Origin of the sequence: Thiosulfatihalobacter marinus, assembly GCF_016019955.1 — a bacterium.
GTDB classification, from domain to species: Bacteria; Pseudomonadota; Alphaproteobacteria; order Rhodobacterales; family Rhodobacteraceae; genus Shimia; species Shimia marinus_A.
This window is the reverse complement of the sequence record NZ_JAECRZ010000013.1, coordinates 1-101,741: the sequence shown is the minus strand read 5'-3', so window position 1 is coordinate 101,741 and position 101,741 is coordinate 1. Positions and strand designations below refer to the sequence as shown.

Sequence of the window (101,741 nt, the reverse complement as noted above, 5' to 3'; positions counted from 1 at the left end):
AAATTGGCGGCATGAAAACCAACCCGGATACACCTTAGATCAGCCGCTGAGCTGTCCGAAAAACCGGGACCACTTCATTGGGCTTGGTCGGTTGCGGATCAGGTGGATGGCGAACACCAAACGGTGATCGGGCATCGCGTTGGCAATTCGCGAGGAGAGGGCTATCGTTTCGGAAAGCTTTCTCTGGACACATCATTGGATCGGGGGCCCGGATATGCAGGTCTTGAAAAATGTCAGCCTCACCGCATGGGCGTTCGGTGTGGGATTGTCGGGCGGGGCGGCCTATGCGGACAATCATGGCAACGCTTTTGTTCACAGCCGCCCGTTCAAGGGGCAGGTTTACGTGATGTATCAGGATCACATGGCGCTCTATACCTACGACAAGGATGAACCCGGCATTTCAAATTGCAGCGGAACATGCGCCCTGGTCTGGAAGCCGGCGATATTGGACACGGGTGTGGAACTGGGGGAAAGCTACTCTTTGATCGAACGCGACGATGGCAGAATGCAGGCTGCCTTTCGCGGGATGCCGTTGTATCTGTACGCGGGCGATCGGAAACCCGGCGACATCACGGGCGACGGCGTGGACGGTGTGTGGCGCCTGGCACGGCCCTGAGAGTGTCAGTCTGAGCCAGCAATGGGCGTGCCCCCGAGGGCCTGGGCCGGATTGTCGGGGCAGCGCGCGCCCGATCATGGCCTTGGCTCCATGGGAAATGGGGATTTTGGGCAACAACCTTCAATTTACTTCGGTGGTTCAAGTTATTGTGTGTCAAATCGCTCCGGAGGATATCGCACCCTGAGGCCAGTAGAAACAAGTGGATTGGGATTGATCATGGTAAAGGGTGCGGGCAGACGAGAGTTTCTGGCGATGGCATGTGCTGCGGCAGTGTTCCCGGCGAGTGGCGCAATTGCGCATCCTTTCACGTTGCCGGAAAAATTCCTTCCGCAACTGGTCAACACCAGGCGCAGCGATTGGCTGCCCGGCGAAGTCCACGTGACTCCCGATGATTTCTTTCTGTACTACATGTTGGAAAACGGAATGGCGATCCGATACGGCGTTGGTGTTGGGCGTGCGCGTCTGTATACGCCGGGCGTGTTTACCGTGAACCGGAAGGCCGAGTGGCCTCGGTGGCGCCCGACGAACGCGATGATCCGCCGGGAACCAGAAGTTTATGCAAAATTCGCCGATGGCGTGGCGGGCGGACCGTCCAATCCGCTTGGTGCCCGGGCGCTGTATCTGTACGACGACGAAGGCCATGATACCTATCTGCGCATCCACGGAACCAACAAGCCCAGCACGATTGGGACCGCCGTGTCGAACGGATGTGCCAGGCTGACCAACGAGCATATCAAGGATCTTTACCCAAGGGTCGAGATCGGCGCCCGCGTGTACCTGTATCCGAAATCCGGCGCGGCCTGACGGGTTCCCGCCCCTTGGGCATGCCACGCCAGTGCGAAAGTGATCCAGTAAGCGTAAAGCGCCTTGTTGTCGTGACGCTCGGGCGATCAGGTTCGCCGGAACAATTCAGCTGAGAGGTCAGGCCAGCCCGCCATAAAGGCGATTGCAATACTGTGGCCCTCGGCCTCGTCCGAATAGCCGCGAATTTTGCCCGGGCTGTCGCAAGCGTTCCGCCAAAAACCTGACTCAGTGGATTCTGGCGGAGCGTGCGAAACGCTGGTTTCTTTCGCGGCGCCCCCCTTTGTTCCTGCCTCGGGATCAAGGCCGCACGTTTTGGGCAGGTCGGGGGGGAGCGGCAAGGATGTGTGGTCAGGCTCCTTAGATTTGCGGAAATTTCCCCGACAATCCAAAGCCCGCATCCGCCATCAGGGCCGCGAAGTGAATGAACAGGTACCACAGGGACAGCCTGAAATAACCGCGCTCGACAGAGTATCTGTCTGTTTCGGCGGCGTGTTCATCGCGCCGTGCGATGCGGACCGCGCCCCGCAGGAATGCCAGGTTGAGCGACAGCGTTGCCAGCGCATAGATCGGCCCTCCGATCCCGGTAAACAGCGGCAGCGGCGCAATCAGGGCAAGCGCAAAGGTGTAGCCAAGGATATGCCGCCGGGTCACCGCGCGACCGTGGGTCACGGTCAGCATCGGCACGCCGGCACGATCGTAATCGTCGCGCATGAACAGCGCCAGCGACCAGAAATGCGGTGGTGTCCAGAACAGGATCAGCGCGAACAGAGACAGGCTCGCCAGTGTAACGTCACCGGTTGCCGCCGCCCAGCCGATCATTGGCGGAAGCGCACCGGCGGCGCCGCCGATCACGATATTTTGCGGGGTTCGGCGTTTCAGCCAGATCGTGTAGATCACTGCGTAGAAAAAGATGGTGAACGCCAGCAACGCGCCCGCAAGGACATTGGTCGCCACCGTGAGCGCAATGACGGAGAGTATCGATAGGGACAGCCCGAGAAACATCGCCGCACGGCCCGAAACCTGCCCCATCGGAACCGGACGCGCGCGGGTGCGCCGCATCCTTATGTCGATATCGGCATCCCACCACATGTTCAGGGCGCCGGCGGCACCGGCCCCCAGAGCGATCAGCGCCACGGCCAGCATGGCAAGAGCAAGCGGCGGGCGCTGTGGCGCAATCACCAGTCCCACGGCAGCGGTAAACACAACCAGCGACATCACCCGTGGTTTCAGTAGCAGCACATAAGGCTTCGTGCGCTGGCTTGCGAGCCTGCCGACACGGGCAATCAGGGCCCTATCTTGCATTTTTCGTTCTCCTCCCTCTCGTTGGATCGGCCGGGGTCATTTGGCCCCGGCCCTGGTTTGCGCACCCTTACATCTTCATCGCGGCGCCAGGTGTGGCGACCTGGCCCATCATGCCCATCTGCATGTGGTAGGGCACCATGCACATGAACATCCACGATCCTGACTTGGCGATCTGCGCGACAAAGGTAATCTCGTCATCGGGCAGCATCAGCGCCTTTTCAAACAGCGCCTCGTGCTCAAGAAGGTTCCAGTCGGCGCGTTTCGCGCGATAGTTGATGGCCTGCATCTGCGCCATTGTCATGAACATGAACTCGTGAAGCACGTTGCCGTCATTTCGCACCGTGAACTTGACGCGCTCACCCTCCTTCACGTCGACGGTGAGGTCCGAGAAGGTCCATTCGGACATCGACAGCGTGATCTCACGATCATATTCACCGTCGTCCGAGATCAGGAAGCCGGCCATTTTCTGGGCCATGGCCGCCTCGGCCTCTTCATCCCCCATTTCGCCTTGATCCGAAGCCATGTTCATGCCGGAGCCTTGGTCCGAAGCCATGTTCATGCCGGAGCCATCCGTGCTCATGTCCATTCCCGGCATACTGCCCATTTCAGCCATGGCTTCTTCAAGATACTCCTCATCCTCAGCAGGTGTTTCAAAGACATCGTGCTCAAGTTCAGGGTTTGCCACCATATTGCCTTTGGGAATGACGCCTTCCTCCCGAAGACGTGTCACTTCGGCCATTTGCGGCGTTGCCTGAACGGTGGGAGGTTGCTGGACCACGATAAACCATCCGGTGCCGCCCAGAAGAACGAGCCCGAGAAGCAGAAAGAATCTAAGTACCATTTTGGTATCTCCCTTTTATTCGGCCGGAGCCGGCGCAGCCGCGGGGCTGTCGTCCGAAATGGCCCAGGGATCGCCTGTCGCGGCCTTGCCACGGCTTGCGCTCCACATGAAATTGAACACGAACAGGATAAAGCCAAGCCCGATCAGATAGGCCCCGCCTGTCAGGATCAACTGCGGCATCGCCCATTCCTTCAACGGCAGGTAATCCACCACCCAGCGCGGGAAATACGCATAGCCCAGCCAGTACATCATCGTCACCTTCACGAAGATGCCAATCTGCCAGAACCAGAAATGGGTGTTGCCCAGACCCTGGGAATACATCCGCCCGGTCATATACGGGTACAGGTAATAGACCCCTGCCATCGCCATGTTGGCCATGAAACCCACGAACATCGCGTGGAAATGCGCCGGCACAAAGTAGGTGTTGTGCACAAAGTCCGAGTCAGTGGCGATTTGCGCGTTCACATAGGCCGTTACCCCCCCGACCATCAAAAAGAAGATCGACGCGACGATGAACTTGAACGGCACCGCGCGTTTGGCCGAGGCCGGGATTGTGTCGAACCACAATGTCGCGATCCAGTTGAACACGTGCAACGTTGACGGCACAAAGATCAACAGCGTAAGGATCTGCGTCGCACGCCCGATCAAGCCGCTGACGGATTCGGCTGGCTGGAAGTGATGTGGATAAACCACGAAAGCCAGCACCGTCAGGATCGAAAACGCCGTGACCGCCGACCAGTAGCTCCAGATCGGGCGCCCCAGATAGCGCGGCAATAGCGTGTAAAGCACCGCAATGGCCGGCATCAGGGGAAGATAAACCGCCGGGTGCCCGTAGAACCAGAAGGTAAACATGAACGTCATGACGTTGCCGCCACGGGCCGGATCATAGACGGCAGACCACTGCATCCAGTCGGTGAACATGAAGACAGCCACCAGGCCCAGCGCCGGAGTCGAGCCGATCAGAAGGATGCCTTCCGACACCGCGCCCCAGCCCATCAAGGGCAGTTTCCGCCAGCCGGTCTTCTTCGCGGCGGCCAGGCCGTTACGCAGCAGCACCATCCCGGCAAGGAACTCCGAGATCGCCACCAGCAGCACAGCCAGGAATCCCAACCCCAGAAGCGGCCCGCCTACCCGCAGCGACATCGGCGGATAGAAAGTCCAGGTGAAATCCGGACGCGAGATGATCAGGAGCACCGCCGCGACAACCAGTGTCCACCAGCTCCACTGGGCGCCCTTGGCCCACAACAGCCCGTCCATGCCCAAAACCTTGGGCATCATGAAATACATCACCGACACCACCAGTGGAATGATGAAGCCAAAGACCATGAACATCCCGTGAAGTGTCATCAGCGACATGTATGGCCGTGCGTCGAAAAACTGGATGTCGGGCATCGCCAGTTCTGTACGGAACAGTAACGCCATCAGACCGCCAAGGCCCAGCATCACGATCGATGTCAGCATCCCCTTGATTGCGATATGCCGGTAGTCGTGGGAAAACAGGAGTGTTTTCAGGCTCATCGTGCCGATGTGATCCTCGGGTTCCCAATGAGGCGTTTCGCCCATTCTTACAGTGTCATGCGGGCTGGCCATCATGCATCTCCCTTCGCACTAAAGTTGGTCGCAATCATGCCTCTTCTCCTTCAACCACAAGCCATGCCTTCATTTGCGCGTGTCCGACACCGCAGTAGTTCAGGCATTGGATGAGGTACTTTCCCGGTTCCCTGGGCGCCGTGATCCACAGGTCACGTTCCACCCCCGGATCGAACTCGGCCGTTATGCCCACGGCGGGGATATTGAAGCCGTGAATCACGTCATTGGCGAAGATGCGGAACAGCACCTTTTCGCCCGGTTTCACCACCGCGGCGTTGCGGCTGATCTCGTCCTCGTCGGTGAGAAATGCGAACCCCCACTGAAAGGCCACCACCTTGATGACCCGATCAAAATTGTCGCCTTCGCGCGCTTCCCCCTCAGCGTCAACGAACCCGGCCTTGGCGATTTCGCCCTGATACTGTTTGTACATGGCCGTGCTTTCCCGGTCGGCGTACCAGACCATCAGAACCAGAAGCCCGACGAACAGGAACTCCATCCGGTATTTGAGCTTCCATCTCGCGGGCAGGTACAACGCCGCGAAAAGCGCCGCGATCCCCAGCCCGAGTACGATAAAGACAAGGGCCATCATCGTGGCCGTGTAGCCGCTTGCCCCAAGTGCGTTTTCCATTGAATTCTCCTCCCCCCGCCCGGCGACAGAACATGCTGTGCCAAGGGCAGGTCCCTGTTTTTGGAATTGTCAGAATGCGTCAGCGAGTCCGCGCCTGCCCGAGCAGGCAATCGGGCCGCCTTTGCGAAGACAGCCTATGTGTCAGCTTCGCGGTGGTTCTGGCGGGGGAGAGAGAACCGGACCTGCCGGCGGAAGATCGGCCGGGAAATCCAGTGCCAGACCGGATGCGTCGTGGGGCAGGAGCACATCGCAACCTGCCTTGTCGGCGCAGGCACAGCAGGACCGTGTCGCGAAACTTCTGGAGATTGCGGCAATCTCCTTTTCCGGAAGCGCCATCAGAATCGTGTCTGGTGTGGTTCGGCGCATTTCGGTTCCGTTCATGGAACCGGCGGGGTGCGCGCGCCCCATTCCGACTGCCGACAAGGTCATCAGGCAGAGCAGAAAAATGTTTACAAAAGATAGTCTTCCGTTCCCCATGAGTCCTTTTATTACGCAACTTTTTGAAAAATTGCAACAAAATTGCGCGCCCACCCCAGGCCAGGCGCGTGTTGACCTGCCAAAGCCTGGCCAGAAGGGGAGAGGCGGCGGAATGCGAACCTCTCTGAGGACGCGTCACCCGTACGTGCCTCGCGCTTGGTCCAAGGCGTGTTGCAAGGGGGCGTTCAGGCGGGGGGAAGGGTGACAGGCGGGCGCGCGTCCGGCTGCCCGGGTGCTTGCAGCGGGTCGGGCAGATCGCGGGCGTCGGTGGCGATATAGTCGCGTGTGAGCGGCAGGCTGTCGATCCGATGCGCGAGCTGAATCTGGAACACCACCAGCCCGTTGTGGCGGAAGCCCGCCTCGCAGGCGGCGAGATAGAATTCCCACATGCGGCAGAACCGTTCGTCATAGAGCGCCGCCGCCGCGTCGCGCCGTGCCATGAACCGCGTCCGCCACGCCCTGAGCGTTTCCGCGTAGTGCAGCCGCAGCACCTCGAGATCGGTGATCACCAGCCCGGCGCGTTCGATCGCCGGGGCAATTTCGGAAAGCGTCGGAATATAGCCGCCGGGAAAGATATACTTGGCGATCCAGGGATGCGGCGCGGCGGGAGTGCCGGTGCTGGCGATGGTGTGGACAAGCGCCACGCCGTCTTCTTTCAGAAGGGCCGCGAGCCTGGCGAAATATTCGCGGTAGTGCCCGGCGCCCAGATGTTCGAACATGCCCACCGACACGATCCGGTCGAAAGTTTCGGTCTGGTGCCGGTAGTCGCGCAGTTCGAAACGGGCGCGCTGGTCCAGGCCCTCGCGCGTGGCAAGGGCGCTGGCGTATTTCTGTTGTTCGATGGAGAGAGTGACCCCGGTCACATCCACCTGGGCGGCGCGCGCCAGATACATTCCCAGCCCCCCCCAGCCTGATCCGATGTCGAGCACCGTTTGACCGGGCGACAATCGCAGTTTGGCTGCAATGTGGCGCATCTTCTGTGCCTGAGCGGTTTCCAGACTGTCCAGCGGCGTTTTGAAATAGGCGCAGGAATATTGCCGTTCGCGGTCAAGAAAGAGATCGTAAAGCGCGTCGCCCAGATCGTAGTGATGCGCCACGTTCTTTTGTGCGCGCCCAACCGGATTGTGCATCAGCAGCCGCCGGACGGCCATTCGCAACCTGTGATGCACCCGGCGCGGCCAGGGGCCCGGCCGCTGACCAAGGTTGGACATGCAAAGGGCGAGAAAATCATAAAGATCCCCCCGCTCCACCGTCAGCGTCCCCTCCATCCAGGCCTCGCCCAGGGCGAGGTCGGGGTTCAGTGCGATCCGCCGCAGCGTTGCCCAATCGTGAATGGCGATGGTGCTGTGCGGCGCGCCATGCCCGTAACGGCGGACAGCGCCATCCGGCAGGCGGATCGCCAGAGTGCCCTTTCGCAGCATCGAGCGTAACGCGCGGTCAAGAAGCCAAAGCGCCACCGGGGCGCGGCGACCGGGATCGGCCTGTTCGATGATCGGTTGGTGTTTCATGCCAGTTCCCCCCGTTTCCTGTTTGACTGCGACATGGCTGGCTGGCTGTGGTCGCCGTGTCGGCACCAGACACAATCGCAGCTCTCATGGTTGCAACTTGGATCGGCGAGCGGTGTTCGGTAGCGTCTGAGCGCGACGGGCAGAGCCAACCGTTTGAGCCATGACAGCCGGTAGACCCGATGCAGAAGGTCACCCGCGTCGCGCCTTTCCAGCCTGTCCGTGGCAAACCCCATTCCCGTTTCGCCCGCGAGGTTAAAGACCCAGCGGTTGACGATTCCCGCCCTGAGCGCCGGCCCCAGTTCCGCCTGCCAAAGGGTCGTGTAATCGGCGCCCGAAAGCAGGCTTTGTGCCGCCAGAACACCCGATCGGATGGCATGGCGCATCCCGAAGCCCGCGAGCGCGTCCTGAAACCCGGCATGTTCGCCAATCACCGGATGACCGCCTTGCAGGGCCGTTCTGGGCAGGCGTATGTTGCCGTAGCCGCCGAAGGCGCGCGGGTTGTGCATCCTCAGGGCGGCGTGGGCGCGAAAGAATTCTTCCGTTGCGGCGACATGTTTGGCCTGGTCGCGAAACTTGGTGAACATGCAGCTTGCGACCGTGCCGCGCCCGTTCCTGACCAGCAGATAGGCGTAACCGCCCGGCGCGAGATCCTGTCCAAGCGCCAGCCAGGCCCCATCGGCCATATCGGTCTCAAAGACATGTCCCGCCGCGATTACATCGGCCTCTCGCGGCCCCGTGGCCAGAACGCCGGCCCCGTCAAAATCCTGTACCCGGTCGCCAAATCGGATTTCGACGCCGGCGGCACGGGCCTGTGCCAGAAGCGCGCGATCCAGCGTGCCCGCGCCCGGTCCGCGGCGGACGAGATAGAACAGGGGCCGCCGCCCGCGCACCCGGTGGTGGTGGCCGGTGGGGTCGAAAACAATGCCCCGGTCAAACGCGTGATGTTCGAAATCGGCGGTGATGCCGGCAACGGCCAGTTCGTCCAGAACGTCGGTGCCGCGCGTCCAGTTTTCCAGCCCCTGGAAATCGTCGTGAAACCGGTGGCCCACAACCTCTTTCCACTCACGGACCACCACACTGGCGCCACCGCGCGCGAGCACGATCGCGCAGGCGAGGCCCGCAGGCCCGGCGCCGACAATCGTGATCTTCGCGTCTTGGGTCAAAGCGTGGTTCCTTTCGGGAAAGGCAAAGCGCAGGTCTTGGGCGGTTGCCTGGGTCGGAGATCAGGGCGCTTAGAGAGGTGGCCTTGGGGTGAATGATTTTGGAGTTCCTTGGGGGCGGTGGACACGGACCTCGGCCATGCGGCGAGTCGAAAGGGTTGCGCCATGGGCCAGGATTGCCAATCCAATAACGGCTCCGGTCAGCAAGATCGCCATTTTCATCTCCTCTTCAAACCTGGGGCGGATATGCCCGAACGTTTGGGGAGTGGACGCCGCGAAACCGGACGCATTACACCGGCCGGCAAGTTTTTGCCGCCGCGGCCCCTTTGCGGCGGCGGGCGGGATGGTGTCTCACCAATGTCTCAGGCAGGGAATGCGAGCGCGAAAAAGCGCGCGGCGCGCGACCGTTTCACCGGTCAGCAATATCGCCGGGAAGACGCGACAGGCGCCCGGAGCCTCGGGGGTGCCGACGGGGTGAGCGATGGTCCAGGCCCGCCAGGCACCCCTGAGCGCGTCAACGCCCTATCACGTGACCGGGCCGCGCGGAGGGGCGTGTCAGGCAAACAGGACCGGGCATTCGCGCGCGCATTTGTTGCGCGCGATTATGTAGATCAGGTGCAATGTGCCAAGCCCGGCAAGAATGCAGAAGAAAGAGATATATGCGTAGCGCAGGAACAGTATGTCCACGATCACCACCGCGACAATGGTCAGGGCGAACCAGCGCATGTGCAAGTAGGTCGAGATTGCGGGCGGTGCGATGATCAGGAACAGGTAGATCACGTAGGTCAGCTCGCGTGGCATCAGGTAGTCCAGGATCATCGTGCCCTCATAGGCCAGCGAATCCCGGTTTACGGAAACGTCGATCCAGTCGGGATTGATCAGATGCGGCACATACAGCGCCAGACCAAAGGCCAACCCGCCCGCCGCCATTGCCAGCATCCATGGTTTGCGGCGGCTGTGGGGCGGTTCAAGCACGTAGCTTGCCAGCGGAATCCAGAATGGCCACATGAACCAGGTGAAAAAGATGAACACCAGCGCCCCTGCCAATGTGGTCCCCGGATCGCCGGTGTTCACCCCCCACCAGACATTGCCCTCGGCGAATTGTTGAATTCCGGCGAAGACCGGCATCATTGCCACCGGAAGGTAGCGGCGATTGATCGCCCAGGCCCTGGAAACGGCATAGCCGCCGCCTGCTAGAAGTACCGCGCTCGCGGCGAAACTGACGGTCTGGGACAGGCACATGAGACGGGTCTCCGGGTCGTGTTCGTTGCTGGTACTGCCTTTGCTATCAGCAGGTTGGCGATGTGTCATCACCGTTTCCGAACTGATGTCGCGTCACCCGGCAGGGACCGCGAAGATCAGCACGAAGGCAAGGACAGTACCGATGGCGACGAATTTCATCCGTTCGCGGTTGTTGCGGCAGACAGACCAGGCCACGACACATTGCATCAGGTAATAAAAGGCGAAGGCCCGCGACGCGAGTGCAATGATGGTGAAGGTGGAGCCGGTCCAGGCCAGCGCCATGGCGGCCAGCCCCACCGCCAGATACCCCCAGCGCGGCGCGATCCGTCCTGAAGAGGCTTCGCGCAGATTGGCGGCGGCGGCGAGGGTATCTGCCACAGCGGCGGAAAATTGTGACAACGCTGCCGCGGCGATCAGCGGCACGGGCAACCAAAGCGCCACCGCGCCGGCCAGCGCGATCAGGCTGTTGTCATCATATTCACCGTTCAGGACCGGGACCACCGGCATCGCCAGGGTCACGAAAACCACATAGACCGACAGCGAGAAATACTGTGACCAGCGTGCGGCGCGGATCCGGGTTTGGGCATCGAATTGTCCGCCAAGATAGCGCGTGGTTTCGAAACCCTGCACGATAATCAGCGTGCCGGCGACAATGGTTGCCACCTGCCACGGGCTGCGGCCGGGCCACGCGATCGTGGCAAACCCGCCCGACCGGAACGCCTGATCCATATCGAACCAGGCAAACCCGGCCAAAAGTATACCCAGAATCGCCAGCGTCAGGTACAGCGCCCAGCTTTCGAGCCGCTCCAGGGGATCAAGCCCGCCGAAAAGACCGATCACTGTAATCGCGCCGATCACGGCGCTTGTCATCAAGCTCTTGTTGAACTCGGTATCCAGCCCCAGCCCGGTCAGCACGAAGGCCGACAGGATATGCACATAGAGGCAAATGGAGATGACATAGGCACCGACAAGCGCGACATCCGATACCCGCTCGAAAATCACAGTAAGCCGCTTTTCGCCGGTCTCGAGCACCGGTTCGGCACAGACAATGTTGTGGCGTACGATGGCGCCGACCCCGAACGCCACCAGGGCCACGGCAATCATCGCCAACGGTGCCCAGGAACCAACCGCGCTGGCCAGCACCGGAACCACCACAAGAAACCCGCTGCCAAAGATCGAGGCGAGCGGTGTGCTCATTGCCGACAAGTTCCGGGCGGCCCTGGCCGGTGCCAGACCGGGGAACCCGGATTTGCTGTCGTGACCTGACGCCAATGTGCTTTCTCCTGCCTGAAAGTGGCAGCGGCTGGTTTGTACCCGATTTCCGCCTGCACCAAGGCTAGCGACATGCGGAGCGGGTCGCAATGTTACCTTCCGCCCGGGTTTCCGCGACCCTTTCCCCCGGGAATCAGGGAGACGGGTGGGCATTACCTGATCCGCGCCAGGCGTTGACACAAGCGCATGGAGACGCTGGAAACCGGTGCGGAAAAAGTGCTACACGGCGGCTTTGATGATCCATACCGTGGCGCAGGACAGATCAGCGGACCCGCAGCGAGCGAAGGCAAGAGACATGTCGAATTCAGAAAACCAATTAAAAACAGGGTTTTGCGAAATTCGACACGCGTCCCGCCTGTCTGTTGCCCCGATGATGGACTGGACGGACCGGCATTGCCGATACTTGCACAGGCTGATGTCGAAGCAGGCATTGCTGTACACCGAGATGGTGACGGCTCCGGCGTTGGTGCGGGGTGGGGCGGTGCATTTGCTGGCGTATAACCCCGAGGAGCATCCGGTTGCCTTGCAGCTGGGGGGGAGCGATCCCAAGGAACTGGCGGCGGCGGCCCGGATGGGGGCGGAGGCGGGCTATGACGAGATCAACCTGAATGTGGGCTGTCCGTCGGACCGGGTGCAGTCGGGGACGTTCGGCGCGGTGCTGATGAAATCGCCCGGACTGGTGGCGGATTGCGTGGCGGAGATGGCGGCCGAATGCCCGGTGGAGGTGACGGTGAAATGCCGCATCGGGGTGGATGACCAGGAGCCGCGCGACCTGTTGCCGGCCTTTCTGGAAGCGGTGCGCGCGGCGGGGGTTCGCCGGGTCACGATCCATGCCCGCAAAGCCTGGCTTCGGGGGCTGAGCCCCAAGGAAAACAGGGATATTCCGCCCCTTGACTATCCGCTGGTGCACGCGATGAAGGCCGAATTCGCGGACATGCATATTTCGGTCAATGGCGGGATCATGTCGCTGGATGAAGCCATGGTGCATCTGGCGCAGGGGCTGGACGGAGTAATGATCGGGCGCGCGGCATATCACACGCCGGCGGACGTTCTCTTGCAGGCGGATCGGCGTGTTTTCGGGGTGGATCGCGAAACCGACCCGGTGGCGGTGGTGCGCGACATGCTGCCCTATATCGAGCGGCATCTGGTGGCGGGCGGCAAGCTTGGCCAGGTGACGCGGCATATGCTGGGGCTGTTTGCCGGGCAGCCTGGTGCGCGCGCCTGGCGGCGGCACCTGTCGGAGAATGCCACGCGGCCCGGCGCGGGGCCGGACGTGGTGCGCGCGGCGCTGGAATTCGTGCAGCCAAAGGCCGCCTGAGCGATTCGAAGGTTAACGGCCCTGTTTTGCAGGGTTTTGCGCATCGGCGGCACGTCGGTATTACGTCGGTATTGCATCGGTTTGGGCGGCTGACGGACCGGGATGAACAGGGCGCGCGTTGCATTTTTTCGCGCGGTGGCGGTGGCGCCGGGCGGGGCACGGGGATTGCGCAGCCCTGAGATTGGGGGTTAGATCGCGGCGCGCGATACGAGGACCATCCCAATGCCGGCCGAGACCACTCTTTTGATCCAGATGCTGTTTCTGCTGTTGGGAATTGGCGCCTTTGCGGGCGTGCTTGCGGGGCTTTTGGGGGTGGGCGGCGGCATTGTTCTGGTGCCGGCGTTTTTCTACACGTTCCGGGCGCTGGGCTATGGCGGGCCGCAGCTGATGCAGATCTGTCTGGCGACCTCGCTGGCGACGATCATCGTGACCTCGGTGCGTTCGGTTCTGAGCCACAACCGGAAGGGCGCGGTGGATTGGGAGATCCTGCGCGGCTGGGCACCGGGAATTGCGGTGGGCGCCATTCTTGGCGTGTTGGTGGCGGCCAATCTGCGATCGGTCACGTTGCAGTTCGTGTTCGGGGTGCTGGGGCTGGTGATCGGGGCCTATCTGGGACTGGGCCGGGCGGACTGGCGGCTGGGCCAGGCCATGCCCGGGGGGATCGTGCGGCGGGTGCTGAGCACGGTCATGGGGTTCATGTCGGTATTGATGGGGATTGGCGGGGGCAGTTTTGGCGTGCCGGTCATGAGCCTTTACAACACCCCCATTCACCGGGCGGTGGCGACGGCGGCGGGGTTTGGTGTGCTGATCGCGGTGCCGTCGGTGATCGGGTTCCTGTTTCTTGAGATCGATCCGGCCTATCGCCCGCCCTTTACGGTGGGCGCGGTCAATCTGGTGGCCTTTGGCATCGTGATCGCGATGACGCTGCTGACCGCGCCGCTGGGGGTGAAGATCGCCCATGCGATGGACCCCAAACCGCTGAAGCGGGTGTTTGCGGTGTTTCTGACGCTGGTGGCGCTGAACATGCTGCGCAAGGCGCTGGGGTGGTAGCGGACTTCTTTCGGAAAAGCTGGGCGGCGGTGCCGTTTGACGCGAAAGTGCTCAATTGGGCGCGGCGCGCGCGGGCCGAGGGCGACCAGGCGGTGCGCGACCCGGCGCTGGCGCGGTGGTGGGTGTGCCGCGATACCTGGTTCGTGGGCGTGGATGCGCTGCCCAATGACGTGCACGGGGCGTTTGTCGGCGGTGAGCCGCTTGGCGGTGCCCCGAAAAGGGCCATCGAGGCCCTGTTCGGGGCATGGGCACCGCTGCATCGTGGACAGCTTTCGGTGGTGCGGCCCGGGTATCCGCAACCGCGCGAGGGCGAAAGCGACGCGGCATTTGGCTATCGGCTGAAACGGGATGCGGCACATGTGGACGGGATCAAGGCCGCCGGGGCGGATCGGCGTCGGCGGATCGACGAGCGCCACGCGTGGATCCTGGGCCTGCCATTGACCCAAAACAGCCCCGGCGAAGCGCCGCTGGTGGTGTGGGAGGGCAGCCACGAGATCATCCGGGCGGCGCTGTTGGAAGCATTGGCGCCCCATGCGGAGGCGGATTGGGGCCGGGTGGATGTGACCGACGCCTATGTGGCGGCGCGGCGCAGGGTGTTTGACACCTGCCGCCGGGTGGCGGTGACGGCGGCACCCGGCGCGGGCTATGTGCTGCATCGCCTGGCGGTGCATGGGGTGGCCCCGTGGGTGGCTCCGTGGGGCGCGCCGGGGCCCGGGCAGCCGGGTGAGTCGGCCACGCGGATGGTGGCGTATTTCCGGCCGAATTGGGCCGGGGACATGCGCGCCTGGCTGACGGCGCCCTGAATATCGATCCTATTGTCCCGGCGCCGGAAACGGGTGGTTCGCAGGCGGGAACACTGTCCCTGCTGGGGAAACGCTGAGCGCAAATCCCTGAGAATCGGGCAAAAATGTGTTAACTTTTGGGCCGCTGCCATTTTTCGAGGTATTTTGTGATGTTGACCGCGTTGATGTTGTTGGGTCCGGCCCTGTTGGCCTGGGGGTTGTTCGAAGTTTTCGATGACGACGATGAGTCCGGGAATTCGGGTGATCCGCAGGGCGAAATGGTTGTTGGCGGTTCGGCTGACGATGACCTGATGGGAACGGGCAACGCCGATACGATCAGTGGCGATGATGGCGCCGACACGCTGTCCGGTGGCGGGGGAGATGACGCGCTGGATGGTGGTGCAGGCGATGACAGCATCGAGGGCGGCACCGGCGATGACGAGATCCTGGCCGGCGACGGCGATGATACGGTGCGGGCCGGCAATGGCGACGATTTCGTCAACGGTCAGGCGGGTGACGACGTGTTGCGCGGCGGTGATGGTGGCGACGAGTTGCGCGGCGGCACCGGGGATGACGACATCGAGGGCGGCGCCAACGAGGACAGCCTGCGCGGGGGTGTGGGGGATGACACGCTGTTGGGCCAGGAGGGTGACGACACGATCGATGGCGGCACCGGAGAAGACGTGATCAAGGGCGGGTACGGCAATGACGTGCTTTATGGGATCGAGGACGGAACCGATGACGGCATGTACGGGCCGACCGATCAGTCCGACCCGGACACGCTGAAGGGCGGGAACGGCGATGACATGCTGTATCTGGGTTCGGAGGACTGGGCCGAGGGCGGCGCGGGCGAGGATACGTTCGTGATCGGGCCGTGGGTGGCGGAATTCTCCAGCCCCTGGATTTCAGACTATTCGCCCGATGAAGACCAATTGCTGGTGATGGTGCCCACCGGGGACGACGGCGAAGTTTCGGTGGCCGAAGACCCGGACAACCCCGGCGTTGCGCTGGTGCTGTTTGCGAATGATATCATCGCGCGGGTCGAGGGAGCCTATCCGGACCTTTCGGCCGACGACATCGAAGTGATGGAGAGCGACGACGTGGTGGCGGCGACATGATGGAATTCGCGATTGTTCTTGGACTGCTGTTCTGTCTGTTCGCGATCCGGGTGAGCGCCGTGATGACAGAGGTCAGGTCGCTGGAGCGCAGAATTTACGGCGAGGCGGATCAGCCGCGCGCCTGACGGGCGGCGCGCCCGCCGCGCCGCTTTTTCAGGCGCGGGGCGCGGGAAGGCAGATCGGCCATGATCGCGTGGCGTTCGGTGGCGTCCATTTTCGACCAGCGGGTGATCTCGTCTATCGAGCGCAGGCAGCCGGTGCAGATGCGTTCCCGCGGGTGCACGACGCAGACCTGCACGCAGGGGCTTTCGATTTCGTCGCGTTTCCAGACGCTGTCCTTGTTCGTCCGATCCTTGCTCATCGCGAGTTCCTGATATGGCTGAGGCGATCCAGCACACCCTGGAGGATATAGGATGCGGCGACATGGTCGATCACCTCGGCGCGACGCTTTCGCGACGTATCCGCCTCCAGCAGCGCCCGTTCGGCGGCGACGGTGGACAGGCGCTCGTCCCAGAAACCGATGGGAATGGCGGTCAGCGGCGCCAGGTTGCGGGCGAAGGCGCGGGTGGACTGGCAGCGCGGGCCCTCGGACCCGTCCATGTTGCGGGGCAGGCCAAGGACGACGCCGCCGATCGAGCGCTGGTCGATAATCGCGATCAGGCGGGCGGCATCCACGCCGAATTTCTTGCGTTTGACGGTTTCCAGTGGTGTCGCCACCGACTGAAAGCTGTCGGACACGGCCACGCCGATGGTCTTGGTGCCAAGATCCAGTCCCATGAGCGCCTGCATCGGTGGCAGGGCAGCGGCCAGTTCATCGATGGTTTCGAAGATCGGCGCGCGGTTCATCGATCAAGCACCCCGGCGCGTTCGGCGGCATCGCGCAGGACGGCAAGCGCGTCGGGCGCCCCGGCATAGGCCGATTGCGCCCCGGCCCAGGCAGAGGCGGCGCGGTCGGTTTCGCCCAGCACGCCATGGGCGGTGATCAGGCGCGCCCATTCCTGGGGTGTGCCGCCCTGGGTGGCGAGCCGGTTGGCAAGGTTTTCGACCATGTCGCGGATCATCGCCTGCCGGTCGCCGGCCTCCATGTCGCTGGCGGCGTCCATGTCCAGGGTGGTCGGGCCGGGCAGGCCGGTATCGGCGGTGGCCGGGGGGGTGGGGGATGTGTATTCGACACCGGCAAACCAGGCGAGATCCTTGATCTGCGAGCGGATGGCGGCATTCCAGGGCGCGTCGGGCGGGCTGTCGCGCAGCACATCTTGCCAGATGCGGAAGGTCATGTCGGGGCGGTCGTTTTGCAGCATCAGCAGCCCCCAGAAATACCGCGCGAGCGGGTCTTGCGGCTTCAGCTCAAGCGCGCGCCGCAACGCTTCCTGCGCTTCGGGCGAGACCGGGCCTTGGGCGGCGGAAATCATCATGTTGGCCAGGATCGTGTAATCCAGCGCAGAGGCGTATTTGCCCTTGAGGCGGATCACCTTGACCTGGGCCTGATAGGCGGCGCGGAAATTGCCCAGAGATTCCTCGTTCTGGGCCAGCAGTTCGAGGCCCTGCACGTCTTCGGGGTTTGCGGCCACCTTGTCGCGCAGCTGGTCCATCAATTCCATGAATTCTGGCGACGGCGTGATCGGCGGCGCGGACGGCAAGCGGGCTTCGAGCTCGGCCTGGGAGGGGCGGTTGTCCAGGCGGTCCTGGGCCTGGGCAAGACGCTCTTGCAAGGGTTTGTCGCCGTAGCCGGGCGCACCCAGAAGCCAGTAGCCCAGCAGGCTGCCGCCCAGCAGAACCACGATCAGAGCCACGATCAACCAGGGGCCGGTGCGCGCGTCGTCACCACCGGATTGCGACCGGGCATTGATCTGGGCATCGGCGGCGAGGATACGGCGCGAAATTTCGGTGCGGATGCGTTCGGCATCGCCGTCGTTGATCAGGCCACGGGCCAGTTCCCGGTCCACCTCCTTTAGCTGGTCGCGATAGACCTGGAGGTCGAACGCGGCGGGGTGTTCTTCGGTATCGCGCCGCCGCAGGACGGCGCGGGCGAGGATGGCAAAGGCAACCAGGGCGAGCGCGCTTGCGGTAATCCAGAATATCATGATGCCTCCTGATCCTGCCCCTTCATTTACAGGCGGGCGCGACCGGGCAAAAGGGCAAATCGCCGTGACCCGGCCACATGTCGCAACCGGGCGGGAAACCGGCGGTTTGAACCGGGTGTGCGCGGCGCGCGCGGTTCAATAGACTGGGCAGAGCTGTCATCGAAACGGAATCACTGCCCATGCGACGTTATTCAGCCTTTGCCATCGCCCGAGAGGCGGCGCGGTTTCATACCGGATGGGAGCGCGCCTGGCGTTCGCCCGAGCCGAAGAAGAAATACGATGTGATCATCGTGGGCGCCGGGGGGCACGGGCTGGCCACCGCGTTTTATCTGGGCCGGAATTTCGGGATCACCAATGTGGCGATCATCGAGAAAGGCTGGCTGGGGGGCGGCAATACCGGGCGCAACACGACGATCATCCGGTCGAACTATCTCCAGGATCCCTCGGCGGCGATCTATGAAAAGGCGCGCTCGCTTTATGAGACCATGTCGCAGGATCTGAACTATAACGTCATGTTCTCTCCGCGCGGCGTGATCATGCTGGCGCAGACCGAAGCCGAGGTGCGCGGCTATCAGCGCACGGCCCATGCCAACGCATTGCAGGGTGTTTCGACCGAATTCATCGGGCCGGAGCGGGTGAAGGAGCTGGTGCCGATCATCAATATCGACGGGCCGCGCTATCCGGTGCTGGGCGGGCTGTGGCAGGAACGCGGTGGCACGGGGCGGCATGATGCGGTGGCCTGGGGCTATGCGCGGGCGTGTTCGGACATGGGGATGGACATCATCCAGAAATGCGAAGTGACCGGGGTGCGCCAGGCGGGCGGCAAGGTCGTTGGTGTGGACACCACCAGGGGCGCGATTGATTGCGACAAGCTGGGGCTGGTTGTTGCTGGCAACTCGGGCGATCTGGCCAATATGGCGGGGTTCCGGCTGCCGATGGAATCGGTGGCGTTGCAGGCGCTGGTCAGCGAGCCGATCAAGCCCTGCATGGATGTGGTGGTGATGGCCAACACGGTGCATGGCTATATGTCCCAGTCCGACAAGGGCGAGATGGTGATTGGCGGGGGCACGGACGGGTTCAACAACTACACCCAGCGCGGATCGTTCCATCATGTGGAAGAGACCGTGCGGGCGCTGGTCGAGACCTTTCCGATTATTTCAAGGCTGAAGATGCTGCGCCAATGGGGCGGGATCGTGGATGTGACCGGGGACCGCTCTCCTGTCATTGGCAAGACGCCTTTGGGGAACTGTTTCATTAACGCGGGCTGGGGCACGGGCGGGTTCAAGGCCATTCCGGGCGGCGGCTGGGCCACGGCGGAGCTGATCGCCAAGGGCGAGCCGGGGCCGCTGTGTGCGGAGTTCGGGATGGAACGGTTTATCGAAGGGCGGTTCATTGATGAGTCTGTGGCTGCGGGGGTGGCGCATTGATGTTTGTCTGTCTCGCACATGGCCCGGCAACGCCGGGCAGCGCCCGCCCCTCCCCACGGGAGGGCGCTTTCAGCACCCATCCAGGGTCGGGCGCTGCCCTCACTTTTTCTTGGGAGTTTGCAACATGCTGATCCTTGAATGCCCCTATTGCGGCGTCACAGCCGAGGAAACCGAGCTTCATGCCGAGGGCGAGGCGCATCTCAAACGCTTTGGCCCCGGCTCGGATGACGCCGCTTTCGAAGGCTACCTGTTCATGCGCGAGAACCCCAAGGGCGTGCATTTCGAACGCTGGCGGCATTCCAATGGCTGCGGCAAGTTCTTTCACGCGGCGCGCTGCACCATGACGTTGCAGGTGTTTGGCACCTATCCGGCGCAGACGCTGGAGCCGCCTCAGGACATCAGGGACAGGATTTCAGCCGTCTATCCCGGCTGGCGCTGGAGGGATTTCGCATGAGCACACGTCTGGCCAAGGGTGGCGCCTATCTGAACCGCCAAAAACAGGTGCGCTTTAGCTTTAACGGCAAGCAGTTCACCGGGTATGAAGGCGATACGCTGGCCTCGGCGTTGTTGGCCAACGATCAGGTGATGATGGGGCGGTCGTTCAAGTATCACCGTCCGCGCGGTGTGGTTGCCAGCGGGGCGGAAGAGCCCAACGCGCTGGTCAATCTGGGGCAGGGCGGCAAGTTCGAACCGAACCAGAGGGCGACCACGACCGAGGTTTTCGACGGTCTGGCCTGCACCAGCCAGAATCATTGGCCGTCGCTGGAGTTTGATATCGGGGTGGTCAACAACTATGCCGCGCGGTTCCTGCCGGCCGGGTTCTATTACAAGACCTTCATGGCGCCGCGCGCGGCGTGGAAGCATGTATTCGAACCGATCGTGCGCCAGTCGGCGGGGCTGGGCAAGGTGCCAAGGGACCGTGACGCGGACCGTTACGAGCATTTCTATGCGTTTTATGACGTGGTGGTGATCGGTGGCGGGAGTGCCGGGTTGCAGGCGGCGCTGGCGGCGGGATCGGCGGGTGCGAAAGTGCTGGCGATGGAGCAGACCGCGCATCTGGGCGGTCGGGCGCGCATTGATGGCGGCGAGATTGACGGGATGCCGGTGGAGGCCTGGGTGGCCGGGGCGGCCGAAAAGCTGGCGGCGATGCCCAATGTCACGCTGCGGCGGCGCATGATGGGCGCGGGGGTTTATGACCACGGCTATGTGCTGGGCTATGAGCGGGTGACGGATCACGCGCCCGAAACCGCCGGCCCGCGCCATCGGTTGTGGCGTATTCGCGCGAAACAGATCGTGACGGCGACCGGCGCGATCGAGCGGCCGCTGAGCTTTGCCGGCAATGACGTGCCCGGCGTGATGCTGGCCGGGGCGGTGCGCGATTACGTGACGGGCTGGGGCGTGTCGCCGGGCGATCGCACGGTGGTTGTGACCAACAATGACGACGCCTATCGCACGGCGATCGCGCTCAAGGGCGCCGGGCTGGACGTGCCGGTGATCCTGGATGCGCGCGGCGCGGGCGGCGGGGCGCTGGCCGAAGAGGCGCGCGCGCTGGGCATCCGCATCGAAAACGGCAAGGGCATTGCAAAGGTCAGGGGCGGCAAGCGCGTGACCGGCGTGGCGATCTGTACGCAGGCCGGGGAAGGCAGCGTGCTGGAAGAGATCGCCTGTGACGCGGTGGCGATGTCGGGGGGCTGGTCGCCGGTGGTGCATCTGTGGTCGCATTGCGGTGGCAAGCTGATCTGGGACGAAGCGCAGGCGCATTTCCGCCCTGATCCCGCACGCGCCCCGACAAGCCATGACGGCAAGCCTTTCGTGATCCCGGCGGGCAGCGCGAACGGACCGCTGGACCTGGCCGGGGTCATCGCCGACGCCCATGCGGCGGGGCTTGCGGCGGCCAGGGCGGTTGGATGCGCGCCGCTGGATTGCCCGCTGCCCGAGGTGGCACCGCAGCCCGAGGCGGCGCTGGAGCCGGTCTGGCTGATGCCGCAGGGGGCGGGGCCGAAGCTGCGCATGAAGGCGTGGCTGGATTACCAGAATGACGTGAAGGTGTCGGATGTGCGGCTGGCCGCGCAGGAGGGCTATGAAAGCGTCGAGCACACCAAGCGCTATACCACGCTGGGCATGGCGACGGATCAGGGCAAGCTGAGCAATATCAACGGTCTGGCCACGCTGGCCGGGCAGTTGAACGCGCCGATCCCGGCGGTGGGCACAACCACGTTCCGCCCGCCTTATACGCCGATCTCGTTCGGTGCGATTGCCGGGGAAGCGCGCGATGCGGTGTTCCAGCCGCTGCGGCGCACGCCCATCCATGACTGGCACGAGGCGCAGGGCGCGTTTTTCGAGCCGGTCGGCCATTGGCGCCGCCCCTATTGCTTCCCGCGCGAGGGCGAAAGCCATGCGGCCGCGGTCAAGCGGGAAATCCTGCAAACCCGGAATTCGGTGGGCCTGCTGGATGCGTCCACACTGGGCAAGATCATTGTGAAAGGCCCCGATGCGGGGCGGTTCATGGACATGCTGTACACCAACATGATGTCGACCCTGAAACCGGGCAAATGCCGCTATGGGCTGATGTGTTCGGAAAACGGGTTCCTGATTGACGACGGCGTGGTGGCGCGGATCGACGAGGAGACGTTCCTGTGTCACACCACCACCGGCGGGGCCGAGCGTATTCACGGCTGGATGGAAGACTGGCTGCAATGCGAATGGTGGGATTGGAACGTCTATACCGCCAATGTCACCGAGCAGTTTGCCCAGATCGCCATTGTCGGGCCGAATGCACGCAAGGTGCTGCAAAAGCTGGGCGGCATGGATGTGGGCAAGGAGGCGCTGGCCTTTATGGAGTGGAAAGACGGCAGGCTGGGTGAATTTGACGCGCGGGCCTACCGGATTTCGTTCTCGGGCGAGCTGTCTTACGAGATTGCCGTGCCCGCCAGCCAGGGGCGTGCGTTCTGGGACGCGCTGCTGACGGCGGGCGAAGAGTATGGCATCGCGCCCTATGGGACCGAGGCGCTGCATGTGATGCGCGCCGAGAAAGGGTTCATCATGATCGGCGACGAAACCGACGGCACGGTGATCCCGCAGGATCTGGGGCTGAACTGGGCGATTTCGAAGAAGAAGGAAGATTTCCTGGGCAAGCGCGCGCAGGAACGCCGGCATATGAGCGATCCTGACCGCTGGAAGCTGGTCGGGCTGGACACGCTGGATGGGTCTGTCATTCCCGATGGGGCCTATGCGATTGCCGCCGGGGAAAACGCCAATGGGCAGCGCAACACGCAAGGGCGCGTGACCTCGACCTATTATTCGCCGACGCTGGACCGGGGCATCGCCATGGGGCTGGTGCATCGCGGCCCCGAGCGTATGGGCGAGGTGATCGAGTTCAACAAGGTGGATGGCGGCACCGTCATGGCGCGGATCGTCGATCCGGTGTTCTTTGACAAGGACGGGGAGAAACAGAATGTCTGAGGCTGTGAGCGCCCTGCAAGGGGCTGTGTCCGAGGGGTTTGCCCGGGTCAAGGAAACCGGGCTGAGAGGCATGATCACGCTGCGTTGCGATCTGGCGTCCGGGGCGCTGGCCAAGGCCCTGAAGGCTGTGCTTGGCGCCAAGGTGCCGGGGCAGCGCCGGATCGTGGACGGCGCGGGCGGGCGCGTGGCGTGGATGTCGCCCGACGAGCTGTTGATCCTGTGCGCCCATGACAGGGCACAGGCGATGGTGGGCGAACTGGCCGCGGCGCTGGGCCGCGAGCACGCGCTGGTTGTGAATGTGTCGGATGCGCGCGCGGTGTTCGCCGTCAGCGGCACTGGCGCGCGGGAGGTTCTGGCCAAGCTGGCGCCCGTGGATCTGTCGGACGAGGCGTTTCAACCGGGAGAAATCCGGCGCACACGGCTGGCGCAGGTGCCGGCGGCGTTCTGGATCAATCAGGATGGCCGGTTCGAGATTGTCTGTTTCCGGTCCGTCGCGCAGTATGTCTTTGATATACTGAAAGTTTCGGCGGAGCCGGGGGGCGAGATAGGGGTGTTGACCTGAGCCGCACCCGGCGAACAGGGCGGTATTTATTGTCGCAACCCCACGAATTTGGGGTTGACGCTAAATAGAGACAGATTAGGGTGTGCTCAACGTAAAGGTGAGCACGCCCTTTTGTGTTTTCCAGAGCGCGATCGGGTATGCCGTGGGGCGGTTTTTTGATCGCGGCACGCGGGTGATTGAAAGTCGGGAGTGACGGGGCAATGCCGGTTTCCACCAAAGTAGTGTTGCGTCTTTTGGCGCTGGTTTTCGTATTGGGTTTTCTGATCTATGCCGCGCCCGGCGGCGAGGTTTTCCAGGGTCCGCAGGCCGGGACACTGGACGCGGGCGCGCAAGACTGAGCCAGGCTGTCCATGTCCTGACCCATTGTCGACCGGTGCGCATGTCCACATGATTGTGTCTTGATTTTCCGGGTTGTCCGCCGTTTGCTGAGTTGCGGGCAACGGTATTCATGTGCCCGATTTTGAATTGGAGTGGTTCATGAGACGTATTTTATCTGTTGGCGCAGCCTTGCTGGCCGGATCGCAGGCTTTTGCCGAAAGCTGGGTTTGTGACTTTCCCAAAGCCTCGGATGATGACTGGCTGCGCAAGCAGGTGACAATCGAGGTAAGCGGTAGCGAAGCGATGGTGTCGGATTCGCTGATCCAGCAGGTGAATGGCGGGCCGGTCAAGGCGTCGCGCGTGACCAACGACGACACGCATCTGAAAGTGTCCTGGCAGTTGTACGAAGTGACGCTGGAATATGGTTCGGCCGCCAAGCTGAACTATGCGGTTGTCTATCGCAAGAACAGCGACCGCGCGTCGTTCAGCCTGTCGGCGCCCACACTGCGCGACGTGCGCGGTGGCCGTTATGTCAGCGGCAAGGGCGGGACCGAAGGCAAGTGCCGCCAGCGGTAAAGCTATTTGCCGGATGGGATGCAGAAAGGCAGGGGTTGCCCCTTGACCTTGGCGTCTGGACGCGCACATGTGAGACACAGTGATCAACGCAAGAAAATCCGAGAAGGAGCGCGAACATGGCTTTTCAACTTCCCGATCTTCCCTATGCGCATGATGCCCTTGCCGACAAAGGCATGAGCGCCGAAACGCTGGAATATCACCACGATCTGCACCACAAGGCCTATGTCGATAACGGCAACAAGCTGATTGCCGGGACCGAGTGGGACGGCAAGTCGATGGAAGAGATCATCACCGGCACCTATGACGCCGGCGCCGTTGCCCAGAACGGCATTTTCAACAATATCAGCCAGTTGTGGAACCACAATCAGTTCTGGGAAATGATGGGCCCGGGCGCGTCGGCGATGCCGGGCGAGTTGGAGAAGGCGCTGGTGGAAAGCTTTGGGTCGGTGGACGGGTTCAAGTCGCAGTTTGCCGCCGCAGGTGCGGGGCAGTTCGGCTCGGGCTGGTGCTGGCTGGTGAAGAACGCGGACGGTTCGCTGGCCGTGACCAAGACGGAAAACGGTGTGAACCCGTTGTGTTTCGGGCAGACGGCGCTGTTGGGCTGTGATGTGTGGGAACATTCCTATTACATCGATTTCCGCAACAAGCGGCCGGCCTATCTGGACAATTTCCTGAACAACCTGGTGAACTGGGAGAATGTCGCCAGCCGGATGTAAGCGGCGCGACAATGACAATTTGGCAAGGCCCGCCGGGAGCGATCCGGGCGGGCCTTTTGCGTGGGTGACGGGCATGGGGCACTTGCCAGTTGGCCGCGCGCCGCGTCATGCTGGGCAAAACGGAGGATGGCATGGCGCAGGAAGTGCAAAGCGGGCTGGTGGAGACGCATCTGTCCGGGGGGGTGTTGACCCTGACGCTGGGGGGCGGTGTGGCGCATGTATTGTCGGGTGCGATGATCGGCGCGCTGGACGGGGCGCTGGCGCGGGCGGCGGAGGCCAACGAGGTGCGCGTCGTGGTTTTGAACGCGCCGGGGCGCATTTTCTGCGCCGGGCATGACCTGAAGGAGATCGCCCGTTTTCGCGGCGATGCCGATCAGGGCGCGGCGCGGCTGACGGCGCTGTTTAGGGCCTGTTCGGCGATGATGCTGCGCCTTGCCACCTTGCCCCGGCCGACGATTGCGCGGGTCGAGGGCATTGCCACGGCGGCGGGGCTGCAACTGGTCGCGTCCTGCGACCTGGCCTTTGCCGGGCAGGCGGCCCGGTTCTGTCTGCCGGGGGTGAAGAATGGCGGGTTCTGCACCACTCCGGCGGTGGCCGTGGGGCGGCGGATCGGGCGCAATCATCTGATGGAACTGGCGTTGAGCGGCGATCCGGTGGATGCTCTTTGGGCGCATCGCACGGGGCTGGTGAATGCGGTGCTGCCCGAGGCGGCGCTGGCCGGGTATGTGGGGGAGTATGCGCAGCGTCTGGCCGGGCATCACGGACCGGCGTTGATCAGCGGCAAGCGCGCGCTGGATGCGCAGCTGGCATTGCCGCTGGAGGCGGCCTATGCCCATGCCACCGAGGTGATGGTGGGCCATTTCATGGACCCCGCGCGTATCGAGATCGAGCGGCGGGACTGGGGCGTCGGAGACGCCACCGGCTGACCGGCGCGTGGCGGGCTTAGCCGAACGCCCGGGCCAGTACCGTCTGGGCCTGGTCCAAGTCCTCGACCACATGGATGTAGTCGCGCAGGGAGGGCTCGGCGAAGCCCTGGTCGATCACGTGATCCAGCAGATCCACCAGCGGCGACCAGAACCCGTTGATGTTCATCAGCAGGATCGGTTTGCGGTGCAGGCCCAGCTGGCGCCAGGTGAGCACCTCGAAGAATTCATCCAGCGATCCGGCGCCGCCCGGCAGCACGACGATGGCGTCGCAGTTCATGAACATGACCTTTTTGCGCTCGTGCATGTTCTCGGTCACGATAAAGCGGCTGAGATCGGTCTTGCCCACTTCCAGCCGGAGCAGGTGGGTGGGGATCACGCCGAACGTCGTGCCGCCCGCGTCCTGGCAGGCATTGGCCACCGCGCCCATCAGCCCGACATCCCCCGCGCCATAGACAAGACGCCAGCCGTTTCCGGCGATCGCGCGTCCCAGCGCCGTCGCGGTGGCCTGAAAGGCGGGGTCGCGCCCCGAACGTGAGCCGCAAAAGACACAGATGGAATGCTCGGTCATGAATTTCCCCAATATGATCAAAGCTGTTTTGACCACCGTACCCTGTATTGATAAGGTCGCTCAACCTGACGTTGGCCGAATTCGGGGGATAATCGGCAATGAGCAAACTTGCATCCAGATTGAGTGGGAATGCGGGCCTGATCGGCGGCGCTGTTGTGTTGGGTGGGGTCGTGGTGGCGGTTTTGGTCAGCGGCATCCTGAAAGCCCCCGACGCGCCGGTTGCTCCGGTGGCTCAGACGCCGGTGGCGCGCGCCCCGGAGGCTGAGGCGCCCGCGACGGCTGCGCCGGAAGCGGCTGCGCCCGCCGAGGCGGCATCCCAGGGGGCGGCGACGGATTTGGGCGGGACAACACCGGACGCGCCCAAAGCGCCAGAGGCTGAGGCCATGGCAGAGGCCGAAGCCGCGCCCGAAACGCCAGAGCAACCTTCTGAAGACGCGACGCCGGTCGCGCCCGAAGTGGCGCAAGCCACGCCAGTGCCAGAGGCCGCACCCGTGGTTATGCCCGCGCAGGTCTCCCCGGATTTCGACGTGGTGCGCATCGACGCGGATGGCAATACGGTGATCGCCGGTCGCGCCGCGCCGGGGGCCGATCTGGGCATTCTGCTGGACGGGGCCGAGATCGCCCGCGTGCTTGCGGATTCCAGTGGCAAGTTCGCGGCGTTGCTGGAAATCGTGCCGAGTTCCGATCCGCGTGTGTTGACGCTGGTACAGTATCGGGATGTGGGGGATCTTCTGTCTGATGCCAGCGTGATCATTGCCCCGTCGATCCCCGCGCCGGTTGTGGTGGCCGAGGCAGACACGGGCACGACCGGGAGTGAAGAGGCGGTGGCGGTGGCCGAGGCCCCGGTGGATACCGGGGTTCAGACGGGAACCGTGGTTGAACCTGTGGCTGAAACCGCGAGTGGTGCGCAAAGCGACACTGCGAGCGAGTCCGTCCTGTCCGCTGAAGCGGAGGTTGGCGATGCCCTGACAGATACCGTGCCAGATACCCTGCCAGGTGCCGTGCCAGAGGTGCCCGGGACCGGGCAGGTTGAACAGAACGCTGAAGCTGTGACAGCGGCGACAGGGACCGGCGGGAATGGTGCCGCCATGGCGGACGCGCCCAAGGCGCAGGCGCCTGCCGAAGTGGCCGAAGACGGCATGGCCGTGACGCAGACCGGTACGGAAGCCGCGACGGTTGTGGCCGGGGGCGCGACAACCTCTCCGGCGGAGGTGGCGGCGGAAGCAGTGACAGAGGTGCCTGCAAAGGCCCCTGCCGTGCTTCTTTCGGATGCGGACGGGGTGCGTGTGGTGCAGCCCGCCGCGCCGGCGGACACCGCGCCCGAGGTGATGTCGAGCGTGGCGATTGACGCGATCAGCTATTCCAGCAGCGGCGAGGTGCGGATCGCCGGGCGGGGCCGCTCGAACGGATTTGTGCGGGTGTATCTGGACAATCGCGCGATCACCTCGTCACGGATCTCGGACGCGGGCCTGTGGGCCGCGGACCTGCCCGATATCGATACCGGGGTATACGCGTTGCGGGTGGACGAGGTGGACGCGGCGGGCAAAGTGACATCGCGGGTGGAAACGCCGTTCAAGCGTGAGGCGCGCCAGCAGGTGGCCGAGGCACAGCAATCACAGACCGCGCAGGCACCCGAGCAGGCCGCGCGCGCGGTGCGGGTGGTGACGGTGCAGCCGGGCTTTACCCTGTGGGCGATCGCGCGGGACAGGTATGGCGAGGGGCTGATGTATGTGCGTGTCTACGAGGCCAACCGGGACAAGATCCGCGACCCGGACCTGATCTATCCGGGGCAGGTGTTTACCGTACCGGAATAGCCGGATTTTGCAGCAAGGGTGGTAGTTTGCCGGGGCAGGGCTTAAGTCATGCGGACCAGCAACCGGGATTGGCAGCATGAGACAGTGGCATACGGCGTCGGCCGAGGAGCTTGCGCGCAACGAGCAACGTTCGGGGCTGCGCACGATCCGGCGGGTGGCGCCCTATCTGTGGCCCGAGGGGCAGGGTTGGGTCAAGACCCGCGTGGTGCTGGCATTGCTGGCGTTGCTGGCGTCCAAGATGATCGCAGTTGGCACGCCGATCCTGTACAAACAGGCGGTTGACGTTCTGGCGGGCGAAGGCGTGCCGGTGCTGGCTTTGGGGGCGGTGGGGCTGACCGTGGCCTATGGCATGGCGCGGCTGATGGCCAACGGGTTTCAACAATTGCGCGACGCGATTTTCGCCAAGGTGGCGCAGCGCGCGCTGCGCCGGCTGGCGCTGGAAACCTTTGAGCATATTCATCGCCTGTCGATGCGCTATCACATCACCCGCAAGACCGGCGGGCTGAGCCGGATCATCGAGCGGGGCGTGAAGGGGGTGGAATTCCTTTTGCGCTTTTTGCTGTTTTCCATCGGGCCGCTGGTGTTGGAACTCTTGATGATCGCTGTCATCCTGTTCTGGCTGTTTGATGTCTGGTACCTGGCTATCGTCGCGGGCACGATCGCAACCTATGTCTGGTTCACGTTCCGGGTAACGGAGTGGCGGGTGAAGCTGCGCCGCGAGATGAACGACCAGGACACGGATGCCAATCAAAAGGCCATTGACAGCCTGCTGAATTTCGAAACGGTCAAGTATTTCGGCGCGGAAAAGCGCGAGGCGGCCCGCTATGACGTGGCGATGAAAGGCTATGAGCGGGCGGCGATCAAGACCTCGTATTCGCTGGCATTCCTGAATTTCGGGCAATCGTTCCTGATCACGTCGGGGCTTGTTGTGGTGATGGTTCTGGCGGCGCTGGGCGTGGAAAACGGAACATTGACGGTGGGCGATTTCGTGATGGTGAATGCCTACATGATCCAGATCACGCTGCCGCTGAATTTCCTGGGCACGGTCTATCGCGAGATCCGCCAGAGCCTGGTGGATATGGGCGAGATGTTCGACCTGCTGGAACAGCCGACCGAAGTGGCGGACAAGGCCGATGCCCGGCCCCTGAAGGTTGTCGAGGGGCGGATCGAACTGGACAACGTGCAGTTCGGCTATGAGGCGGCGCGCCCGATCCTGAAAGGCGTGAGCCTGACGGTGGAGGGCGGCAGGACGGTGGCCATCGTGGGCGCGTCCGGGGCGGGCAAATCCACCATCGGGCGGCTGTTGTTCCGGTTTTACGATGTCACCGGGGGGGCGCTGCGCATCGACGGGCAGGATGTGCGTGATGTGACGCAGGACAGCCTGCACGATGCCATTGGCGTGGTGCCGCAGGACACGGTACTGTTCAACGATACGATCCGCTACAACATCGCCTATGGCCGCGACGGGGCCAGCCACGACGAGATCGTCGAAGCGGCGCAGGCGGCGCAAATCCATGATTTCATCCTGTCGCTGCCCGAAGGCTATGACACGATGGTGGGCGAACGCGGGCTGAAGCTGTCGGGGGGCGAAAAGCAGCGGGTGGGCATCGCGCGCACCCTGCTGAAAAACCCACCCTTGTTGTTGCTGGACGAGGCCACGTCGGCGCTGGATACCGAGACCGAGCGGGAGATCAAGGGCGCGCTGGCGCGGGCGGGGCAGGGGCGCACGGTGATCACCATCGCGCACCGCCTGTCCACGATTGCCGAGGCGGACCAGATTATCGTGCTGGAAAACGGGGTGATCGTCGAACGTGGCACCCATGGCGATTTGCTGGACAAGGCGGGGCGCTATGCGCAGCTTTGGGCGCGGCAGGCCTCGGACGAGGATGCAGAGGCGGCGTGATCCGCGCGCCTAAAACCATCGTCCGGCTTCAAACCTGAGGCAGGGACAGGGCGGGCCGCGGCGCAAGATATCCGTGTTTCGCGCGCTTTGCCAAAATCCGGTAAGTCTGGTTTTGGCGGAGCGCCTTAGCTGCCGGGGCCGAAGCGGCGGGGCAGGGTGCGTTCGGGTTCGGCCGGTTCGGCCGGTTCCGGGGCGAGGCTGGCGATCATCTCTTCGGCATAGCCCGTGACCTGACCGGCATAGGGTGACTGGGACAGCGCGATGGTGCCGATCTGGGCCACCAGGATCAGGTTGAGCAGGGTCTTGAAGGGCTGTTTGCGAGTCTTGTGGTTGTAGCGCCGCTGACCGGCCTTGGCGCCAAGGCTGCCACCCGCAAGGGCAAGGCCGAGAAGCGTGGCTTCGGACACGCGGCGTTTGTCGTTCATCGCCTGATGCTTGTCGACGCCGAATGCGGCGAAGGTCATCATGTTGATCAACAGGACGTAAAGACCGGCGAGCGTGATCAGGGCGGGCGCCTGGTATTGGGCAAAAAGAATTGGCAGAAAATCGGACATGGCACGGTCTTTGGGTTGTTGGGCTCGGGCACCGTGATGCACGCAAATTCGGGCGGAAATGCGGAATGGGGCGGGTGTTTTTCGGAAGGGCGGCGTGGCGGGGGCCTATTCTTCGGGTCGCCACCAATCCCTAGGTTTCATCCGCTTTGCGCGGTCTGATCGCTTGTCCCACCAGAGCGCCCAGCGGCGCCAGCGGCCAAGCGCAAGTTTGAGCCACAACCTGTTGCGGAAATTGGAAAAATCGCGGTTGAAGGGGCAGACCCTCATGCAGATCGCGCAATCGGATTGCAGCTTGGCCCAATAGCCGAAACAGGCGCTTGCGTCGGATGTCCATTTGCGCACGCCCCGGATGGCGGACATGTTGTCGGGTGCGCTTTCGGCGGGGGCGCCAAACGGCAATGCCCTGACCGGGCAGGCATCGGCGCATTCGCTGCACTGATTGCAGAACGCCGCCACGCCCAGTTTACGCGGCGCATCATGGGCAAGGGGCAGGTTGGTGAAGATCTTGGAAAACCGCAGGCGCGGACCGTATTCGGGGGTGATGACCATCTGGTTGCGGGCATATTCGCCAAGCCCGGCCTTGACCGCATAGGGGATCACCAGACCGGTGTCGTTCATCGAGGGCACTGCCTGATAACCGAGATTGCGGATATAGGCGGCCAGCTGAAGGACGATGGCGGCTTCGTGGCTGTATTCGCGCCCTGTCGCGGCCCCGGCCAGCGCCGAGGGGTAGGTGGCCACCAGATCCCTGTCCATCTGGTGGCCCAGAACGATAACCGAGGTCAGCCCCTCTGGCAGGTCGTGATCGGCCTCGGAGAAATCGCGTGTATCGACGCGCGCGGTATAGAGCCAGCGCGGATCGAAATCGGTGATCCCGGCCAGATCGCCGCCGAAAAACCGGGCAATGCGTTTGATCTCGGTCGCCATGGCGGTGGGGTTGTCGATGTCCTCGCGGGCCTCGGCCACGGGGGTGTCACAGGCGATCGGGGCCTGAAAGCCTTCGCGCCGGCCCTGTTCGGCGCTGCGGTTGGAGATGATGTCGGAAATCAGCCAGCTTGCATTGCGCAGGGCAAAGTCGCGCTGGCGAAACCCGTCGCCCTTGCGATAGCTGGCCTGCATCCGGTAGCTGGCAAAGAAGGCATCTGTCTGCCTGCTGCGCACCGAGGGGTCCCAGAAGGCGCGGGTGAAGATGTCATTGCGTTGCGAAAAGGGTTCGAATGCCCCGGTGGTTTCGATCCCGGCGGCGGCGTCGGTTTCGCCATAGCGGTCGCGCCACGCGGCGCGCTCGGTCTTGGTGGGGCCGGAATTGGATGGCCAGCTCATGAATATGCCTCCCCGTGGGAGAGACAAGATTTGAAAACCCCGGCGCTGTCAACGGGATGGCGCCGGGTTGTGGCCGCCGGTTATTCAGCGGCGCGCAGGGTGCCGGGGGCTGGTTTCGCGGGCGCGTCACGCTTTGCCGGTGGCGTGTCCTCATCCCACAGGATGACAGGTGCCTTGACCTTGCGGGCGGCCCGGCGAAGGGCCCAGTCCTGACCGGCGCGGCTGGTGCGGCCCAGTGACAGGCGGGCGAGCAGCCTCATCAGCCAGTTGAAATAGGTGCCCGCCCAGACCCGCAGCGCCAGCATGGAGGGCGTGAAGACCAGCGTCAGAACGGTTGCGATGCCCAGCCCGAACACCACAGCCGTGGCCAGCTGTTTCCACCACAGAGAGGTGGGGCTGTCGATGGAATAGCCGCCATTGATGAAGTCGAGCGAGAGCCCGAACATCATCGGGGCCAGGCCCGCCATGGTGGTGATCGTGGTCAGCAGCACCGGACGGATACGGCTTTGGGCGGTGCGCACGATCGCCTCGATCCGGGGCATGTATTGCGAATATTCCTGATAGGTGTCGATCAGAACGATATTGTTGTTCACCACGATCCCGGCCAGTGCGACGATGCCGGTGCCCGTCATGATGATCGAGAAGGCCTGATCCATCACCAGCATCCCGATCAGCACACCGGTGGTGGAGAGCACCACGGCCAGCAGCACAAGCACCGAGTTGTAAAAGCTGTTGAACTGGGCCAGCAGGATGATGAACATCAGGCCCAGCGCACCCAGGAAGGCCGATTGCAGAAAGGCCTGGCTTTCGGCCTGATCCTCTTCGTCGCCGGTCCATTCGAAATCGATACCCGGGCCGAACGGCCTGGTTTCCAGCCATTCGGTCAGGGTTGCGATGCGTTCATTGGCATTAAGAGGCTGGGCGGAGAATCCGCCAGCCTTCAACTCGGATTGCAACGACGGGTTTTCCCGCCACTCGTCAGTGGGCAGCACGCGCCGTTCACCGGTTTGAGCATTGGACAGGACAGTTAGCCCGGCGGCGACCCCGGCCTTGACATCGAAATAGCGGGTCTGGTCCACGCGGGTGATCTCGGCCAGTTTGGCCACCGGTTCACGGGTGACGAAATTGGAAAGCGGCACGAGGCCCTCGGCGGTGCGCACCTTGAGCGAGTCCAGCGTGGAGAGAACCCGGTCTTGTTCCGGCAGGCGCACGCGGATTTCAATTTCTTCTTCGGAACTGTCAACGCGCATCGTGTCAAGCAGGATGCCGCGTGTGACCAGCTGAACCATGGCCCCCACGGTGCGCACATCGGCGCCATAGCGGCCCGCCTGGGCGACATCCACGTTGATTTCCCAGTCGATGCCGGGCAGGGGCAGCGTGTCTTCGACATTGATCAGCCCCGGGGTGCTGTCCATTTTTTCGCGTGCCAGCGAGGCGGCGGAAAGCAGGTTTTCCCAATTGTCGCCCTTGAGCCGGAGATGCACCGGCTTGGCCGAGGCCGGGCCGCGCGAGGCGGCCAGGATCTCGATCTGCACGCCGGCCATCTGGTTCAGTTCGCTCTGCAATTCGTCCAGAACACGATCTCCGTCCCAGCGTTCGTCCTTGATGGCGCGGGTGACGGTATAGTTGATCAGAGGAATGGTGAACCAGGGTTCATAGGCATTCGGGCGATCCTCCCAGGGGATGGTTTCCAGCTGGATCTGGCCAATCGTGTCCTTGGGCGCCTGCGCGCCGCCGGTGTTCTGGTCAAGCCCGCCTTCACCGGCAAAGGAGAAGGCGGTTTTCACGCCGGGATGGGCCAGAACGATCTGTTCTGCCTGGGCCAGCAACGAATCCTTTTGCGACAGCGAAAGGTTGCCACGCCCACGTACGTAGACGATGGCCTGCTCTGGTTCGCTTTCGACAAAGAATTCGACACCCTTGTTGTTTTCGCCGAAATACCCGAATACCGCGACCACGAAAAAGACCACGGCGCCGATCGTGACCAGCGGCATGATCGGATTGCCCGCGATCAGCTTGATCAGCCAGCCGAACGGGGTAAGCCGGAACCCGGCCCTGATCGTCTTGCGGCGGCGCTGGATGCGTGCGGCGTCCAGGGTGATGGACGCGGCAAAGGCCCCGGCCAGGAACACCGCGAATCCGGGCAGCAGGCTGGCGGCGCCGCTCATGGGCGAGGTGCCGCCGAACAGGTAGCCCGGATTGAGCACCTGCATGGCGCCAAGGAAGATCAGGTAAAGCGACGGTGGCACGAGGATGGCGCGCACCAGCCAGGACAGGCGCGCGCGCAGCGTCTCGGAGGCGTTGTGGAACAGGCGCGACAGGCGCCCGGTGACGCCACCCATGACCGGCAGGTAGACCAGCGCCACCACCAGCGAGGCAGATAGCACGAAGATCAGCGTGACCGGCAGCATCCCCATGAATTCACCGGGGACACCGGGCCAGAACAGCATGGGCAGGAAGGCGCATAGCGTGGTCGCGGTGGAACTGACGATGGGCCAGAACATGCGCTTGGCCGCCTCGACATAGGCGTGCATCGGGCCGACGCCTTCGCGGATGCGTTTATCGGCATATTCCACCACAACAATAGCGCCGTCCACCAGCATCCCCACGGCGAGGATCAGGCCGAACATGACAATGTTGGAGATCGTTACGCCCATCGCCGCCAGCAGCGCAAAACAGAGCAGGAACGAGGTGGGAATGGCAAAGCCCACAAGCAGCGCGGCGCGGGTGCCAAGCGCGGCCAGCACCACGATCATCACCAGAGCGATCGCCGTCAGAACCGAGCCTTCGAGCTGGCTGACCATCGAGCCGACAACGCGGCTCTGGTCATTCGACGTGCCCAGATCGACGGCGGTGCGCAGTTCTTCGGGCCATTCGGACCGGGCTTCGGCCACCACCTGTTTGACCTGTTCAGCGGTGTCGATCAGGTTGAACCCCTTGCGCTTGACCACTTGCAGCGCGACGGTGTTCTCGCCGTTGAACCGCGCGGTTCCGGCACGGTCTTCGAAGGTGAGGTTGATTTCGGCAAGGTCGCCCAGCGTGACGACGCGGTCGCCATTGGTCTTGACGGGCAGGTTGTAGACATCGCGTGGCTGATCGAAGGACGAGGGAATCTTGACCGCGAAGGTGCCTTGGGCACTTTCGATTTCGCCGGCGGCAATCAGCTGGTTGTTGTTGACAACGACGCTGATCAATTCGGTTGCGGTGACGTTGTAGCTTTCCAGGCGCAGCGGGTCGATCACCACTTCGAGCATTTCGTCGCGATTGCCGGCGATGCCCGCTTCGAGGACCGCATCCATGGATTCCAGTTTGTCCTGCAAATCCTTGGCAATGCGGAACATGGTGCGTTCGGGCACCTGACCGGTCAGGTTGACGATGATGATGGGGAATTCGGAAAAGTTGATTTCGTTGATCGAGTATTTTTCAAAGCCTTCGGGGAACTTGCCCTCGGCGGTGTTCATCGCCTCGCGCACGTCCGCCATGACACGGGATTTGTCCCAGCCGAATTCGAACTCCAGGAAAATGCCAGCATAGCCTTCTGCCGCGGTGGCCGACATTTTGTCGAGCCCGTCGATATCGGCCAGTTCGGCCTCCATCGGTTTGACCAGCATGGTCTCGGAATCTTCGGCCGAAATGCCGGGGAAGGGGACCGACACGAACAGGCCGGGGATCTGGATGTCGGGTTCGCCTTCCTTGGGCAGGCTCCAATAGGCAAAGCCCCCCACGGCGATCGAGAGGACGATGAAGGCCAGAACCATTCGGGCCCGCTCGGCGGCCCAGTCGACGATACCGATCATCAGGCGGGCTCCTCAAAGACCGGAAGGACACGCACCCCTTCCTGGACATATTCCTGACCGATGACGATGATGTCGGCCCTGGCCGGCAGGCCTTCGACCCAGATGCCTTCGGGGGTATCGCGCACCAGCGTGACCGGGTTGAAGATCACGGTTTCGCTTTCGTCGACCAGCCGGACGCCCAGGGTGCCCTCGTCATTCAGCGTGAGGGCCGATTGCGGAATCAGATGGGCATTGGCGCCATCCGCGGAAATCGCGATTTCCGCCGTTTGACCGTCGCGGATCGCCAGGTTCGAATTGGGCACCGCGATCTCAACTCGGAAGGTGCGCGTCAGGGGATCCGCGGAGCGCGACAGGAACGTGACCTGCCCGGTGACCTGCTGGCCCGTGGTCAGGCGCGCCCCGGCCATGGCACCCGGCTTGACGCGGTTGATCTCGGTTTCGGGAACAAAGCCCACCACCTTGATCGGGTCGAGACGGATCACCGTGGCGCAGATGCTGCCGGGCTGCATCAGCGTACCGATCTCGGCGGTGTCGTCCTCCAGCAGCCCGTCGAACGGGGCCTTGATCGAGAGACGCTCGATTTCACGTTCTGCGGCAGCCACCAGCGCTTCGGCCGATTCGATCCCGGCCAGGCTGGATTCCAGCCCGGACTTGGCGGACTGGACCGCCGCTTCGGCCGCCCTCACCGCCGCCGCGGCCGACGCGACACGGGTTGTTGTGGCAAAGCCGCGCTCGGACAGTTTGCGCGCGGCGTTGTCGTTGATCAGGGCCTCTTCAAGCCGCGCATTGGCCTCGATCTGGGCCGCCTGGGCAGAGGGAATCCGGGCGGTGGCCTCGGCCAGACGCGCCTTGGCCTCGGCCAGCGCGGCCTCTCGCGTGCCCGGTTCCAGGCGGCAAAGCTCGTCGCCGTCTGTGATCCTGGTGCCGCGCCGCAGCGGTTGGGAAATGACGCGTGCCGTTGTCTCGGCGCGCATCTGAACCTGGCGGTCGGCTTCGGTCTGTCCGCGCAGCACAACTGCGCTGTCGATCATGCGGGCGGTGGAATGCATGGCCACGACCCGCACCCGGGCAGCGGCCTGGGCGGGATCGGCGGTGCCCTGGTTGTCCGGTACGGAGCCTGGCGCGGTGGCCCCGGTGGCCTCGGCGGCCACGGTGGTTTCGGGCCCTCCCGTGGCCAGACCCATAAACCGATCACGTTCGACCACGATCAGAAAAAGAAACACAGTCACCAGTATTGCGGTGAGCGCCGGAATCAATCGCATCAGTCACGTCCTTGTAAATCGCGCGTCACAGTTGCTGCGACATATGAGGCCACTACGCGGTGGAAACAAGTTCAGATGACATATTTCTGAACTGACCTGTTCAGATTATGCCTTTCGGCGGCCGGGTTCAAGCGAAGTTGTCACCGGTTTGCCACAGTACTTGGCAGTTCCCGAACAACGCGATAAGAGGAGGCAAATCATCGGGAGTACAGGCGTGAGCGATACAGACAGTTTCATCGAAGAGGTCACGGAGGAGGTACGCCGCGACCGGCTGTTTGCGATGATCCGCCGTTATGGCTGGATCGCGGTGGCCGTGATTGTTCTGGTCGTGGGCGGGGCGGCCTGGAACGAGTGGAACAAGGCGCAGCGGCGCGCCGTGGCCGAGGCAACCGGAGACGCGCTCCTGGCAGCGGTCGAGGCGAATGAAGACGCAGCGCGCATCGCGGCGCTCAAGGACGTGCAGGTTGGGTCTGACGGTGCGCGGATGGTGGCCGATTTCCTGCTGGCGAGTCATCTGCTGAGCGCGAACGACGCCGAGGCCGCCGCGGCGGCGCTGAACGACATTGTCACCCAAGGCGGCGAGATGCCCGAGATCTATCGCCAGATTGCCGCGTTCAAGGCGGTTCTGGCCCGTGGCTCCGACATGCCTGCCGCCGAGCGGCGTGTGGCATTGGAATCGATGGCCGCGCCGGGAATGCCGCTGGCGCTGTTGGCCCAGGAGCAGCTGGCGCTGGTGGATGTCGAGGAAGGCAATACCGAAGCGGCCCTGGAACGACTGAACGCGGTTGTGGCCGATGCAAATGCGTCAGCAGGCTTGCGTCAGCGGGCTTCTCAGTTGATTGTGTCCCTGGGCGGTACTGCATCCGCAATGACGGGTGACCTGTCCGGCCAATAAGAACAATCTGGTTGGGGGCCGGAGCAGTGAAAAGCAAGATCTGGATCATGGCGTTGGCGGGCTTGGCCCTTGTGGCGGCCTGCGCCGAAAAGGAACGCATCCTGCCCGGCAAGCGTGAGGATTTGCGCCCGGCCGCGGAAAAGGTGGAAAACACCGCGCCGGCGATTTCCCTGCCCGGACAAACCCGCAACGCGGACTGGACCCATCGGATCGGGACGCCCAAATACCGGGTGGCCAATGCGGCCCTGTCACCCAGGCCGGTGCTTGTCTGGTCGGCATCGATCGGCAAGGGCGAAAGCCGCAAGACCAGGGTCACCGCCGATCCGGTTGTGGCGCAGGGACGGATATACACGGTGGACGCCGAAAGCCAGCTGACCGCGACGGCGGCCAATGGCGCGACATTGTGGACCCGCGACCTGGCCACGGCGCGCGACAAGCCCGGCGAGGCCAGCACCGGCGGGATAGCCTATGCCGGGGGCAAGATTTTCGTGACCACGGGATTCGGCAGCCTGCGCGCCTTTGATGCGGCCACGGGCAGGGATCTGTGGGAACAGAAATTCCAGGCCGTCGGCAGCGGCACGCCGACGGTTTATGGCGATCTGGTCTATGCCGTGTCCGGTGACGCCACCGCCTGGGCGATCAATGTTGCCAATGGCAAGGTGGAATGGCAACTGGCGTCGCTTCCCGATGTGCAGAATGTGCAAAGCCCAGCCGCCCCGGCGGTGAACGAACGGCTGGTGGTGTTCCCATACGGGTCCGGTGAAGTGCAGGCGGCGTTCCGGCGCGGCGGAATCGGGCGCTGGAACGCGGCGGTGTCGGGGCAGCGCACGGGACGCGCGGCCAATACGGTGGCCGATATCTCGGGTGATCCGGTGATCGTGGGCAGCACGGTTTACGTGGCCAACCATTCGGGCCGGCTTGTGGCGATGAACGTGGGTACGGGCGACCGGTTGTGGACGGCGAGCGAAGGCGCGCTGAGCCCGGTTTTCCCGGCTGGCGGATCGCTGTTTCTGGTGAGCGAACGCAATCAGCTGATCCGGATGGACGCGCGCGACGGTACCGTGATCTGGGCCCAGGACCTGCCCTATTTCGTCAAGGACAAGCCGCGCAAGCAATCCACGCTGTTTTCCCATTACGGGCCGATCCTGGCCGGTGGACGGCTGGTAGTGGCCTCGTCGGACGGGCTTTTGCGGATGTTTGATCCCAAATCGGGCGCGTTGCTGTATTCCACGGAGATCCCCGATGGCGCGGCCACCAATCCGGTTGTGGCCAACGGTGTGCTGTACGTCGTCAGCCGCAAGGGGCAATTGCACGCTTTCCGTTGACGCCGAATTGGTATAACGAGGCGCCTTCGGACGTTTCGGAGTTTACGATCCATGAGTTTTTCGCTCGCCATTGTGGGGCGGCCCAATGTGGGCAAATCCACCCTGTTCAACCGTCTTGTCGGCAAGAAGCTGGCGCTGGTCGACAACCAGCCCGGCGTGACGCGCGATCTGCGCGAGGGCGAGGCGCGGCTGGGCGATCTGCGCTTTACCGTGATCGACACGGCGGGGCTGGAAGATGCGACCGACGACAGCCTTGAGGGCCGGATGCGCCGCCTGACGGAACGGGCGGTGGACATGGCCGATATCTGCCTGTTCATGATCGATGCCCGCGCCGGGGTGACTCCGGTGGACATGGTGTTTGCCGAGATCCTGCGCAAACGTTCGGCGCATGTGATCCTGGCCGCCAACAAGGGCGAGGGTTCGGCGGCGGATGCCGGCGTGATCGAAGCCTGGTCGCTGGGGCTGGGCGAACCGATCCGGCTGTCCGCCGAGCATGGCGAGGGGCTGAACGATCTTTATGCGCAGCTGATGCCGCTGGCGGATGGCTTTGCCAGCCGCGCCGAGGACGACGCGCCCGAGGTCGAGGTGGATGTCGACCTGGAGGACGAGGGCGACGAGCACGAAACCGAAGCGCCCTCGCAGCGGATCACGCCGTCGCGCCCGATGCAGATCGCCGTGGTGGGGCGTCCGAATGCGGGCAAGTCCACGCTGATCAACAAGATCGTCGGCGAGGACCGGCTGTTGACCGGCCCCGAGGCGGGGATCACGCGCGATGCGATTTCGCTGCGCAGCGATTGGAGTGGCACGCCGGTCCGGATTTTCGACACGGCCGGGATGCGCAAGAAGGCCAAGGTGCAGGATAAGCTGGAAAAGCTGTCGGTGTCCGACGGATTGCGGGCGGTCAAGTTTGCCGAGGTCGTGGTTGTGTTGCTGGATGCGGCGATTCCGTTCGAGCAACAGGATCTGCGGATTGCCGATCTGGCCGAGCGCGAGGGGCGCGCCGTGGTTGTGGCGGTCAACAAATGGGACATCGAAGACGAGAAACAGCAGAAGCTGCGCGATCTGAAGGAGGCGTTTGAACGCCTGTTGCCTCAATTGCGTGGTGCGCCGCTGATCACGGTGTCGGCCAAGACGGGACGCGGGCTGGACCGGCTGCATGAAGCGATCCTGCGAGCCTATGACATGTGGAACCGCCGCGTCAGTACCGCCCAGTTGAACCGCTGGCTCTCGGGGATGCTGGAACAGCACCCCCCGCCCGCGCCGCAAGGCAAGCGGATCAAGCTGCGCTACATGACCCAGGCCAAGACCCGCCCGCCAGGATTTGTGGTGATGTGTTCCCACCCGGACAAGATCCCGGAAAGCTATTCGCGCTACCTGGTGAACGGTTTGCGCGAGGATTTCGACATGCCGGGCACGCCGATCCGGCTGCATATGCGCGGGCAGGGGGACAAGAACCCCTACAAGGGGCGCAAGAAATCCACACCAAGCCGCCTGCGCAAGCATATCAAGGGGCGCGGCGCGCCCTGAAACGCGCTGATGTGCCTTGGGGTTTGGAAAGCGCGCAAATGTGGTTATATTCCCGGACGGGGCGTGATCCTTTCGCGTCCCTGTGACGTATTTGAACCATGAGCCGGCCTTCAAGGGCGGGCAGAACGCATTGAAGGAACCGGGGGCGTGGCGATGGAAATTCGCGAACGTTTGCAAAAATATACTGAAAAGGACGACCGGATCGCTGCGGCCAGCTTTTTTGGCTCATTTGGGGCGTATTTCCTGACATTGACCCTGGCGATCGCCAATGCCGACATCTGGGCCGTGCTGATCCCGATGATGATCCTGAACGGGTTTTGCGCCGTGCGGCTTTACGTGTTGCAGCATGACGCGGGCCATGCCTCGATGTTCAGATCACGCAAGCACAACGACTGGGCGGGTGAGGCGCTGTCGGTGGTGACTTTCGCGCCCTACGCGGCGATGCGCCACAATCACAACCTGCATCATGCGCATCTGGGCAATCTGGAACATCGCGAGACTGGCGAGATACACACTATGACCCTGCGCGAATGGAACGCGGCGGGGGTCTGGGAACGCCTTCAGTACCGGCTGTACCGAAATCCGTTCATCCTGATCCCGGCAGGCAGCCTGTTCACCTATTTCATCCGCTATCGCTGGCCCAAGAATGCACATGAGATGGCGGGCGGCGTGGTGCGTCACAATCTGATGATCCTGGCCTATATGGCTGTTCTATGGGGGCTGGCGGGCTGGACCGGGGTACTGATCTGGTTTCTCAGCTCTTTCTTTGGTGGCATGATCGGCGTGTTTATGGTGTATCTTCAGCACAATTTCGAAGACACATATTGGGACCGAAAGCCGGACCTGGATCCACGTCTGGCGGCACTTCAGGGGTCGTCCGCGCTGGATCTTGGGTGGTGGATGGATCTGGGATCCGCCAATATCGCCTATCACGATATCCACCATTTCAACGCCCGCATTCCGCATTATCGGCTGCGCAAGTGCCACCAGGAGATCCGCAGGGAATATGATCTGCCGGTGATCAAGTGGCCCGAGGCGCTACGCTCTTTCTCGCTGAAGCTGTGGGATGAGGATCAGGAACGGCTGGTGCCGTTTCCAAGGACGCAGGCCGGCCGCGCGACCGCCACACCAGCGATTTGATCAAACCCGGGGAGGGGGCGCCGCCCCCTCGGCCTTCGGCCTCACCCCCGGAGTATTTCGGGCAAAATGAAGCCAGGGCGGAGTCTCTTCATTTTGCCAAAAATACTCAAAAAGCAAGGCCGCGCCAAACGGAGCGGCCTTGGGAGTCGTGCAATGGGCAGCGGGTTTCAGATCAGGGTGCCATCTGCGGCGAGCGTGGTCTTGCCGCCCAGGTAGGAGGCGAGAACGCCCGGCAGGGCGACCGAGCCGTCGGCTTGCTGCCCGTTCTCCAGGACGGCGATCAGGCAGCGGCCAACGGCAAGGCCCGAGCCGTTCAATGTATGCACGAATTCCGGCTTGCCGCCTGAGTTTGGCTTGAACCGGGCGTTCATGCGCCGGGCCTGGAAGGCGCCGCAGACCGAGACCGAGCTGATCTCGCGGTATTTGCCCTGGCCGGGCAACCACACTTCGATATCGTGGGTGCGTTGCGCGCCAAAGCCCATGTCGCCTGTGCAAAGTACAACGGTGCGGTAGGGCAGGTTCAGTTTTTCGAGGATGCCCTGAGCACAGCCGGTCATGCGATCAAGTTCACTCTGGCTTTCATCGGGATGCGTTACCGAGACCATTTCCACTTTTTCGAACTGGTGCTGGCGCAGCATTCCGGCTGTGTCACGGCCTGCGCTGCCGGCTTCGGAGCGGAAGCATTGCGTATGGGCCACGTAGCGACGCGGCAGAGTGTTTTCCTCGATGGTGAGGCCGTTGACGATATTGGTCAGTGTGACCTCGGCGGTGGGCACGAGCCACCAGCCATTGGTGGTTTCGTAGGACTCCTCGCCGAATTTCGGCAACTGGCCGGTTCCGTACATCATTTCCGGCTTTACCAGGACCGGTGTCCAGGTTTCCGTCAGGCCATTTTCGTCGACATGGGTGTTGATCATGAACTGGGCCAGCGCGCGGTGGATACGGGCCACGGCGCCAGACAGCACGACGAACCGTGCGCCCGAGAGTTTGGCGGCGGTTTCAAAATCCATGCCGGGCAGGACACCGGGAAGCTGGTAATGTTCCAGCGCCGCAAAATCCATTTCGCGCGGGGTGCCCCAGCGGTGGATTTCCACGTTGTCGTCTTCGTTGGCGCCTTCGGGCACCTCGGGATTGGGCAGGTTGGGGATGCTCATGAGCAAATCGGTCAGTTGCCGGTCGTATCCCTTTGCGACCTCACGCATTGCCGCAACAATAGTCTTTTTGTCGGCGACGAGCGCGCGCAGACGCTCGAACTCGGCGTCGTCGCCACGCGCCTTTGCGGCACCTACTTCCTTGGCAGCTTTGTTTTGTTCGGCCTGGGATTCTTCGGCCAACTGAATATGCGTGCGGCGTTGCTCATCCAGGGCGAGGATTGACGACGACACGGCCTCGGTCCCGCTGCGGCGGGTCAGGGCGGCGTCAAAAGCGGCCGGGTTCTCGCGGATCGCCTTGATATCGTGCATCTCGTCAGTCCTTTTGATTGGGTGATTCACCGATGGCGCAGCTTATGCCGGATTTTTTGCCGGATCGTAAGCGGGGAGTGGCGTTTCCCGAAGTGCCGCTGTTTCCGGGCCATTGCGAGACATCGTTGAGACCTGATTGGCGAGGTGGCCGGACTTCGTTTTGGTCAGGCGTTTCCCGCCTTGCAACTGGTGCCAATGCCCCATAGGTTCCCCGCAACTTTCGAGGGGGGTGCCCCCGACAACACAAAGGACAACCGAAATGGATGCAATTGGCCAGTTTCTGCCGCTGATTTTGATCTTTGCGATCATGTATTTCCTGCTGATCCGCCCGCAGCAAAAAAAGGTGAAGGAACATCAGGGGATGGTCGAGGCGCTGCGACGGGGCGATCAGGTGGTTACGCAAGGTGGCGTGATCGGCAAGGTTGTGAAGGTCAAGGACGACGGTGAGATCGAAGTCGAGATTGCCGAGGGCGTCAAGGTGCGCGTGGTCAAGTCCACTGTCGCGCAGGTGCTGAGCAAGACCGAACCGGCCGCCAACAGCTAATATCAGGACAAGGCCGCGATCATGCTGCAAATCGACCTGTGGAAACGTGTCCTGATCTGGACCGTCTGTGCGTTGGGACTGCTACTGGCAATGCCGAACGTGTTTTATCAACGGGTCGAGGCGCGCAATGACGCGGTGGCCGCGATCGAGCTGGGGAATTCCGGCAACGGGCTGGAGGCCCAGGCGGCGATGTGGCCGTCTTTCCTGCCCTCGGGGCTGGTCAATCTTGGGCTGGACCTGCGTGGCGGCGCGCATCTTTTGGCCGAGGTGCAAGTTGCGGATGTGTATGAGAGCCGCATGAAATCCATGTGGCCGGAAATCCGCGACATGCTGCGTGAGGAGCGGGCGACGATCGGCACGATCCGCCTGCAACCTTCGCAAAACGATCAGTTGCGGATCAGGATTTCCAAACCCGAGCAGATTTCCCGCGCCGCCGCGCTGGTGCGCGGGCTGGCGCGTCCGGTGGCATCGCTGACCGGGGCGGGGCAGTCCGACATCGTGGTGTCCACCGAGGGCGACATTGTCGTGGTGGAACTTTCGGAGGCCGAAAAACTGGCCACCGACGAACGCACTGTGCAGCAGTCCCTGGAGATCATCCGGCGCCGGATCGACGAGGTTGGCACCCGCGAGCCCAATATTCAGCGTCAAGGGGCGGATCGGATTCTGATCCAGGTGCCGGGTATCGGGTCGGCGGCGGAACTGAAGGACATTATCGGCACCACGGCGCAGATGACCTTTCACCCTGTGGTGAGCCGGGGCAGTGACGGAGATGCCAATCCCGGAGTGGGCAACGACCTGTTGCCGGCGATTGACGAGGACGGTGTCTTTTACGTGGTGGAAAGCGCGCCGGTTGTGACGGGCGAGGAACTGGTGGACGCACAGCCCAGTTTTGATCAGAACGGACGGCCGGCAGTGTCGTTCCGGTTCAATCCGACAGGCGCGCGCAAGTTCGGCAACTACACGGCGGAAAATATCGGATCTCCGTTTGCGATTGTTCTGGATGGCGAGGTGATCAGCGCGCCGGTGATCCAGGCGCATATCGCGGGTGGCTCGGGTATCATCACCGGGCGGTTCACGGTTGAGGACAGTACCAACCTGGCGGTGTTGTTGCGCGCGGGCGCCTTGCCTGCCGGGCTGACCTTTCTGGAAGAGCGCACCATTGGGCCGGAACTGGGACAGGACAGCATCGAGGCGGGGCGGATCGCCAGTGTGGTCGCCTTTGTCGCCGTGCTGGTGTTCATGTTCCTGAGCTATGGCACGTTCGGCGTGTTCGCCAATATCGCGCTCATTCTTAATGTCGGGCTTATCTTTGGCCTGCTGAGCCTGATCGGCGCCACCCTGACCCTGCCTGGCATCGCGGGTATCGTTTTGACCATCGGTATGGCGGTGGATGCCAATGTGCTGGTGTTCGAGCGCATCCGCGAAGAGCTGAAATCGGCCAAGGGGCCGGCGCGGGCCATTGACCTGGGCTATGAAAAGGCGCTGAGTGCCATTCTGGACGCCAATATCACCACTTTCATCACTGCCGTGATCCTGTTTGCCGTGGGCTCTGGCCCGGTGCGCGGGTTTGCCATCACGCTGGGGCTGGGCATCCTGACCTCGGTCTTTACCGCGATCTTCGTGACGCGGTTGATGATCGTGATCTGGTTTGAACGCCGCCGTCCCAAGACAATCGAGGTTTAAGCCATGCGTCTGAGACTTGTACCCAAGGACACCAAGTGGGATTTCTTCAGCCGCCCCGTTCTGTGGCTGGGCATTTCCGGCGTGCTGATGGTGCTGGCGCTGGTCAGCTTTTTTCTTCAGGGGCTGAATTTCGGCATCGATTTCCGGGGCGGCACGACAATTCGAACCGAAAGCGCGCAACCTGTCGATGTCGCGGCGTATCGCGCGGCGATTCAGCCGCTGGACCTGGGAGATGTGACGATCACCGAGGTGTTCGATCCGACATATGGTGCGGATCAGAATGTCACGATGATCCGTATCCAGGCGCAGGAAGGCGCCGAATCGGTGTCGGCCGACATCATTCGCGATGTCGAGGCCGCGCTGCTGGAGATTGCACCGGATGTCAGCTTTGTGTCAGTGGAATCGGTGGGCCCGAAAGTGTCGGGCGAGTTGATCCAGACGGCGGTAATTGCCGTGCTTTTGGCAATCGCGGCGGTGCTGATCTATATCTGGCTACGGTTCGAATGGCAGTTTGCATTGGGCGCCGTCGCGGCGCTTGTGCATGACGTGGTGCTGACGATCGGGGTGTTTTCCGAGCTTCAGATCAAGTTCGACCTGGCGATCATCGCGGCGTTGCTGACCATCGTGGGCTATTCGCTGAACGATACGGTGGTGGTGTTCGACCGGGTGCGAGAGAACCTGCGCAAGTTCAAGAAGCTGAGCCTGAAAGAGGTCATGAACCTGTCGATCAACGAGACGCTGAGCCGGACGGTGATGACCTCGGTGACGACATTGCTGGCGTTGATTTCGCTGTTCGTGCTGGGCGGCGACGTGATCCGGGGCTTTGTCTTTGCAATGATCTGGGGCGTGATCGTGGGCACCTATTCGTCGGTCTTCATCGCGTCGGCCGTGTTGCTGAAACTGGGCGTCAAGCGGGACTGGTCGAAACCCTCCAACACCGCCGGAAACCAGTTCGCCGACATTGATGCCTGATCTTCTGAGCCAGGTGCTGGCCCTGCCTGGCCTGCCCTGGATCGTCGCGATCACCTTTGTCGCGGGCCTGGTCCGGGGATTTTCGGGCTTTGGCACGGCGATGATCTATCTGCCGGTGGCCGGCCAGTTTCTGCCGCCGGTCTGGGCCATTGTCACGTTGGGCATCATGGACATGGTCGGGCCGCTTCCCATTGTGCCGAGGGTCTGGAAGGACGCGCATCATCGTGACCTGGGGCGGCTGTTTGCCGGGGCGGCGGTGATGATGCCTGTGGGGGTGGCGGTTTTGCTGATCGTGGACCCGTCCGTGTTTCGGTATGGCGTGTCGCTTGTGGCGCTTGGCTTGCTGGCGGTCCTGTTGTCGGGCGCGCGGTATCGCGGCGATCTGCGGGCGCCGATGGTTTATGGGATTGGCGGCGCGTCCGGGTTCCTGGGCGGTGTCGTGGGAATGCCGGGCCCGCCGGTGATCCTTTTTTACATGGCCAGCCGCCACGGGGCGGCGGTGATCCGGGCCAATACGATGCTGTTCCTGATAGGCTATGACGTGATGATCCTGGGTGTGTTCTGGGTCAGGGGATTGCTGGTGGCACCGCCGATGATGCTGGGCCTGCTGCTGATCGTGCCGAATTTGCTGGGCAATATGGCCGGAGGTGCTATTTTCCGCCCTGAATACGAGAAGGCCTACCGGTTTGTCGCTTATGCGATCATCGCCATTTCGGCCGTTTCCGGGCTGCCATTCCTGTCCTGAAGGAGACTTTCCATGCAATTGACCGAGATGACGTTCAGCCAGGCCCAGCCAATTCAGAGCTATGGGCCGGGATTCTTTCGCATTGGCGGGCAGGTGATCGAGGGCGCGGCGCTGATCCACGCGGAGGGCGCGCAAAGCTGGGCCGGGGTGGACGCGGTGGAAACGGTACTGGCGATGAGGGACAAGATTGACGTTGTCCTGTTCGGCACCGGGCAGGCCATGGCGCCGGTTCCGGCGGTGTTTCGCTCTGCGCTGGAAGAGGCGGGGATCGGAGTGGAGCCGATGGCCTCGCCCCAGGCCTGCCGGACGTATAACGTGCTGGTCTCGGAAGGGCGGCGGGTGGCGGCGGCTCTATTACCGCTTTAGGCAGGTGCTGACGCTGGCCTGAACCAAAGGTCCGGTGTAAGATTCCCGAAAGCAACCCGGGAAGGGGCTATGAGCAGGTTTTTCAGATTTCTGGTGGCCATGGTCTGTGCCGTGCCGCTGGCCACGGCGGTGGCAGCGCAGGATTTTTCCGCGCTGGCGCGTGTGGACAAGGACAAGAGCGGATTTTCGGCCGGGTGGCGCGGCGCGGTGGTGCTGGAACTGGCGCTCAGCCAGGGGGTGCCGTGGCGGATGTTTCATCTGGATGCGCCGCGCCGCCTGGTGCTGGATTTCCGCGAGATCGACTGGGCGGATCTATTGGCCGAGGATTTTGGAAGCGCGGAAGGGATCGGCGGAATGCGGTTTGGCCAGTATCGGCCGGGCTGGAGCCGGATGGTGCTTGACCTGGACGCGCCGCTTTTGCCCGACGAGGCCGGGCTGAGCGTGGACGAGGCCAGCGGCAAGGCGGTGTTGACGCTGGTTTTGAAGCCGGTCGGGGTGACGGAGTTCGCGGCCCGGGCCGGGGCGCCGCGCGACCCGCGCTGGGATTTGCCGGAACCGGCGCCGGTGGCCACGCCGCGCGCGGCACGGCCCGATTGGGCCCCGACGATCGTGGTGATCGATCCGGGCCATGGCGGGATCGATCCGGGCGCCGAACGGGGCGGGTACCGGGAAAAGGACCTGATGCTGAGCTTTGCGCGCGAGGTGCGCGACACGTTGCGCCGGGCGGGGGGATTCGAGGTGGTGCTGACGCGCGATGCAGACGAGTTCGTATCGCTGGAGGGCCGTGTGGCCAGGGCGCACCAGGCGCAGGCGGATGTGTTCATTTCGCTGCATGCCGATGCGCTGAGCGAAGGCAATGCCAATGGCGCCACGGTCTATACCCTGTCGGATGAAGCCAGCGACGCGGCCTCGGCCACGCTGGCCGAACGGCATGACCGGGCGGATATCCTGTCCGGGGTCGATCTGTCGGGGGCCGATGACGAGGTCACGGATGTGCTTTTGGATCTGGCGCGGCTGGAGACGCAGCCGCGCACCGAGCGGCTGGCGGACGAGATCGTGGCCGCGCTGCGCGGGGCAACCGGTGCGCTGAACAACAAACCGCATCGCGAGGCCGCCTTTTCCGTGCTCAAGGCCGCGGACGTGCCGTCGATCCTGATCGAACTGGGGTTCATGTCCTCCAGCCGGGATCTGTCCAACCTGGAGGATCCGGGATGGCGCGCGGCCATGGCGGCCGGCATTCGCGACGGGCTCCTGGCCTGGACAATCGCGGACAAGGCCGTCAGGGGGCTTGTCCGTCAATAGGCGCCGTCTGCTTGAGCGAAGTCATTCCGCTGCGAAAGATGATCGGCTATCCTTGCGAGAGTGGTATCCGGTGAGAGGGTGGCATGTCTGGTTTGATTACACGCCGTGGGGTGGCGGCAGGGCTGGCGGCAAGCCTGGCCTTGCGTGCTGTGCCGTCGCTGGCAGGGCGGCGTACCCTGATCGAAATGTTCAAGGATCCGGGCTGTGACTGCTGCGGGGCGTGGGGCGACATCATGCGGCAGGCCGGGTTTGATGTGGCGGTTCAGGAGGTGGATTGGGACACGCTGGCGCGGTTCAAGTCGGTCAGCGGCGTGCCCGAACATCTGGTGGCCTGCCATACGTCGCGGGTTGAGGGCTATCTGATCGAGGGACATGTGCCTGTGGCGGATATCCAGCGGCTTTTGCGGGATCGGCCAACCGCGCTGGGACTGGCGGTGCCGGGAATGCCGGAAGGGTCGCCGGGTATGGGACCGCCGAGCGACGGTGAGGGGTTTGACGTGCTGCTTTTCGGACCGGGGTCGCGCGTGCGCGTGTTTGCGACCCATCCGCCGGCCTGACCCAGGACGTGATTCCATCGGGTTCGCAAGGCCCTGATGCTTGGCGAAAAGGCGCCAAACGGGCGGCGCATCGTGTTTTGACCCTGCCTGTCGGTGTATATATAGAGGGGGTCTGAGATACGGGCGTAGGGGGCACGACGCGTGCTGCGATTCATTCTTTCTTTCTTTGGGGCGCTGTTTACGCTTCTGACCATGGCCGTGGCCGTGATCGCGCTTTCGATTGGCGCGGTATTCTGGATTTACGGGCAGGAATTGCCCAGCCATGAAAGCCTGGCACAGTACAAGCCGCCCACGATTTCCAAGATCTATTCGGCAGAGGGCCGGATCATGGATGAATTCGCCAAGGAACGCCGCCTGTTCGTGCCCGCGGACGAAATCCCGGAGATCGTGAAACAGGCCTTCATTTCGGCCGAGGACAAGAATTTCTACCTGCACGCGGGCTATGACGCACGCGGTATCGCCGCCGCCGCCGTGGAGGCGGTGCGCACACGCGGGCAGACCGTGCGTGGTGCGTCGACCATCACGCAGCAGGTGATGAAGAATTTCCTGTTGTCCGGCGATCGCAAGATCGAACGCAAGATCAAGGAGATCATCCTGGCCACGCGGGTCGAGGAATCGTTGAGCAAGGATCAGATCCTGGAGCTTTATCTGAACGAGATCTTCCTGGGACAGAATTCCTATGGTGTGGCCGCCGCCGCGCAGACCTATTTTGACAAGAACCTGAGCCAGCTTGAACCGCATGAAGCCGCAACGCTGGCGTCGATGCCCAAGGCCCCGGGCAAATTCCATCCGGTGCGCAACAAGGAACGGGTATTGGACCGCCGCAATTTCGTGCTGCGCGAGATGTACGAGAACGGGTATATCACGCAGGCGGTCTATGAGAGCGAGCGGGAAAAGCCCTTGCGCTCGGTTCAGAACGGCGATTTCGAAAGCTACAAGTCGACGCTGCCGCCGCGCGATTATTTCTCCGATGAAATCCGCCGCCAGCTCAGTCAGGACTTTGGCGAACAGGAGTTCTTTACGGGCGGGATGACGGTGCGTGCCACGGTGGACCCGGACATGCAGCAGGTTGCGGCGCGCGCGCTGCGCCGGGCGCTGGAGAAATACGACCGGTCTCGAGGGGTTTGGCGCGGAACGGGGCTGAAGCTGGACCCGGAAACGTTGAGCGATGAAACCGTCTGGCGCGATGCGCTGGCGGATTTTGAGCTGCCGCGTGACGTGGACCTGGACGGTCAGTGGTATCCGGCGGTTGTGCTGGAGGTTGGCGCCAAGGATGCACGTGTCGGTATCGAAGGCGTTGGTGAGAGTGACGAAGGGCATTGGATTCCGGCCGGTGATGTCACCTGGGCGCGCAAGCAACTGGAAGGCGGGCAATTGGCGCGCAAGGCAAAGGTGGCTGGCGATCTGGTGGAGAAGGGCGACGTGGTTCTGGTACGCGCCATCACCCGGGACGACGACGGCGCCTTTGTGCGCTGGTCCCTGAGGCAGGTGCCCGAGGTGCAGGGCGGCTTTATGGCGATGGATGTGAACAATGGCCGTGTGATCGCCATGCAGGGCGGGTTCTCGTATCAGGATTCGGTATTCAACCGGGCAACCCAGGCCAAGCGCCAGCCGGGATCGTCGTTCAAGCCATTTGTGTATGCCGCGGCGCTGAACAGCGGCTACAGCCCGGCCACCATTGTCATTGACGCGCCGATCGAAGTGAACACGCCTCAGGGTATCTGGCGCCCGCGCAATTCAAGCAACAAGTTTTACGGGCCCACACCGATGCGGACCGGGATCGAGATGAGCCGGAACCTGATGACCATCCGTCTGGCGCAGGAAATCGGCATGGACACCGTGGCGGACTATGCCGAACGCTTTGGGGTTTATGATGAGATGGGCCAGTTCCTGGCCAATGCGCTGGGTTCCGAAGAGACCACGCTTTACCAGATGGTCGCGGCCTATGCGATGTTTGCCAATGGCGGTGAGCGGGTCGAGCCGACGCTGGTGGACCGGGTGCAGGACCGCTATGGGCGAACGATCTATCGCCACGATCAGCGTGACTGTGTCGATTGCGGCGAACCGGGCATTCCCGAGGATCGCGGGCCGCGCATCGTCACCAACCGGGAACGGGTGATGGAACCGATCACCGCCTATCAGCTGACCTCGATGATGCAGGGCGTGGTCACGCGCGGCACCGCATCGCGGCAGATCGATCTGCCAGTGCCGGTGGCGGGCAAGACCGGGACGACCAACGACGCCAAGGACGTTTGGTTCGTGGGATTCACCTCCAGCCTCGTGGCGGGCTGCTATATCGGCTACGATCAGCCGCGCTCGCTGGGTGAGGGGACGTTTGGCGGCAACACCTGCGGACCTGTGTTCCAGGAGTTCATGAAGGAGGCGATCGAGGAATATGGCGGCGGCAAGTTCCGCGTTCCCCCCGGTGGCCGTTTCATCAAGATCGACCGGTACACAGGTGCGCGCTTGGATGATGACGCCAGCGGCCCGACCGTGGTGGCCGAGTATTTCCGCGATGGCGAAGAACCGGTATTCGGCATCATGTATGACGGTGGCTTTGCCATGGGGTCAAACCTGCCGCTTGTGGAAGAAGTTGAGCGGTATGGCGGGCGCGAGGTGACAACCTCGACCGGCAAGAAAGCCGTGGTCGGCCCCAAGGCCAATTTCGGATCTGTGAGTTCGGGTGGGTTGTATTAGGGGGCCGGGGCGGCAAGGGGCAGGGTGGTGCCTGGGGCGGTGTGGCAAAGGGGGGAGTTGTCGGGAAAACACCCTGTGAAACTGGGTCTGAAGAACAATGCCGGATGGCAAGCGCGGAATGGCGCCGAAGGCCCGTGCGCCCGGCGTCTTGCCCATTCCGGGCGCCTGAGCTATCACCCGTTTCTGAACAGACAAAAGGCAGACCCGATGCGCGCCGAAGCCCAGAACACCGTTGCGGAGATTGAGAAATCCCTGACCCTGCTGCGTCGGCGGCTGGATTGGGAAACCGCCGCCTACCGGCTGGAGGAGTTCAACGCGCGGGTCGAGGATCCCGATCTTTGGAACGATCCCGAGGGCGCGCAAAAGCTGATGCGCGAACGCCAGACGCTGGTGGATGCGATCGACGTGGTGACATCCATCGAGACCGATCTGAGCGACAATGTCGAACTGATCGAACTGGGCGAGATGGAAGAGGATGACGAGGTTGTCCGCGAGGCCGAGGAGGCATTGAAGGCGCTGGCCGTGAAGGCTGCGGAAAAGGAACTTGAGGCGTTGCTGGATGGCGAGGCGGATAGCAACGACACGTTTCTTGAAATCAATGCCGGGGCCGGGGGCACGGAAAGCTGTGACTGGGCGTCGATGCTGGCGCGCATGTATGTGCGCTGGGCCGAGAAGAAGGGCTACAAGGTTGAACTGCAATCCGAAAGCGCAGGCGACGAGGCGGGCATCAAATCGGCCACCTACAAGATTTCCGGGCACAATGCCTATGGCTGGTTGAAATCGGAAAGCGGCGTGCACCGGCTGGTGCGGATCAGCCCGTTTGATTCCGCCGCCAAGCGGCACACGTCATTCTGTTCGGTCTGGGTTTATCCGGTGGTGGACGACAATATCGAGATCGAGGTGAACCCGGCGGATATCCGTATCGACACCTATCGCAGTTCCGGCGCGGGCGGGCAGCACGTGAACACGACCGATTCGGCGGTGCGGATCACCCACAATCCCACGGGGATCGTCGTGACCAGTTCGGAAAAGTCCCAGCACCAGAACCGCGACATCGCCATGAAGGCGCTGAAATCGCGGCTGTACCAGATGGAGCTGGACCGCCGCAACGCAGCCATCAACGAGGCGCATGAAAACAAGGGCGATGCGGGTTGGGGCAACCAGATCCGCTCTTACGTTTTGCAGCCCTACCAGATGGTCAAGGACCTGCGCACCAGTTTCGAGACCAGCGACACCAAGGGCGTTCTGGACGGCGATCTGGACGGACTTATGGCGGCAACGCTGGCGATGGATGTGGCCGGGATGAGCCGTGCCGACGCGCAGGGCGAAGATTGATCCTGTCCGGAAAGTGAGCCGCCGGGAAACGCGATCCGCGGCGCCGCGCAAGACATCAGCGTTTCGCACGCGCCGCCAAAATCCAGTGGTCAGGCTGTTGGGCGAACGCTTTAGGTGCCACCCTTGAGCAGCCGGTCGGCCTTTTTGCGCACCAGCACCGAGCGCAGATCGTGCATGGCCAGCAGCAGCGCGTCGGTGATTTCTTCCAGTTGAGCCTCTGTCGCCTTGGCCTGGGCCCATTGGGTGGTCAGGTTCAGGTGGTCGATGGCGCGGTGGATGTCGTCCATGTCGCGCCGGGCCAACAGGGCGCGGCGATCTGCCATCCAGGTGCGGATGGTATCCACCTCCTGGTCGGACAACGGACGGTCGCCATGGGGCTTGACCTCGCCATTGCGGATATTGACCACGGCGATCTGGTCCATCTCGATCCGGCGCTGACGGTTTTCGGTATCCACGCGGAACACCGCCGCGCCGTTTTCACGGACGCGGAAATAGAAATCGGGAAGATCGCCGCTCATGATTTGCCCTTGTGCCTCTGGCTTATGTCAGTTTGGCGCAGAAGGCCTGGATGCGTTCACAGGCGGCTTTCAGCGCGTCGTCGGATGTAGCGTAGCTGACGCGAAAGTTCGGGGAAAGCCCGAAGGCGGCGCCGAACACCACAGCCACGCCCGTGTCTTCGAGCAGTGCGCGCGAAAATGTTTCGTCGCTGTCGATCACGGTGCCGGAGGGTGTCGTTGTCCCGATCAGCCCGGCGATGGAGGGATAGACGTAAAACGCGCCCTCGGGCACCGGGCAGGTGATGCCGTCAATCGCGGACAGCATCGACACCACCAGATCGCGGCGGCGTTGGAACACGGCGTTGTTGGCGGCCAGAAATTCCTGGGGGCCGTTCAGCGCCTCGACCGCGGCCCATTGGCTGATCGAGCAGGGGTTGGAGGTGGATTGCGACTGGATCTTGCGCATGGCGGCGATCAGTTCGACCGGCCCTGCGGCGTACCCGATGCGCCAGCCGGTCATGGCATAGGCCTTGGACACGCCGTTGCAGGTGAGGGTGCGGGCGTAAAGCGCCGGCTCAACCTGGGCGGGGGTGCAGAATTCGAACCCGTCATAGGCGAGATGTTCGTACATGTCGTCAGTCATCACCCAGACATGGGGATGGCGCAACAGCACCTCGGTCAGCGCCTTCAGTTCGACGCGCGAATAGCCCGCCCCGGTGGGGTTGGAGGGCGAATTGAAGATCAGCCACTTGGTCTTGGGCGTGATTGCGGCTTCGAGTTGCTCCGGTGTCAGCTTGAAGCTGTTTTCCAGGGTCGCGGGGGCGATGACGGGGGTGCCACCGGCCAGCAGCACCATATCGGGATAGCTGACCCAGTAGGGGGCCGGGATCACAACTTCGTCGCCCGGATTGAGCGTGGCCATGAGCGCGTTATAGAGAATCTGTTTGCCGCCGGTCCCAACAGACACCTGTTGTGGGGCATAGCTCAGTCCGTTTTCCCGTTCGAACTTGGCGCAGATCGCGGCCTTGAGTTCTGGGATACCGTCTGGCGCGGTGTATTTTGTCTTGCCCGCCTTGATCGCGGCGACACCGGCGGCCTTGATGTGGTCGGGCGTGTCGAAATCCGGCTCGCCCGCGCCAAGGCCGATCACGTCCTTGCCGGCCGCTTTCAGCTCTGCGGCCAGGGTGGTCACGGCGATGGTGGGGGACGGTTTGACGCGTGAAAGTGTCTCAGACAGGAAAGACATGGCCGGGCCTCGTTTGTAATCACTGGGTCCATGTCTTAGGGTGCGCGACGTACCCGTTCAAGCGCGATCGCAGAGAGGACAAGGAATGCCGCAGGACCAAGACACCGAGCACAGTTCGGACGAATGGTATGGTGAGGATGTCGCCACGTTCGGCGACCGGCTGGCCGCCGCGCGAGAGGCCGCGGGGCTGAAGCGGGCCGAGTTTGCCCGTCGGCTGGGGGTGAAGAAAATCACCATCGCCGATTGGGAAGGGGATATTTCGGAGCCCCGCGCCAACCGCTTGCAGATGATGGCGGGGCTTTTGAACGTATCTGTGGGCTGGCTGTTGATGGGCGAGGGCGACGGCGTGGACGCGCCGGGCGAGGACAGCGGCGCGGATGATCCGGGGCTGGTGGCGCTGCTGGGCGACATCCGCGATATCCGGGGCCGGATGAAGGCCGATCTGGATCGGCTGGGCCGGATCGAGAAGGCATTGCGCAAGAGGCTGATCGAAGATGAATGAGACGCGAGAAAACCGGCTCAGGCGCATGAAGATGCGGTCGATGCGGCGTGGCATCAAGGAAATGGACATCATCCTGGAGCGTTACGCGGACGACAATCTGGCGACGATGGATGACGCCGCGCTGGACCTGTATGATGCACTGTTGCACGAAAACGACCAGGATCTGTATCAATGGGTCACGGGCCAGCAGCCCGCGCCGGACCGGTTTCATGGTCTGATCCGGGATATTTCCACGGCGATCAGCGGCGCCGAATAGTTCGCATTTTACCGGTCTTTGTTTCACTTAACCGGTTGTTTGGCTTTATGGGTCAGTTTCCAGACAACGCGCAAGTTGTCGGAGATGAAGATGAGCTTTCACACATCCATGGGAGGAAGTCCGGATCAGGGCTTTATGGCGGGCTATCTGGATTCCCTGGCCCTGGTGGAACGGTTGCACCGTCTGCTGCTGGATGTGATCAAGGATGAATTTGAACGTGTGGGGGTTCTGGAGATCAACGCAGTTCAGGCGCTCTTGCTGTTCAATATCGGAGATAACGAGGTCACGGCGGGCGAGCTGAAATCGCGCGGCTACTATCAGGGCAGCAATGTCAGCTACAACCTGAAGAAGCTGGTCGAGATGGGCTATATGCACCATCAGCGCTGCGAGATTGACCGGCGTTCGGTCCGGGTGCGGCTGACGGAAAAGGGGCGGCATATCCGCGATGTGGTCGCTACGCTGTTCGGGCGGCATGCCGATGGGCTGAAATCCAAGGGCGTGCTGGGCCCCGAGGGGATCGAGGCCATTACCCACGCCCTGCGCCGGGTGGAGCGCTACTGGACCGACCAGATTAGATATATTTACTGACTGCGCGCTGCGATCCGTGGGTATGGCGCAGGTTTAGCATCCCCGGTACGGATCGTGGGGGGAGCAGGGCTTGTCGCAAGCGACAGGCCCTGTAACTCTCGTTTGAGCTTGCGCACCATGGCGCGTTCGTAATCGGCAAACCCCAGCGCGGTTTCAACAAACGCATTCGGCCCCTCGATCACCCAGGCCCGAAAATAGCTGGAGAGCGCGGCAATGTCGGTCTGGCGCGCGTCGCCCGCCGGCGCGTCGTCCGATCCGATCACAAGCGCATTGACCGTGATGGTGCCGCCCAGCCGCACGTCGCGCGGCAACGGGCCGGTGTTGGATGTGCCGTCGCCCGACAGATCCAGAGTGCGTCGCCAGCAGGCGGGTTTCTGTTCGAGCAGGGCTTGTCCGAACCGTTTGGCGGTGCCAAGCGCGGTGGACGGATCCATGTAGATCCGCTGTGCTGTCATGAGCGTGGCGGCAATGCCGTCCAGCGTGGCCCGATCCGTAATCGCGCGCCACGGGATCAGAAGGCGCTGATCGCCTGGCCCGCTCCATTCGTAAATGGCGACATGCACCGGGTGGTCGGGCAGGGAGAGCAGCGCCTCGACCACTTCGGGATGGCGCAGCGCCCCGGCCAGCCCGTCCAGCTGCAACCGGTATTCGGTCCTGTCCACCGATCCCGACACGTCCAGCCCCAACGCCAGCGCCTGACGGCATTGCGCCGCTGCGGGCGCGGCGGTCAGCATCGCCAGACCGGTGATCAGGGCGCGGATCATGGGCGCTGTTCCATTCGGGAAAGGGCTGCGCCCCCCAGTTCGCGCAGCAATTTGCGCCGCATCGCGCGTTCGAAATCGGCAAACCCCCCGGCCTCTTGAACAAAGGCGTTCGGGCCAAGCAACAGGTGCTCGCGGTAATATTCGGCCATAACCGCATCTCCAAATGTTTCAGAGGCGCCGGAATTCCCGGCGGTTTCAATGGCAAGGCCATTCACGGTGACGCCGTCAAAGGGGAAATGAGCATAGGCCTGACGGGGGGTAAAGCCCTCGTTGTTGCGCCCGTCGCCGCTTACGTCGATCGTCTGTGCGATACAGGGCGGCGCGGATTGCAGCAGGATGGCGGCGTAGCCCACCGCATGGCCCAACGCAGTGGGAAACTGATCGGTGCTGCGGGTGGAGCCGGCCAGCGCGCGGGACGCCTGCTCCAGATCCGCGCGCTCCCGGATCAACGTCCAGTCCAGAAGCAGTTTCTGGTTGTCGCGCCCGCTCCATTCGAACACGGCCAGCGCGACCGGTTGTGGCGGGTGAAGAAAGGCTGCCGCCACCTCGGGCGCCAGCAACGCGCGGGCCAGCCCGGCCCGTTGCAGGGCGTCTTCGCCGGCATCCACGGAAGAGGACACATCCATGGCCAAAACAAGCGCAAGGCGGCAGTCGGCGGCAGGGGACGCTTGCGTGCCCGCCAGCGCCCCGGCCAGAACCGCCGCCCAGCGGATCACCAGTGTCCCGTGCTGTCCATGCCGACCCAGGGTTCGGCCGGGGCCAGCGCCTCGCCCTGTTGCAACAGCTCGATCGAGATATTGTCGGGCGAGCGGACAAAGGCCATGCGCCCGTCGCGCGGCGGGCGATTGATTGCCACACCGTTGTCGGCCAGGTGCTGACACATTTCGTAGATATTGCCGACCTCGTAGGCGAGATGGCCGAAATGGCGGCTGTCGCTGGGCAGGCCGTCATCTCCGTCCCAGTTCCAGGTCAGTTCCAGCGGGCAATCGTGATCCCCGTCCGCCGCCAGGTAAACCAGGGTGAAGCGGCCCGCCTCGCTTTCGTAGCGGCGGATTTCCTTGAGCCCCAGAAGGGCGTAGAAGGCCATGGATTTTTCAAGATCGGCCACGCGGACCATGGTGTGCAGGTATTTCACGTGCATGTCGGCTTTCCCTGGTGATTGAACCTTGCCGTCACTGTGCGGGTGCGGCCCGCGATTGTCGAGGGCAGGCGGGATCAAAAGGCCGAGCGGATGCCGATATTCACCGAGAATTGCCGGGTGTCAAACCGGCTGACGTTGGAATCAGTCGTCAGGGCGCGAAACGTCAATGTGGGGGCAAAGCCGGCATATTGCATGTTCAGAAAGGACAGTTCCACCTCGCCCGAAAGTGAAAGATCCTGCCGCCCGCCGGGAACCTGGATGAACCCGACCCGGTAATCGGAATAATCGCTGAACCCGGCGCTGAGCGCGGTGCTGAGCTGCACGGTTCCGATCGGTTTGTCGAACGTGTAGCGAATCTGCGCACCCGCCCCGCGGGACGAGAATGCCGGGGTCGCATCGTCGGTCTTGTTCAGGCTGATCAGGGTCGACAGCGCGTCGCCCGATTTCAGCTTTTTCGAATATCCGAAAGTGAGGCCGGTAAAGACATCGGTGCCGCCCGGCGCGCTGGTTTCCCGGCGCCATTCCCGCTTGGCCAGGATCGAGAATGTCCGGTTGCCCGGTTTTTGCCAGGTGCCACCGCCTTCGAGGCGGGCCAGATCATAGGAGGGGTCGTTGGCGTACCAGGCGCGTCCGACCAGCGCGCCAACGCTCCAGACCGGGCCGTCCCGCGAGGGGCGAAACGCATGTCGCAACCCGCCTTCGAGCAGGGAATACGCATAATCCGAGCCGCGTGCGCCCGGCGCGGTTTGCCTGGCGTCATCCGACAGGGTCACGCGGCGCATGAAATAGCGTGCCACGGCGCGGGTTTCGGTGGTTTGCGATTCGCGCAGACGATAGCCCAACCGCGCGTTCAGCATGGCCTCTATCCCGGACAGCGCCATGGCATCGCCCACATTGACACCGATCACCGGCACGCCGTCGATGATCATATAGCGCGACAGGGACCCGTTATTGACATTGGAGGACGGAGCGACCGACGTGTCGATGCGGAACTGGAATGGGTTCTGGGTGCGGACGCGTTTGAAGTCCTGTTCGATCCGGCGCTGCTGTACCGCGTCGGGGGCTTCGGTGTGGGCCCGGCGCAGCCAGTATTGTGCCCATGTGAGGGACTTGTCCTGATAGGCCAGCCGCGCGCTGAGATCGGCGGACATGAAACTTTGCACATCGCTTTTGGAATAGCGGAACGCCAGGCGGGACGATTTGCGTGCCTCGGGCAGGTTGCCTGAACGCGCATAGACCATGGCCATCGTGTAATGCGCGGCGGGATCGGATTTGTCTTCGCTCAGAAACGCCTGTGCGATCTGCGCGGCCGCCTGTGTCTGGTTGCTGCGCAAGGCATAGGCCATGAGATCGCGCGCCTGCACCTTTGTCAGGACCGGCAGGGCGGACTGGGCCGCCAGCGCGGCGGCGCTGAACGTCAGGGTCAGTGTCAGAAGGGCGGTGCATGCCCGCTGTCGAACCCGCGATGGCCCGATCGCGCCCCTGGCGCCGGAAGCAGCCGCGGCCCGCTTTGATTCAAGTGAGGTGCGAAACCCGTTAATTCGCCACATTGCTACAGATGGCTGCCGCGCCGGGTTGCCCGCACTGGGACAGGACAAAGAAGCCGCGTTCCAGTTCGTTGTCCAAAGGCCCCGTCTCGCCGTCGAACTCGGACAGGCTGAGGGCGCCGCCCACCGCCGCGGCATTCTCGCCGCCGAAAATACCGCCATATTCGCCGATGCTCTGCCCGATCAGGCCGCGATACTCGACTTCGCCAAGGAAGCTGCCATCGGTGCCGATTTCGGTTACGATCAGCGCCAGATCCGGCAAATCGGATGGTGTCGTCAGTAGCAACTGGCGATCATAGATCGCGCCGTTCACCGCCATGTCCGAGAAATTCGCGTTCAGGAAAATCTGGCCGCTGATCATCACGGGTTCGCCCGGCACCACGGCCGGGGGCACGCCGCCGGGGTCAATGGCGCGGGAAATATTGGTCATTCCCACATAATTGCCGGCATAAGAGACCTGTCCGGCATTTGGCCCGTCGCCAATATCGGGGGCGTCAAAATCGCCGTCGCGTTCGAAATAGGCGCCTTGCAGAACGCGGTTGAACTGTCCGCCATCGCCCACGACGCCGGCCTGAACCGAACTGTCCGTGCTTTCACCCACCATGGCCACGAAAAAGCGATCCAGCGAATCCTCCTGGACGATATAGGCTTCGTATCCGTTCAGATCGCGCCCGGCATCGCGTGTATAAACGACATCGACAGGCGTGGAATCCAGGGCATAGACCTGGGCCGTGACGGTTTTGTTGGTGGCGTCATAGCTGATCGATTTGAGGTTGCCGGCAAGCACGTCGGGAACCGTTGGATCGGTTGTCACAGGATCTGTCGGATCTGTCCCGCCTCCGTCATCGCCGGTGGTGGGATTGAGCGGATCGCCACTGCCGCACGCGGCGACTGTGGCCAGAACGGCCATCATCAAGAATGAGCGGATCATGTCACTGCCTCGGTTACTGCTGTCGCCCGGTTTTCCGGGTCGTTGGCAACACGGTCTATGAGCCGCGCGCGAAAGTCAATGTTGCCAAAACCGCTGAACCGGCGCTGTTGCGGCGATGTCGCCTCAATCCTGTGTTTCCTTGGGTGCGCGCCTCAATATATAGTGGCGCCAAGCAAGAACCACAGAGCAAGGGAATCGCCCGGATGTCGCTGACCCCCGAACAACAGGCCGAGATCGAAGAATTGCGTGCCAGCCCGAACCAGACGCTGCGCGTGGTCAGCGATGGTATGGAAAAGCACCTGTACAAAGCGATCCCGGTGCTGGATCACGGATTTGTCCGGGTGGTGGATTACATGGGCGACGATGCGGCGATCTGCCAGGCGGCGCGGGTGAGCTATGGCAAAGGCACCAAAAGCGTGCAGAACGATGCCGGGCTGATCCGGTACCTGATGCGGCACTGGCATTCGACCCCGTTCGAGATGTGCGAGATCAAGCTGCATGTGAAACTGCCGGTCTTTGTCGCGCGCCAGTGGATCCGGCACCGCACGGCGAATGTGAATGAGTATTCGGCGCGGTATTCGATCCTGGACCGCGAATTCTATATTCCCGCGCCCGAACACGTGGCGGCGCAATCCGTGGTGAACAATCAGGGGCGGGGCGAGGCGTTGCAGGGCGAAGAGGCGGCGCGGGTGCTGGAAATTCTGAAGGCCGACAGTGCGCGGGCCTATGACAGCTACGAAGCGATGATCAGCCAGGAAAACCAGCAAGGCCTGGCACGGGAACTGGCGCGCATGAACCTGCCGGCCAATATCTATACCCAGTGGTACTGGAAGGTCGATCTGCACAACCTGTTGCATTTCCTGCGCCTGCGCGCGGATGCTCACGCCCAGTATGAAATCCGGGTCTATGCCGAAGCGATCTGTGACGTGGTCGCCGATTGGGTGCCGGCGGCCTACAAGGCGTTCGAGGATTACCGGATGGGCGCGGTGACGATGTCTTCCCAGATGATGGACTGTTTGCGCCGGATGCTGAAAGGCGAGCCCGTGGATCAGGACAATAGCGGGATGAGCGCGCGCGAGTGGCGCGAGTTCCAGGAGATGTTGCAAGGCTGAGCGGCGCGGTTTTTGGCGCGGCACGAAACATATTGTTTCCGCATGGGAAATTGACAGTTTCCCATATCGGCCTCTAGGCTGGAGCCATTACCTGGTTTTTTCCGGAAGATGGAGCCATTGCCAATGAAGAAATTGTTTCCCCTTGCCGCTGCAATGATGCTGGCCGCCGCGCCGGCAATGGCGCAGACATGGAGCAGCAATGCCCCCAAGATCGGGCCGGTCAATCAGCCCGAGGGCATTTTGCTGCAACCCTATCCAGCCAGTGCGAACTATTGCCCGACCGGGTATCAGCCGATCACGGTTGGCGGCGTGATCTGTTGCGGCAACCCGAACACCGGCGAAGTCTACAACACTCCGGTCAGCACGCCGCGCCGCGTGGCATATGATTGCCCGGCTGGCGTGAAGGGATGCCAATAGGGTGAAAAGGCGGGGCGCGAAATCTGCGCCCCGAACCGATTACAGGATCTTGATGTCGCCCGCCATATCGCGGCCATCGCGGCCCTGCGTCATTTCGAATTCGACTTTCTGATTGTCGGCAAGCCCCTTGAGCCCCGAGCGTTCCACCGCTGAAATATGCACAAAAACGTCCTTGCCGCCATCTTCCGGCTCGATAAATCCAAATCCCTTGGTTGTATTGAACCATTTTACGGTACCGCGTGGCATACCGTTCTCCTTCTTATTCCTTTGATCTCACTCCGGCGCCAAGCGCCGAGGGCCCACCCTGTTCAACACCCGAAGAATTTGTTTGTCCTGCGGAGGCTGAAATGAAATGGTCCGCGGGCAGGATTGCATTTGAGATGTAAAAAGCAAGCAAAACCCGCGCGTTTTCTTGGTTTGAACATCTGTTCGCAGTGGGGCGGATGAAGGGGGCAAGGTGAAACTATACGGTCTGAAAACATGCGATACGTGCCGCAAGGCGCTGAAAACATTGCGAGATGCCGATTTTGTGGATGTCCGCGCAGATGGTGTTCCGCCCGAAGTTCTGGCCCGGGCCGATGCCAGTTTTGGCGCCGCTTTGATCAATACCCGATCAACCACGTGGCGAGGGCTGGACGAGGCAGAGCGGGGGCGCGACCCGCTGGAATTGTTGAGCGCGCACCCGACCCTGATGAAGCGGCCCTTGATCGAAAAGGACGGGCGGCTGTATCTGGGCTGGGGCAAGGATGTGCAGGATGCGCTTGGATAATCGGGCGGGTGCGCCTATGTGAATAGGCGGCAAAGCAGGAGATCAACATGCGCAACGCGGCCCTGACCCTGGGTATCATCGCCGGGATCATAGGTATGATTGTCGGCTTTTTTGGCTGGGGCTATACCGAAGTCATCCAACGCTATGGCGAGGTGCCAGAGCTGGCCGAACAGGTGGACAATGTGCAACTGGTGCGCGCCGGGGCGCTGATCGCGCCGCTGTTGGCGATAGCTGGGGGCGCCATGGCACGAGCCCGGGCGCTGTGGGGCGGCGTTCTTTTGCTGGCCTCGGCGGCGGGCATGTATGGCGCGTTCGGCTTTAACGTCTTTACCATGTTTCCGATCAGCTTTGCCGGGCTGGGCGGCATCCTGGCAATTGCCGCCGGCAAGCCCGACGAAGAGAAAGCGCATTTCTAGGGTTGAGGCTTTGGGCCAGGGCCCTATTTCAGGCGAAACACGCGATCCAGCGAAATTGGCCCCGCCCCCTGAACAAGCAGCACCAGGCAGAGGAAAATCCACATGGCGCGTTGATCGGCAAGGCCCTGCGCGCTGTCAAGGAAGCTGCCTGGATTGATACCGTGGCCGGTAACATCCACCAGCGTTTGCACCAGGATAAAGCCGATCATGCCCAGCGCGGCAAGGCGGGTCAGCAGGCCGACAACGATCAGAACCGGCAGGATGAATTCGGCCAGTGTTCCGGCAAAAATGACAAGTCGCTGCAACACGCCAAGCTTGCCAAGATCATACATCGCGGCCTCGGCGGACTTGGGGAAGATCTGGGCGAATGCGCCGGCGGTGGGCGTAAAGACGGATCCGTCGATCTTGAGCATGGCCGAGTTCCAGAAATAGAAGAACAGCACCAAAAGGAACAGCAGACGCGCCAAAGTGGGAACGAGCCAACCGCGTTCCAGCCGTGCGGCGATCGTGTTGTGCGTGGAGATGAGCGTCATCATGTTACCTTCCGTCGTGGTGTGCGGGCCGTCTGGGCGCGGCCCCTGAATCAGGCTTTGGCAGGACTGCCCGTCAGTGCGTTCCCTGCCAGCAGCTGGGCAAGGAGCGCGCCAAGGTCGAAAGCGCCGTGTGCCGCCGTGCCCCGATCGGCCGCCGTGCCAAGCGGTTGCCCGTTCATCAGCGCCGACAGTGCCTCGTAGGCGCCCGGCGGCAGTGGGTGGGGCTCGGGATCGAACGCGGGGCGCAGGACAAGAACGTCTTGTGCAATGGCTTCGGGCTTTGGGCCATCGTCCATATTGAAGGCCCAGATTGCATGAACGGGCCAGGGCGAGCGGATCAGCTCGACCGCCGGGGCAAAGGTAAAGGTGACATCGGGCATCGCGTCGGGCGGGATCGCGGCCAAGTTGTCGGGCGCCATCGGTGCCGCGTCGGCGGCGTGATAGGACCGGCGCAGCGCCAGTTCCAGCGCGGCAACATCGCCAAGATACCCAAGACGCGCCAGCGGCGGAAACCCGGCGAGAAATTCGGGAAACCCGGCGCCATAATGCATCATCATCGGAGTGGCTGGCGGCGACTGACGCAGGAAGACACCAGCCACGGATTTGAAATTCGTCTCGCCCAATAGCTTGACCGTGGCCGGAAACCCGGCGGCCAGCGCCTCGGTCAGGGATACGGCCACATTATTGCGATACACGTCAAACCGCCGTCCGGCGGCGCGCCCGGCGCTGTCCACCAACCCGGACGGACGCCCGATCGCACCATCCAGCAGCGCGGCGCGGAAATCGGCTTGGGTCACGCCCATGCCGTCACCTGCGCCAGGGCGCCCGCCGCGCGGGCGGATTCGGCATGAAGGGTGGGCCAGTCGGGCACGTCATTATCCCATTCAATCAGGATCGGACGCGGCCCGGACAGGGCCAGAACGTGATCCAGCAACGCCCAGACCGGATCGACCACCGGTTTGCCATGGCTGTCGATCAACAGCGGATGGCCGTGTTCGTCGGCATCCTCGTCATGCCCGCCCAAATGGATCTCTCCTACTTTTTCCAGCGGGAACTCGGAAATATAGCTGCGCGGGTCGTAATCGAGATTGGTCGCGGACACGAAGACATTGTTCACATCGAGCAACAGGCCACAGCCTGTGCGCGCGGACACTTCGCGCAGGAAATCGGGCTCTGACCAGGTGCTTTCGGCAAAGGCCAGGTAGGAAGACGGGTTTTCCAGCAGGATCCGGCGCTGAACCGTGTCCTGTAACTGATCGACATGGCGGCAGACCCGGTCCAGCGTGCTGTTTGTATAGGGCAGGGGCAGAAGATCGTTGAGGAATGCGCCATCATGGGTGGACCAGGCGAGATGTTCGGAAAAGGCTGCCGGTTTCAGCCAGTTGTTCAGATGCTTCAGGCGCGCCAGATGTTCGGGGTCCAGAGCGGCTTCGCCACCGATCGACAGGCCAACGCCGTGCACAGACATGGCAAACCGCTCGGAGAGGTGACGCAACTGTGCCAGCGGGCGGCCCCCCGCGCCCATGTAGTTCTCGGCATGGATTTCCAGCCAGGCCACGGTGCCGGGGTCCGAAATCAAATCGGCATAATGCTGCGGCTTGTAGCCGACTCCGGCAGCGCATGGCAGCGAAAGGGGGATATCTGGGGCGTCGGGCATCTTGGGTCCGTGTCAGGAGGGCAGATCGCGCGGGACAGCTTCCAGCGCCGGCTTGCGAGGTGTGCCGTCGGCCATGTCGGGCAGGTCGATTGTCAGGCAGGTGCCCTTGTCGACCAGTTGCCAGCTATTGCCCTGGTAATCGACCGTGGAGGTTCCGGCGCAGGTGGTGCCGGGCCCGGCAGCGCATCCGTTTTGACCGGCGAGCGCCACGCCAAAGCATTTTTCCTTGGCGGCCGCGTCGGCTGGCGCCACTTGTGCGGCCAGCGCAGCTACGACGGCCCCTGTCAGCGCGACGGTTTTCGAAGATATGCGATTCATGATGTTTTCCAATCTTGTCAATTGCCTGTGTGTCAAAGTTGTATCACTCAGCCCGTTGGGCAGGGCGAGTGTAGCATGAGATCGGGAAACTGCGCACAGCCCAGGGAAATCCCGGCCCCGCCGGCAGGAACGCGGGGCCGGGTCAGGCTGTATCAGCTGGGCAGGTCGCGCATCAGCGGCTCAAGCGAGCCCTTGCGCATGGTGCCGTCCGCCATGGCTGGCAATTCGATGTCGCCGCAGGTGCCCGCTTCGACAAGCGACCAGGCGTTGCCTTGATAATCGAGCGTCGCAGTGCCCGCGCAGGTGGTGCCGGGACCGGCGGCACATTCGTTTTTGCCGGCCATGGAAATGCCATAGCATTTTTCCTTTTCCGCAGCGACTGCGGTGGTCTGCGTGGTGGCCGTCAGCGCGGCAGCTACAGCGCCGGCGACGGCGAGGGTTTTGACTGTATTGGACATTTTCTCTTCCCTTTTGGTTCTGGTGGTAACTCGGCCACTGCTTCGTGGCATGGGACAAGAGTAGGCAGTGGCAGGGGCTTTGGACCAATCACGGCGCTGTGTGTCACGGATGCGTCAGGCGGCGTGACGGTTTCGTGAAGATTCCAGTGCTGGAAGGTTGGTTTTCTTTCAAAAACGGCAAAGGCGCGGCACATTTAGGCACCGCGCCTGCATAATTGTTGCAAAACTGGTCAGACCAGATCGGGCGGTAACGCCTCTTGTGACAGCTGGCTCACGATCTCGTTCAGGGGCTGGACCCTGGTTTGCTTTTCTCCAAGGCGGCGAGTCGAGACGGTGCGTTCTTCAACCTCTTTCTTGCCGATGGCCAGGATGACCGGCACCTTGCCTACCGAATGTTCGCGGACCTTGTAGTTGATCTTTTCATTGCGAATGTCGGCCTCGGCGCGCACCCCCTTGGCGCGCAGCGCCGCGACAATCTCGTGCACATAGGCGTCGGCATCCGACACGATCGACGCCACAACCACCTGGCGTGGCGCCAGCCAGAAGGGCAGCTTGCCGGCGTGTTCCTCGATCAGGATGCCGATGAACCGCTCGAAACTGCCAAGCGTGGCACGGTGCAGCATGACAGGGGTATGTTTCTCGCCGTCCTCGCCGATATAGGTGGCACCAAGCCGTTCGGGGATGATGAAATCCACTTGCAACGTGCCGCATTGCCAGTCCCGGCCAATGGCGTCGGTCAGCACAAATTCCAGCTTTGGCCCATAGAACGCACCTTCGCCCGGGTTCAGATCATAGGCGCAGCCCGCCGCGTCACAGGCTTCCTGCAACAGGCGGTCGGCCTTGTCCCATTGTGCATCCGATCCGGCGCGCACCTCCGGACGATCCGAGAACTTGACCTTGAATTTCTCGAACCCGAGATCGCGATAGACCCCGGACAGGAAATCAAGGAACCGCTTGGTTTCGGATTCGATCTGGTTCTCGGTGCAGAAGATATGCGCGTCATCCTGCGTGAACCCGCGCACCCGCATGATCCCGTGCAGCGCGCCCGATGGTTCGTAGCGGTTGCAAGAGCCGAACTCGGCCATGCGCAAAGGCAGGTCGCGATAGGATTTCAGGCCTTGTTTGAAAATCTCGACATGGCAGGGGCAGTTCATCGGCTTGAGCGCATTCACCGCCTTTTCGCGGGCATGTTCTTCGTCGACTTCGACGATGAACATGTTTTCCTGGTACTTGTCCCAGTGGCCGGAAGCCTCCCACAATTTGCGGTCCACAACCTGGGGCGTGTTCACCTCCACATAGCCGCCGCGCGTCTGCTGTCGGCGCATGTAGTCCTGCAATTGCGTGTAGATCGTCCAGCCGTTCGGATGCCAGAAGATCTGACCGGGGGCTTCGGGTTGCAGGTGGAACAGGTCCATCTCGCGCCCCAGCTTGCGGTGGTCGCGCTTGGCGGCCTCTTCCAGCATATGGAGATGCGCCTTGAGGTCTTCCTTGTTCTTGAAGGCCACACCGTAGATGCGCTGCAACATGGCGCGGTCGCTGTCGCCGCGCCAATAGGCGCCGGCCACGCTCATCAGCTTGAACGCATCGGCGGGCACCTGCCCGGTGTGCTGCAAATGCGGGCCACGGCACAGATCCTGCCAATGCCCGTGCCAATACATGCGCAGCGGTTCGTCACCGGGAATGGCGTCGATCAGCTCGACCTTGTAAGGCTCGTTGTTGGCCTTGTAATGGGCAATGGCGCGGGCGCGTTCCCACACTTCGGTGGTGACCGGGTCGCGGCGATTGATGATTTCCTTCATCTTCTTTTCGATCGCGCCCAGATCTTCGGGCGTAAACGGCTCTTCGCGATCGAAATCGTAATACCAGCCGTTTTCGATGACCGGTCCAATGGTCACTTTAACGTCGGGCCAGATTTCCTGAACCGCGCGGGCCATGATATGGGCGCAATCGTGCCGGATCAGTTCCAGTGCCTCGGCGTCATTGTCCTTGATCGTGTTGATCGCTATGGCGGCGTCGGCCTCGATCGGCCATTGCAGATCCCAATGCGCACCGTCCACAGCGGCCGAGATCGCCTTTTTGCCCAGCGAGCTGGAGATGCTTGCCGCGACCTCGGCAGGGGTGATGCCCTTGCTGTAAGAGCGCGCGTTACCATCCGGAAATGTAAGAGAAATATCGGCCATGTGCCTATAGCTCCTCGTCAGTTTGGCGCCCACGGAACGCCCGGTTGCGGGTATGAGTTTCGCCCGCGTTTTGCGCCTTTGCGTCAATCAAGTCAAGCGGGGTTTTCGCGGCGCATCCGGGGCGCTAGTGTGCCTGTAAAAGCAGGAAAGAGGGCCGCATGAGCGTTACGCAATTCTTCGACACGCCGCAGGGGCGGCGCATCGCCTATCACAAGAGCGGGCACACCCGGCCCACTGTGGTGTTTCTTGGCGGCCTGAAATCCGACATGGAAGGCACCAAGGCGGTGCATCTGGAGGCCTGGGCCAGGGCGCGCGGGCAATCTTTTCTGCGGTTCGATTATTCCGGGCACGGCGAGAGCGCGGGCCGGTTCGAGGATGGCTGTATCGGCGATTGGCACGAGGACACGCTGGCGGCGGTGAACGCGTTGACAGAGGGGCCGCTGGTGGTGGTCGGGTCGTCCATGGGCGGCTGGCAGGCGCTGTTGCTGGCCCGCGCAATGCCCGGGCGGATCAGGGGGCTGGTCACGATTGCCGCCGCACCGGATTTTACCGAAGACAGTTATTGGGCGGGGTTTTCGGAGGCGCAGAAACGGGCGCTGGAAGAGGTGGGGCAGGTAGAACTTCCGTCCGACTACATGGAGCCATATGTCATCACCAGGCGGATGATCGAGGATGGGCGCAAACGGCTGGTTTTGCGCGATCCCCTGGTACTGGATTTCCCGGTGCGGTTCCTGCAAGGCACCGAGGATACTGCGGTGTCCCCGCAGACCGCGCTGCGCTTGCTGGATCATGCCGAAGGGCCGGATATGAGACTGTTGATGGTCAAGGGAAAGGACCACAGATTCTCGGATGAAGATTGTCTGAAACTGATCGAAATGCACGTGGAGGCGGTGCTGTAAGCGTCGAAAATTGAACAATGCGAATATTCGGGCGATTTCTGGGGCGAACGATCATTTTTGGTGCGGTGCTGGCGGCGGCAATGTGGGTGTGGGGGCCGTATGAACAGATTTCGCTAAAGCCCGCGTTTGTTCCCGCGACGATCGGTGCCGATATCGACGGCTATCTGTCAGCACAGGAAGCCCGGTTTGACGATATTACTCCGGGTGTGGAAAAGCGGGTTTTGTGGCGCGATGCGCCCGGCGCGCGCGCCGATCTGGCGGTTGTCTATATCCACGGGTTTTCCGCCACTTCCGAAGAGATCCGCCCGGTGCCCGATCGCGTCGCAGAGGCGCTTGGCGCCAATCTGGTCTTTACCCGCCTGCAAGGGCATGGCCGCGACGGGGCGGCGCTGGACACGGCCACGGTACAGGGCTGGGCGGATGATCTGGCGGAAGCGATGGAAATTGCCCGGCGCATTGGCGATGATGTCGTGATCGTGGCCACATCGACAGGGGCCAGTCTGGTTGCGGCCATGCTGGATCAGCCCGATGTCATGGCCGGTCTGAAAGGGCTGGTGATGATCTCTCCCAATTTCGCGATCAACAACCCCATGGCCCCCTTGCTGACCCTGCCCGCGGCGCGGCTGTGGGTGCCGGTGATTGGCGGGCGCACACGCAGTTGGACCCCGCAGAACGATGCGCATGGCAGGTATTGGACCACCTCTTATCCCACCACCGCCGTCTTTCAGATGGCGGCGCTGGTCGAACAGGCACGCAACACGGATTACGCGGATGTGCAGGTGCCGACATTGGTGTGGTTCTCGGATGCCGACAGCGTGGTGTCCGCCGCCGCAACGCGCGAGGTTATGGCCCGATGGGGGCGCGCGCCAGTTCTGGCCGCGCAAGAGCCGCGCGACGGAATGGATCCGGGCGCGCATGTGATCGCCGGTGATATCCTGTCGCCCGGGGAAACGGATCGCGTCATTGGCGGAATAATGAAATTTATCAACGGGCTATAGCCCATACCTCTAGTATTGGACAAGGTATCATGGAGCAACGTATCAGCCTGATTACCCTGGCCGTCGACGATATCGACATCGCGGCGGCGTTTTACGAGGCCATGGGATGGCGCCGGGTGGAAAGCCTCGATGGCGTGGTGGCGTTTGATCTGATCGGTCAGACGCTCGGTCTGTATCCGCGCGCCAGGCTGGCCGAGGACATGGGGCTGGAGCCGTCGCAAATCGGTGGGTTTTCGGGCATCACCCTGGCGCATAACGTACGCAGCCGCGACGCGGTGGCCCCGATCCTGGAACGGGCGCAGGCGGCGGGCGGGCGCGTAATCAAGCCGGCCAGCGATATCTTCTGGGGCGGGCATGTGGGCTATTTCGCCGATCCGGATGGCCATGTCTGGGAGGTGGCGTTCAACCCGTTCTCGCCGTTGTCACCCGAGGGCGCGTTCCGGTGGCGGGGATATGCCGGCGCGGAGGGCGGGGCATGAGCGAACCGCTTGTCCTGATCCCGGGCATGATGTGCGATGCGCGCCTGTTCGAACATCAGATCACCCTGTTGGCCAATGACCGGGCGGTCATGGTGGCGCCAATCACGCAGGGCGAGCGGATCGAGGAGATTGCCTCGGGTCTGCTGCACCAGTTGCCCGCGCGTTTTGCTCTGGCCGGGCTGAGCATGGGCGGGATCGTGGCGATGGAGATTTTGCGCCGGGCGCCCGACAGGGTGGTGCGTATTGCCTTGCTGGACACCAACCCTCTGGCCGAAACCCCGGCCAGCGCCGCCGCCTATGAGCCCTGGATCGTGGGGGCCCGGGCCGGGCGGCTGGAAGAGGTGCTGGGGCAGGTGATGCGGCCCGAGTTTCTGGCCCCGGGCGTGCAGCGCGCCGCCATTCTGGGCCGGGTGCGCGAGATGGGGCTGGCGCTGGGGGCTGAGGTGTTTATCCGGCAGGCCCGCGCGCTGCAACGACGGCTGGACCAGCAGAAAACCCTGCGCCAATGCCATGTTCCGGCCCTTGTTCTATGCGGAGAGCATGACGGGCTGACGCCGGTAAAGCGCCACGGATTCATGGCCGAACTGATCCCCGATGCGCAATTGCGGGTCATTGAAGGGGCAGGCCACCTGCCGGTTCTGGAACAGCCCGAGGCAACCAACGCCGCGCTTCTGGCATGGCTGGGCGATCCCCGGTCTGCGGGCTGAAACGCAAACGGGGCCTTGCGGCCCCGTCCGGTTTTCCATGGAGCCCCGATCAGACGGCGGCGATTTTGGGCTTGGCACGCTTTGCCGGTTTGGGCGCCTCGGCGTTGGCATTCATGAAATCCAGCACCAGCGGGCGGATATTGTTACGCCAGCTTTTGCCAGCGAAGATGCCGTAATGGCCGGCGCCCGGCTCGACATAGCTTGCCTTTTTCTCGTCCGGCAGGCCGGTCAGTAGGTCCAGCGCGGCAACGCATTGGCCCGGCGCTGTGATGTCGTCCTTGCCACCTTCGACGGTTTTCACGGCAACGGTGGTGATCTTGCCGATATCCACCTTGCGCCCGGCGACGACAAATTCGTTCCGGGCGATTTCACCGTTCTTGAAGACACGTTCGACCGTCGAAAGATAGAATTCCGCCGGCATGTCCATCACGGCGAGGTATTCGTCGTAGAACCGGTTATGGGCGTCGTGATCCGACGATTCGCCACGCGCGACGCGGGCGATCTGATCGGAGAACGCCTTGGAATGGCGATCCGAATTCATCGACATGAACGAGGCCAGTTGCAGCAGGCCCGGATATACCATCCGCCCCACGCCGGGATATTTGAAACCGACCCGCTGGATCATCATCTCTTCCAACTGGCCCATCGTTACGCGGTGGCCGAAATCGGTCACATCGGTGGCGGCGGCGTTCGGATCGATCGGGCCGCCGATCAGGGTCAGCGAACGGGGTTGTGCCGACGGGTCCTCTTCGGCCAGATAGGCGGTCGCGGCCAGTGTCAGCGGCGCGGGCTGGCAGACGGCCATGACATGGGTGTCGGGGCCAAGTTCCTTCATGAAGTCAACAAGGTAAAGCGTGTAATCCTCGATGTCGAACTTGCCTTCGGACACCGGAATATCGCGGGCATTGTGCCAGTCTGTGACATAGACCTCGCAGTTCACGATCAGGCTCTTGACGGTCGAGCGCAGCAGCGTGGCATAATGGCCCGACATCGGCGCGACCAGCAGGATCTTGCGCGGCTGCGGTGCGCGCCCGGCAACATTGAAATGGATCAGATCGCCAAAGGGACGTTCGACGACGGTCTCGATATTGACCAGATGATCCTTGCCATCCTCGCAGGTAAAGGTGCGAATGCCCCAGTCCGGTTTTGTCACCATGCGCTGGAACGTGCGTTCGGTGACTTCGCCCCAGGCGGCCATCCATTGGAATGCCGGGTTCGGAACCAGCGAGAATACCGGGTAGGAAGCCATCGCCGAGGCGGTTGCCCCCAACCATTGGTTCGTATTGCGAACCGTTTCCATCAGGTCGTACGTGGCCATGTACCGCATATGTTTGTCCCTTTCCCAAGGCTATGCACCCGCCTGAGCGCACCCTATACTGTCATTCACAGGGCGCGATACATTGGATGCTGCGTAGCGGCGAGAATAGGGCGAATTATTGAATATGACAACAAACGAGAATGACGCAGGCGAAAATCTTGAGCGCCTGAACGAGAACCTGGCCAAAGTGGAACAGCTCTCCCGTCGCCTTGTCGAGGTCATGGCACGGCGTAAACCATTGAGAACCGAGCTGAATACGCCTGACCCGGAGCTGTATGTGAATGCGGCGAATGCCTATTGGCAGGAGTTGATGAACAACCCGGGCAAGGTCCTGGAAAACCAGTTGGAGTTGTGGAGCCGGTCCGTCAAGCACTTTGTGGATGCTCAGAACGTGTTCATGAAAGGTCAGATTGCTGCGCCGCAGGACGAAACGCCCAGCGACCGGCGATTCTCTAACCCCTTGTGGCAGACGCATCCCTATTTCAACTTCCTCAAGCAGCAATACATGCTGAACGCGCAGGCCATTGAAAAGGCGGTGGCCGATCTGGAAGGCATGGATCCCAAGGAAAAGCAGCGGATCGAATATTTTTCCCGGCAGATCATCGACATGATGGCGCCGACCAATTTTCTGGGGATGAACCCGGATGTGCTGGAAAAGGCGGTCGAGACCGACGGCCAGTCGCTTATCGACGGGCTGGAGAACCTGATTGCCGATCTTGAGGCGAATAACGGCGAACTTGTGGTGCGGCTGGCGGATGACAGCGCGTTCGAGATCGGGCGCAATATTGCAACCGCCCCCGGCAAGGTGGTGTTCCGAAACCGTATGTTCGAGCTGTTGCAGTTTTCGCCCACCACGGACACGGTGCACGAGATTCCGCTTCTGATCTTTCCGCCCTGGATCAACAAGTATTACATTCTGGATCTCAAGGAATCCAACAGCCTGATCCGCTGGATCGTGGATCAGGGCTATACTGTTTTCGTGATCAGCTGGGTCAACCCGGACCGGTCCTATGTCGATGTGGGCATGGACGAATATATCGAAGAGGGGTTTCTTGCGGCGATTTCCGAGGTCAAGAAGATCACCCGCCAGAAACAGGTCAACGCGGTGGGCTATTGCATCGCGGGCACCACGTTGCACCTGACACTGTCGTTGCTGAAACAGCGCGGCGACAAATCGATCAAATCGGCCACGTTCTTTACCACGCTCACCGATTTCGGCGACCAGGGGGAATTCACGCCCTTCCTGTCAGATGATTTCATCGACGGGATCGACAAGGAAATCGAAGATGAGAAATTGCTGCGCTCTTTCATCATGCAGCGGACTTTCAGCTTCCTGCGCTCCAACGATCTGGTCTATGGGCCCGCGATCAAAAGCTACATGATGGGGGAAACGCCGCCCGCCTTTGATCTGTTGTACTGGAACGGCGACGGATCCGGCCTGCCGGGCAAGATGGCGCATCAGTATCTGCGCCAGCTGTGCCAGAACAACGAGTTTGCCAATGGCGGGATCGAACTGTGTGGGGAGCGGCTGCACCTGAGCGACGTGGATGTCCCCTTGTGTTCGGTCACGTGCGAAACCGACCATATCGCGCGGTGGAAGGATTGCTACCAGGGATTCCAGCAAACCAGGAGCCGGTCGAAAACCTTTATCGTGTCCGAATCCGGGCATATCGCCGGCATCGTGAATCCGCCCAGCAAGAAGAAATACGGCCACTACGTCAACGCCGACACCAAACTGCCCGCCGATGAGTGGATGGCGGGGGCGACATTTCACGAAGGATCGTGGTGGCCGCGTTGGGACAAGTGGCTGTCAGGGCGTTCCGGCAAGCAGATTCCGGCCCGGGATTTTGGCGATTCGGAGCATCCCGTCTTGGGGGAGGCGCCCGGAGACTATGTGAAAGCCAAGGCAACTCGTTGAAAATACGGGGTAATCAAAAAATATTCTGCGGTGCAGCAAAAATATCTTGAAATGCTGCGTCGCAGAAAGCATATTGTGTGCAGAAGACAACACGGGGCCACCCCGAAACATCGCAGAAGGAACTGTCACAATGGCAAAGACTCAAGACATGACCACCATCCTGAAAGACATGATGGGTGCATTCCCGGTTGATACCGCAGCCCTGGAAGACGCATTCAAGAACACCGCGACCCTGAACGAAAAGCTGACCGGCGTTGCGCTGGAAGCCGCCGAAAAGTCGTCGGAAATCTCGTCGAAATGGACCAAGGACACCCTGACCAAACTGGCAGAGATGTCCAAAGCCAAAGCCGAGCCGGCCGACTACGCCAAGGCAATGACCGATTTCGCATCGGCTCAGGCAGAAGTTGCCGCCGAGAACATGGCCGCCTTTGCTGAAGTTGCGAAAAAAGTTCAGTCCGAAACCGTTGAGCTGCTGATGGCCGCTGGCAAAGACGCCACCGAAGAGGCAACCGCCGCCGTCAAGAAAGCCACCAACGACGTGACGACCGCAGCCAAGAAAGCCGCGGCAGCCAAATAAGCTGAGAGATCAGCCGATCCGCACCAATCCCTCCCTGATGGTGCAGATTGCGGGGGCAGGCCAATTGGCCTGCCCTTTCTTTTTGTTCTGCACTCGCATAGTGTTTTCTGCGACGCGCTAATCTTTTGGGGAGACAGACGTGGCGGACAACAAAAAAACACTGTTAATCAAACGCTATGCCAGCCGGCGGCTATACAATACCGAGACCAGCGATTACGTCACGCTGGAAAATATTGCCGGCTTTATTCGCGACGGGCGCGAGGTGCAGATCGTCGACCTGAAAACCGGCGACGACCTGACCCGTCAGTATCTCTTGCAGATCATCGCGGAACACGAAAGCCGCGGTGAAAGTGTGCTGCCGATCGATGTTCTCAACGATCTTGTCCGCAGCTATACCACACAGGCCACCAGCGTTGTTCCCCAGTTCCTGCAAGCCTCGTTCGACATGCTGCGCGACGGGCAGGAAAAGATGATGGAAAGCATGGGCGGCGGCATGAAGATGCCCGGGCTTGATGCAATGCAGGCCCAGCAGGAAGCCTTCATGAAGGCGTTGACCGGCGGCATTGGCTGGCCCGGCAGCACGCCCACTCCCGAAGCATCCGAAAGCGCTGACGGGGAAGAGGGCGAGGATCTTGACGCGATCAAGAAACAGCTGGCCGAGTTGCAGGAGAAGCTGAGCAAGCTGAAATAGTCAAAAGGCAGGGCGCGCTGCCCTGCCTCTTTTCACTGTGTTCTCAATTACGGTCTGGTGTCAGGTGCCATAGGCCCGCTGATCGCCCATCACATAGTCGGCCGCGCCGGTCAGAGCGCCCGCGATAATGTCCAGTTCGGCCCGTTTCAGGCGCGCGGGCAGGCGCACGTCGCAGGCTTTCATCAGCATCTTGCGGGTCTGCGGCAACTCGGGCAAATCCTTGATGAACTGCCAATTCCAGAAGGCGCGGGCATTGTCGGTGGACTGGCCAAACACCTGCACCTTTACACCCCGCTGGTTGGCGGCGGCCTGAAAGGCCTGGATCTGCGCATTGTCCAGACCGACAAGGTTGAACTGGATCGAATCCGGCGCGCGCTCTTCCAAAGACAGCTTGTCCGGCACGTTCAGCCAGGGTGACTGGTTCAACAACGCGGCCACGTAATCATGGTTGCGTCGCCCGTCGCGCACCCGGCGGGGCACCTCTGCCAATTGTGGGCGGGCCAGGGCCGCCGACATGTTGTTGAGGCGCAGGTTGTAAAGCGGCAGCTTGTTTTGCCAGCGGTTAAACGCCGATTCAAGCGCGCCCGTGTTGTCACCTATGGGCGATTTGTGCTTTTGCCAGTTGTGTTCATAGGCGCCGGACATGATCACCGCCTGCGCCACCAGATCCGCATCGTCCGTGACAAGGATGCCACCTTCGCCCGCATTGACCAGCTTGTAGGATTGGAACGAGAAACAACCCACCCGCCCGATCGTGCCGATCTTGCGCCCGTTCCAGGTGGTGCCCAGGCTGTGGGCGGCGTCTTCGATCACCGGGATGGCGCGCGCGTCACACAGCGCCATGATTGCGTCCATGTCGCTGGTATGGCCCCGCATATGGCTGATGATCACGGCGGCAATATCATCGTCCAGCCGCCGTTCGAAATCGGCCACGTCGATGCGGTAATTCTCGCCCACCTCGCACAGGACGGGCACGCAATCGGCGTGAACCACCGAAGAGGGCACAGCAGCAAAGGTGAAGCCGGGGATCAGAACCCGCGCGTCACGCGGCAGGCCCAGCGCCTTGAGCGACAGGAACAGAGCCGCCGAACAGGACGACACAGCCAGCGCGTATTTCGCGCCCATCATCGCGGCAAACTCTTCCTCCAGCAACGCAACCGGGGCGTTTTCGGGGGCCGTGTACCGGAACAAATCGCCGGTTTGCAGCAGGTGGTCAATCTCCTCCCGCGCGGATGCGGGGATCGGCTCGGCGTCATAAACGTTGGGCGGAAGCGTCATTGTTTTCAACTTTCTTATGCTCGATATTCAAAAACATAAATCAAGGACGTGACCCTGCCAAGGATTTTCCTGAATGGCCATATGAAAATGGCACGATGTGACCGACAGGCACCGCCCGGCCGATCATGCAGCTCTCGCAAATCTTCAAGGGCGGTCAGACACCCAGCCTGTCGCGCAGCGCAAACCATGTCATCGCCAGCGCCAGCAGCGGGCTGCGCAGCATCGTTCCGCCCGGGAATGGCGGCGCGGGCACGCGCGCCATCGTGTCAAAACCCTCGGCCTCGCCGGCAATGGCCATGGCCATCAACTGTCCCGCATGGGTGGCCGTGCCAACGCCATGCCCGGAATAGCCCGAAGCCGACAGGATATTGGGCGCCAGCCGCCGAAGATACGGCATACGCTTCATGGTGATTGCCAATGTCCCGCCCCAGGCATAGTCGATGCGCACATCGCGCAGATCCGGAAAGATCTGCGCCATCGGTTTGCGCACCAGCGCCGCGATGTCCGACGGGAAGCGATAGCCATAGCTTTCGCCGCCGCCAAACAACAGCCGCCCGTCGTGGGACAGACGGAAATAGTTGATCACGAACTTGCTGTCCGCCACGGCCACATCGCGGGTCAACACCCTTGCGGTGGCGTCGCCCAGCGGCTCGGTGGCGGCAATGAAATTATTGATCGGCATGACCCGCGCCGCGACCTTGCGGTCCAGCCCGCCCATATAGCCATTACAGGCCAGGATCAGGTGATCGGCCTCGACGCGCCCCTGGTCAGTTCTCACCGACACCCGCTCGCCGCGCACAATGTCATGCACATGGGTCCGCTCGAAAATCCGCACCCCCGCTGCCTTGGCCGCCCGTGCCAGCCCAAGAGCATAAGCCAGCGGATGCAGATGCCCAGCGCCCATGTCCAGCGAGCCGCCAACATATTTGGGTGACGGGCACAGCGCCTGCATCTGATCCCGGTCCAGCGGTGTGATCTGATCATACCCGTACCGGGCGCGCAGATGTTCGACATAGGTGTGTTCATGCCGGACTTCTCCGGCAGAGAAACAAGCATGGGCAATGCCCGGCTTCAGATGGCAATCGATGTCGTGGCGCGCCACCAGATCCCTGACCAGCCCCTTGGCGTCCTCGGCCAGTTGCCACAGCTTGCCCGCATCCTCCGGCCCGACGAAACTTTCCAGCCCGTCCTGCGCCATGCGCTGACCCGAACCCAGCTGCCCGCCATTGCGCCCGGACGCCCCAAACCCGACGCGATGCGCCTCAACCAGAACCACGTCATACCCGCGTTCTGCCAGATGCAGCGCCGCCGAAAGCCCGGTATAGCCCGCCCCCACCACGCAGACATCGGCGCGGGTTGCCCCCTTCAAATCTGGAAAAGGCGACAACGGGTCAACGCTCGCCGCGTACCAGCTCGCGGGATACTCTTCCTTGCGATCGTTGGAATAAAGCAGGTCCACGCGGTCCCCCGTCTTCATTTTGCCAGAAAATACTCCCGCCGGAGGCTTCGGGCGCGCCCGCGCCCGAATTTCCGGTCAAGATCAAACGTTCAGCAGCAGGTGCTCGCGCTCCCAGGGGCTGATCACCTCCAGGAACTCTTCATATTCGGCGCGTTTCACAATGGAATAGACCCGCGCGAAATCCGCCCCCAAGACCTCGTGCAGTGCCTCTGCTTCGTCGAACAGATCCAGCGCCCCGCCCAGGATGCGCGGGATCGCTTCTTCTCCGTCATAGGCGTCGCCCTTGAATTGTGCACTGGGGCGGCGCTGTTGCATCAGGCCAAGGTATCCACAGGCCAGCGACGCGGCGATGCCCAGATAGGGGTTGCAATCCATACCTGCCAGCCGGTTTTCCACGCGGCGCGACTGTGCAGAGGATATCGGAATACGGATGCCGGTGGTGCGGTTGTCGCGTCCCCACTCCAGATTGATCGGCGCGGCGTGATCGCGCACATACCGACGGTAGGAATTCACATAAGGCGCCAGCATGGCGATGGCCGAAGGCAAGTGGTTCTGCAACCCGGCGATAAAGTGAAAGAACGCATCCGTATCGCCACCCTGCGGGCCGGAAAACAGGTTCTGCCCGGTCTCGATATCAATGATCGAGTGATGCACATGCATGGCCGATCCCGGTTCGCCCTCGATCGGTTTGGCCATGAAGGTGGCATAACAATCATGGCGCAGCGCGGCTTCGCGGATCAGGCGTTTGAAGAAGAACACCTCGTCGGCCAGCTTTACCGGATCGCCATGCACCATGTTGATTTCCAACTGCCCGGCACCGCCTTCCTGGGTGATCCCGTCAATCTCGAACCCCTGCGCCTCGGCAAAATCGTAGATATCGTCGATCACGGGTCCAAACTCGTCCACCGCCGTCATCGAATAGGCCTGACGCGCCGCCGCCGGGCGGCCGGAGCGGCCCATCATCGGCTCAATCGCCTTGGCAGGATCGATGTTGCGCGCCACCAGGTAAAACTCCATCTCGGGCGCCACCACCGGCTCCCACCCCTGATCGCGATAAAGCTGGACAACACGTTTGAGCACGTTGCGCGGGCTGAAGGGGATCGGCACACCGTCCACGTCATAGGCGTCATGGATCACCTGCAAGGTCCAGTCCCCGGTCCATGGCGCCGCAGAGGCGGTCGCCCAATCAGGGCGCAGGATCATGTCGCGCTCGATAAAGCCGTCCTCGCCCGCCGCTTCGCCCCAGTCGCCGGTGATGGTCTGGTAGAAGATGGAATCCGGAAGGTGAAAATACTCCTGGCGCGCGAATTTCGACGCCGGAACGGCCTTGCCCCGGGCAATGCCTGGCAGGTCGGAAATGATGCATTCCACCTCGTCCAGTCGATGGCCCTCAAGATAGGCCTGTGCCGCTTCGGGAGTTTTGTCGAGCCAATCGCTCATTTGGTCCTCTCTTGCCGAAAGAAATCGGCGAACTGATCTGCCAGGGTCTGGTTGGCGGTCGGGTGGGGGAGGGCGTTGAGGGCGGAATCGAGCCGGTCGTCGGGGACAACGCCGCGACCGCGGGTTTTGATCAAACCCTCCATGAAGTTCGTGTCGAATTCCGGATGGGGTTGCACGGTCAGCGCGCGGTCGCCATAGGCGATGGCGGCGTAGGCGCAGAAATCGTTGCTGGCCACCACCGTCGCCCCCGGCGGAAGCTCTGTCACCTGATCCTGATGCCAGGCGTTCAGCGCAATCTCGGTGCCGCCGAAATCATAGACCTGTCGGCCCACGGCCCAGCCGCCACCGAATTTCTCGACCTTGCCGCCCAGGGCCTGTGCAATGATCTGATGACCAAAGCATACGCCCACCATGGGCACTTTCCGGGTGATGGCATCGCGGATGAAATCCTCCAGCGGCGGAATCCAGGCGTGATCTTCGTAAACGCCGTGGCGCGAGCCGGTGATCAGCCACCCATCCGCGTCATGCACCGATTCCGGCAGGTCGCCGTCAACCACGCTCCAGCCCTCAAAGTCAAAATCCTGCCCGGACAGAAAATCCTGGAAGATACGGATATAGTCGCCATAGGCGTCGCGCAGCGTATCCGGCGCGTGTCCGGTTTGAAGAATGCCGATTTTCATGTCTCACCAACTGTTCGCCGCTTTCGGGGTGCCTTTGTCATACACGCTCCAGATAGGTTTTCCAGCGTTCCGCCTCGGGGATGTCCGCCAGCACCAAACGTTCCTGGCGTTTCGTCATCACCATGTTACGGATCAGCTCCGCCGGAAGACAACGGGCGATGAAGGGATCAGAGCCGAACAACTCGATGGCCTCGCCCCAGTCGGTGCACAGCTGCGGCAGGTCCAGATCATAGGCATTTCCCGTGATCGGCGGGGGCGGGATCAGCTCCTCTTCAATGCCTTCTATTGCGGCGCCCAGAACGGCGGCAAGCAGCAGATAGGGGTTGATATCCCCCCCGGCGGTGCGGTGTTCGATACGGCGCGCGGCGGGGGCGCCGCCAGGCACGCGCAACGCAGCCGTCCTGTTTTCATAAGCCCAACACACGCTTGTGGGCGCGTGGGCGCCGATCGCAAACCGGTCATAGCTGGGACCGTGGGGTGCAAAGATCAGCGTGCTGGCGCGCATCGCGGCGGCACAGCCCGCGAGGGCCTGTTGCAGTGTCCCGGTGCCCTCCGGGCCGCCATTGTCAAAGACGTTCCGCCCCTGTTCATCCACAACCGAAAAATGCACATGCATGCCGTTGCCTGCATCTTCGGCATAAGGCTTGGCCATGAAAGTGGCGGCCATGCCGTGACGGCGGGCCAGCCCGCGCACCAGCAGCTTGAAGAGAAGCGCGTCATCGGCGGCGCGCATGGCGTCCTGGTGGTTGAGTGTAACCTCGAACTGGCCCAGCCCGCATTCCCCGATCATGCTTTGCACCGGGATGCCCATGGCCTCGGCACCGTCATAGAGTTCGGTAAAGAACGGATCAAAGGCATCCAGCTCATTCAGAGAGAGCACTTCACCCGCAAAAATGCGGCGTCCCGAACGCGGGCTGATTGGAGGCTGGATCGTGTTGTCGTTGTCATCTACAAGGGTGAATTCCATTTCAGTCGCGGCAAAGACCCGCCAGCCACGGGCCAAGAACCGGTCCAGCACGTGGCGCAGGGCCTGGCGGGGATCGCCCAGGAACGGCGCGCCGGCTTCGGTTTGCATGGTCATCGGCACCAGCGCCGACGGGGTGGACAGCCAGGGCATCGGAACCGGTCCGCGTTCGGTGGGCATCAGGATGCCGTCGGCGTCGCCGGTTTCGAACACCAGGGGGCTGTCCGCGATGTCATGGCCCCAGATATCCACGTTCAGCGCCGACAGCGGCATCCGCACGGTTCCCGTTGCCAGCTTGTCGGCGAAGCTTGCTGGGAGGCGTTTGCCGCGCATCTGGCCATTCAGATCGGCCGCGCCCACGCGGAATGTTCGGTACTGTCCAAGCTCCATGAGACACCTTGTTGGGTAATTTGATCAAATTATTCACGGGCGGATCACGCTTGTCCAGCCCCAAAATGGCGGGTCGGCCAAACGTCGGTATTGCGTCGGTATTGCGGCGGTTTGGTTCGGCCAGTTCGGGACATCGGGCGGGGAAGGCGGCCGCAAGCGGATTGCAAGCGACCGCGTGTGGCCCGACAGGTCAGCGAATTAGGTTCGGGCGAAAGCGAATCTTTCGTTTGGCCTCGCGCGGCATGTGCCGGTTGAGGTGATTGTTCACCAGCGAAAACACCCCGACAATCACCAGCGTCAGAAGGATGAAATAGAACGCCAGGATGGGATACGGGATAAACGGGTTGAACGTCTTGTCGGCGAAATAGCTGGCATAATACAGTGCGTCGCCCTGCTGTTTCAGGATCGGGAATCCCGAGAAAAACACAAGCGTCGTGGCGTGGAAGAGAAAGATCGCCTCGTTCGTATAGGCCGGCCAGGCCAGCCTCAGCATGGTTGGGAAGGTGATCCGGCGGAAGCGGGTCCAGCCGGCCATGCCATAGGCGTCGGCGGCCTCGATATCGCCCTTGGGGATCGACAGGAGCGCACCGTAGAAGATTTCGCCGGAATAGGCGGCGGTATTCAGGAACAGCACCACCAGCGCGCCCAGCCAGGCCGCCGTGAAGGCGCCCAGGAAAGGCATGCTTTGCTTCACTGTCAGGAACAGGAAATAGGCAAAAAAGAACTGGATGAAGAGCGGCGAGCCGCGAAACAGGAAGATGAACCATTCGGCCGGTTTGCGGATCAGCCGGTGTTTCGAGCTTTTGCCAATCGCCACAGCCACCGCAAGAAAGAATCCGGCACACAGGGCCAGAACACCGAAGTAGATGTTCCAGATCATGCCCGAGCCGATCAGGGTGAATTGCTGGCACAGCCCGTAATCGTCGCGCGGCAAAAGCCGTTCGCCGATCCCGATCGAGCGCAGCGCGTAGGCCTGTATGGTGTCCCAGCAACTCATGCTCCGGCCCTCCGCTGAGCTTCGCCGCCAGCGGTGGCCTGCCCGTGGGTAAGTTTCGTCATCAGCTTGTTCAGGACCACTTCGGAAACCTTCGTGAAGCAGAGGTAAAACACCAGAAGCGCAAGGAAATACCACATGCGCCAGTCGCCATGGGGATAATCGGTAAAGCGGGCATTCTTGGTGCCGCCCAGTTCGCGCGCCCAATAAACGATGTCTTCGATTCCCAGCAGGAACAGAAGCGGCGTGGCCTTGATCAGAACCATCCAGAGGTTGCTGAGACCGGGCAGCGCATAGACCCACATTTGCGGCACAAGAATGCGCCAGAAAGTCTGGCGCCGGGTCATGCCATAGGCCTCGGCGGTTTCCAGCTGGGCGCGGGGCACGGCGCGCATGGCCCCGAACAGGACATTTGAGGCAAAGGCGCCAAAGACGATGGAAAAGGTCAGCACGGCCAGGAAAAAGCCATAGGTCTGATGCACCCATTCCGGCGCGCTGGACAGGGGCAGCTTGGCCTGCTGGCAGACCACGAAATCATTGCCCTGGCGGATTGCGTCGGGCCAGTCCGGGCATTTCACCTGATGGCGCACCCATTCGAACCCCTGATCCAGCGCGATGACGAAAAACAGGAAGAAAGCGATGTCCGGCACGCCGCGCACGATGGCGGTATAGCCCTTGCCCAGCCAGCGCAGTGGCGGAATGCGCGAGCGCGCGGCGGTGGCCCCGCCAAACCCGAACAAAAGCGCGGTGGGCGCGGTGATCGCAAGAAGCAACAGCACGGTGAAGACCGAGGAATACAACCCCATATGCTTGCCCGTGGTCAGGTAGCAGGATGCCCACCTGAGCCCTTCAAGCGTGTCCGGTTCCGCGCAATAGGAAAACATCTGTCGGTCTGTCCTTGTCCGTCAGGCCGCCGTATCGTTGGCCCGCATGGCCGGGGCAGGGGCGATTGTTGGGCGGATGCGCGGGCGGTGCCGCGCATCCCGGGATCCATCCGGATCAGTTTACCACAGGGAAGAGACTTCCCATTTGGCGATCAGCTTGTTCAGCGAGCCGTCGTCCTTCATCGACTGGATCGCCGCGTCGAACTTGGCGCGCAGTTCACCGTCGGACTCACGCAGCCCCATACCGACGCCGCCACCGATGGATTCGGTCCGCTCCAGCATCACCAGACCGTCCTGGCCCACAACGGTTTCCAGAAAGCTCTTGTCGGCCAGTACCGCGTCGGCCTCGCCATTGCGCACGGCGGCCACGGTTTCCTCGGGCGTGGCGAATTCGATCAGGGTCCAGCCCTTTTCGGCGATATAGGCCGCCTGGATGGTCGCCGCCTGCGCCGCGATCACGGCACCCTCGACATCAAGCCCGGAATCCAGCGCCGCATAGGTGGACGGATCCGGCGGGGTGTAGGGCTGGGTAAAGTCGATGACCTCGTCACGCTCGTCGGTGATCGACATGCCGGCGACAATGGTATCGTAGTTGCCCGACACCAGGTTCGGAATGATCGAATCCCAGTCGTTCTTGACCCATTCGCATTTCAGCTCGGCGCGCATGCACAGTTCGTCGCCCAACTCGCGCTCGAACCCGTCGATCTCGCCGGCATCGTTGACAAAGTTCCAGGGGGCATAGGCGCCTTCTGTGCCCATGCGCACGGTCTTGCCGTCGCCATCGGCCAGGGCGAGTCCGGCGCTCAGCGCCAGAACGGCGGTGCCAAGGATAAGCTTTTTCATTTTGGTTACTCCCATGTTTGGTTTCTTCTTCTTGGTTCAGGCCGCGGTCGAGCTGAGAAACTGCTGCAACCGCTCGGATTTGGGCGATCCGAACAACGTTTCGGGATCGCCCTGTTCCTCGATCAGCCCCTGATGCAGGAACACCACGTGATCCGACACATCATTGGCCAGTTTCATGTCATGGGTCACGATCAGCATGGTCCGGCCTTCTTCTGCCAGCGCCTTGATCACGCGCACCACTTCCTGTTCCAGCTCGGGATCGAGCGCCGAGGTGGGTTCGTCGAACAAAAGGGCCTCGGGTTCCATGCACAGCGCCCGCGCAATCGCCGCGCGCTGTTGCTGGCCGCCCGAAAGTTGCGCCGGGTAGACATCGCACTTGTCGCCGATCCCCACCTTGTCCAGATATTTGCGCGCCGAGGACTCGACCTCGGACCGGTCCCGCCCCAGCACCGACAGCGGTGCCTCCATCACGTTTTGCAGGATGGTCATATGGGCCCACAGGTTGAACTGTTGGAATACCATCGACAGGTTGGTGCGGATACGCAACACCTGCCTGGCGTCGCCCGGATGACGGTGCGGGCCACTGCCGCGCCACGTGACAGGCTCGCCCTTGAACAGGATCTCGCCCTGCTGGCTGTCTTCCAGAAGATTGGCGCAGCGCAGGATGGTCGATTTGCCCGATCCCGACGAACCGATCAGCGAAACCACGTCGCCCCGCCGGGCGGTGATATCGACCCCCTTGATGACCTCAAGGTCGCCATAGGCTTTGTGCAGGTTGCGGATTTCCAGAACGGGCGCGGTATCAGCCAAGGGGTCCCCATCGGTGTGATTGTCGTATCAGTGCCTCAATAGGAATGAAAAAACGCACGAATGCAACGTTCAAAAGGGATGACGCGGGGGGAATTGCGCCGAATTGCCCGGTCGGGCTGCCGAATGGTCAGGGTGCGGGCGGCAGGGGCATCGCCAGATAGGCGCTTTGTGGCAGATCTACGATGCCACGCAGGCCAAGCAGCGCCCGATCCGCCGCCGACATCCTGTCAACAGCGCCGCGCAGCGCGCCGCGCAGCGCGACCGGATCGCGCCCCCCGGCAGTGATAAACGGCAGCGCCGGGCTCGGGGCGGTGCGCCCGATTTCAACCAGATCGGCCGCGAAATCATCAAAGCGCCGGATCAGGTCCCAGGTCAGCGCGTCCAGCGCGGCGAGATCCGCCCGCCGCTCTGCCACCGCCCGGGCCGAGGCGCGATGCGCCCCGGTCTCAAGCCGCGCACCGATGCTCAGCCCATGGGCGGCGAAATGCGCGCATGGGGCGGCCCAGCCCGATTGCGACAGCGCTTCATTATAGGCCAGGCTGGCGCCGTCAAACGCCGCCAGCGGGGCGCCAAGGCGCGCCCTATGCGCGACCAGAACCGAGTTGTAATGCCCCGGCGGACAGCCAGGCAGGCCATAATCAGGGGTTGCCACCAGCGTGACATGGCTATGCAGCCGTGCCCGGTAGGGCAGGCCACAGGTTTGCGCCAGCAACAGATCGGGGGATTGCCAGATGTCCCACAGATCCGCGTCGCGGCTCAGCCCGTCCGGCCCGTTCCCCAGCGCCGCCCGAATGGCCTGCCAAAACCGGTCATTCGCCGCGGCCGTTTCCGGGCGGTCATACATGGCAAGACTGGCGATCATCCGTCCCCGGCCACCCTCTGGCGGGCCAACGCGCTGTCGCGGTCGGAAATGCCCAGAAGATTGGCCGCCAGCCGCACCAGCGCGTCTTCCTCGTCATCGCGCTGCCCGTCCGCCAGAACCACCTGCCACATCGCCTCGATCACTCCGGTCCGCTCGTCCAGCGGCACCGCCTCCTTGATCGCACGGGTAAAGCGCACCGTGTCGGGCGCCTCGTCCTCCAGCACCTCGGCCTCCCGGCGCAGGGCGTCGGCCCCGGCCTGATCCAGCCCATAGCGCCTGGAAACGATCCGAACGATCTGCTCGGCCTCTTCACGGGCATATTCGCCATCGGTGCGGGCAATGCGCACCAGCAACGCGGTCAGGGCAAGGCGGGCGCCGCTGTCGTCCAGCGGTTCGGGGGCGGGCGCCGTCAGGCGTTTCAGGAAATCGGCAAACATGGGCAATGGTGTAATCGCAACATCGCGCCCCTGCAACGGCTCTTCTTTTGGCCAAAAATATCCCGGGGGAGTCGCCAGGGGCGACGGGGGCAGCGCCCCCTCTTTTTCTACTGCCCCGCCAGCGGCGAGTCGGTTGCGTCAATCCCCAGCATGGTCTCGATCTCCCGCAGGGTGGCATCCTCCTCGGGGGCATGGGCGCCATCGGCCATGATCACCCGCCACAAGGCGCGTACCATCGCCAGCCGGTGGGGATAATCCACGTTCTGCCTGATCAGCAGGGCAAAATCGGGGGTGCCGGGGGCGGCGGCGTCAAGTTTTTCGCAGGTGGCGCGCATCTTGGCGGCCTCGACCGGGTTGAGATGAAACGTGCCGGCCAGGATGCGGTCGATCTCGCCGATCTCGGCGGCATCATAGTGCCGGTCCGATTTCGCCACCCGGACCAGCAAAGCCCCCAGTGCGAGCTTTTCATCCGGTTCGGGCAGGGCCGGTTCGGGCACGCCGCCCCGCAGACGAAGGAACAGGGCTTCCCACATCAGCCGTCATAGCCTTCGATGATCACCACATCTCCGGTGCTGTGGGCCTCGCGGATCGCCTTGGCGGCCTGATAGCCGGGGCTGTGGTAACAGTCCAGCGCCGCCTGGTAAGAGGGAAATTCAATCACCACGTTGCGGCTGCGGCTGCTGCCTTCGGGTGTTTCGAACTGCCCGCCACGCACCAGGAACCGGCCCTGATACGCGGCCAGCGGCGCGGCGTTGGCGGCAATGTATTTCTTGTATTCGTCCAGATTGTCGACATCGACACGCGCAACCCAATAGCCTTTGGCCATCATCCTGTCCCCCTTTTGAAATGCTGTCCCGGCAAGGCTGATACAGAACGCGCGGCTTGGCAAGGGGGCGCCGGGATCAGCGGCGCGTCAGCAGGGACAGGGTGGCGTTTCGCTCAAAGCGCAGATTGTCCATCGCGATGCCTTCGGGATCGGAGTTTTCGATCACCAGTCCGGCAATATCCGCAATGTCATCAAGGCGTTGAAAGCCATAGCTGGCCTCGGCCAGCGGGCCGAGGCGCAGGGTATGAATGGGGCGCCCGTCACGGCGCAGAAAGGTGACGCGGGCCTCGCCCAGCTCGCCGCCGCGAATGTCAAAGGCCAGCGCGGACTGGTCGTTTTCAAACAGCACGGCAATGGCGCCTTCGCCGGTGGCTTCGGGTTTGGGAAAGCCTTCTGGGCCATGGCCATGCAGCACCGAAGTGGCCATCAGGCGCAAAATGCCCAGGGTTTGTCCGGGCGCGCCGGGCAGAAGGGCCAGCGGTGCCAGCGCGGTGCCGCCGACACGGTCGAAATTGCCTTCGCGGCTCAGGATCTGCCCGGCGAACCGTTCGCCAAAGGACACGCCGGGCTGGATCAGCAAGCCGTCGATCTGGCGGCCCACGCCAAAGGAACTGGGCTGATCGTCAAAGGTGATGACGCGCGCCAGCGACAGCGTATCGGCCCCGACCAGACAAACCGGCGTTTCGCAGGCCGCCGCGGGCAGCGCGGCAAGGCTGGCGGCAAGGGCAAGGGTGGGTATGAGGCGCATGGGGCAAGGATAGCGCCGCCGTGGAAGGCCGCAAAATGAATTTTTCGCCAGTCTTTTCGATTCGAAAGGTTAATGCCCCTGTTTTGCGGGGATCTGGGCGTTGGTATCACGTCGGTATTGCGTCGGTAACACGTCGGTGCAAGTTCGGTATCCGGGGGGTGTAAAGTGAGCGCACGCAAGGAGTTGGCAAGGAATGCAACACCGCCAGGCTTGTTCACCATGACGTGCTCCGCAAGCGGTGGCACGGCTCTGGAAGATCGGTTGTGCTACACTGGTCGCCGGGAGGCGCACCATGTTTGATATTGACCGTTTTGTATCCGATTGCCGCGACGCGGTGGATCATGACCCGACACATAAGGCCGCCGCCGAAATTGTGCGGCGGGCAATGGCGAACCCGTCGGCGGTGATGGCCGCTTTGGGGGAACCAACCGAGCCGGGCATCACGCCGCTATACCAATCACCTGATCTGACGATCCTGAATCTTGCGTGGCGACCGTCATTTACGATCCCGCCTCATAATCATGAGATGTGGGAGGTGATCGGCATCTATGGTGGGCGCGAGGACAATATTTTCTGGCGCAGGATCAAGGATCATCCTGACGGGCTGATCGAGGCGGCGGGCGCGCGGGCGTTGTCGACGGGGGATGTTTGTCCGATGGGGCCGGACATCATCCATTCCGTTACCAACCCGATCCCGCGCCTGACCGCGGCAATTCATGTGTATGGCGGCGATTTTTTCGAAGCGGAACGCAGTGAATGGGAACCGGACGGTTTGACCGAGCACCAGCTTGACATGAGCTCGGTTCGGGCCCGGTTTTCCAAGTGAGGGCAGGCGTTCGGGCCAGGCCCGGACGCGTTGGGACGGGGGTCACACCAGCCGCGAATTATCCTTGGCGGCGCGCACGAAATCGCGGAACAGGGGGTGGGGATCAAACGGTTTGGATTTCAGTTCAGGGTGGAACTGCACGCCGATGAACCACGGATGATCGGCCCATTCGACAATCTCGGGCAGGCGGCCATCGGGCGACATGCCCGAGAATTTCAGACCGCAGTCTTCAAGCTTGTCGCGATAGGTGGTGTCCACCTCGTAGCGGTGACGGTGGCGTTCTTCGATCGCGGTGGCGCCATAGACCCCGGCCACTTTCGTGCCTTCGCCCAGCACCGCGTCATACGACCCAAGCCGCATGGTGCCGCCCTTGTCGTCGTCATGCTTGCGCGTGACCTTGGCGTTGCCCTGCACCCATTCCTTGAGGTGATAGACCACCGGTTCGAACCGTTTGCCGCCCGCTTCGTGGTCGAACTCTTCGGAACCGGCGGTCCGGATCCCGGCGACATTGCGCGCCGCTTCGATCACGGCCATCTGCATTCCCAGGCAAATCCCGAGATAGGGCACCTTGCGTTCGCGGGCAAATTGCGCGGCCTTGATCTTGCCCTCGGTGCCGCGCTCGCCAAAGCCGCCGGGCACGAGGATCGCGTCATAGCCTTCCAGATAGGGCGCGGCGTCTTCCTTGTCGAACACCTCGGCATCCACCCAGGACACGTTCACCTTGACGCGGTTGGCCATGCCGCCATGGGTCAGCGCCTCCTTGATGGATTTATAGGCGTCTTCCAGCTGGGTGTATTTGCCGACAATCGCCACGTTGATAGTGCCGTCGGTGTTGTGGATGCGGTCCACCACGTCTTCCCAGACGCGCAGATCGGGGCGCGGGGCGGGGGCAATGCCAAACGCATCGAGCACGGCCTGGTCCAGCCCTTCGCGATGATAGGCAAGCGGCGCCTCGTAGATCGACTTGAGGTCATAGGCGGCCACGACGTGCTCTGTGCGCACGTTGCAGAACAGGGCGATTTTCTGGCGTTCTTTCTCGGGGATCGGCTGTTCAGAGCGGCAGACAAGGATATCGGGCGCGATGCCGATGGATTGCAATTCCTTGACCGAGTGCTGAGTGGGTTTGGTTTTCAGCTCGCCGGACGCGGCCAGATAGGGCAGCAGCGTGAGATGCATGAAGATGCACTGACCGCGCGGCTTGTCGTGGGAGAACTGGCGGATCGCCTCGAAGAAGGGCAGGCCCTCGATATCGCCCACCGTACCGCCGATCTCGCACAGCATGAAATCGACCTCGTCATCACCGATGCCGATGAAGTCCTTGATTTCGTTGGTGACATGCGGAACCACCTGAATGGTCTTGCCCAGGTAGTCACCGCGCCGTTCCTTTTCCAGCACGTTGGAATAGATGCGCCCGGAGGATACCGAATCCGTGTTGCGCGCGGGCACGCCGGTAAAGCGTTCGTAATGGCCAAGATCGAGATCGGTTTCGGCGCCATCGTCTGTGACGAACACCTCGCCATGCTCAAAAGGTGACATCGTGCCCGGATCGACATTGAGATAGGGATCAAGCTTGCGCAGGCGGACGGTATAGCCGCGCGCCTGGAGCAGCGCGCCCAAAGCCGCAGAGGCCAGCCCCTTGCCCAGAGAAGAAACCACACCGCCGGTAATGAAAATATAGCGTGCCATCTGCCTGGCGACCCCCGTGATAGTCGATGTTTCAAAGCGCCCGAAACGGCCGAAACCGTCACAGCATCACGGGACTTACGTCATAAAGGATTCGCAGCTATTTGGCAACCGAACCGCAAGATGCTGTTGCGGCGGTTTTTTCTGCCTCAAGCTGTGGTGGTGTGGCCCGGGTGGGGCCTGGCAACCGGGTATCAGTCGGCGCGCGGCACCAGCGGTGCGGTGTCGCCTTCTGCCGGGGGCAGCAGGCTGTCGCCGGCGGGTGCCACGGGCGCGGTGCTTTCCTCGGCCGGGGCCTGTGTGCCCAGGCGATCAAACACCGAACTGGACGAGGATTTCTGCGCCGCGATGATTGTCAGCGAGATCGAGGTCACGATGAAAGCGGCCGCCAGAACCCATGTCACCTTGCCCAGGGCCGTCGCCGCCGCGCGGCCCGACATGACGCCGCCGCCGCCGCCGCCCGATCCCATGCCCAGGCCACCGCCTTCCGAACGTTGCATCAGCACGACCCCGGTAAGGGACAGTGCAAGAAGAAGGTGGATGATGAGGATGACGTTTTCCATATGGACCTGCTGAGCGAGCGTTCGGTTGGTTCAGCGCGCTATGTAGGCAAGTTTGGCGCGGGGGGCAAGGCGGTTTCGGGCGGCAATGTGCGGCCGATGCCGTTGGCGCCGTGAAAGAAGCTGTGCATGTCCTCAGCCGCCAGGGCGCCGGCCCAGTCGCGAAAGGCGCGCACGTTGGGCAGTTCCCATCTGTCCGGCGCCCCGATCAACGCGAACCGGCCATGTGGCGTGGCACAGGCCATGTGCGGCAATGGCAACACGAGTGCACCGCTTTCCAGTTCTTCGCGGCACAGGAACAGATCGGCCATGACCAGCCCGCCGCCCATGGTGGCGGCGCGGGCGGCCAGATCGAGATTTGGGAAAGTCTCGCCGTTGGCCGGATCCAGCACGGTGACATCGAAATACCGCGTCCAGGTGGCCCAGTCTTCGCGGGTGGGGCTTTCGTGCAGCAGGGGCAGGCCGGTCAGGTCATGCGGACCGGTGACGGGCCGGCGCCCCTCCAGCAGGGACGGGGCGCAGGCCGGCGCGAGCAGCATGGGAAAAAGGGGCTGTACCTTCAGCCCGGCGCGCCGCCCGGGCCAGTGTTCCAGCGAGAGGCCAAGATCGTGTTCGGCGGGATCCAGCCCGCCCTGGCCATAGAAATCCGTGGTCAGACGCACGCGAATGCCTGGATGGGCGCCGCGGAAGTCCGCCAGGCGCGGGAACAGCCAGCGGATCGACAGACCCGGCGGACAGATCAGGCGCAGGTCGTCCGCCCGGGCGCCAATCCTGGAGGTTTCGCGGCTGATCCGCGAGAAACAGTCGCTCAGGACCGGCAGTAGCGCCTTGCCCGTTTCGGTCAGGGTCACGCCGCGCGCATGGCGATGAAACAGCGCGACGCCCAGATGCTCTTCCAGCAGCCTGACCTGCCGACTTATGGCGCCACGGGTGACGCACAATTCGTCGGCTGCGGCAGTATAGCCGTTGTGACGGGCGGCGGCCTCGAAGGCGCGCAGGGCGTTGAGAGGTGGCAGTTTCATGGATCAGTTTTTCTTATCCAAAGGGACAGCAATCATGGTTTGCCCGCAAGCCAGCGGATCTCCAGATTAGTCAGGAGAGAAAGGCATGGAGTCAATAGTTCATGATCCTGGGAATAGATAACGACAGGTGCCGCGGAGTGCCGGAACGTCGGGATGTCAGGTGGCGGATGCGGCTTTGGATGAGAAAATTTCGCAGCGGTCTTCGTTGGCGGCGCCTGGCACGACAGCGGGCGCGTGAGGCGTTCAGGCTGGCCGAGACCGCGCCACATCTGTTGCGAGACGTTGGATTTGACGATCTGCCAGCGCCGCGCGCGCCCCTGCCGGCGGCGCGGTTCTGAGCATGGCTGGACAGGGGGGCAAATTTCGGCAAATCTGCATCCATGCCTCATGACCACGACCACCCGCACAGCCTGTTGCCGCCCGACCCCGCGTTGCGGGTCAAGGCGTTGGAAACCATCCTGACCGAAAAGGGGCTGGTGGATCCGGCCGCGCTGGACGAGATCATCGACACTTATCAGAATCGGATCGGACCCAGGAACGGCGCGCGGGTTGTGGCGCGCATGTGGTGCGATCCGGGGTTTCGCGAAGAAATGTTGAAGGACCCGATGCCGCGCCTGCGCGAGATGGGGCTGTATGGGCGGCAGGGCGAACATATGGTGTTCGTCGAGAATACGCGGGATGTGCATAACGTGGTCGTCTGCACGCTGTGCAGCTGTTACCCGTGGCCCCTGCTGGGCATTCCGCCGGGCTGGTACAAATCCGACGCCTACCGCGCCAGGGTGGTGCGCGAACCGCGCAAGGTGCTGGCAGAATTCGGAGTGGACCTGCCCGGGGAAACGCGGGTGCGGGTCTGGGATTCCACGGCCGAAATCCGCTATCTGGTCGTCCCGCAACGTCCCGAAGGCACCGACGGCATGGACGAACCCGATCTGGCCGCGCTGGTGACACGTGATTCGATGGTTGGTACGGGGCTGGTACCGGGGCCGACGCCATGAGCCGGGTGCATGACATGGGAGGGCGGTTTGGTGACGGTACGGTCGCGCCCGGCGAGGACGCGGTGTTTGCCGCCCCCTGGCACGGGCGCGCACTGGCATTGACACTGGCGGCGGGGGCGTTGGGACACTGGACCATAGATGCCTCGCGCCATGCCCGTGAAAGCCTGTCGCCAAGGGATTATGCGCGGTTTTCCTATTACGAGAAATGGCTCGCCGCGCTGGCCGACATGCTGGTGGCGCGCGGGATCGTAACCGAAGACGAATTGCAAGCCGGGCACGCGGCGGAGCAGTCGAGCCTGTCCGAACGGGCGCTGATGGCCGGGTCGGTGGCGGGAGTGCTGAAGTCGGGCTCGGTCTATGACCGGGCAGGACCGGCCCCGGCCTTGGTCGTCGGAGCCCGCGTGCGTACGCGCCGCCCGGCGCGCAACACCATGGTGGAGGGCGGGCATACCCGCCTGCCGGGCTACGCCGCCGGCGCCACCGGCACAGTGGTGCGGCTGCACGGGACGCATGTGTTCCCCGATTCCAATGCGCACGGACTTGGCGAGGCACCGGAGCCGCTTTATGCCGTGGCCTTTGAGGCACGAGAATTGTGGGGCGCGGCGGCGGAAGGTGACGAAGTGATCGTGGATCTGTGGCAAAGCTATCTGGAGCCGGCATGAGCACGCGCCCGGAACCGGCGTTCGAAGCGCCGTGGCACGCGCAGGTTTTCGCGTTGACCGTACATCTGAACGAAGCCGGGCATATCGGCTGGCCCGATTGGACCGAACGGTTTGGCGCCACGTTGAAACGGCACGGGCTGGCCAGATCGCTTGACGGGGGCGAGGACTATTTCAACGCCTGGCTTGAGACACTGGAAGCCTTTCTGCGCGAAAAGGGATTGGCCGAAGCCGAAGCGATGAAAGAGATGCGCGCGGCCTGGGAGGCGGCGTATCTGTCCACGCCGCACGGCGCGCCCGTGACCCTGGCGGAGTAGGGGGCCAGCCCCCTCTTGAGCCTGCGGCCCAATTCACCCCCGGGATATTTCAGGCCAAAAGAAGTTCCGGCGCTCATGCATCTTCATTTTGCCGAAAATACTCCGGGGGAGTCGCGCTTGCGCGACGGGGGCAGAGCCCCCATGCGGCCTGTCAGCCGTCGACATCGTCCATGTCGTATTGTCCCGACAGCATCCGCCGCACGATCGACCAGCCCAGCCCGATGCCCAGAACGATCGAAAGAGCCAGGATCGCAATCCAGGTGTTGAGGTCACGATTATCCAGGCTCAGCATGTTCCAGTCATACAGAACCCAGACCAGCGCGGCGACCACGGACAGCACAAGCAGCATGCCGAACCCGCCGATGGACCGGATCGTGGCACGCAAATAGATGATGTAGCCGATCAGCAGGAGCAGCCCCAGAAGCACGGTGAGCGGGGTTTCCTCGACATAATTGTTCATGCTCCAGTGGATATAGCTCCACTGGGTCGGGTTGAATGTCAGCGCCAGCAGAAAGAAGGCGAAGACCCAACGCAGCAACAGCCCCATCCCGTGTTCCCTTTTTTGTCTTTTAGTCATGGTTTGCGCAAATTCGCACCGTCTGTCCAGTGCTGCGGCGAATTTGCGGTTTCGTGTCGCGTGCAACATGGCTAAAAGGGCGCGGGTTCTGACACCGGAAAAAGGAATACGGCTATGGCCAATGTGGTTGTCGTGGGCGCTCAGTGGGGCGATGAGGGCAAAGGCAAGATCGTCGACTGGCTGAGCGAGCGCGCGGATGTGATCGCGCGGTTCCAGGGCGGGCATAATGCCGGGCATACGCTGGTCATCGATGGCAAGGTCTACAAGCTGCACGCGTTGCCGTCGGGTGTGGTGCGCGGCGGCAAGTTGAGCGTGATCGGCAATGGTGTGGTGCTGGACCCCTGGCATCTGATGAACGAGATCGCAACCGTGAGGGCGCAAGGGGTGGAGATCACGCCGGATACGCTGATGATTGCCGAGAACACGCCGCTGATCCTGCCGATTCACGGCGAGTTGGACCGGGCGCGCGAAGAGGCGGCCAGCAAGGGCACCAAGATCGGCACCACGGGGCGCGGAATTGGTCCGTGTTATGAGGACAAGGTGGGGCGCCGCGCAATCCGTGTGGCCGACCTGGCCGACGAAGCGACCCTGATCGCGCGCGTGGATCGGGCGTTGCAGCATCACGATCCGCTGCGCCGCGGTCTGGGCATTGATCCGGTGGACCGGGACGCGCTGATTGGCGCGCTCAAGGAAATTGCCCCCCAGATTCTGCCCTTTGCGGCGCCGGTCTGGAAGGTGTTGAACGAAAAGCGAAAAGCCGGCAAGCGCATCCTGTTCGAGGGGGCGCAGGGTGCCTTGTTGGACATTGATTTTGGCACATACCCGTTTGTGACCTCGTCCAATGTGATAGCCGGGCAGGCCGCCACCGGTGTCGGGATCGGGCCAAATTCGATCGATTTTGTGCTGGGCATCGTCAAGGCCTATACCACTCGTGTGGGCGAGGGGCCGTTTCCGACAGAACTGTTTGACGATGACGGGCAGCGGCTGGGCGAGCGGGGGCACGAGTTTGGCACGACCACGGGGCGCAAGCGGCGCTGTGGCTGGTTTGACGCGGCGCTGTTGCGCCAGACCTGCGCGACGAGCGGGGTAAACGGGATTGCGTTGACCAAGCTGGATGTGCTGGACGGGTTCGAGGTGCTGAAAGTGTGCGTGGGCTATGATCTGGACGGGGAACGGCTTGATTATCTGCCCACCGCAGCCGAGAGCCAGGCCCGGTGCACACCGATTTATGAGGAATTGCCGGGCTGGTCGGAATCCACGGAGGGCGCGCGCAGCTGGGCCGAATTGCCGGCCAACGCGATCAAATATGTGCGCCGGGTGGAAGAGCTGATCGATTGCCCTGTCGCGCTGTTGTCGACCTCGCCCGAGCGGGATGATACGATCCTTGTGACCGATCCGTTTGCGGATTGATCGCGTGACCGCTTTGGCAAGGAGGCTGGCATGGCGATGAGCTACAAGACCCGCAGGCGCGTGGCGCTGTTGATTCTGGTGGTGGGGCTGCCGGTGTATGTGATCCTGGCGATCAATGTCGTGGCGCTGTTCGAGCGGCCCTCGATCCTGTTGGAACTGGGCGTGTATATCGGGCTGGGGATCGTGTGGATCCTGCCCTTCAAATCGGTGTTCAAGGGGATCGGCCAGCCTGATCCCGACGACGGGAACGAGACATGAGAAAAGGCGCCTTTCTAGGCGCCTTTTTCCTTTTGGTTCAGGTTGTTATCCGACGGCCCTGTCATCGGGCTTGAAGTTGATCGTCGGCATGGCGGTAAAGCGACCGCCGGCGATTTTCTCGATCTTCTTCTCCCGCAACAACTGCCCAAAGCTGCGCAGGCCGATCTCGCGCGAGAAATCGTCCTCGTTGGCATCGCGTGCCATGCGCATCAGCATCGGGCGCGAGAAACGCTCGTGACCTTCGACAAAGGTGATATAGGCCGCGGCGGCTTCGAGCACTTCGGGCAGGCGGGTGGCGCCGACGCTTTCGGCGTAGTCGCGAAAGCCGCCCTGGACGGCTTTGGAAGACCCGACCGGGGCAGCCGCCCGCGCGGCTTCGTCGCGGTCGATCCGGTCGGCCGACACGCGGCGCGGGCGAACAGGGGCGCGCGGCGAGGTGTCGGATTGCGTGGTTTCGGTTGTTTCGGTGGTTTCGGCTGGCTCTTGCGCGGCCTCGGGGGCGGCGGGCGCGGGTGTTTTGGGGGCGGGCGTGTCGACGCGCTGTTCCGCGACGAGCTTGAGCGGCGCCGTGGATTTGCGGGTTTCGCGCGGGCGCCCGTCCGTGTCGGCGGCGCTGCCGGGCACGGCGCGCACAACACTAGCCAGATCGTCGCGATAGGCGTCGCTGTGATCGCGCGGAGACAGGTTGCTGCCAGCCTCCTTTTCGGCATTGGTGGCTTTGACAGCGGCGCGCAGATGCGCGATGGCGCGGCGGCGGCGGCTGCCTTCGGGTTCATCCATTTCGCTGTCGGCCTTGGCCATCAGGCGCGACAGGTCATCGTCGGTCCCGGCCACCTGGTTCAGGGCCTGGGCGCCGGGCGCCTTGTTTCTGGACGTGTCATGGGTGGCGGTGTCATGCGAGGCGTCCCCGGGCGCGTCGTCTTCGCCGGGAAGGGCGACCGCGTCGGTCAGCAGCAGGGCGTCTTCCTTGTGCGGGTCCAGTTCCACAGGCTGGCCCAGTTCGGCCTCGACCTCGGCCAGTTCGGCCAGAAGCTCGGCTTCTTCCTCGGGCGACAGGCTGGAGCCGTCGGACGCGCCCGCCATGTCGTCCTCGTCATCGTCCACCGGCTCTGCTTCGAGCAGGCCAGAGGCCACCGCCTCTTCGAAATCGGCCTTTTTCATGCGCACGACCCGGGCGCGCAGGGGCTGGGGCGTGTCTTCGTCAGCGATGGAGATTTCGTCTTCGCCAACGATTTCGTCCTGGTCAGTGTCTGTCGGGGCTTTGGTGTCTTCGTCGGCAATGGCGGCCTTGATCGACGCCATGGGGTCGGCGGCAGGTGCCGGTTCGCTGCCCATGTCCTCGGCATGTTCGTCTTCCGAGAAATCGTCGTCCGGGTCGGTCTCGACGCGGGATACCACGGCGCGGATGCGCTCCAGTTTGGCGGCGATCGAGTTTTCCGCGTACTCGGGATCTTCTTCGTCCTCGTCGTCTTCCCACGCGGCAAAGGACTCGTCCTCGGCCATGTCTTCGGCGTCATCCCCGGAGGTGGTGGCGTGCTCGAACTCGGCGTCGCCTTCGTCTTCGTCCTGGGGCTGAGCTTGCGTCGCGGTGTCCGGTGCCGCCGTCATGTCTTCGATATCGTCTTCGATCTCTTCCGGGGCGAATTCTTCGGTGACTTCGGCGGCGGCGGCGCTGTTTTCGGGCGCGGTGTCGACCATTGCCTCGGCAACCGGGGGTGGGGTGGGCTCGGATTCGGCAACCGCATCGGACGCCTCTGTCTGCGCCGCCTCCTGGGCCGTTGCGATGTCTGCCGCGTCGTCTGCCGCGTCGTCAGGCGCGATCTCGAAATCCTGCTCTTCGATGGCCGGATCCAGAGCCAGCGCGGCGACGGCGGGCGTTTCGGCCGGGATATCTTCGGCAATGTCCTTGGCGATGTCTTCGGGAGTGTCTTTGGCGGCGTCCGCAACCGCAATCGACTCGTCCACCCTCTCCATATGCCGGTCTTCACCGGAGTCCTTGCCGGCTTTGCGGCTGTCGGTGGGCGCGGCCGGTGTCTCGGTTTCGTCAGCGGCGGCACTCAGCACGATGGCGCCGTGATCGACACGCGCCCGCACGCGGCGTTCGATCTCGCGCTCGGCGATGCGGGCCAGCATCTCGGCATCGGGGGTGGGGGGCTCGGCCCCGAAATAACGGTCGTCGGCGGCCAGATCGCGAAAATATTCCGCGATCGCCTTCATCGTATCGAAAGATTCCTCGAACCCCTCAAGGGTACAGGAGAATGTTCCGTAGGAAACCGTAAGTACTTTGTTATTCGTAACCATGGATTGCGGATCCTTTGCACTGCTCGACATTCTCTTTACCACGAGAGGAACGACGAAACGTGACCGATTCTGTGGTAGGTAGCGTATCATTTCACGGCCAAAATGTGGCCCGTTGCCAGAAACACGAGGAAATCGCCCCTGATGACGGGTATTGTTCACAGTTCAGAACCAATCACCCTGGTCGGGGCCGGGCAAATCGCCGTCGGCGACCTGGATCGCTGTCTGGCGCTGGCGCCGGGGCTGGTGGCGGCGGATGGCGGCGCGGCGCATTGCCTGGCGCAGGGGCGGGTGCCGCGCGCGGTGATCGGGGACATGGATTCGCTGGCGCCGGACCTGCGCGCCGCGATTCCGGACGACCGGTTCCATGCCATTGGCGAACAGGACAGCACCGATTTCGAAAAGGCGCTGCGGGCGATCCGGGCGCCGGTCACGCTGGGCGCGGGATTTACCGGGGCGCGGCTGGATCACCAGCTTGCGTGTTTCAACGGGCTGGTGCGTCACCCGGATCGGCGCTGTATCCTGCTGAGCGATACGGACATTGCCTTTCTGGCGCCACCTGTCCTGGCGCTGCCGCTGACGGCTGGCACGCGGGTGTCGCTGTTTCCTCTGGGGCTGGTCGAGGGCGTGTCCGAGGGGCTGCGCTGGCCCATCGGGGGGCTGGTGTTCACGCCGGACGGGCGGATCGGCACGTCGAACCAGGCGATGGGACCGGTGCGGCTGGAGATGACGGCGCCCAAGATGCTGGTGATCCTGCCGCGCGTCTGGCTGGAGGTGGTGGTCAGGGCACTTGCGGCGCAACCCGGCTCATGGCCCGCTCTCGGATGACGATATACAGCCCGGCGGCCATGATGATCACGATGCCCAACGCGGCCGGGCCATCGGGCAGATCGGAGAAGATCGCCCAGCCGATCAGCGTGGCAAAGGGAATTTCAAGGTATTGCATGGGCGCCAGCGTGGTCGAGGGGGCATAGCGCAGCGACCATGTCATCAGCAGATGCGCGGCGGTGCCCATCAGCCCGATCAGCAAAAGAAGGCTGACAGTTTTCGGGTCGGGGCTGATCAGATGCATCTCGGGCCAGTCGGCATCCGCCCCCAGCACCAGCAGCGGCGCGATGACGGCCACGGCCATGACCCCGCTGACCGCCTGAAGCGAAATCGGATCGGTTTCCTTGGCGATCCGGCGCGTGACCAGCATGAACAGGGCAAATACCACGGCCACGACCAGCGGCAGGAGAGCGGGGGCGCCGACTTCGGCAAAGCTGGGCTGGATGACCAGCAGCGTGCCGGCGAAACCGACCGCACAGGCCAGGATCCGGCGCAGCCCGACCTCTTCGTTCAGCACGAATTTACCCAGCAGCAGCATCAGGAAAGGCATCACGAACGCGATCGCCACCGCATCGGCCAGCGGCAGGTAGCGCAGGGCCAGGAACATGGCACCGATGCCAATGATATGCAGACCGGTGCGCAGAGCGACCAGGGCGAGGATGGATCGCCGCATGCGCCAGGGGCGGCGGGTGATGATTATGATCGGGATCAGGACCAGCGCCTGTACCGCGAACCGCACCAGCAGGGTCTGCCCGATGGGCACGGCCGTCGACAGGATCTTGGCCACCGCGTCGCCCAGGGGGGCGAGGATGCAGAAGGCGAGCATCAGCGTGATGCCGAGAAGGGGGCGGTCCTGGGCCATGATCAAACGCTAAGTGGCGCGCCGGTTTAAGGCAAATGTTAAACGGGCGCTTGACGCTAGGTCATTGATATTGGTTGAAAAAAAGGGCCAGTGAAGACACCGGCCCAAAGGATTCGCGGCGCCCGGATACGGGCGCGCGCCGGGGATTATCCTATTTGTTCCTGCGATTTTCGATGAGGTCGTCGACGACGGAGGGGTCAGCGAGGGTTGAGGTGTCGCCGAGGGCGCCGTAGTCGTTTTCGGCGATTTTGCGCAGGATGCGGCGCATGATCTTGCCGGAGCGGGTCTTGGGCAGGCCGGGGGCCCATTGGATCAGGTCGGGCGAGGCGATGGGGCCGATTTCGGTGCGCACCCAGGTGCG

The 101,741-nt window shown here is 62.7% G+C and carries 104 protein-coding genes; 51 read left to right on the top strand and 53 right to left on the bottom strand.

Annotation, left to right across the window (positions count from 1 at the left end; all coding sequences use genetic code 11):
* Positions 1 to 214 precede the first annotated feature (214 nt).
* Together I3253_RS16490 and I3253_RS16485 are read left to right on the top strand one after the other, a co-directional pair.
* Entirely contained in the window at positions 215 to 616 is a 402-nt protein-coding gene (locus I3253_RS16490) for a COG4315 family predicted lipoprotein (protein ID WP_197918909.1), read from the top strand.
* A gap of 21 nt (positions 617 to 637) precedes the next feature.
* On the top strand, positions 638 to 1,420 hold the full coding sequence (locus I3253_RS16485; RefSeq protein WP_332262141.1) for a L,D-transpeptidase: 783 nt from the start codon (positions 638 to 640) through the stop codon (positions 1,418 to 1,420).
* 357 nt (positions 1,421 to 1,777) lie between these two features.
* On the opposite strand, the gene cyoE is transcribed toward I3253_RS16485, so the two are convergent.
* The 8 genes from cyoE to I3253_RS16445 all read right to left on the bottom strand — a co-directional run bounded on the left by cyoE (position 1,778) and on the right by I3253_RS16445 (position 11,365).
* Positions 1,778 to 2,722: a heme o synthase gene (gene cyoE / locus I3253_RS16480; RefSeq protein ID WP_197918908.1), complete on the bottom strand. Its 945-nt coding sequence runs from the start codon at positions 2,720 to 2,722 to the stop codon at positions 1,778 to 1,780.
* Positions 2,723 to 2,789: 67 nt separating this feature from the next.
* Positions 2,790 to 3,563, bottom strand: coding sequence for a multicopper oxidase domain-containing protein (locus tag I3253_RS16475; protein ID WP_197918907.1), 774 nt, complete (start codon positions 3,561 to 3,563; stop codon positions 2,790 to 2,792).
* 15 nt (positions 3,564 to 3,578) lie between these two features.
* Positions 3,579 to 5,126 carry a cytochrome c oxidase subunit I gene (locus I3253_RS16470; protein ID WP_232272181.1) on the bottom strand — a complete coding sequence of 516 codons (1,548 nt, stop codon included), beginning with the start codon at positions 5,124 to 5,126 and terminating at the stop codon, positions 3,579 to 3,581.
* Positions 5,127 to 5,187: 61 nt separating this feature from the next.
* Positions 5,188 to 5,781 (bottom strand): cupredoxin domain-containing protein, encoded by a 594-nt coding sequence (locus tag I3253_RS16465; protein ID WP_197918905.1) that lies wholly within the window; start codon positions 5,779 to 5,781, stop codon positions 5,188 to 5,190.
* 662 nt (positions 5,782 to 6,443) lie between these two features.
* Positions 6,444 to 7,766, bottom strand: coding sequence for an SAM-dependent methyltransferase (locus I3253_RS16460; RefSeq protein WP_232237141.1), 1,323 nt, complete (start codon positions 7,764 to 7,766; stop codon positions 6,444 to 6,446).
* Positions 7,763 to 8,929 (bottom strand): NAD(P)/FAD-dependent oxidoreductase, encoded by a 1,167-nt coding sequence (locus I3253_RS16455; RefSeq protein WP_197918904.1) that lies wholly within the window; start codon positions 8,927 to 8,929, stop codon positions 7,763 to 7,765. Before I3253_RS16455 ends, I3253_RS16460 begins: the two co-directional genes overlap by 4 nt.
* Before the next feature lie 552 nt (positions 8,930 to 9,481).
* Complete coding sequence (locus tag I3253_RS16450) at positions 9,482 to 10,237, bottom strand: DUF6629 family protein (protein ID WP_232237140.1); 756 nt, start codon at positions 10,235 to 10,237, stop codon at positions 9,482 to 9,484.
* Positions 10,238 to 10,261: 24 nt separating this feature from the next.
* Positions 10,262 to 11,365: a hypothetical protein gene (locus I3253_RS16445; RefSeq protein ID WP_197918903.1), complete on the bottom strand. Its 1,104-nt coding sequence runs from the start codon at positions 11,363 to 11,365 to the stop codon at positions 10,262 to 10,264.
* 370 nt (positions 11,366 to 11,735) lie between these two features.
* On the opposite strand from I3253_RS16445, the gene dusA reads away from it, so the two are divergent.
* From dusA to I3253_RS20650, 5 genes are all read left to right on the top strand, one after another.
* Positions 11,736 to 12,758: a tRNA dihydrouridine(20/20a) synthase DusA gene (gene dusA, locus I3253_RS16440; protein ID WP_197918902.1), complete on the top strand. Its 1,023-nt coding sequence runs from the start codon at positions 11,736 to 11,738 to the stop codon at positions 12,756 to 12,758.
* A gap of 222 nt (positions 12,759 to 12,980) precedes the next feature.
* Positions 12,981 to 13,808: a sulfite exporter TauE/SafE family protein gene (locus I3253_RS16435; protein WP_197918901.1), complete on the top strand. Its 828-nt coding sequence runs from the start codon at positions 12,981 to 12,983 to the stop codon at positions 13,806 to 13,808.
* Positions 13,802 to 14,611 (top strand): hypothetical protein, encoded by an 810-nt coding sequence (locus I3253_RS16430; RefSeq protein WP_197918900.1) that lies wholly within the window; start codon positions 13,802 to 13,804, stop codon positions 14,609 to 14,611. The genes I3253_RS16435 and I3253_RS16430 overlap by 7 nt, the downstream gene beginning before the upstream one ends.
* Positions 14,612 to 14,760: 149 nt before the next feature.
* Positions 14,761 to 15,708 (top strand): calcium-binding protein, encoded by a 948-nt coding sequence (locus I3253_RS16425; protein ID WP_197918899.1) that lies wholly within the window; start codon positions 14,761 to 14,763, stop codon positions 15,706 to 15,708.
* Positions 15,705 to 15,833, top strand: a complete 129-nt coding sequence (locus I3253_RS20650) for a hypothetical protein (RefSeq protein WP_269649164.1) — start codon at positions 15,705 to 15,707, stop codon at positions 15,831 to 15,833. Before I3253_RS16425 ends, I3253_RS20650 begins: the two co-directional genes overlap by 4 nt.
* Here the strand turns inward: I3253_RS20650 and I3253_RS16420 are convergent.
* From I3253_RS16420 to ccmI, 3 genes are read right to left on the bottom strand one after another with little or no spacing between them, the layout of a single operon-like run.
* Positions 15,818 to 16,069: a DUF1289 domain-containing protein gene (locus tag I3253_RS16420; protein WP_197918898.1), complete on the bottom strand. Its 252-nt coding sequence runs from the start codon at positions 16,067 to 16,069 to the stop codon at positions 15,818 to 15,820. The two genes, I3253_RS20650 and I3253_RS16420, sit on opposite strands and share 16 nt — an antisense overlap.
* A complete protein-coding gene (gene ruvX / locus I3253_RS16415; RefSeq protein ID WP_197918897.1) occupies positions 16,066 to 16,554 on the bottom strand; it encodes a Holliday junction resolvase RuvX in 489 nt (162 codons plus the stop codon). Before ruvX ends, I3253_RS16420 begins: the two co-directional genes overlap by 4 nt.
* Positions 16,551 to 17,792 carry a c-type cytochrome biogenesis protein CcmI gene (ccmI, locus tag I3253_RS16410; protein ID WP_197918896.1) on the bottom strand — a complete coding sequence of 414 codons (1,242 nt, stop codon included), beginning with the start codon at positions 17,790 to 17,792 and terminating at the stop codon, positions 16,551 to 16,553. The genes ruvX and ccmI overlap by 4 nt, the downstream gene beginning before the upstream one ends.
* A 179-nt stretch (positions 17,793 to 17,971) precedes the next feature.
* Here ccmI and I3253_RS16405 point away from each other — a divergent pair, with 179 nt between their 5' ends.
* From I3253_RS16405 to I3253_RS16370, 8 genes are all read left to right on the top strand, one after another.
* The gene (locus tag I3253_RS16405) at positions 17,972 to 19,219 is read left to right on the top strand and encodes a sarcosine oxidase subunit beta family protein (protein ID WP_197918895.1); all 1,248 of its coding nucleotides are present in this window, start codon (positions 17,972 to 17,974) and stop codon (positions 19,217 to 19,219) included.
* Positions 19,220 to 19,343: 124 nt separating this feature from the next.
* Positions 19,344 to 19,673 carry a sarcosine oxidase subunit delta gene (locus tag I3253_RS16400; protein ID WP_197918894.1) on the top strand — a complete coding sequence of 110 codons (330 nt, stop codon included), beginning with the start codon at positions 19,344 to 19,346 and terminating at the stop codon, positions 19,671 to 19,673.
* Positions 19,670 to 22,681, top strand: coding sequence for a sarcosine oxidase subunit alpha family protein (locus tag I3253_RS16395; RefSeq protein ID WP_197918893.1), 3,012 nt, complete (start codon positions 19,670 to 19,672; stop codon positions 22,679 to 22,681). Before I3253_RS16400 ends, I3253_RS16395 begins: the two co-directional genes overlap by 4 nt.
* Positions 22,674 to 23,243 carry a sarcosine oxidase subunit gamma gene (locus tag I3253_RS16390; protein WP_197918892.1) on the top strand — a complete coding sequence of 190 codons (570 nt, stop codon included), beginning with the start codon at positions 22,674 to 22,676 and terminating at the stop codon, positions 23,241 to 23,243. Before I3253_RS16395 ends, I3253_RS16390 begins: the two co-directional genes overlap by 8 nt.
* Before the next feature lie 200 nt (positions 23,244 to 23,443).
* Positions 23,444 to 23,581 (top strand): hypothetical protein, encoded by a 138-nt coding sequence (locus tag I3253_RS16385; protein ID WP_197918891.1) that lies wholly within the window; start codon positions 23,444 to 23,446, stop codon positions 23,579 to 23,581.
* 139 nt (positions 23,582 to 23,720) lie between these two features.
* Positions 23,721 to 24,137 (top strand): hypothetical protein, encoded by a 417-nt coding sequence (locus I3253_RS16380; RefSeq protein WP_197918890.1) that lies wholly within the window; start codon positions 23,721 to 23,723, stop codon positions 24,135 to 24,137.
* Positions 24,138 to 24,253: 116 nt separating this feature from the next.
* The gene (locus I3253_RS16375) at positions 24,254 to 24,853 is read left to right on the top strand and encodes a superoxide dismutase (protein WP_197918889.1); all 600 of its coding nucleotides are present in this window, start codon (positions 24,254 to 24,256) and stop codon (positions 24,851 to 24,853) included.
* A gap of 131 nt (positions 24,854 to 24,984) precedes the next feature.
* Complete coding sequence (locus I3253_RS16370; RefSeq protein WP_197918888.1) at positions 24,985 to 25,779, top strand: enoyl-CoA hydratase-related protein; 795 nt, start codon at positions 24,985 to 24,987, stop codon at positions 25,777 to 25,779.
* A 16-nt stretch (positions 25,780 to 25,795) separates the two neighbouring features.
* Here the strand turns inward: I3253_RS16370 and I3253_RS16365 are convergent, their stop codons facing one another.
* Positions 25,796 to 26,347, bottom strand: coding sequence for an LOG family protein (locus I3253_RS16365; protein WP_197918887.1), 552 nt, complete (start codon positions 26,345 to 26,347; stop codon positions 25,796 to 25,798).
* Positions 26,348 to 26,445: 98 nt separating this feature from the next.
* Here I3253_RS16365 and I3253_RS16360 point away from each other — a divergent pair, with 98 nt between their 5' ends.
* Positions 26,446 to 28,161 carry a LysM peptidoglycan-binding domain-containing protein gene (locus tag I3253_RS16360; RefSeq protein ID WP_232237138.1) on the top strand — a complete coding sequence of 572 codons (1,716 nt, stop codon included), beginning with the start codon at positions 26,446 to 26,448 and terminating at the stop codon, positions 28,159 to 28,161.
* A gap of 76 nt (positions 28,162 to 28,237) precedes the next feature.
* Positions 28,238 to 30,064, top strand: a complete 1,827-nt coding sequence (locus I3253_RS16355) for an ABCB family ABC transporter ATP-binding protein/permease (RefSeq protein ID WP_197918886.1) — start codon at positions 28,238 to 28,240, stop codon at positions 30,062 to 30,064.
* 125 nt (positions 30,065 to 30,189) lie between these two features.
* Here I3253_RS16355 and I3253_RS16350 read toward each other — a convergent pair whose 3' ends face one another.
* From I3253_RS16350 to I3253_RS16335, 4 genes are all read right to left on the bottom strand, one after another.
* Positions 30,190 to 30,618, bottom strand: coding sequence for a DUF1294 domain-containing protein (locus I3253_RS16350; protein WP_197918885.1), 429 nt, complete (start codon positions 30,616 to 30,618; stop codon positions 30,190 to 30,192).
* Positions 30,619 to 30,723: 105 nt separating this feature from the next.
* Positions 30,724 to 31,941 carry a 4Fe-4S double cluster binding domain-containing protein gene (locus tag I3253_RS16345; RefSeq protein WP_197918884.1) on the bottom strand — a complete coding sequence of 406 codons (1,218 nt, stop codon included), beginning with the start codon at positions 31,939 to 31,941 and terminating at the stop codon, positions 30,724 to 30,726.
* Between the two features lie 80 nt (positions 31,942 to 32,021).
* A complete protein-coding gene (locus tag I3253_RS16340) occupies positions 32,022 to 35,738 on the bottom strand; it encodes an efflux RND transporter permease subunit (RefSeq protein ID WP_197918883.1) in 3,717 nt (1,238 codons plus the stop codon).
* Positions 35,738 to 37,000, bottom strand: coding sequence for an efflux RND transporter periplasmic adaptor subunit (locus I3253_RS16335; protein ID WP_197918882.1), 1,263 nt, complete (start codon positions 36,998 to 37,000; stop codon positions 35,738 to 35,740). Before I3253_RS16335 ends, I3253_RS16340 begins: the two co-directional genes overlap by 1 nt.
* A gap of 214 nt (positions 37,001 to 37,214) precedes the next feature.
* On the opposite strand from I3253_RS16335, the gene I3253_RS16330 reads away from it, so the two are divergent.
* The 4 genes from I3253_RS16330 to I3253_RS16315 all read left to right on the top strand — a co-directional run bounded on the left by I3253_RS16330 (position 37,215) and on the right by I3253_RS16315 (position 41,887).
* On the top strand, positions 37,215 to 37,895 hold the full coding sequence (locus I3253_RS16330; RefSeq protein ID WP_197918881.1) for a tetratricopeptide repeat protein: 681 nt from the start codon (positions 37,215 to 37,217) through the stop codon (positions 37,893 to 37,895).
* Positions 37,896 to 37,921: 26 nt separating this feature from the next.
* Positions 37,922 to 39,220, top strand: a complete 1,299-nt coding sequence (locus tag I3253_RS16325) for a PQQ-binding-like beta-propeller repeat protein (protein ID WP_332255716.1) — start codon at positions 37,922 to 37,924, stop codon at positions 39,218 to 39,220.
* 51 nt (positions 39,221 to 39,271) lie between these two features.
* On the top strand, positions 39,272 to 40,747 hold the full coding sequence (gene der, locus I3253_RS16320; RefSeq protein WP_197918880.1) for a ribosome biogenesis GTPase Der: 1,476 nt from the start codon (positions 39,272 to 39,274) through the stop codon (positions 40,745 to 40,747).
* A gap of 153 nt (positions 40,748 to 40,900) precedes the next feature.
* A complete protein-coding gene (locus tag I3253_RS16315; protein ID WP_197918914.1) occupies positions 40,901 to 41,887 on the top strand; it encodes a fatty acid desaturase in 987 nt (328 codons plus the stop codon).
* A 167-nt stretch (positions 41,888 to 42,054) separates the two neighbouring features.
* Here the strand turns inward: I3253_RS16315 and serS are convergent, their stop codons facing one another.
* Positions 42,055 to 43,350: a serine--tRNA ligase gene (gene serS, locus I3253_RS16310; protein WP_197918879.1), complete on the bottom strand. Its 1,296-nt coding sequence runs from the start codon at positions 43,348 to 43,350 to the stop codon at positions 42,055 to 42,057.
* Between the two features lie 259 nt (positions 43,351 to 43,609).
* Here serS and yajC point away from each other — a divergent pair, with 259 nt between their 5' ends.
* From yajC to prfB, 9 genes are all read left to right on the top strand, one after another.
* Complete coding sequence (gene yajC / locus I3253_RS16305; protein WP_197918878.1) at positions 43,610 to 43,894, top strand: preprotein translocase subunit YajC; 285 nt, start codon at positions 43,610 to 43,612, stop codon at positions 43,892 to 43,894.
* A 21-nt stretch (positions 43,895 to 43,915) separates the two neighbouring features.
* On the top strand, positions 43,916 to 45,577 hold the full coding sequence (gene secD, locus I3253_RS16300; protein ID WP_197918877.1) for a protein translocase subunit SecD: 1,662 nt from the start codon (positions 43,916 to 43,918) through the stop codon (positions 45,575 to 45,577).
* Between the two features lie 3 nt (positions 45,578 to 45,580).
* Positions 45,581 to 46,549: a protein translocase subunit SecF gene (secF, locus tag I3253_RS16295; RefSeq protein ID WP_197918876.1), complete on the top strand. Its 969-nt coding sequence runs from the start codon at positions 45,581 to 45,583 to the stop codon at positions 46,547 to 46,549.
* Complete coding sequence (locus I3253_RS16290; RefSeq protein WP_197918875.1) at positions 46,542 to 47,294, top strand: sulfite exporter TauE/SafE family protein; 753 nt, start codon at positions 46,542 to 46,544, stop codon at positions 47,292 to 47,294. Before secF ends, I3253_RS16290 begins: the two co-directional genes overlap by 8 nt.
* A gap of 12 nt (positions 47,295 to 47,306) precedes the next feature.
* Positions 47,307 to 47,660 carry an Mth938-like domain-containing protein gene (locus I3253_RS16285; RefSeq protein ID WP_197918874.1) on the top strand — a complete coding sequence of 118 codons (354 nt, stop codon included), beginning with the start codon at positions 47,307 to 47,309 and terminating at the stop codon, positions 47,658 to 47,660.
* Positions 47,661 to 47,729: 69 nt separating this feature from the next.
* Complete coding sequence (locus I3253_RS16280) at positions 47,730 to 48,962, top strand: N-acetylmuramoyl-L-alanine amidase (protein ID WP_197918873.1); 1,233 nt, start codon at positions 47,730 to 47,732, stop codon at positions 48,960 to 48,962.
* Between the two features lie 83 nt (positions 48,963 to 49,045).
* A complete protein-coding gene (locus I3253_RS16275) occupies positions 49,046 to 49,519 on the top strand; it encodes a DUF411 domain-containing protein (RefSeq protein ID WP_197918872.1) in 474 nt (157 codons plus the stop codon).
* 141 nt (positions 49,520 to 49,660) lie between these two features.
* Complete coding sequence (locus I3253_RS16270) at positions 49,661 to 52,216, top strand: penicillin-binding protein 1A (protein ID WP_197918871.1); 2,556 nt, start codon at positions 49,661 to 49,663, stop codon at positions 52,214 to 52,216.
* Between the two features lie 207 nt (positions 52,217 to 52,423).
* Positions 52,424 to 53,551 (top strand): peptide chain release factor 2, encoded by a 1,128-nt coding sequence (gene prfB / locus I3253_RS16265; RefSeq protein WP_197918913.1) that lies wholly within the window; start codon positions 52,424 to 52,426, stop codon positions 53,549 to 53,551.
* A gap of 110 nt (positions 53,552 to 53,661) precedes the next feature.
* Here the strand turns inward: prfB and I3253_RS16260 are convergent, their stop codons facing one another.
* Both I3253_RS16260 and I3253_RS16255 read right to left on the bottom strand, forming a co-directional pair.
* Positions 53,662 to 54,069, bottom strand: a complete 408-nt coding sequence (locus tag I3253_RS16260) for a hypothetical protein (RefSeq protein WP_197918870.1) — start codon at positions 54,067 to 54,069, stop codon at positions 53,662 to 53,664.
* 22 nt (positions 54,070 to 54,091) lie between these two features.
* On the bottom strand, positions 54,092 to 55,294 hold the full coding sequence (locus tag I3253_RS16255; RefSeq protein ID WP_197918869.1) for a pyridoxal phosphate-dependent aminotransferase: 1,203 nt from the start codon (positions 55,292 to 55,294) through the stop codon (positions 54,092 to 54,094).
* Between the two features lie 85 nt (positions 55,295 to 55,379).
* On the opposite strand from I3253_RS16255, the gene I3253_RS16250 reads away from it, so the two are divergent.
* The 3 genes from I3253_RS16250 to I3253_RS16240 all read left to right on the top strand — a co-directional run bounded on the left by I3253_RS16250 (position 55,380) and on the right by I3253_RS16240 (position 56,640).
* On the top strand, positions 55,380 to 55,796 hold the full coding sequence (locus tag I3253_RS16250; RefSeq protein ID WP_197918868.1) for a helix-turn-helix domain-containing protein: 417 nt from the start codon (positions 55,380 to 55,382) through the stop codon (positions 55,794 to 55,796).
* A complete protein-coding gene (locus I3253_RS16245; RefSeq protein ID WP_197918867.1) occupies positions 55,789 to 56,052 on the top strand; it encodes an FAD assembly factor SdhE in 264 nt (87 codons plus the stop codon). Before I3253_RS16250 ends, I3253_RS16245 begins: the two co-directional genes overlap by 8 nt.
* Positions 56,053 to 56,142: 90 nt before the next feature.
* Positions 56,143 to 56,640, top strand: a complete 498-nt coding sequence (locus I3253_RS16240; protein WP_197918866.1) for a MarR family winged helix-turn-helix transcriptional regulator — start codon at positions 56,143 to 56,145, stop codon at positions 56,638 to 56,640.
* On the opposite strand, the gene I3253_RS16235 is transcribed toward I3253_RS16240, so the two are convergent.
* From I3253_RS16235 to I3253_RS16215, 5 genes are all read right to left on the bottom strand, one after another.
* Positions 56,634 to 57,404, bottom strand: a complete 771-nt coding sequence (locus I3253_RS16235; RefSeq protein ID WP_197918865.1) for a DUF1194 domain-containing protein — start codon at positions 57,402 to 57,404, stop codon at positions 56,634 to 56,636. The genes I3253_RS16240 and I3253_RS16235 overlap by 7 nt on opposite strands.
* Entirely contained in the window at positions 57,401 to 58,120 is a 720-nt protein-coding gene (locus I3253_RS16230; RefSeq protein WP_332255715.1) for a DUF1194 domain-containing protein, read from the bottom strand. The genes I3253_RS16235 and I3253_RS16230 overlap by 4 nt, the downstream gene beginning before the upstream one ends.
* The gene (locus I3253_RS16225; RefSeq protein ID WP_197918864.1) at positions 58,117 to 58,545 is read right to left on the bottom strand and encodes a VOC family protein; all 429 of its coding nucleotides are present in this window, start codon (positions 58,543 to 58,545) and stop codon (positions 58,117 to 58,119) included. Before I3253_RS16225 ends, I3253_RS16230 begins: the two co-directional genes overlap by 4 nt.
* A gap of 74 nt (positions 58,546 to 58,619) precedes the next feature.
* A complete protein-coding gene (locus I3253_RS16220) occupies positions 58,620 to 60,095 on the bottom strand; it encodes a hypothetical protein (RefSeq protein WP_197918863.1) in 1,476 nt (491 codons plus the stop codon).
* A complete protein-coding gene (locus I3253_RS16215; protein ID WP_197918862.1) occupies positions 60,082 to 61,023 on the bottom strand; it encodes a hypothetical protein in 942 nt (313 codons plus the stop codon). Before I3253_RS16215 ends, I3253_RS16220 begins: the two co-directional genes overlap by 14 nt.
* 203 nt (positions 61,024 to 61,226) lie before the next feature.
* Here I3253_RS16215 and thyX point away from each other — a divergent pair, with 203 nt between their 5' ends.
* Together thyX and I3253_RS16205 are read left to right on the top strand one after the other, a co-directional pair.
* Entirely contained in the window at positions 61,227 to 62,135 is a 909-nt protein-coding gene (thyX, locus tag I3253_RS16210) for an FAD-dependent thymidylate synthase (RefSeq protein ID WP_197918861.1), read from the top strand.
* 123 nt (positions 62,136 to 62,258) lie between these two features.
* Complete coding sequence (locus I3253_RS16205; RefSeq protein ID WP_197918860.1) at positions 62,259 to 62,552, top strand: hypothetical protein; 294 nt, start codon at positions 62,259 to 62,261, stop codon at positions 62,550 to 62,552.
* Between the two features lie 39 nt (positions 62,553 to 62,591).
* Here I3253_RS16205 and I3253_RS16200 read toward each other — a convergent pair whose 3' ends face one another.
* Positions 62,592 to 62,798, bottom strand: a complete 207-nt coding sequence (locus I3253_RS16200) for a cold-shock protein (protein ID WP_197918859.1) — start codon at positions 62,796 to 62,798, stop codon at positions 62,592 to 62,594.
* 211 nt (positions 62,799 to 63,009) lie between these two features.
* Between I3253_RS16200 and I3253_RS16195 the strand changes: the two genes are divergently transcribed.
* Both I3253_RS16195 and I3253_RS16190 read left to right on the top strand, forming a co-directional pair.
* Positions 63,010 to 63,321, top strand: a complete 312-nt coding sequence (locus I3253_RS16195) for an ArsC/Spx/MgsR family protein (protein WP_197918858.1) — start codon at positions 63,010 to 63,012, stop codon at positions 63,319 to 63,321.
* Positions 63,322 to 63,368: 47 nt separating this feature from the next.
* A complete protein-coding gene (locus I3253_RS16190; protein WP_197918857.1) occupies positions 63,369 to 63,737 on the top strand; it encodes a hypothetical protein in 369 nt (122 codons plus the stop codon).
* Positions 63,738 to 63,760: 23 nt separating this feature from the next.
* Here the strand turns inward: I3253_RS16190 and I3253_RS16185 are convergent, their stop codons facing one another.
* From I3253_RS16185 to thrS, 6 genes are all read right to left on the bottom strand, one after another.
* Positions 63,761 to 64,273 carry a DoxX family protein gene (locus tag I3253_RS16185; RefSeq protein ID WP_197918856.1) on the bottom strand — a complete coding sequence of 171 codons (513 nt, stop codon included), beginning with the start codon at positions 64,271 to 64,273 and terminating at the stop codon, positions 63,761 to 63,763.
* 47 nt (positions 64,274 to 64,320) lie between these two features.
* Positions 64,321 to 65,073, bottom strand: a complete 753-nt coding sequence (locus I3253_RS16180; protein WP_197918855.1) for an HvfC/BufC N-terminal domain-containing protein — start codon at positions 65,071 to 65,073, stop codon at positions 64,321 to 64,323.
* Positions 65,064 to 65,927: an MNIO family bufferin maturase gene (gene bufB / locus I3253_RS16175; RefSeq protein WP_197918854.1), complete on the bottom strand. Its 864-nt coding sequence runs from the start codon at positions 65,925 to 65,927 to the stop codon at positions 65,064 to 65,066. Before bufB ends, I3253_RS16180 begins: the two co-directional genes overlap by 10 nt.
* Before the next feature lie 12 nt (positions 65,928 to 65,939).
* Positions 65,940 to 66,245, bottom strand: coding sequence for a BufA1 family periplasmic bufferin-type metallophore (locus tag I3253_RS16170; protein WP_197918853.1), 306 nt, complete (start codon positions 66,243 to 66,245; stop codon positions 65,940 to 65,942).
* A gap of 152 nt (positions 66,246 to 66,397) precedes the next feature.
* Positions 66,398 to 66,703, bottom strand: a complete 306-nt coding sequence (locus I3253_RS16165; RefSeq protein ID WP_197918852.1) for a BufA1 family periplasmic bufferin-type metallophore — start codon at positions 66,701 to 66,703, stop codon at positions 66,398 to 66,400.
* Between the two features lie 230 nt (positions 66,704 to 66,933).
* On the bottom strand, positions 66,934 to 68,883 hold the full coding sequence (thrS, locus tag I3253_RS16160; protein ID WP_197918851.1) for a threonine--tRNA ligase: 1,950 nt from the start codon (positions 68,881 to 68,883) through the stop codon (positions 66,934 to 66,936).
* Positions 68,884 to 69,041: 158 nt separating this feature from the next.
* Between thrS and I3253_RS16155 the strand changes: the two genes are divergently transcribed.
* Genes I3253_RS16155 through I3253_RS16140 form a run of 4 tightly spaced genes read left to right on the top strand, consistent with a single transcriptional unit; the run spans position 69,042 to position 71,966 of the window.
* Complete coding sequence (locus I3253_RS16155) at positions 69,042 to 69,782, top strand: alpha/beta fold hydrolase (protein ID WP_197918850.1); 741 nt, start codon at positions 69,042 to 69,044, stop codon at positions 69,780 to 69,782.
* Between the two features lie 17 nt (positions 69,783 to 69,799).
* Positions 69,800 to 70,780, top strand: coding sequence for an alpha/beta hydrolase (locus I3253_RS16150; protein WP_197918849.1), 981 nt, complete (start codon positions 69,800 to 69,802; stop codon positions 70,778 to 70,780).
* A gap of 29 nt (positions 70,781 to 70,809) precedes the next feature.
* Positions 70,810 to 71,259: a VOC family protein gene (locus tag I3253_RS16145; RefSeq protein WP_197918848.1), complete on the top strand. Its 450-nt coding sequence runs from the start codon at positions 70,810 to 70,812 to the stop codon at positions 71,257 to 71,259.
* Positions 71,256 to 71,966, top strand: a complete 711-nt coding sequence (locus I3253_RS16140) for an alpha/beta fold hydrolase (RefSeq protein WP_197918847.1) — start codon at positions 71,256 to 71,258, stop codon at positions 71,964 to 71,966. The genes I3253_RS16145 and I3253_RS16140 overlap by 4 nt, the downstream gene beginning before the upstream one ends.
* A gap of 49 nt (positions 71,967 to 72,015) precedes the next feature.
* On the opposite strand, the gene phaZ is transcribed toward I3253_RS16140, so the two are convergent.
* On the bottom strand, positions 72,016 to 73,293 hold the full coding sequence (gene phaZ / locus I3253_RS16135) for a polyhydroxyalkanoate depolymerase (RefSeq protein ID WP_197918846.1): 1,278 nt from the start codon (positions 73,291 to 73,293) through the stop codon (positions 72,016 to 72,018).
* 115 nt (positions 73,294 to 73,408) lie between these two features.
* Here phaZ and phaC point away from each other — a divergent pair, with 115 nt between their 5' ends.
* From phaC to phaR, 3 genes are all read left to right on the top strand, one after another.
* On the top strand, positions 73,409 to 75,202 hold the full coding sequence (gene phaC / locus I3253_RS16130; protein WP_197918845.1) for a class I poly(R)-hydroxyalkanoic acid synthase: 1,794 nt from the start codon (positions 73,409 to 73,411) through the stop codon (positions 75,200 to 75,202).
* 130 nt (positions 75,203 to 75,332) lie between these two features.
* Entirely contained in the window at positions 75,333 to 75,779 is a 447-nt protein-coding gene (locus I3253_RS16125; protein WP_197918844.1) for a phasin, PhaP, read from the top strand.
* 139 nt (positions 75,780 to 75,918) lie between these two features.
* Positions 75,919 to 76,470, top strand: a complete 552-nt coding sequence (gene phaR / locus I3253_RS16120; RefSeq protein ID WP_197918843.1) for a polyhydroxyalkanoate synthesis repressor PhaR — start codon at positions 75,919 to 75,921, stop codon at positions 76,468 to 76,470.
* A 60-nt stretch (positions 76,471 to 76,530) separates the two neighbouring features.
* Here phaR and I3253_RS16115 read toward each other — a convergent pair whose 3' ends face one another.
* The 14 genes from I3253_RS16115 to I3253_RS16050 all read right to left on the bottom strand — a co-directional run bounded on the left by I3253_RS16115 (position 76,531) and on the right by I3253_RS16050 (position 89,085).
* Positions 76,531 to 77,748 (bottom strand): DegT/DnrJ/EryC1/StrS family aminotransferase, encoded by a 1,218-nt coding sequence (locus I3253_RS16115; RefSeq protein ID WP_197918842.1) that lies wholly within the window; start codon positions 77,746 to 77,748, stop codon positions 76,531 to 76,533.
* 154 nt (positions 77,749 to 77,902) lie between these two features.
* Positions 77,903 to 79,207, bottom strand: a complete 1,305-nt coding sequence (locus I3253_RS16110) for an NAD(P)/FAD-dependent oxidoreductase (protein WP_456300821.1) — start codon at positions 79,205 to 79,207, stop codon at positions 77,903 to 77,905.
* An 81-nt stretch (positions 79,208 to 79,288) separates the two neighbouring features.
* The gene (locus I3253_RS16105) at positions 79,289 to 80,647 is read right to left on the bottom strand and encodes a glutamine synthetase family protein (protein WP_197918840.1); all 1,359 of its coding nucleotides are present in this window, start codon (positions 80,645 to 80,647) and stop codon (positions 79,289 to 79,291) included.
* Positions 80,644 to 81,327 (bottom strand): type 1 glutamine amidotransferase, encoded by a 684-nt coding sequence (locus tag I3253_RS16100; RefSeq protein ID WP_197918839.1) that lies wholly within the window; start codon positions 81,325 to 81,327, stop codon positions 80,644 to 80,646. Before I3253_RS16100 ends, I3253_RS16105 begins: the two co-directional genes overlap by 4 nt.
* Before the next feature lie 37 nt (positions 81,328 to 81,364).
* Entirely contained in the window at positions 81,365 to 82,681 is a 1,317-nt protein-coding gene (locus I3253_RS16095) for a glutamine synthetase family protein (protein WP_197918838.1), read from the bottom strand.
* Between the two features lie 190 nt (positions 82,682 to 82,871).
* The gene (locus I3253_RS16090) at positions 82,872 to 83,678 is read right to left on the bottom strand and encodes an ABC transporter permease (RefSeq protein WP_197918837.1); all 807 of its coding nucleotides are present in this window, start codon (positions 83,676 to 83,678) and stop codon (positions 82,872 to 82,874) included.
* A complete protein-coding gene (locus I3253_RS16085) occupies positions 83,675 to 84,559 on the bottom strand; it encodes an ABC transporter permease (protein ID WP_197918836.1) in 885 nt (294 codons plus the stop codon). The genes I3253_RS16090 and I3253_RS16085 overlap by 4 nt, the downstream gene beginning before the upstream one ends.
* Before the next feature lie 120 nt (positions 84,560 to 84,679).
* On the bottom strand, positions 84,680 to 85,402 hold the full coding sequence (locus tag I3253_RS16080; protein WP_197918835.1) for a transporter substrate-binding domain-containing protein: 723 nt from the start codon (positions 85,400 to 85,402) through the stop codon (positions 84,680 to 84,682).
* 36 nt (positions 85,403 to 85,438) lie between these two features.
* A complete protein-coding gene (locus I3253_RS16075; protein WP_197918834.1) occupies positions 85,439 to 86,212 on the bottom strand; it encodes an ABC transporter ATP-binding protein in 774 nt (257 codons plus the stop codon).
* A 127-nt stretch (positions 86,213 to 86,339) separates the two neighbouring features.
* Positions 86,340 to 87,074: a phosphate/phosphite/phosphonate ABC transporter substrate-binding protein gene (locus I3253_RS16070; protein ID WP_197918833.1), complete on the bottom strand. Its 735-nt coding sequence runs from the start codon at positions 87,072 to 87,074 to the stop codon at positions 86,340 to 86,342.
* Positions 87,071 to 87,511 (bottom strand): tellurite resistance TerB family protein, encoded by a 441-nt coding sequence (locus I3253_RS16065; RefSeq protein WP_197918911.1) that lies wholly within the window; start codon positions 87,509 to 87,511, stop codon positions 87,071 to 87,073. The genes I3253_RS16070 and I3253_RS16065 overlap by 4 nt, the downstream gene beginning before the upstream one ends.
* 107 nt (positions 87,512 to 87,618) lie before the next feature.
* Positions 87,619 to 88,044: a tellurite resistance TerB family protein gene (locus tag I3253_RS16060; protein ID WP_197918832.1), complete on the bottom strand. Its 426-nt coding sequence runs from the start codon at positions 88,042 to 88,044 to the stop codon at positions 87,619 to 87,621.
* Positions 88,044 to 88,337, bottom strand: coding sequence for a DUF1330 domain-containing protein (locus I3253_RS16055; protein ID WP_197918910.1), 294 nt, complete (start codon positions 88,335 to 88,337; stop codon positions 88,044 to 88,046). Before I3253_RS16055 ends, I3253_RS16060 begins: the two co-directional genes overlap by 1 nt.
* 76 nt (positions 88,338 to 88,413) lie before the next feature.
* Entirely contained in the window at positions 88,414 to 89,085 is a 672-nt protein-coding gene (locus tag I3253_RS16050) for a hypothetical protein (RefSeq protein WP_197918831.1), read from the bottom strand.
* A 292-nt stretch (positions 89,086 to 89,377) separates the two neighbouring features.
* On the opposite strand from I3253_RS16050, the gene I3253_RS16045 reads away from it, so the two are divergent.
* Positions 89,378 to 89,911 (top strand): cysteine dioxygenase family protein, encoded by a 534-nt coding sequence (locus tag I3253_RS16045; RefSeq protein WP_197918830.1) that lies wholly within the window; start codon positions 89,378 to 89,380, stop codon positions 89,909 to 89,911.
* 42 nt (positions 89,912 to 89,953) lie between these two features.
* Here I3253_RS16045 and I3253_RS16040 read toward each other — a convergent pair whose 3' ends face one another.
* From I3253_RS16040 to I3253_RS16030, 3 genes are all read right to left on the bottom strand, one after another.
* Positions 89,954 to 91,597 (bottom strand): CTP synthase, encoded by a 1,644-nt coding sequence (locus I3253_RS16040; RefSeq protein WP_197918829.1) that lies wholly within the window; start codon positions 91,595 to 91,597, stop codon positions 89,954 to 89,956.
* 191 nt (positions 91,598 to 91,788) lie between these two features.
* Complete coding sequence (gene secG, locus I3253_RS16035) at positions 91,789 to 92,157, bottom strand: preprotein translocase subunit SecG (protein WP_197918828.1); 369 nt, start codon at positions 92,155 to 92,157, stop codon at positions 91,789 to 91,791.
* A 38-nt stretch (positions 92,158 to 92,195) separates the two neighbouring features.
* Complete coding sequence (locus tag I3253_RS16030; RefSeq protein WP_197918827.1) at positions 92,196 to 93,176, bottom strand: LysR substrate-binding domain-containing protein; 981 nt, start codon at positions 93,174 to 93,176, stop codon at positions 92,196 to 92,198.
* A gap of 380 nt (positions 93,177 to 93,556) precedes the next feature.
* Here I3253_RS16030 and nthA point away from each other — a divergent pair, with 380 nt between their 5' ends.
* The 3 genes from nthA to I3253_RS16015 are packed head-to-tail and all read left to right on the top strand — an operon-like array spanning position 93,557 to position 95,147.
* Positions 93,557 to 94,171 carry a nitrile hydratase subunit alpha gene (nthA, locus tag I3253_RS16025; RefSeq protein ID WP_197918826.1) on the top strand — a complete coding sequence of 205 codons (615 nt, stop codon included), beginning with the start codon at positions 93,557 to 93,559 and terminating at the stop codon, positions 94,169 to 94,171.
* Entirely contained in the window at positions 94,168 to 94,833 is a 666-nt protein-coding gene (gene nthB, locus I3253_RS16020; RefSeq protein ID WP_197918825.1) for a nitrile hydratase subunit beta, read from the top strand. The genes nthA and nthB overlap by 4 nt, the downstream gene beginning before the upstream one ends.
* Positions 94,830 to 95,147, top strand: coding sequence for a nitrile hydratase accessory protein (locus tag I3253_RS16015; RefSeq protein ID WP_197918824.1), 318 nt, complete (start codon positions 94,830 to 94,832; stop codon positions 95,145 to 95,147). The genes nthB and I3253_RS16015 overlap by 4 nt, the downstream gene beginning before the upstream one ends.
* Positions 95,148 to 95,298: 151 nt before the next feature.
* Here the strand turns inward: I3253_RS16015 and I3253_RS16010 are convergent, their stop codons facing one another.
* Positions 95,299 to 95,694, bottom strand: coding sequence for a DUF6524 family protein (locus I3253_RS16010; protein ID WP_197918823.1), 396 nt, complete (start codon positions 95,692 to 95,694; stop codon positions 95,299 to 95,301).
* A 144-nt stretch (positions 95,695 to 95,838) separates the two neighbouring features.
* On the opposite strand from I3253_RS16010, the gene I3253_RS16005 reads away from it, so the two are divergent.
* The gene (locus tag I3253_RS16005) at positions 95,839 to 97,134 is read left to right on the top strand and encodes an adenylosuccinate synthase (protein ID WP_197918822.1); all 1,296 of its coding nucleotides are present in this window, start codon (positions 95,839 to 95,841) and stop codon (positions 97,132 to 97,134) included.
* A gap of 30 nt (positions 97,135 to 97,164) precedes the next feature.
* Entirely contained in the window at positions 97,165 to 97,392 is a 228-nt protein-coding gene (locus I3253_RS16000; protein ID WP_197918821.1) for a DUF2842 domain-containing protein, read from the top strand.
* A 45-nt stretch (positions 97,393 to 97,437) separates the two neighbouring features.
* Here I3253_RS16000 and I3253_RS15995 read toward each other — a convergent pair whose 3' ends face one another.
* Positions 97,438 to 99,693 (bottom strand): hypothetical protein, encoded by a 2,256-nt coding sequence (locus tag I3253_RS15995; protein WP_197918820.1) that lies wholly within the window; start codon positions 99,691 to 99,693, stop codon positions 97,438 to 97,440.
* 141 nt (positions 99,694 to 99,834) lie between these two features.
* Here I3253_RS15995 and I3253_RS15990 point away from each other — a divergent pair, with 141 nt between their 5' ends.
* Positions 99,835 to 100,518, top strand: coding sequence for a thiamine diphosphokinase (locus I3253_RS15990; protein WP_232237137.1), 684 nt, complete (start codon positions 99,835 to 99,837; stop codon positions 100,516 to 100,518).
* On the opposite strand, the gene I3253_RS15985 is transcribed toward I3253_RS15990, so the two are convergent.
* Both I3253_RS15985 and I3253_RS15980 read right to left on the bottom strand, forming a co-directional pair.
* Positions 100,472 to 101,380, bottom strand: coding sequence for a DMT family transporter (locus tag I3253_RS15985; protein ID WP_197918818.1), 909 nt, complete (start codon positions 101,378 to 101,380; stop codon positions 100,472 to 100,474). The genes I3253_RS15990 and I3253_RS15985 overlap by 47 nt on opposite strands.
* 151 nt (positions 101,381 to 101,531) lie before the next feature.
* Positions 101,532 to 101,741 (bottom strand): AMP-binding enzyme (locus I3253_RS15980; RefSeq protein WP_408647843.1); only part of this gene is annotated, 210 nt, incomplete at its 5' end.

Excerpts from the sequence above, each read along its gene's own strand:
- I3253_RS16255 (WP_197918869.1), bottom strand. The coding sequence starts at position 55,294 with ATGTCTTTCCTGTCTGAGACACTTTCACGCGTCAAACCGTCCCCCACC.
- I3253_RS16015 (WP_197918824.1), top strand. The coding sequence starts at position 94,830 with ATGAGCACGCGCCCGGAACCGGCGTTCGAAGCGCCGTGGCACGCGCAG.
- phaC (WP_197918845.1), top strand. The coding sequence starts at position 73,409 with ATGACAACAAACGAGAATGACGCAGGCGAAAATCTTGAGCGCCTGAAC.
- I3253_RS16360 (WP_232237138.1), top strand. The coding sequence starts at position 26,446 with ATGAGCAAACTTGCATCCAGATTGAGTGGGAATGCGGGCCTGATCGGC.
- I3253_RS16060 (WP_197918832.1), bottom strand. The coding sequence starts at position 88,044 with ATGTGGGAAGCCCTGTTCCTTCGTCTGCGGGGCGGCGTGCCCGAACCG.
- I3253_RS16225 (WP_197918864.1), bottom strand. The coding sequence starts at position 58,545 with ATGCACGTGAAATACCTGCACACCATGGTCCGCGTGGCCGATCTTGAA.
- I3253_RS16045 (WP_197918830.1), top strand. The coding sequence starts at position 89,378 with ATGTTTGATATTGACCGTTTTGTATCCGATTGCCGCGACGCGGTGGAT.
- I3253_RS16050 (WP_197918831.1), bottom strand. The coding sequence starts at position 89,085 with ATGCGCCTCATACCCACCCTTGCCCTTGCCGCCAGCCTTGCCGCGCTG.
- serS (WP_197918879.1), bottom strand. The coding sequence starts at position 43,350 with ATGCACGATATCAAGGCGATCCGCGAGAACCCGGCCGCTTTTGACGCC.
- I3253_RS16285 (WP_197918874.1), top strand. The coding sequence starts at position 47,307 with ATGCAATTGACCGAGATGACGTTCAGCCAGGCCCAGCCAATTCAGAGC.
- I3253_RS16165 (WP_197918852.1), bottom strand. The coding sequence starts at position 66,703 with ATGTCCAATACAGTCAAAACCCTCGCCGTCGCCGGCGCTGTAGCTGCC.
- nthA (WP_197918826.1), top strand. The coding sequence starts at position 93,557 with ATGCCTCATGACCACGACCACCCGCACAGCCTGTTGCCGCCCGACCCC.
- I3253_RS16105 (WP_197918840.1), bottom strand. The coding sequence starts at position 80,647 with ATGAGCGATTGGCTCGACAAAACTCCCGAAGCGGCACAGGCCTATCTT.
- I3253_RS16245 (WP_197918867.1), top strand. The coding sequence starts at position 55,789 with ATGAATGAGACGCGAGAAAACCGGCTCAGGCGCATGAAGATGCGGTCG.
- nthB (WP_197918825.1), top strand. The coding sequence starts at position 94,168 with ATGAGCCGGGTGCATGACATGGGAGGGCGGTTTGGTGACGGTACGGTC.
- I3253_RS16220 (WP_197918863.1), bottom strand. The coding sequence starts at position 60,095 with ATGTGGCGAATTAACGGGTTTCGCACCTCACTTGAATCAAAGCGGGCC.
- I3253_RS16250 (WP_197918868.1), top strand. The coding sequence starts at position 55,380 with ATGCCGCAGGACCAAGACACCGAGCACAGTTCGGACGAATGGTATGGT.
- thyX (WP_197918861.1), top strand. The coding sequence starts at position 61,227 with ATGTCGCTGACCCCCGAACAACAGGCCGAGATCGAAGAATTGCGTGCC.
- I3253_RS16315 (WP_197918914.1), top strand. The coding sequence starts at position 40,901 with ATGGAAATTCGCGAACGTTTGCAAAAATATACTGAAAAGGACGACCGG.
- I3253_RS16085 (WP_197918836.1), bottom strand. The coding sequence starts at position 84,559 with ATGTTTTCCTATTGCGCGGAACCGGACACGCTTGAAGGGCTCAGGTGG.
- I3253_RS16090 (WP_197918837.1), bottom strand. The coding sequence starts at position 83,678 with ATGAGTTGCTGGGACACCATACAGGCCTACGCGCTGCGCTCGATCGGG.
- I3253_RS16055 (WP_197918910.1), bottom strand. The coding sequence starts at position 88,337 with ATGGCCAAAGGCTATTGGGTTGCGCGTGTCGATGTCGACAATCTGGAC.
- I3253_RS16465 (WP_197918905.1), bottom strand. The coding sequence starts at position 5,781 with ATGGAAAACGCACTTGGGGCAAGCGGCTACACGGCCACGATGATGGCC.
- I3253_RS16030 (WP_197918827.1), bottom strand. The coding sequence starts at position 93,176 with ATGAAACTGCCACCTCTCAACGCCCTGCGCGCCTTCGAGGCCGCCGCC.
- I3253_RS16485 (WP_332262141.1), top strand. The coding sequence starts at position 638 with ATGGGCGTGCCCCCGAGGGCCTGGGCCGGATTGTCGGGGCAGCGCGCG.
- I3253_RS16390 (WP_197918892.1), top strand. The coding sequence starts at position 22,674 with ATGTCTGAGGCTGTGAGCGCCCTGCAAGGGGCTGTGTCCGAGGGGTTT.
- I3253_RS16385 (WP_197918891.1), top strand. The coding sequence starts at position 23,444 with ATGCCGGTTTCCACCAAAGTAGTGTTGCGTCTTTTGGCGCTGGTTTTC.
- ruvX (WP_197918897.1), bottom strand. The coding sequence starts at position 16,554 with ATGAACCGCGCGCCGATCTTCGAAACCATCGATGAACTGGCCGCTGCC.
- I3253_RS16445 (WP_197918903.1), bottom strand. The coding sequence starts at position 11,365 with ATGAGCACACCGCTCGCCTCGATCTTTGGCAGCGGGTTTCTTGTGGTG.
- I3253_RS15985 (WP_197918818.1), bottom strand. The coding sequence starts at position 101,380 with ATGGCCCAGGACCGCCCCCTTCTCGGCATCACGCTGATGCTCGCCTTC.
- I3253_RS16205 (WP_197918860.1), top strand. The coding sequence starts at position 62,259 with ATGAAGAAATTGTTTCCCCTTGCCGCTGCAATGATGCTGGCCGCCGCG.
- I3253_RS16000 (WP_197918821.1), top strand. The coding sequence starts at position 97,165 with ATGGCGATGAGCTACAAGACCCGCAGGCGCGTGGCGCTGTTGATTCTG.
- secF (WP_197918876.1), top strand. The coding sequence starts at position 45,581 with ATGCGTCTGAGACTTGTACCCAAGGACACCAAGTGGGATTTCTTCAGC.
- I3253_RS16190 (WP_197918857.1), top strand. The coding sequence starts at position 63,369 with ATGCGCAACGCGGCCCTGACCCTGGGTATCATCGCCGGGATCATAGGT.
- cyoE (WP_197918908.1), bottom strand. The coding sequence starts at position 2,722 with ATGCAAGATAGGGCCCTGATTGCCCGTGTCGGCAGGCTCGCAAGCCAG.
- I3253_RS16375 (WP_197918889.1), top strand. The coding sequence starts at position 24,254 with ATGGCTTTTCAACTTCCCGATCTTCCCTATGCGCATGATGCCCTTGCC.
- I3253_RS16155 (WP_197918850.1), top strand. The coding sequence starts at position 69,042 with ATGAGCGTTACGCAATTCTTCGACACGCCGCAGGGGCGGCGCATCGCC.
- I3253_RS16425 (WP_197918899.1), top strand. The coding sequence starts at position 14,761 with ATGTTGACCGCGTTGATGTTGTTGGGTCCGGCCCTGTTGGCCTGGGGG.
- I3253_RS16395 (WP_197918893.1), top strand. The coding sequence starts at position 19,670 with ATGAGCACACGTCTGGCCAAGGGTGGCGCCTATCTGAACCGCCAAAAA.
- I3253_RS16335 (WP_197918882.1), bottom strand. The coding sequence starts at position 37,000 with ATGCGATTGATTCCGGCGCTCACCGCAATACTGGTGACTGTGTTTCTT.
- I3253_RS20650 (WP_269649164.1), top strand. The coding sequence starts at position 15,705 with ATGATGGAATTCGCGATTGTTCTTGGACTGCTGTTCTGTCTGTTCGCG.
- dusA (WP_197918902.1), top strand. The coding sequence starts at position 11,736 with ATGTCGAATTCAGAAAACCAATTAAAAACAGGGTTTTGCGAAATTCGA.
- I3253_RS16260 (WP_197918870.1), bottom strand. The coding sequence starts at position 54,069 with ATGAGCGGCGATCTTCCCGATTTCTATTTCCGCGTCCGTGAAAACGGC.
- prfB (WP_197918913.1), top strand. The coding sequence starts at position 52,424 with ATGCGCGCCGAAGCCCAGAACACCGTTGCGGAGATTGAGAAATCCCTG.
- I3253_RS16365 (WP_197918887.1), bottom strand. The coding sequence starts at position 26,347 with ATGACCGAGCATTCCATCTGTGTCTTTTGCGGCTCACGTTCGGGGCGC.
- I3253_RS16100 (WP_197918839.1), bottom strand. The coding sequence starts at position 81,327 with ATGAAAATCGGCATTCTTCAAACCGGACACGCGCCGGATACGCTGCGC.
- I3253_RS16145 (WP_197918848.1), top strand. The coding sequence starts at position 70,810 with ATGGAGCAACGTATCAGCCTGATTACCCTGGCCGTCGACGATATCGAC.
- thrS (WP_197918851.1), bottom strand. The coding sequence starts at position 68,883 with ATGGCCGATATTTCTCTTACATTTCCGGATGGTAACGCGCGCTCTTAC.
- I3253_RS16350 (WP_197918885.1), bottom strand. The coding sequence starts at position 30,618 with ATGTCCGATTTTCTGCCAATTCTTTTTGCCCAATACCAGGCGCCCGCC.
- I3253_RS16115 (WP_197918842.1), bottom strand. The coding sequence starts at position 77,748 with ATGACGCTTCCGCCCAACGTTTATGACGCCGAGCCGATCCCCGCATCC.
- I3253_RS16460 (WP_232237141.1), bottom strand. The coding sequence starts at position 7,766 with ATGAAACACCAACCGATCATCGAACAGGCCGATCCCGGTCGCCGCGCC.
- I3253_RS16275 (WP_197918872.1), top strand. The coding sequence starts at position 49,046 with ATGTCTGGTTTGATTACACGCCGTGGGGTGGCGGCAGGGCTGGCGGCA.
- secD (WP_197918877.1), top strand. The coding sequence starts at position 43,916 with ATGCTGCAAATCGACCTGTGGAAACGTGTCCTGATCTGGACCGTCTGT.
- I3253_RS16290 (WP_197918875.1), top strand. The coding sequence starts at position 46,542 with ATGCCTGATCTTCTGAGCCAGGTGCTGGCCCTGCCTGGCCTGCCCTGG.
- I3253_RS16345 (WP_197918884.1), bottom strand. The coding sequence starts at position 31,941 with ATGAGCTGGCCATCCAATTCCGGCCCCACCAAGACCGAGCGCGCCGCG.
- I3253_RS16180 (WP_197918855.1), bottom strand. The coding sequence starts at position 65,073 with ATGGGCGTGACCCAAGCCGATTTCCGCGCCGCGCTGCTGGATGGTGCG.
- secG (WP_197918828.1), bottom strand. The coding sequence starts at position 92,157 with ATGGAAAACGTCATCCTCATCATCCACCTTCTTCTTGCACTGTCCCTT.
- I3253_RS16470 (WP_232272181.1), bottom strand. The coding sequence starts at position 5,126 with ATGGGCGAAACGCCTCATTGGGAACCCGAGGATCACATCGGCACGATG.
- I3253_RS16170 (WP_197918853.1), bottom strand. The coding sequence starts at position 66,245 with ATGAATCGCATATCTTCGAAAACCGTCGCGCTGACAGGGGCCGTCGTA.
- I3253_RS16010 (WP_197918823.1), bottom strand. The coding sequence starts at position 95,694 with ATGGGGCTGTTGCTGCGTTGGGTCTTCGCCTTCTTTCTGCTGGCGCTG.
- I3253_RS16380 (WP_197918890.1), top strand. The coding sequence starts at position 23,721 with ATGAGACGTATTTTATCTGTTGGCGCAGCCTTGCTGGCCGGATCGCAG.
- ccmI (WP_197918896.1), bottom strand. The coding sequence starts at position 17,792 with ATGATATTCTGGATTACCGCAAGCGCGCTCGCCCTGGTTGCCTTTGCC.
- I3253_RS16400 (WP_197918894.1), top strand. The coding sequence starts at position 19,344 with ATGCTGATCCTTGAATGCCCCTATTGCGGCGTCACAGCCGAGGAAACC.
- I3253_RS16040 (WP_197918829.1), bottom strand. The coding sequence starts at position 91,597 with ATGGCACGCTATATTTTCATTACCGGCGGTGTGGTTTCTTCTCTGGGC.
- I3253_RS16420 (WP_197918898.1), bottom strand. The coding sequence starts at position 16,069 with ATGAGCAAGGATCGGACGAACAAGGACAGCGTCTGGAAACGCGACGAA.
- I3253_RS16435 (WP_197918901.1), top strand. The coding sequence starts at position 12,981 with ATGCCGGCCGAGACCACTCTTTTGATCCAGATGCTGTTTCTGCTGTTG.
- bufB (WP_197918854.1), bottom strand. The coding sequence starts at position 65,927 with ATGCCCGACGCCCCAGATATCCCCCTTTCGCTGCCATGCGCTGCCGGA.
- I3253_RS16080 (WP_197918835.1), bottom strand. The coding sequence starts at position 85,402 with ATGAAAAAGCTTATCCTTGGCACCGCCGTTCTGGCGCTGAGCGCCGGA.
- yajC (WP_197918878.1), top strand. The coding sequence starts at position 43,610 with ATGGATGCAATTGGCCAGTTTCTGCCGCTGATTTTGATCTTTGCGATC.
- I3253_RS16340 (WP_197918883.1), bottom strand. The coding sequence starts at position 35,738 with ATGATCGGTATCGTCGACTGGGCCGCCGAGCGGGCCCGAATGGTTCTG.
- I3253_RS16370 (WP_197918888.1), top strand. The coding sequence starts at position 24,985 with ATGGCGCAGGAAGTGCAAAGCGGGCTGGTGGAGACGCATCTGTCCGGG.
- I3253_RS16235 (WP_197918865.1), bottom strand. The coding sequence starts at position 57,404 with ATGATCCGCGCCCTGATCACCGGTCTGGCGATGCTGACCGCCGCGCCC.
- I3253_RS16070 (WP_197918833.1), bottom strand. The coding sequence starts at position 87,074 with ATGATCGCCAGTCTTGCCATGTATGACCGCCCGGAAACGGCCGCGGCG.
- phaZ (WP_197918846.1), bottom strand. The coding sequence starts at position 73,293 with ATGCGGTACATGGCCACGTACGACCTGATGGAAACGGTTCGCAATACG.
- I3253_RS16095 (WP_197918838.1), bottom strand. The coding sequence starts at position 82,681 with ATGGAGCTTGGACAGTACCGAACATTCCGCGTGGGCGCGGCCGATCTG.
- I3253_RS16140 (WP_197918847.1), top strand. The coding sequence starts at position 71,256 with ATGAGCGAACCGCTTGTCCTGATCCCGGGCATGATGTGCGATGCGCGC.
- I3253_RS16280 (WP_197918873.1), top strand. The coding sequence starts at position 47,730 with ATGAGCAGGTTTTTCAGATTTCTGGTGGCCATGGTCTGTGCCGTGCCG.
- I3253_RS16355 (WP_197918886.1), top strand. The coding sequence starts at position 28,238 with ATGAGACAGTGGCATACGGCGTCGGCCGAGGAGCTTGCGCGCAACGAG.
- I3253_RS16490 (WP_197918909.1), top strand. The coding sequence starts at position 215 with ATGCAGGTCTTGAAAAATGTCAGCCTCACCGCATGGGCGTTCGGTGTG.
- I3253_RS16185 (WP_197918856.1), bottom strand. The coding sequence starts at position 64,273 with ATGATGACGCTCATCTCCACGCACAACACGATCGCCGCACGGCTGGAA.
- I3253_RS15990 (WP_232237137.1), top strand. The coding sequence starts at position 99,835 with ATGACGGGTATTGTTCACAGTTCAGAACCAATCACCCTGGTCGGGGCC.
- I3253_RS16125 (WP_197918844.1), top strand. The coding sequence starts at position 75,333 with ATGGCAAAGACTCAAGACATGACCACCATCCTGAAAGACATGATGGGT.
- I3253_RS16475 (WP_197918907.1), bottom strand. The coding sequence starts at position 3,563 with ATGGTACTTAGATTCTTTCTGCTTCTCGGGCTCGTTCTTCTGGGCGGC.
- I3253_RS16005 (WP_197918822.1), top strand. The coding sequence starts at position 95,839 with ATGGCCAATGTGGTTGTCGTGGGCGCTCAGTGGGGCGATGAGGGCAAA.
- I3253_RS16215 (WP_197918862.1), bottom strand. The coding sequence starts at position 61,023 with ATGATCCGCTCATTCTTGATGATGGCCGTTCTGGCCACAGTCGCCGCG.
- der (WP_197918880.1), top strand. The coding sequence starts at position 39,272 with ATGAGTTTTTCGCTCGCCATTGTGGGGCGGCCCAATGTGGGCAAATCC.
- I3253_RS16240 (WP_197918866.1), top strand. The coding sequence starts at position 56,143 with ATGAGCTTTCACACATCCATGGGAGGAAGTCCGGATCAGGGCTTTATG.
- I3253_RS16405 (WP_197918895.1), top strand. The coding sequence starts at position 17,972 with ATGCGACGTTATTCAGCCTTTGCCATCGCCCGAGAGGCGGCGCGGTTT.
- I3253_RS16450 (WP_232237140.1), bottom strand. The coding sequence starts at position 10,237 with ATGACACATCGCCAACCTGCTGATAGCAAAGGCAGTACCAGCAACGAA.
- I3253_RS16065 (WP_197918911.1), bottom strand. The coding sequence starts at position 87,511 with ATGTTTGCCGATTTCCTGAAACGCCTGACGGCGCCCGCCCCCGAACCG.
- I3253_RS16200 (WP_197918859.1), bottom strand. The coding sequence starts at position 62,798 with ATGCCACGCGGTACCGTAAAATGGTTCAATACAACCAAGGGATTTGGA.
- I3253_RS16150 (WP_197918849.1), top strand. The coding sequence starts at position 69,800 with ATGCGAATATTCGGGCGATTTCTGGGGCGAACGATCATTTTTGGTGCG.
- I3253_RS15995 (WP_197918820.1), bottom strand. The coding sequence starts at position 99,693 with ATGGTTACGAATAACAAAGTACTTACGGTTTCCTACGGAACATTCTCC.